The sequence below is a fragment of the Streptomyces marokkonensis genome (assembly GCF_008312835.1).
Lineage (GTDB): Bacteria > Actinomycetota > Actinomycetes > Streptomycetales > Streptomycetaceae > Streptomyces > Streptomyces marokkonensis_A.
In genome coordinates this window covers 1-115,343 of record NZ_VSKS01000001.1, presented here as the reverse complement: position 1 = coordinate 115,343, position 115,343 = coordinate 1, and the positions used below count along the sequence as shown (strand labels likewise).

General features: G+C 71.9%; 91 protein-coding genes, 1 tRNA gene, 1 rRNA gene, 1 pseudogene and 1 riboswitch (1 of these 95 running past the window's edge). Of the genes and pseudogenes, 31 read left to right on the top strand and 63 right to left on the bottom strand.

Annotated features, from left to right (window positions below):
• A protein-coding gene (locus F1615_RS00480) for a hypothetical protein (protein ID WP_149546815.1) crosses the window boundary here: on the top strand, window positions 1–699 show its 3' portion. It extends 174 nt beyond the left edge of the window; the window shows 699 of its 873 coding nt (coding positions 175–873); its start codon lies beyond the left edge, outside the window; the stop codon is at window positions 697–699.
• A 5-nt stretch (window positions 700–704) separates the two neighbouring features.
• Here F1615_RS00480 and F1615_RS00475 read toward each other — a convergent pair whose 3' ends face one another.
• The 4 genes from F1615_RS00475 to F1615_RS00460 all read right to left on the bottom strand — a co-directional run bounded on the left by F1615_RS00475 (window position 705) and on the right by F1615_RS00460 (window position 6,338).
• Entirely contained in the window at window positions 705–1,355 is a 651-nt protein-coding gene (locus F1615_RS00475) for a thymidine kinase (RefSeq protein ID WP_149546814.1), read from the bottom strand.
• 42 nt (window positions 1,356–1,397) lie between these two features.
• Complete coding sequence (locus tag F1615_RS00470) at window positions 1,398–2,642, bottom strand: alkaline phosphatase family protein (RefSeq protein WP_208818221.1); 1,245 nt, start codon at window positions 2,640–2,642, stop codon at window positions 1,398–1,400.
• Window positions 2,642–3,229 (bottom strand): DUF5998 family protein, encoded by a 588-nt coding sequence (locus tag F1615_RS00465; RefSeq protein WP_149546812.1) that lies wholly within the window; start codon window positions 3,227–3,229, stop codon window positions 2,642–2,644. The genes F1615_RS00470 and F1615_RS00465 overlap by 1 nt, the downstream gene beginning before the upstream one ends.
• A 70-nt stretch (window positions 3,230–3,299) precedes the next feature.
• Window positions 3,300–6,338 (bottom strand): GNAT family N-acetyltransferase, encoded by a 3,039-nt coding sequence (locus tag F1615_RS00460; protein WP_149546811.1) that lies wholly within the window; start codon window positions 6,336–6,338, stop codon window positions 3,300–3,302.
• Window positions 6,339–6,515: 177 nt separating this feature from the next.
• On the opposite strand from F1615_RS00460, the gene F1615_RS00450 reads away from it, so the two are divergent.
• On the top strand, window positions 6,516–6,797 hold the full coding sequence (locus tag F1615_RS00450) for an HPr family phosphocarrier protein (RefSeq protein WP_014675499.1): 282 nt from the start codon (window positions 6,516–6,518) through the stop codon (window positions 6,795–6,797).
• Window positions 6,798–6,957: 160 nt separating this feature from the next.
• On the opposite strand, the gene F1615_RS00445 is transcribed toward F1615_RS00450, so the two are convergent.
• The 4 genes from F1615_RS00445 to F1615_RS00430 all read right to left on the bottom strand — a co-directional run bounded on the left by F1615_RS00445 (window position 6,958) and on the right by F1615_RS00430 (window position 11,764).
• Complete coding sequence (locus tag F1615_RS00445; protein WP_149546810.1) at window positions 6,958–7,665, bottom strand: GntR family transcriptional regulator; 708 nt, start codon at window positions 7,663–7,665, stop codon at window positions 6,958–6,960.
• 188 nt (window positions 7,666–7,853) lie between these two features.
• On the bottom strand, window positions 7,854–8,627 hold the full coding sequence (locus tag F1615_RS00440; RefSeq protein ID WP_149546809.1) for a M23 family metallopeptidase: 774 nt from the start codon (window positions 8,625–8,627) through the stop codon (window positions 7,854–7,856).
• Between the two features lie 12 nt (window positions 8,628–8,639).
• A riboswitch (cyclic di-AMP (ydaO/yuaA leader) is annotated at window positions 8,640–8,804 on the bottom strand.
• A 201-nt stretch (window positions 8,805–9,005) separates the two neighbouring features.
• Window positions 9,006–10,394, bottom strand: coding sequence for a M16 family metallopeptidase (locus tag F1615_RS00435; RefSeq protein WP_149546808.1), 1,389 nt, complete (start codon window positions 10,392–10,394; stop codon window positions 9,006–9,008).
• A complete protein-coding gene (locus tag F1615_RS00430; RefSeq protein ID WP_149546807.1) occupies window positions 10,391–11,764 on the bottom strand; it encodes a M16 family metallopeptidase in 1,374 nt (457 codons plus the stop codon). The genes F1615_RS00435 and F1615_RS00430 overlap by 4 nt, the downstream gene beginning before the upstream one ends.
• Before the next feature lie 418 nt (window positions 11,765–12,182).
• Between F1615_RS00430 and F1615_RS00425 the strand changes: the two genes are divergently transcribed.
• Complete coding sequence (locus tag F1615_RS00425; RefSeq protein WP_149546806.1) at window positions 12,183–14,642, top strand: DNA gyrase/topoisomerase IV subunit A; 2,460 nt, start codon at window positions 12,183–12,185, stop codon at window positions 14,640–14,642.
• Window positions 14,643–14,657: 15 nt separating this feature from the next.
• Here F1615_RS00425 and F1615_RS00420 read toward each other — a convergent pair whose 3' ends face one another.
• Entirely contained in the window at window positions 14,658–15,707 is a 1,050-nt protein-coding gene (locus tag F1615_RS00420) for a CobW family GTP-binding protein (RefSeq protein ID WP_425385608.1), read from the bottom strand.
• 318 nt (window positions 15,708–16,025) lie between these two features.
• Here F1615_RS00420 and F1615_RS00415 point away from each other — a divergent pair, with 318 nt between their 5' ends.
• The 5 genes from F1615_RS00415 to F1615_RS00395 all read left to right on the top strand — a co-directional run bounded on the left by F1615_RS00415 (window position 16,026) and on the right by F1615_RS00395 (window position 20,752).
• Entirely contained in the window at window positions 16,026–16,577 is a 552-nt protein-coding gene (locus tag F1615_RS00415; protein WP_149546805.1) for a DUF6082 family protein, read from the top strand.
• Window positions 16,578–16,716: 139 nt separating this feature from the next.
• A complete protein-coding gene (locus tag F1615_RS00410; RefSeq protein ID WP_149546804.1) occupies window positions 16,717–16,953 on the top strand; it encodes a hypothetical protein in 237 nt (78 codons plus the stop codon).
• Window positions 16,954–17,378: 425 nt separating this feature from the next.
• A complete protein-coding gene (locus F1615_RS00405; protein ID WP_149546803.1) occupies window positions 17,379–18,317 on the top strand; it encodes a sucrase ferredoxin in 939 nt (312 codons plus the stop codon).
• Window positions 18,318–18,401: 84 nt separating this feature from the next.
• On the top strand, window positions 18,402–20,075 hold the full coding sequence (locus tag F1615_RS00400; RefSeq protein ID WP_149546802.1) for an ATP-binding protein: 1,674 nt from the start codon (window positions 18,402–18,404) through the stop codon (window positions 20,073–20,075).
• On the top strand, window positions 20,072–20,752 hold the full coding sequence (locus F1615_RS00395; RefSeq protein WP_149546801.1) for a response regulator: 681 nt from the start codon (window positions 20,072–20,074) through the stop codon (window positions 20,750–20,752). Before F1615_RS00400 ends, F1615_RS00395 begins: the two co-directional genes overlap by 4 nt.
• A gap of 93 nt (window positions 20,753–20,845) precedes the next feature.
• On the opposite strand, the gene F1615_RS00390 is transcribed toward F1615_RS00395, so the two are convergent.
• The 3 genes from F1615_RS00390 to F1615_RS00380 form a co-directional block, all read right to left on the bottom strand.
• The gene (locus F1615_RS00390) at window positions 20,846–22,438 is read right to left on the bottom strand and encodes a solute symporter family protein (RefSeq protein ID WP_149546800.1); all 1,593 of its coding nucleotides are present in this window, start codon (window positions 22,436–22,438) and stop codon (window positions 20,846–20,848) included.
• Window positions 22,435–22,893, bottom strand: coding sequence for a DUF485 domain-containing protein (locus tag F1615_RS00385; RefSeq protein ID WP_149546799.1), 459 nt, complete (start codon window positions 22,891–22,893; stop codon window positions 22,435–22,437). The genes F1615_RS00390 and F1615_RS00385 overlap by 4 nt, the downstream gene beginning before the upstream one ends.
• 96 nt (window positions 22,894–22,989) lie before the next feature.
• Window positions 22,990–25,113 (bottom strand): DNA gyrase/topoisomerase IV subunit B, encoded by a 2,124-nt coding sequence (locus tag F1615_RS00380; protein ID WP_149546798.1) that lies wholly within the window; start codon window positions 25,111–25,113, stop codon window positions 22,990–22,992.
• A gap of 440 nt (window positions 25,114–25,553) precedes the next feature.
• Between F1615_RS00380 and F1615_RS00375 the strand changes: the two genes are divergently transcribed.
• Window positions 25,554–25,781: a DUF7455 domain-containing protein gene (locus F1615_RS00375; protein ID WP_149546797.1), complete on the top strand. Its 228-nt coding sequence runs from the start codon at window positions 25,554–25,556 to the stop codon at window positions 25,779–25,781.
• Between the two features lie 145 nt (window positions 25,782–25,926).
• Here the strand turns inward: F1615_RS00375 and F1615_RS00370 are convergent, their stop codons facing one another.
• The 6 genes from F1615_RS00370 to F1615_RS00345 all read right to left on the bottom strand — a co-directional run bounded on the left by F1615_RS00370 (window position 25,927) and on the right by F1615_RS00345 (window position 34,835).
• Entirely contained in the window at window positions 25,927–26,760 is an 834-nt protein-coding gene (locus F1615_RS00370; RefSeq protein ID WP_149546796.1) for a S1 family peptidase, read from the bottom strand.
• 154 nt (window positions 26,761–26,914) lie between these two features.
• Window positions 26,915–28,441, bottom strand: a complete 1,527-nt coding sequence (locus F1615_RS00365) for an RNA polymerase sigma factor (protein WP_149546795.1) — start codon at window positions 28,439–28,441, stop codon at window positions 26,915–26,917.
• Between the two features lie 431 nt (window positions 28,442–28,872).
• Entirely contained in the window at window positions 28,873–29,760 is an 888-nt protein-coding gene (locus F1615_RS00360; protein WP_149546794.1) for a FadR/GntR family transcriptional regulator, read from the bottom strand.
• A gap of 163 nt (window positions 29,761–29,923) precedes the next feature.
• A complete protein-coding gene (locus F1615_RS00355) occupies window positions 29,924–31,831 on the bottom strand; it encodes an ATP-binding cassette domain-containing protein (protein ID WP_149546793.1) in 1,908 nt (635 codons plus the stop codon).
• 107 nt (window positions 31,832–31,938) lie between these two features.
• Window positions 31,939–32,697, bottom strand: a complete 759-nt coding sequence (locus F1615_RS00350) for an NUDIX hydrolase (protein WP_149546792.1) — start codon at window positions 32,695–32,697, stop codon at window positions 31,939–31,941.
• Between the two features lie 461 nt (window positions 32,698–33,158).
• Entirely contained in the window at window positions 33,159–34,835 is a 1,677-nt protein-coding gene (locus F1615_RS00345; RefSeq protein WP_149546791.1) for a DUF4192 domain-containing protein, read from the bottom strand.
• A 152-nt stretch (window positions 34,836–34,987) separates the two neighbouring features.
• On the opposite strand from F1615_RS00345, the gene F1615_RS00340 reads away from it, so the two are divergent.
• Both F1615_RS00340 and F1615_RS00335 read left to right on the top strand, forming a co-directional pair.
• On the top strand, window positions 34,988–37,153 hold the full coding sequence (locus F1615_RS00340) for a RecQ family ATP-dependent DNA helicase (protein ID WP_149546790.1): 2,166 nt from the start codon (window positions 34,988–34,990) through the stop codon (window positions 37,151–37,153).
• Window positions 37,154–37,366: 213 nt separating this feature from the next.
• Complete coding sequence (locus tag F1615_RS00335) at window positions 37,367–37,981, top strand: hypothetical protein (RefSeq protein ID WP_149546789.1); 615 nt, start codon at window positions 37,367–37,369, stop codon at window positions 37,979–37,981.
• A 213-nt stretch (window positions 37,982–38,194) separates the two neighbouring features.
• Here the strand turns inward: F1615_RS00335 and F1615_RS00330 are convergent, their stop codons facing one another.
• From F1615_RS00330 to F1615_RS00320, 3 genes are all read right to left on the bottom strand, one after another.
• Window positions 38,195–38,824: a hypothetical protein gene (locus F1615_RS00330; protein WP_149546788.1), complete on the bottom strand. Its 630-nt coding sequence runs from the start codon at window positions 38,822–38,824 to the stop codon at window positions 38,195–38,197.
• Between the two features lie 67 nt (window positions 38,825–38,891).
• A complete protein-coding gene (locus F1615_RS00325) occupies window positions 38,892–39,593 on the bottom strand; it encodes a ribonuclease HII (protein ID WP_149546787.1) in 702 nt (233 codons plus the stop codon).
• Window positions 39,594–39,674: 81 nt separating this feature from the next.
• Window positions 39,675–40,298 (bottom strand): TetR/AcrR family transcriptional regulator, encoded by a 624-nt coding sequence (locus F1615_RS00320; protein ID WP_149546786.1) that lies wholly within the window; start codon window positions 40,296–40,298, stop codon window positions 39,675–39,677.
• A 185-nt stretch (window positions 40,299–40,483) separates the two neighbouring features.
• Here F1615_RS00320 and F1615_RS00315 point away from each other — a divergent pair, with 185 nt between their 5' ends.
• The gene (locus F1615_RS00315; protein ID WP_149546785.1) at window positions 40,484–42,031 is read left to right on the top strand and encodes an MFS transporter; all 1,548 of its coding nucleotides are present in this window, start codon (window positions 40,484–40,486) and stop codon (window positions 42,029–42,031) included.
• A 297-nt stretch (window positions 42,032–42,328) separates the two neighbouring features.
• Here the strand turns inward: F1615_RS00315 and F1615_RS00310 are convergent, their stop codons facing one another.
• The 3 genes from F1615_RS00310 to F1615_RS00300 all read right to left on the bottom strand — a co-directional run bounded on the left by F1615_RS00310 (window position 42,329) and on the right by F1615_RS00300 (window position 44,652).
• Entirely contained in the window at window positions 42,329–43,237 is a 909-nt protein-coding gene (locus F1615_RS00310) for an ADP-ribosylglycohydrolase family protein (protein ID WP_149546784.1), read from the bottom strand.
• Between the two features lie 31 nt (window positions 43,238–43,268).
• The gene (locus F1615_RS00305) at window positions 43,269–43,928 is read right to left on the bottom strand and encodes a histidine phosphatase family protein (RefSeq protein WP_149546783.1); all 660 of its coding nucleotides are present in this window, start codon (window positions 43,926–43,928) and stop codon (window positions 43,269–43,271) included.
• A gap of 118 nt (window positions 43,929–44,046) precedes the next feature.
• Window positions 44,047–44,652, bottom strand: a complete 606-nt coding sequence (locus F1615_RS00300) for a YdbC family protein (protein WP_149546782.1) — start codon at window positions 44,650–44,652, stop codon at window positions 44,047–44,049.
• A 156-nt stretch (window positions 44,653–44,808) separates the two neighbouring features.
• On the opposite strand from F1615_RS00300, the gene F1615_RS00295 reads away from it, so the two are divergent.
• The gene (locus F1615_RS00295; protein WP_244328593.1) at window positions 44,809–45,342 is read left to right on the top strand and encodes a TerD family protein; all 534 of its coding nucleotides are present in this window, start codon (window positions 44,809–44,811) and stop codon (window positions 45,340–45,342) included.
• 110 nt (window positions 45,343–45,452) lie between these two features.
• Here F1615_RS00295 and F1615_RS00290 read toward each other — a convergent pair whose 3' ends face one another.
• Complete coding sequence (locus F1615_RS00290) at window positions 45,453–48,347, bottom strand: vitamin B12-dependent ribonucleotide reductase (protein WP_149546780.1); 2,895 nt, start codon at window positions 48,345–48,347, stop codon at window positions 45,453–45,455.
• A gap of 165 nt (window positions 48,348–48,512) precedes the next feature.
• Complete coding sequence (gene nrdR / locus F1615_RS00285; RefSeq protein ID WP_149546779.1) at window positions 48,513–49,070, bottom strand: transcriptional regulator NrdR; 558 nt, start codon at window positions 49,068–49,070, stop codon at window positions 48,513–48,515.
• Between the two features lie 519 nt (window positions 49,071–49,589).
• Here nrdR and lexA point away from each other — a divergent pair.
• Entirely contained in the window at window positions 49,590–50,369 is a 780-nt protein-coding gene (lexA, locus tag F1615_RS00280; RefSeq protein ID WP_149546778.1) for a transcriptional repressor LexA, read from the top strand.
• A 158-nt stretch (window positions 50,370–50,527) separates the two neighbouring features.
• On the opposite strand, the gene F1615_RS00275 is transcribed toward lexA, so the two are convergent.
• From F1615_RS00275 to F1615_RS00265, 3 genes are all read right to left on the bottom strand, one after another.
• Window positions 50,528–52,540 (bottom strand): ATP-dependent DNA helicase, encoded by a 2,013-nt coding sequence (locus F1615_RS00275; protein ID WP_149546777.1) that lies wholly within the window; start codon window positions 52,538–52,540, stop codon window positions 50,528–50,530.
• A 123-nt stretch (window positions 52,541–52,663) separates the two neighbouring features.
• A complete protein-coding gene (locus tag F1615_RS00270) occupies window positions 52,664–53,335 on the bottom strand; it encodes a GNAT family N-acetyltransferase (protein ID WP_149547208.1) in 672 nt (223 codons plus the stop codon).
• A complete protein-coding gene (locus tag F1615_RS00265) occupies window positions 53,230–55,194 on the bottom strand; it encodes an IucA/IucC family protein (RefSeq protein ID WP_149546776.1) in 1,965 nt (654 codons plus the stop codon). The genes F1615_RS00270 and F1615_RS00265 overlap by 106 nt, the downstream gene beginning before the upstream one ends.
• Before the next feature lie 380 nt (window positions 55,195–55,574).
• Between F1615_RS00265 and F1615_RS00260 the strand changes: the two genes are divergently transcribed.
• Window positions 55,575–56,795, top strand: coding sequence for a trypsin-like serine peptidase (locus F1615_RS00260; RefSeq protein WP_149546775.1), 1,221 nt, complete (start codon window positions 55,575–55,577; stop codon window positions 56,793–56,795).
• 140 nt (window positions 56,796–56,935) lie between these two features.
• On the top strand, window positions 56,936–58,132 hold the full coding sequence (locus F1615_RS00255; protein ID WP_425385607.1) for a trypsin-like serine peptidase: 1,197 nt from the start codon (window positions 56,936–56,938) through the stop codon (window positions 58,130–58,132).
• Window positions 58,133–58,197: 65 nt separating this feature from the next.
• Here F1615_RS00255 and hflX read toward each other — a convergent pair whose 3' ends face one another.
• The 6 genes from hflX to miaA all read right to left on the bottom strand — a co-directional run bounded on the left by hflX (window position 58,198) and on the right by miaA (window position 66,466).
• A complete protein-coding gene (gene hflX / locus F1615_RS00250; RefSeq protein WP_149546773.1) occupies window positions 58,198–59,691 on the bottom strand; it encodes a GTPase HflX in 1,494 nt (497 codons plus the stop codon).
• Window positions 59,692–59,851: 160 nt separating this feature from the next.
• Complete coding sequence (locus F1615_RS00245; protein ID WP_149546772.1) at window positions 59,852–61,372, bottom strand: M1 family metallopeptidase; 1,521 nt, start codon at window positions 61,370–61,372, stop codon at window positions 59,852–59,854.
• A gap of 143 nt (window positions 61,373–61,515) precedes the next feature.
• On the bottom strand, window positions 61,516–63,684 hold the full coding sequence (locus F1615_RS00240; protein WP_149546771.1) for a RelA/SpoT family protein: 2,169 nt from the start codon (window positions 63,682–63,684) through the stop codon (window positions 61,516–61,518).
• Between the two features lie 299 nt (window positions 63,685–63,983).
• The gene (gene dapF / locus F1615_RS00235) at window positions 63,984–64,853 is read right to left on the bottom strand and encodes a diaminopimelate epimerase (RefSeq protein ID WP_149546770.1); all 870 of its coding nucleotides are present in this window, start codon (window positions 64,851–64,853) and stop codon (window positions 63,984–63,986) included.
• A 62-nt stretch (window positions 64,854–64,915) separates the two neighbouring features.
• On the bottom strand, window positions 64,916–65,419 hold the full coding sequence (locus F1615_RS00230) for a hypothetical protein (protein WP_149547207.1): 504 nt from the start codon (window positions 65,417–65,419) through the stop codon (window positions 64,916–64,918).
• A 108-nt stretch (window positions 65,420–65,527) separates the two neighbouring features.
• Window positions 65,528–66,466, bottom strand: coding sequence for a tRNA (adenosine(37)-N6)-dimethylallyltransferase MiaA (gene miaA, locus F1615_RS00225; protein ID WP_149546769.1), 939 nt, complete (start codon window positions 66,464–66,466; stop codon window positions 65,528–65,530).
• A gap of 181 nt (window positions 66,467–66,647) precedes the next feature.
• On the opposite strand from miaA, the gene F1615_RS00220 reads away from it, so the two are divergent.
• Together F1615_RS00220 and F1615_RS00215 are read left to right on the top strand one after the other, a co-directional pair.
• The gene (locus F1615_RS00220; protein ID WP_149546768.1) at window positions 66,648–66,917 is read left to right on the top strand and encodes a hypothetical protein; all 270 of its coding nucleotides are present in this window, start codon (window positions 66,648–66,650) and stop codon (window positions 66,915–66,917) included.
• A 23-nt stretch (window positions 66,918–66,940) separates the two neighbouring features.
• Window positions 66,941–67,213, top strand: a complete 273-nt coding sequence (locus F1615_RS00215; RefSeq protein WP_149546767.1) for an antitoxin — start codon at window positions 66,941–66,943, stop codon at window positions 67,211–67,213.
• A 90-nt stretch (window positions 67,214–67,303) separates the two neighbouring features.
• Here the strand turns inward: F1615_RS00215 and F1615_RS00210 are convergent, their stop codons facing one another.
• The 3 genes from F1615_RS00210 to F1615_RS00200 form a co-directional block, all read right to left on the bottom strand.
• A complete protein-coding gene (locus tag F1615_RS00210; RefSeq protein WP_149546766.1) occupies window positions 67,304–68,020 on the bottom strand; it encodes a class III extradiol dioxygenase subunit B-like domain-containing protein in 717 nt (238 codons plus the stop codon).
• A gap of 82 nt (window positions 68,021–68,102) precedes the next feature.
• Window positions 68,103–69,620: a tRNA (N6-isopentenyl adenosine(37)-C2)-methylthiotransferase MiaB gene (gene miaB / locus F1615_RS00205; RefSeq protein WP_149546765.1), complete on the bottom strand. Its 1,518-nt coding sequence runs from the start codon at window positions 69,618–69,620 to the stop codon at window positions 68,103–68,105.
• A gap of 95 nt (window positions 69,621–69,715) precedes the next feature.
• On the bottom strand, window positions 69,716–70,123 hold the full coding sequence (locus F1615_RS00200) for a MazG nucleotide pyrophosphohydrolase domain-containing protein (protein ID WP_149546764.1): 408 nt from the start codon (window positions 70,121–70,123) through the stop codon (window positions 69,716–69,718).
• 106 nt (window positions 70,124–70,229) lie between these two features.
• On the opposite strand from F1615_RS00200, the gene F1615_RS00195 reads away from it, so the two are divergent.
• Complete coding sequence (locus F1615_RS00195; RefSeq protein WP_149546763.1) at window positions 70,230–71,225, top strand: TAXI family TRAP transporter solute-binding subunit; 996 nt, start codon at window positions 70,230–70,232, stop codon at window positions 71,223–71,225.
• On the opposite strand, the gene F1615_RS00190 is transcribed toward F1615_RS00195, so the two are convergent.
• Window positions 71,204–72,637: a sensor histidine kinase gene (locus F1615_RS00190; RefSeq protein WP_149546762.1), complete on the bottom strand. Its 1,434-nt coding sequence runs from the start codon at window positions 72,635–72,637 to the stop codon at window positions 71,204–71,206. The two genes, F1615_RS00195 and F1615_RS00190, sit on opposite strands and share 22 nt — an antisense overlap.
• Before the next feature lie 9 nt (window positions 72,638–72,646).
• Window positions 72,647–73,333, bottom strand: coding sequence for a response regulator transcription factor (locus tag F1615_RS00185; RefSeq protein WP_149546761.1), 687 nt, complete (start codon window positions 73,331–73,333; stop codon window positions 72,647–72,649).
• 285 nt (window positions 73,334–73,618) lie between these two features.
• Here F1615_RS00185 and F1615_RS00180 point away from each other — a divergent pair, with 285 nt between their 5' ends.
• From F1615_RS00180 to F1615_RS00160, 5 genes are all read left to right on the top strand, one after another.
• Complete coding sequence (locus F1615_RS00180; protein WP_149546760.1) at window positions 73,619–74,395, top strand: amino acid ABC transporter ATP-binding protein; 777 nt, start codon at window positions 73,619–73,621, stop codon at window positions 74,393–74,395.
• Between the two features lie 81 nt (window positions 74,396–74,476).
• Entirely contained in the window at window positions 74,477–75,319 is an 843-nt protein-coding gene (locus F1615_RS00175; RefSeq protein WP_149546759.1) for a glutamate ABC transporter substrate-binding protein, read from the top strand.
• A gap of 129 nt (window positions 75,320–75,448) precedes the next feature.
• A complete protein-coding gene (locus F1615_RS00170; protein WP_149546758.1) occupies window positions 75,449–76,126 on the top strand; it encodes an amino acid ABC transporter permease in 678 nt (225 codons plus the stop codon).
• The gene (locus F1615_RS00165; RefSeq protein WP_149546757.1) at window positions 76,123–77,025 is read left to right on the top strand and encodes an amino acid ABC transporter permease; all 903 of its coding nucleotides are present in this window, start codon (window positions 76,123–76,125) and stop codon (window positions 77,023–77,025) included. Before F1615_RS00170 ends, F1615_RS00165 begins: the two co-directional genes overlap by 4 nt.
• Window positions 77,026–77,319: 294 nt before the next feature.
• The gene (locus F1615_RS00160; RefSeq protein WP_149546756.1) at window positions 77,320–78,930 is read left to right on the top strand and encodes an FAD-dependent monooxygenase; all 1,611 of its coding nucleotides are present in this window, start codon (window positions 77,320–77,322) and stop codon (window positions 78,928–78,930) included.
• A 116-nt stretch (window positions 78,931–79,046) separates the two neighbouring features.
• Here the strand turns inward: F1615_RS00160 and F1615_RS00155 are convergent, their stop codons facing one another.
• Together F1615_RS00155 and F1615_RS36060 are read right to left on the bottom strand one after the other, a co-directional pair.
• On the bottom strand, window positions 79,047–80,096 hold the full coding sequence (locus tag F1615_RS00155; RefSeq protein WP_149546755.1) for a TerC family protein: 1,050 nt from the start codon (window positions 80,094–80,096) through the stop codon (window positions 79,047–79,049).
• On the bottom strand, window positions 80,089–80,724 hold the full coding sequence (locus F1615_RS36060) for a universal stress protein (RefSeq protein ID WP_244328592.1): 636 nt from the start codon (window positions 80,722–80,724) through the stop codon (window positions 80,089–80,091). The genes F1615_RS00155 and F1615_RS36060 overlap by 8 nt, the downstream gene beginning before the upstream one ends.
• 161 nt (window positions 80,725–80,885) lie before the next feature.
• On the opposite strand from F1615_RS36060, the gene F1615_RS00145 reads away from it, so the two are divergent.
• A complete protein-coding gene (locus tag F1615_RS00145; protein ID WP_149546754.1) occupies window positions 80,886–81,209 on the top strand; it encodes a helix-turn-helix transcriptional regulator in 324 nt (107 codons plus the stop codon).
• 32 nt (window positions 81,210–81,241) lie between these two features.
• On the opposite strand, the gene F1615_RS00140 is transcribed toward F1615_RS00145, so the two are convergent.
• Complete coding sequence (locus tag F1615_RS00140; RefSeq protein WP_244328591.1) at window positions 81,242–81,766, bottom strand: universal stress protein; 525 nt, start codon at window positions 81,764–81,766, stop codon at window positions 81,242–81,244.
• A gap of 399 nt (window positions 81,767–82,165) precedes the next feature.
• Between F1615_RS00140 and F1615_RS00135 the strand changes: the two genes are divergently transcribed.
• Together F1615_RS00135 and F1615_RS00130 are read left to right on the top strand one after the other, a co-directional pair.
• Complete coding sequence (locus F1615_RS00135; protein WP_149546753.1) at window positions 82,166–83,008, top strand: DUF4397 domain-containing protein; 843 nt, start codon at window positions 82,166–82,168, stop codon at window positions 83,006–83,008.
• Between the two features lie 5 nt (window positions 83,009–83,013).
• Window positions 83,014–83,691 carry a class F sortase gene (locus F1615_RS00130; RefSeq protein WP_149546752.1) on the top strand — a complete coding sequence of 226 codons (678 nt, stop codon included), beginning with the start codon at window positions 83,014–83,016 and terminating at the stop codon, window positions 83,689–83,691.
• 24 nt (window positions 83,692–83,715) lie between these two features.
• Here F1615_RS00130 and recX read toward each other — a convergent pair whose 3' ends face one another.
• The 4 genes from recX to F1615_RS00110 form a co-directional block, all read right to left on the bottom strand.
• Window positions 83,716–84,525, bottom strand: a complete 810-nt coding sequence (gene recX / locus F1615_RS00125; RefSeq protein WP_149546751.1) for a recombination regulator RecX — start codon at window positions 84,523–84,525, stop codon at window positions 83,716–83,718.
• Window positions 84,526–84,528: 3 nt separating this feature from the next.
• Complete coding sequence (gene recA, locus F1615_RS00120) at window positions 84,529–85,647, bottom strand: recombinase RecA (protein WP_149546750.1); 1,119 nt, start codon at window positions 85,645–85,647, stop codon at window positions 84,529–84,531.
• Between the two features lie 227 nt (window positions 85,648–85,874).
• The gene (locus tag F1615_RS00115) at window positions 85,875–87,137 is read right to left on the bottom strand and encodes an AI-2E family transporter (protein ID WP_208818220.1); all 1,263 of its coding nucleotides are present in this window, start codon (window positions 87,135–87,137) and stop codon (window positions 85,875–85,877) included.
• 59 nt (window positions 87,138–87,196) lie between these two features.
• Window positions 87,197–87,391 carry a DUF3046 domain-containing protein gene (locus tag F1615_RS00110; RefSeq protein ID WP_149546749.1) on the bottom strand — a complete coding sequence of 65 codons (195 nt, stop codon included), beginning with the start codon at window positions 87,389–87,391 and terminating at the stop codon, window positions 87,197–87,199.
• A gap of 78 nt (window positions 87,392–87,469) precedes the next feature.
• Here F1615_RS00110 and F1615_RS00105 point away from each other — a divergent pair, with 78 nt between their 5' ends.
• Complete coding sequence (locus F1615_RS00105; protein ID WP_149546748.1) at window positions 87,470–88,414, top strand: hypothetical protein; 945 nt, start codon at window positions 87,470–87,472, stop codon at window positions 88,412–88,414.
• Between the two features lie 52 nt (window positions 88,415–88,466).
• Here the strand turns inward: F1615_RS00105 and F1615_RS00100 are convergent, their stop codons facing one another.
• From F1615_RS00100 to F1615_RS00090, 3 genes and pseudogenes are all read right to left on the bottom strand, one after another.
• Entirely contained in the window at window positions 88,467–88,775 is a 309-nt protein-coding gene (locus tag F1615_RS00100) for an AzlD domain-containing protein (protein WP_149546747.1), read from the bottom strand.
• Window positions 88,772–89,524 (bottom strand): AzlC family ABC transporter permease, encoded by a 753-nt coding sequence (locus F1615_RS00095; protein ID WP_149546746.1) that lies wholly within the window; start codon window positions 89,522–89,524, stop codon window positions 88,772–88,774. Before F1615_RS00095 ends, F1615_RS00100 begins: the two co-directional genes overlap by 4 nt.
• Before the next feature lie 113 nt (window positions 89,525–89,637).
• A pseudogene (locus F1615_RS00090) lies at window positions 89,638–90,390 on the bottom strand (AraC family ligand binding domain-containing protein); the annotation flags it as partial.
• Between the two features lie 73 nt (window positions 90,391–90,463).
• Here F1615_RS00090 and F1615_RS00085 point away from each other — a divergent pair.
• Both F1615_RS00085 and F1615_RS00080 read left to right on the top strand, forming a co-directional pair.
• Window positions 90,464–95,335 (top strand): ATP-dependent helicase, encoded by a 4,872-nt coding sequence (locus F1615_RS00085; RefSeq protein WP_149546745.1) that lies wholly within the window; start codon window positions 90,464–90,466, stop codon window positions 95,333–95,335.
• Window positions 95,336–95,366: 31 nt separating this feature from the next.
• On the top strand, window positions 95,367–96,167 hold the full coding sequence (locus F1615_RS00080) for an Fpg/Nei family DNA glycosylase (RefSeq protein WP_149546744.1): 801 nt from the start codon (window positions 95,367–95,369) through the stop codon (window positions 96,165–96,167).
• Window positions 96,168–96,213: 46 nt separating this feature from the next.
• On the opposite strand, the gene F1615_RS00075 is transcribed toward F1615_RS00080, so the two are convergent.
• The 10 genes from F1615_RS00075 to F1615_RS00030 all read right to left on the bottom strand — a co-directional run bounded on the left by F1615_RS00075 (window position 96,214) and on the right by F1615_RS00030 (window position 111,078).
• Window positions 96,214–96,447: a hypothetical protein gene (locus F1615_RS00075; RefSeq protein WP_149546743.1), complete on the bottom strand. Its 234-nt coding sequence runs from the start codon at window positions 96,445–96,447 to the stop codon at window positions 96,214–96,216.
• A 46-nt stretch (window positions 96,448–96,493) separates the two neighbouring features.
• Entirely contained in the window at window positions 96,494–96,964 is a 471-nt protein-coding gene (locus F1615_RS00070; protein ID WP_149546742.1) for a Dps family protein, read from the bottom strand.
• A 190-nt stretch (window positions 96,965–97,154) separates the two neighbouring features.
• A complete protein-coding gene (locus F1615_RS00065) occupies window positions 97,155–97,535 on the bottom strand; it encodes a helix-turn-helix domain-containing protein (protein ID WP_003993396.1) in 381 nt (126 codons plus the stop codon).
• Window positions 97,536–97,644: 109 nt separating this feature from the next.
• Window positions 97,645–98,190, bottom strand: coding sequence for a CinA family protein (locus F1615_RS00060; RefSeq protein ID WP_149546741.1), 546 nt, complete (start codon window positions 98,188–98,190; stop codon window positions 97,645–97,647).
• The gene (pgsA, locus tag F1615_RS00055; RefSeq protein WP_149546740.1) at window positions 98,187–99,071 is read right to left on the bottom strand and encodes a CDP-diacylglycerol--glycerol-3-phosphate 3-phosphatidyltransferase; all 885 of its coding nucleotides are present in this window, start codon (window positions 99,069–99,071) and stop codon (window positions 98,187–98,189) included. Before pgsA ends, F1615_RS00060 begins: the two co-directional genes overlap by 4 nt.
• Window positions 99,068–100,543, bottom strand: a complete 1,476-nt coding sequence (gene rimO / locus F1615_RS00050) for a 30S ribosomal protein S12 methylthiotransferase RimO (RefSeq protein WP_149546739.1) — start codon at window positions 100,541–100,543, stop codon at window positions 99,068–99,070. The genes pgsA and rimO overlap by 4 nt, the downstream gene beginning before the upstream one ends.
• A 93-nt stretch (window positions 100,544–100,636) precedes the next feature.
• Complete coding sequence (locus F1615_RS00045) at window positions 100,637–101,470, bottom strand: helix-turn-helix domain-containing protein (RefSeq protein ID WP_149546738.1); 834 nt, start codon at window positions 101,468–101,470, stop codon at window positions 100,637–100,639.
• A 252-nt stretch (window positions 101,471–101,722) separates the two neighbouring features.
• The gene (locus F1615_RS00040) at window positions 101,723–104,449 is read right to left on the bottom strand and encodes a DNA translocase FtsK (protein ID WP_208818219.1); all 2,727 of its coding nucleotides are present in this window, start codon (window positions 104,447–104,449) and stop codon (window positions 101,723–101,725) included.
• 175 nt (window positions 104,450–104,624) lie between these two features.
• Window positions 104,625–105,302 carry a response regulator gene (locus tag F1615_RS00035; RefSeq protein ID WP_149546736.1) on the bottom strand — a complete coding sequence of 226 codons (678 nt, stop codon included), beginning with the start codon at window positions 105,300–105,302 and terminating at the stop codon, window positions 104,625–104,627.
• A gap of 307 nt (window positions 105,303–105,609) precedes the next feature.
• Window positions 105,610–111,078, bottom strand: a complete 5,469-nt coding sequence (locus F1615_RS00030) for a HAMP domain-containing protein (RefSeq protein WP_149546735.1) — start codon at window positions 111,076–111,078, stop codon at window positions 105,610–105,612.
• Between the two features lie 414 nt (window positions 111,079–111,492).
• Here F1615_RS00030 and F1615_RS00020 point away from each other — a divergent pair, with 414 nt between their 5' ends.
• Window positions 111,493–114,237: a SpoIIE family protein phosphatase gene (locus F1615_RS00020; RefSeq protein WP_149546734.1), complete on the top strand. Its 2,745-nt coding sequence runs from the start codon at window positions 111,493–111,495 to the stop codon at window positions 114,235–114,237.
• A gap of 62 nt (window positions 114,238–114,299) precedes the next feature.
• Here F1615_RS00020 and F1615_RS00015 read toward each other — a convergent pair.
• The 3 genes from F1615_RS00015 to rrf form a co-directional block, all read right to left on the bottom strand.
• Window positions 114,300–114,372, bottom strand: a tRNA-Thr gene (locus F1615_RS00015).
• Window positions 114,373–114,449: 77 nt separating this feature from the next.
• Entirely contained in the window at window positions 114,450–115,112 is a 663-nt protein-coding gene (locus F1615_RS00010; RefSeq protein ID WP_167533638.1) for a DegT/DnrJ/EryC1/StrS family aminotransferase, read from the bottom strand.
• A 114-nt stretch (window positions 115,113–115,226) separates the two neighbouring features.
• Window positions 115,227–115,343, bottom strand: a 5S ribosomal RNA gene (gene rrf / locus F1615_RS00005).

Genomic DNA, 115,343 nt, shown 5'->3' with positions numbered 1-115,343 from the left:
GCGCAGACCACCCCCACCTCGGCCACGCCGTCGGCCACCCCCAGCTCCGACCTCACCGAGACCGGTGCGAGGGACGCACTGATCACCGAGGCGGACATCGAGGACGACTGGACCCAGGTGGACGACCCGGCGGCGTGGCGGGACTCCCTGCTGGTCGGGGAGGTGGACGTGGCCGAGTTCATCGCCGGCAAGGCTCACGCCTCCGACTGCGGGCGATTCCTCCACTCGCTCTACGACGAGACCCTGCTGGGCCGCCCGCCCGGGGCGTCGGCGATCACCGGCTTCCAGGAGGGCGACTCGAGGCTGTTCTACCAGGTCGCCGGCTACGACAAGGCCGGCCTCGACGCGTCGATGAAACGGCTGAAGACGCTGCCCGACATCTGCGATCAGTTCACCCTCACCGGCGGTGACCAGGGCGAGCGCACCGTTCAGGTCGTCGAGACGTCGCTGCCCGAGGTGGGCGACGACCGGCAGGGGCTCACCGTGACGGTGAAGGGCACCAGCGGTGGCGAAGGGGTCACCCTCACCCTGGAGGTCGCCGTCGTGCAGCTCGGCGCGGACGCGATCACGGTCGTCAACGGCGGCCTCGACGGAGCGCGGCACACCACCACCGAGGCAGCCGTGAAGCAGGGCACCCAGCGCCTCTCGGAGGTCCAGGCCGGCCGTACGCCGCAGCCGACGCCCAGCGGCGTCGACTGAGCGGCTCAGCCGGACGACACCGGCAGCACGTCCGGGGACAGGGCCGCCGCGTGGGCCGTCGCGGCCGTCATGCGGCGGCGGTGGTGGCGGCGGCACAGGACCTCGTAGCCGATCTCGTCCGCGGAGCCGGTGACGTCGCCGACGACCACCTGCGCGCCCTCGACGACCATCACCCCGCCGACCGTGCGGGCGTTGTGCGTGGCGCGGGCACCGCACCAGCACAGCGCCTCGACCTGGAGCACCTCGACGCGGTCGGCGAGTTCGACCAGGCGCTGGGAGCCGGGGAAGAGCCTGGAGCGGAAGTCGGTGGTGATCCCGAAGGCGTAGACGTCGAGTTCCAGGTCGTCCACCACGCGGGCGAGCTGGTCGATCTGCTCCGGTGCGAGGAACTGCGCCTCGTCCGCGATCACGTAGTCGGCCCGGCGTCCCTGCGAGAGGTGGTCGACGAGGTACGCGTACAGGTCCGCGCCGTCGCCGACCTCCACCGCGTCCGTGACGAGGCCGAGGCGGGAGGACAGCTTGCCCTCGCCGGCCCGGTCGTTACGGGTGAAGATCATGCCGACCAGGCCGCGCGCCGAACGGTTGTGCTCGATCTGGAGAGCCAGTGTCGACTTCCCGCAGTCCATCGTTCCGGAGAAGAACACCAGCTCGGGCATGGGAGGTCGGGCACCTTTCGGCAGGGGTGTGCGGGCGGGGAGTCAGGAGCGTACTTCGAGCAGGGGGACGAGCTGCTCGGCAGGGGTCATCGATCCGTGGTTGCCGACCATCGCCGACTCCCTGGGCTCCCGCTCCGAGGCGATCAGCAGGACGTCGTCCCGCGCGGCGGCGACCACGTCGCCGATGCGGTGGTACACGCGGTCGTCGATCGCGGGCCCGAACCATCCGGAGTCGATCGCCTCGTCGCGCGAGGCCACCCAGAACTGCTCGCCGAGCACCTCCCGCCAGCAGGTCAGTACGTCGTTCGCCGCGCCGGGGACCGCGTACACGTGCCGGGCACGGCCCTCCCCGCCGAGGAGGGCGACGCCCGCCTTCAGCTCCCAGTCCTCGTCGACGTCGATGCGGTGCTGCTCGTCGAAGGGGACGTCGATCATGCCGTGGTCGGCCGTGACGTACAGGGCGCTGCGCGGCGGCAGCTGCTCGGCGAGGCGCTGCACGAGCCGGTCGACGTGGGCGAGCTGGCCGCGCCAGGTGTCGGAGTCGACGCCGAAGCGGTGGCCCGCGCCGTCGACCTCGGCGTAGTACGTGTACACGAGGGCGCGGTCGGCGCCGGCCAGCTGTGCGGCGGCGAGGTCCATGCGGTCCTCGCCGGAGAGCCTGCCGTGGAAGGCGCCGCCGCTCAGCGCGACCTTGGTCAGCGGGGTGTTCGCGAAGGTCGGCGAGGACACCTGCGCGGCGTGCACGCCCGCGCGGTGGGCCAGCTCGAAGACGGTGGGGTACGGCTGCCAGGCGGCGGGCGGGGTCCAGGGCTGCCAGCGCAGCTGGTTCATCAGCTCGCCGGTGTCCGGGTTGCGCACGGTGTAGCCGGGCAGGCCGTGGGCGCCGGGGGGCAGGCCGGTGCCGACGGAGGCGAGGGAGGTCGCGGTGGTCGCCGGGTAGCCCGCGGTGATCGGGCGGCCGGTGCCGCCGCGCGAGCTGCCGAGCAGCGAGGTCATGAAGGGGGCGTCCTCCGGGTGCGCGCGCAGCTGCTCCCAGCCGAGGCCGTCGATCAGGAACACGCAGTTCCGGTCGGCGGGGGTCAGCTCGCCGATGCCGGCGGTCATGCCGGGGACGCCCAGGCCGGCGGCGAGCGTGGGCAGCAGGTCGGCGAGCGAACCGGTGCCGTACTCGGGCACGGGGGCGGAGTCTAGAGGGAGCGGTTCCGGGTGGTCCCAGACTGCGGAATCGAGGGGGGCGGGCGCGGAGCGCCCTCGGTCATGGGCGGCGGGGGGAGACGGGTGGGCCATCAGCGGGTGGTGTCCGCGGTCGCCTCGGAGAGGGCCTGCGCGAAGGTGAGCGCCTGGCGCACCGTCTCCGGCCCGTCACCGGCCTCGCTGACGCGCAGGCTCAGGTCGTCGGCCGTCGAGCTGCCCGTGTAGCCGTGGTCGGCCTCGCAGTTGGGGTCACCGCAGGCGGCCGGCTCCAGGTCGATGCGGGAGACGGCGCCCCAGCCGATGGTGAGCACGATCTCGCGCGGCAGCGTGCCCGGGGTGTACGACTCCGGGTTGGCGACCACGCGGCTGACCACGATCGACGAGATCCGGCCGAGCTTGACCGACTCCGTGGAGGTGGTGGCGTACGGCGTCGGGGAGGTGGTGTCCGCGGCCTGTTCGTCGGTGTGGCTGACGATGAAGCGGTTGCCGGTGAGCACGAGCACGGTGACGTGCCGCCGCACCTCGTTCTGGTCGAACGTCGTCTCCTGATGGACCAGGTACGACCGGATGGGCTCGCCGCCCACGGCGGCCTCCACCGCCTCGGCCACGAGGGCCGGGTAGTAGCCGCTGCGCTCGATCGCCGCCCGCAGCCCCTGGGTCGTCGTACTGGTCTTGGCCATGACGCCCATCCTACGGGGGACCGCTGACTGCGAGGCACCGCTCACCGCACTCCGCTCTCCCCGGGCACGCTCAGTACGCCGGGAGGGTGCGCGGACCGAGGTCGTCACGGGCGGGCGGCGGGGCCAGGCGGACGGAGGCGCCGAGGACGCTCACGCCGTGGGGGGCGACGACGACCGGCTCCAGGGTGACCGCGACGACCTCCGGGTGGTCGTGGACCAGCCGCGACACCCTCAGCATCAGCTCCTCGAGGGCGGGGGTGTCGACCGGTGCCGAGCCCCGCCAGCCGAACAGGAGCGGGGCCGTACGGATCGATCGCACCAGTGAGGTCGCGTCCCGGTCGGTGACCGGGATCAGCCGGTGCGCCATGTCCCCGAGCAGCTGCGAGGGGGGCCCGGCGAGACCGAAGGACAGCACCGCTCCGGCGGCGGGATCGATGACCGCGCGGACGAGGGTGTCCACACCGCGCGGCGCCATGCGCTGCACCACGGGGCGCAGCTCGGCCGGGGCGCCGAACAGCTCCGTCAACTCCGTGTACGCACGGCGCAGTTGGTCCTCGTCCGCCAGGTCCAGACGGACGCCGCCCAGGTCGGCGCGGTGCCTGAGGTGCGGGGCGGTCGCCTTGAGGGCCACGGGGTAGCCGAGACTGCGCGCCGCCCCGGCCGCGGCGTCGGGGGTGGGGGCGGGCAGGGCGCGGTGCACGTGGATGCCGTACGTGCCCAGCAGGTCGCAGGTCTCCTCGCCGCCCAGGGTGAGGCCCTGCCCGCGCGTGAGCAGCCCGTCGATGAGCGCGGCGGCGCCCCTTACGTCGATGTCGTCGTACTCGGGCACCCTGCCGGGCTCGGCGGCCTCCCGCCGCCACTGGGCGTACGCGACGGCCTGCGCGAGGGCCCGGACGGCACGCTCGGAAGCGGGGTAGGCGGGGATGAGGTGAGCGCCCTCGGGAGGTACGACTGGGGCCGCGGGGCCGCCCGCGCCGGCCGGGGACGGCGTGCCGCCGGACGGCCGGGATGCCGTGCCCCGCGGCGCACCCGGGACCCGCGGCGCGCTGTCCGGCCGTGCGTCCGACTCACGCGCGGGCGCGCTGTCCAGCCCTGCGTCCGGTTCCTGCAGTGTTCCGTCCACGGCCGTGCGGGACGGCGCGCCCGCGCGTCCCCGCGGTGCGTCGCCCTCCCCCGCCGGGGATGCCGGGCCCGCCCCCGGTGCGGGATTCGCCGGCGCGGGGGCGGTCGCCGACTGGGGTGCCGTGCTGGTCGCCGCCGACAGGGCCTCCGCGAGGCCGCCGAGTTCGACGTGGACCACGAGGACCGGCTTGGCCGGGGCCGCGGCGGCGGCCGAGCGCAGCGCCTGAGCCAGGGCCGCGTCGCCGACCGAGCCCTCCCCCACCGCCGGGATCGCGGTCACGACGACCGCGTCACTGGTGTCGTCGGCCAGCGCGTGCGCAAGCCCGGCGTGGAAGTCCGCCGCCGACGCCGCCGTGGTGAGGTCCAGCGGGGGGTGCGGACGCAGGCCCTCGGCGAGGCAGGCCTCGTAGGTGAGCAGACCCAGCGACTCGGAGTTGCCGAGGATCGCCACGCGGGGCCCGGCCGGCAGGGGCTGGCGGGCGAGCAGCAGACCCGCGTCGACCAGTTCGGTGATGGTGTCCACGCGGATCACCCCGGCCTGCCGCAGCAGCGCGGACACCGTCTCGTGGGGCAGCCGGGTCGCCCGTACGGCGTGCCCCCGGGGCCCGGCACCATGGCGGGCACCCTGGACCACGACCAGCGGCTTGGCCGCCGCGGTCCGGCGGGCGAGGCGGGTGAACTTGCGGGGGTTGCCGATGGACTCCAGGTACATCAGGGCGACGTCGGTGTCGGGATCCTCGTACCAGTACTGGAGGACGTCGTTGCCGGAGACGTCGGCCCGGTTGCCCGACGAGACGAAGGTGGACACTCCCGTGACCCCGGTGACTCCGCCGCCGCGACGGTGCAGGCGCGAGAGCAGGGCGACGCCGATCGCGCCGGACTGGGCGAACAGCCCGATCCGTCCCGCCCGGGGCGGCTCCGGGGCGAGCGAGGCGTTCAGCCGTACGTCCGGGGACGTGTTGATGACGCCGAACGCGTTCGGGCCGATGATCCGCATGCCGTACGAGCGCGCCTGCCGTACGAGGGCACGCTGGCGTTCGCGGCCGTCGGGCCCGGACTCGGCGTAACCGGCCGAGACCACGACGAGCCCCTGCACGCCGTGCTCGCCGCACTCGGCGACGATCTCGGGGACGTGCTCGGCGGGCACCGCGACGACCGCGAGGTCGACCGGTCCGTCGACGGCCCGGACGGACCGGTACGCGGCGACCCCGTCGAGTTCCTTCCGGTCCTCCGCGAACGCCTTGTTCACGGCGTAGAGCCGCCCGGTGAACCCGGCGTCCCGGATGTTGTCGAGGATGCTGCGCCCCACACCGCCGGGTGCGCGCCCGGCGCCGACGACGGCCACCGAGCCGGGGGCGAGCAGCCGCTGCACCGAGCGCGCCTCGGCGCGCTGCTCGCGCGCGTACTGCACGGCCATGGAGCGGTCGGTGGGCTCGAGATCGAACTCCAGGCGTACGACGCCGTCCTCGAAGCTGCGCTTCTGGGTGTACCCGGCGTCGGTGAACACCTTGATCATCTTGGTGTTGGCGGGCAGCACCTCGGCGGCGAACCGGCGGATGCCGCGCTCCCGCGCGACGGCACCGATGTGTTCGAGCAGCGCGGAGGCGACGCCGCGGCCCTGGTGGGCGTCCTGCACGAGGAAGGCGACCTCGGCCTCGTCGGCCGGTGCCGACGCGGGCGTTCCGTCGGAGCCGATCCGGTCGTAGCGTACGGTGGCGATGAACTCGCCGCCGATCGTGGCCGCGAGTCCCACCCGGTCCACGAAGTCGTGGTGCGTGAAGCGGTGGACGTCCTTCGCGGACAGGCGGGGGTAGGGCGCGAAGAAGCGGTAGTACTTCGACTCGTCCGACACCTGCTCGTAGAAGCTGACCAGGCGCTCGGCGTCATCGACGGTGATGGGGCGGATGCGCGCGGTGCCGCCGTCGCGCAGCACCACGTCGGCCTCCCAGTGGGCGGGATACTCGTGCCTGTCCGACGAGATCTGCATGGGCCCCAGAGTACGGCTCGCGTTCGACAACGGCGCGAGGCAGTCTGTGGTGGACGACAGCCGGACCGAGGCCGCGGTCCGGCTGTCACCGGAGCGGGCACGGATGCCGCTCCCGGTGACGCTTCACGATGTGGGAAACTGGTCTAGACAACCTTGAACACCGAAGGGCAGCAACACATGGCTGAGCGCCGCGTCAACGTCGGCTGGGCCGAGGGTCTCCACGCCCGCCCCGCCTCCATCTTCGTCCGAGCCGCCACGGCCGCAGGCGTCCCGGTGACGATCGCCAAGGCCGGGGGCAACCCCGTCAACGCGGCCTCCATGCTCGCCGTTCTGGGCCTGGGCGCCCAGGGCGGCGAGGAGATCGTCCTCGCCTCCGACGCCGAGGGGGCCGACGCCGCCCTGGACCGTCTGGCGAAGCTGGTCTCGGAGGGCCTCGAGGAGCTTCCCGAGACCGTCTGACGCAAAGGCGCGGGGGCCCTGGATTCACAGGCGCCCGCCGCACCATGGAAAGGCCCGTCCGGACCACCGGGCGGGCTTTTCGCTTTTCCCGGTCCACCCTTTTCGAGGGCAGCAGAATAAACCCCCGAGAATTACGCCCTCTTTGTATACGGCATCTGTGTTAAGGGCGCAGACTCGGCGTGTTTACGGGATGTTGCGAGTTCCTCACACGGTCCGCGCGGCCGGCCCGTTCGGCGGCGCCGGAGCCGAAACGCAGCCGGTGCCCGGCACTCGCGCGCTCGGCGTGCAGCGCCGTGACGGCCCGTGCCCGGTCGCCGTCGCCGCGCGCCACCGCGTCCACGATGGCGCCGTGCTCCGCCCAGTACTCGACCGGGTCGGACGGCCCCTCGGTGGCGTACATCCAGGCGATCTTGTGCCGCAGCTGGGTCAGCGTCGACCTCAGCACCGGGCTGCCGGAGGCCTGGGCGAGCGTCTCGTGGAACCAGCCGCTCAGGGAGCGCAGGTCGTCGCTGTTGCCCTGGCGGGCGCGCTCCTGCCCCAGCCGGACCAGGCCGCGCAGCACCTTCAGGTGAGCGTCGGTGCGGCGCTGGGCCGCGCGGGAGGCACCGAGCGGTTCGAGGAGCACGCGCATCTCGAGGAGGTCGGCGGCCTCCTGCTCGGTCGGTTCGGCGACGCAGGCGCCCGCGTGCCGCCGGGTGACCACGAAGCCCTCGGCCTCCAGCGTGCGCAGCGCCTCGCGCACGGGCACGCGGGAGACTCCGTAACGGCGGGCGAGGAGTTCCTCGGTGAGCCGGCTGCCGCGCTCGTGGACACCCGCGACGATGTCGTCCCGGATCGCCGTGCACACCGAGTGCGCGGGAATACGCATGACCGACCTCCGGCTTAATCCCCGTGAAACGTCGACGATTGACGTCCGATCCGTGACTCTATTGCAATCGGCGGGAATTTCCGACGGCGGGCCGGAATCCATGCATATTTTTTGGACGAGCGGCGCCCTGGAACACCGAAAGCCCCGGCTCGGGAGCCGGGGCTTCGTGAAGCGCGGGTGCGTGCCTCTCAGAGGCTGACGCCGTGCGCGCGGAGGTAGGCGACGGGATCGAGGTCGGAGCCGTAGTCGGCACCCGTGCGGGCCTCGAAGTGCAGGTGCGCACCCGTGACGTTGCCGGTGGCGCCGGAGAGGCCGATCCGCTGTCCCGCGGTGACCTGCTGCCCCACCGACACGGCGATGGACGACAGGTGCGCGTACTGGGTGTACGTGCCGTCGTTCATCCTGATGACGACCTGGTTGCCGTACGCGCCGCCCCACCCGGCCTCGACGACGGTGCCGATGCCGACCGACTGGACGGGGGTGCCGCTCGCGGCGTGGAAGTCGACACCGGTGTGGCTGCCGGACGACCAGACGGCGCCGCCGCTCTTGTACCCGGTCGAGACGTACGAGCCGGGGATCGGCGAGACGAAGGTGTTGAGGCGCTCGCGCTCGGCCTCACGCGCGGCGCGTTCCTTCTCCGCGCGGGCCTTCTCGGCCTCCTCCGCCGCCTTCTCGCGCGCCGCCTCCTCGGCGGCCTTCCGCGCGGCGGCCTCGGCCGCCTCGCGTGCGGCCTCGTGCTGGGCGGCCGCCTGGGCGTCGATCCGGTCGGCGACCGCGTCGCCCAGGGTGATCACGGGGGTGAGGCCGGTCTGCGCGGCGGCGGGTTCGGCGGCGAGTGCGGGAGCCGTGAGGGAGCCGACGACGCCGGTGCCGGCGAGGGCCGCGACGCCCGCCGCGCGGGCGGTGCCGCGCTGCATCCGGCTGGGACGGCGGTGCTTCCCGGTGGCGCGGGTGAACGCCATGTACAGGCTGGTCCTTTCCTTCCCTCTCGCCTACCGGGTTAGCTGACGGGTTCGGAGCAGGAAGGTCTCCTACGGACCCCCTCGCGACACGCGCGGGCGTCCGATTCACCCCAGGGACTGCGGTGGGTCCCCGGCTCCCCTGGCTCGCGCCGTACGGGGACTCGGCGATGACTGTCCGGTGCCGCGGGTGCGGCGCACTGCCCGACGAACAGCCCGGACGAAGCTAAGCGGGACGCCTTCCGATCCCCAAACGAATCCCGGTTTTTGTAGCGCATCCCACAGGGCAGACAGGCAACCTCCGTCCCAATTCGGGCATAAGCGGGCCCTGGTGACGATCGCGTCCCCAGGGCCCGAGCGCGTGTGCCCGCCGGCGTCTCGCTACTCGGCCGTCACGACGGTGACTTCACCGATCCCGAGGGCCTCGACCGGCGCCTTGATCTGCGCCGCGTCACCGACCAGGACGGTCACCAGACGGTCCACCGGGAAGGCGCTCACCACCGCCGCGGTGGCCTCCACAGTGCCGGTCGCGGCCAACTGCCGGTACAGGTCGGCCTGGTAGTGGTCCGGCAGGTGCTGCTCCACCTGGTCGGCCAGGGTGCTCGCGACGGCCGCGGCGGTCTCGTACTTGAGCGGCGCCACGCCCACCAGGTTCTGCACGGCGACGTCGCGTTCGGCGTCGGTGAGCCCCTCCGCGGCGAGCGTGCGCAGCACCTTCCACAGGTCGTCCAGGGCGGGTCCGGTGTTCGGCGTGTCGACGGAGCCGCTGATGGCCAGCATCGCCGCGCCCGAGCCGTCCGGGGCGGACCTGAGGACCTGCCCGAACGACCGCACGCCGTAGGTGTAGCCCTTCTCCTCGCGCAGCACGCGGTCCAGGCGGGAGGTGAGGGTGCCGCCGAGGCAGTACGTGCCGAGCACCTGCGCGGGCCACACACGGTCGTGCCGGTCGGGGCCGACCCGGCCGATCAGCAGCTGCGTCTGGACGGCGCCGGGACGGTCCACGATCACGACCCGGCCGGTGTCGTCGGCGACCACCGGCGGAACCGGCCGCGGCCGGCCCGGGGAGCCGGTCCAGGCGCCCAGCGTGTCGCCGAGCAGCGCGTCCAGGTCGACACCGGTGAGGTCGCCGACGACCACCACCGTCGCCGTGGCGGGGCGGACGTGCTTCTCGTGGAAGGCGCGCACCGCCGGGGAGTCGATGCCGGCGACCGTCTCCTCGGTGCCCTGGCGCGGCCGCGACATGCGCGAACTCGCCGGGAAGAGCTCCTTGGAGAGTTCCTTCGCCGCGCGGCGGGAGGGGTTGGCCAGCTCGTGCGGGATCTCGTCGAGGCGGTTGCGGACGAGCCGTTCGACCTCGCTGTCGGCGAACGCCGGCGCCCTGAGGGCGTCGGCGAGCAGCCCGAGCCCCTTGGGCAGCCGCGAGGCCGGCACCTCCAGGCTGAGGCGGACGCCGGGGTGGTCGGCGTGCGCGTCCAGGGTGGCGCCGCAGCGTTCCAGTTCGGCGGCGAACTCCTCGGCGGAGTGCTTGTCGGTGCCCTCGGAGAAGGCGCGCGCCATGATCGTGGCGACGCCGTCGAGTCCCGCCGGCTCGGCCTCCAGGGGTGCGTCGAGCAGCACCTCGACGGCGACGACCTGCTGGCCGGGACGGTGGCAGCGCAGGACGGTCAGGCCGTTGCCGAGCGCGCCGCGCTCGGGGGCCGGGAAGGCCCAGGGCTTGGCCTCGCCCGCCTGCGGCTGCGGGTGGAAGTCCATCGTGGCGAGCTCGGTCACTTCGCCGCCTCCTCGTTCTCGTCGGTGCCGGCGGCTGCGGCGGCTTCCTCGGTGTCCCCGGCCTCCGGGGCGACGGGCTCGTAGACGAGCACCGCACGGTTGTCGGGGCGCAGGCGGCTCTTGGCGACCTCCTGCACCTCCTCCGCCGTCACCTCGAGGACGCGCTGGACGGCGGTCAGGGCGAGCTGCGGGTCACCGAACAGGACGGTGTACCGGCAGAGTTCGTCGGCGCGGCCCGCGACCGTGCCGAGCCGGTCGAGCCACTCGCGCTCCAACTGGGCCTGGGCGCGCTCCATCTCCTCGGCCGTGGGGCCCTGCTCGGCGAAACGGGCGAGCTCCTCGTCGATGGCGGCCTCGATGACCGGCACCTCCACGTCCCCGGACGTCTTCACGTCCAGCCAGCCCAGGGAGGGGGCCCCGGCCAGCCGCAGCAGGCCGAACCCGGCGGCCACGGCCGTGCGGTCGCGCCGCACCAGCCGGTTGTAGAGCCGCGAGGACTCGCCGCCGCCGAGGATCGTGAGCGCCAGGTCCACGGCGTCGCACGCGCGCGTGCCGTCCTCCGGCAGCCGGTAGGCGGCCATCAGCGCACGGGCGGGGACCTCCTCCTCCACGATCTCCCGCAGCTGCTCGCCGATGACGTCGGGCAGGGCGCCGTCGCGCGGGGCGGGCTTGCCGTCGTGGGACGGGATGGAGCCGAAGTACTTCTCGATCCAGGCGAGCGTCTGCTCCGGGTCGATGTCGCCGACGACCGAGAGCACGGCGTTGTTCGGCGCGTAGTACGTACGGAAGAACTGGCGCGCGTCCTCCAGGGTGGCCGCGTCCAGGTCCGCCATCGAGCCGATGGGCGTGTGGTGGTACGGGTGGCCCTCCGGGTAGGCGAGGGCGGTGAGCTTCTCGAAGGCGGTGCCGTAGGGGACGTTGTCGTAGCGCTGGCGGCGCTCGTTCTTGACGACGTCCCGCTGGTTCTCCATGGACTCGTCGTCCAGGGCGGTCAGCAGGGAGCCCATGCGGTCGGCCTCCAGCCAGAGCGCGAGCTCCAGCTGGTGGGCGGGCATGGTCTCGAAGTAGTTGGTGCGCTCGAAGCTGGTGGTGCCGTTGAGGGAGCCGCCGGCGCCCTGCACCAGCTCGAAGTGACCGTTGCCCTTCACCTGGGCGGAGCCCTGGAACATCAGGTGCTCGAAAAGGTGAGCCAGACCGGTGCGTCCCTTGACTTCGTGACGTGAGCCGACGTCGTACCAGAGACACACCGCGGCGACCGGGGTCAGGTGGTCCTCGGAGAGCACCACGCGCAGGCCGTTGGCCAGGCGGTGCTCGGTCGCTGTCAGGCCGCCGGAGCCTGCCTGGGCTGTGGCCGTGTGACCCATGGGCATGTACGTCCCTTCGATCGCGGAGACGGTCGTCGAAACCGCCGTTTCTGCCGGTCCTGCCACTGTATGCAAGCGTGCGGACGGCGGGCGAAGTTCCCGCCCGGGGGCAGCTACGCCGAGAGCGAGAACCTTTGGCGGGGCGGGTGGTACCGGTGTGGTGGACGGTGCACACGCACGGACCTCGTGACCGCGTGAGGCCGCTCGCGGGAGCCGGTGAGCGACGCCCGCCCCCGGCCCGGTCCGCCCGGGCCGGGGGCGACCCCGCGCGGCACCGGCCGCTCGCGCGGCGTACCCTGCTCGCGCCGCCGCACCCCGCCGAACCGACCGGCCGGACCCGGGTCCTGGTCCCGCCTGTCAGTGCGACGGTCCACAATGGTCCGCGTCAGATCCCGTCCCACGCTTCAGCAAGGAGCCGGCAGCGATGGCCCGCCGCAGCACGAAGACCCCGCCGCCCGACGACTCGTACGAGGAGAAGATCCTCGACATCGACGTCGTCGACGAGATGCAGGGCTCCTTCCTCGAGTACGCGTACTCGGTCATCTACTCCCGCGCCCTGCCGGACGCGCGCGACGGCCTGAAGCCGGTGCACCGCCGCATCGTCTACCAGATGAACGAGATGGGCCTGCGGCCCGAGCGCGGCTATGTGAAGTGCGCCCGCGTCGTCGGCGAGGTCATGGGCAAGCTGCACCCCCATGGCGACGCGTCGATCTACGACGCCCTGGTGCGCATGGCCCAGTCGTTCTCGATGCGTGTCCCCCTGGTCGACGGCCACGGCAACTTCGGCTCGCTGGGCAACGACGACCCGCCCGCCGCCATGCGGTACACCGAGTGCCGGATGGCCGAGGCCACCGGCCTGATGACCGAGTCCATCGACGAGGACACGGTCGACTTCGCGCCCAACTACGACGGCCAGGAGCAGGAGCCGGTGGCCCTGCCCGCCGCGTTCCCGAACCTCCTGGTGAACGGCGCGTCGGGCATCGCCGTCGGTATGGCCACCAACATGCCGCCGCACAACCTGCGCGAGGTCATCGCGGCCGCGCGCCACCTGATCAGGTACCCGAACGCCGACCTCGACGCCCTGATGAAGCACGTCCCGGGCCCCGACCTGCCCACCGGCGGCCGGATCGTCGGCCTCTCCGGCATCCGCGACGCGTACGAGACGGGCCGCGGCACCTTCAAGATCCGCGCGACGGTCACGGTGGAGGACGTGACGGCGCGCCGCAAGGGTCTGGTCGTCACCGAGCTGCCCTTCACGGTCGGCCCGGAGAAGGTGATCGCCAAGATCAAGGACCTGGTCGGTTCGAAGAAGGTCCAGGGCATCGCCGACGTCAAGGACCTCACCGACCGCGCGCACGGGCTGCGGCTGGTCATCGAGATCAAGAACGGCTTCGTGCCGGAGGCGGTGCTGGAACAGCTGTACAAGCTGACGCCGATGGAGGAGTCCTTCGGCATCAACAACGTGGCCCTGGTGGACGGCCAGCCGCTCACCCTCGGTCTCAAGGAACTCCTGGAGGTCTACCTCGACCACCGGTTCAACGTCGTACGCCGGCGTTCGGAGTTCCGCCGCGGCAAGAAGCGTGACCGTCTGCACCTGGTCGAGGGCCTGCTCACGGCGCTGGTGGACATCGACGAGGTCATCCGCCTCATCCGCTCGAGCGAGAACTCGGCGCAGGCCAAGCAGCGCCTGATGGAACGCTTCTCCCTCAGCGACGTCCAGACCCAGTACATCCTGGACACGCCGCTGCGCCGCCTCACCAAGTACGACCGCATCGAGCTGGAGGCCGAGAAGGACCGGCTGAACGCGGAGATCGAGGAGCTGACCCGGATCCTCGACTCGGACGCGGAGCTGCGCAAGCTGGTGTCCGCCGAACTGGCCGCCGTCGCCAAGAAGTTCGGCAACGACCGCCGTACGCTCCTGCTGGAGTCGGCCGGTGCCCCGGCCGCCGCCGTACCGCTGCAGGTGGCGGACGACCCGTGCCGTGTCCTGCTGTCGTCCACGGGCCTGCTGGCCCGCACGGCGAACGACGAGCCCTTCGGCGACACCTCCGGCGCCAGGCGGATCAAGCACGACGTGATCGTCTCGGCGGTACCGGCGACGGCCCGCGGCGAGATCGGCGTCGTCACCTCGACCGGCCGTCTGCTCCGGCTGAACGTCGTGGACCTGCCGCAGCTGCCTGAGGAGATGCCGACGCCGAACCTCTCGGGCGGGGCACCCCTGGCCGAGTTCGTGTCCCTGGAGGACGACGAGCAGGTGGTGTGCCTGGCCACGCTCGACGAGTCGTCGCCAGGCCTGGCGATCGGCACGGAACAGGGCGTCGTCAAGCGCGTGGTGCCCGACTACCCCTCCAACAAGGAGGAGCTGGAGGTCATCACGCTCAAGGAGGGCGACCGGATCGTCGGCGCGGTGGAACTGCGTACGGGCGAGGAGGACCTGGTCTTCATCAGCGACGACGCCCAGCTGCTGCGCTATCCGGCGGCGCAGGTCCGCCCGCAGGGCCGCCCGGCGGGCGGTATGGCGGGCATGAAGCTCGCCGAGGGCGCGAAGGTCATCAGCTTCACCGCGGTCGACCCGGCGGTGGACGCGGTGGTGTTCACGGTCGCGGGCTCGCGCGGCACGCTGGACGACTCCGTGCAGACGACGGCCAAGCTCACCCCGTTCGACCAGTACCCGCGCAAGGGCCGGGCCACCGGCGGTGTGCGCTGCCAGCGGTTCCTGAAGGGCGAGGACTGCCTGTCGCTGGCCTGGGCGGGCCCGGTCCCGGCCCGTGCCGCCCAGAAGAACGGCACCGCGGTGGCGCTCCCGGAACCCGACCCGCGCCGCGACGGCTCGGGTGTGTCCCTGCAGAAGACGGTGTCGGTGGTGGCGGGCCCGGTGTCCTGAGGCGCCCCGGCCGCCCTAGGCCGCCGGGTCCTCCGCCGCCTCCCGCACATAGCGCAGAACGCCCCACATGCCCTGCTCGTCGGCGTGTGGGGTGTCGTCGCTCAGGCACGCCTCCAACTCGGCGTGGAGGGCGGCGGTGTCGATGTCCGCCCCGATGAGGACGAGCTGCGTGAGCCGCTCCGCCCCGGCCGGCCAGGGCTCGGGGTGGAATCGCAGGAACCGCCCCACGGCGTGCACGGCGTACCGGTTGCGGGTGTCGTACGGCCCGAAGTCGACGTACCCCTTGATCCGGTACAGCCCCGCGGGCCTGCTGTCCAGGAACCGGATCAGCCGCCGCGGATCCATCGGACGTCCCCGGACGAAGGACAGGCTGTCGTACCCGGCGTGCAGATGCCCGGCGTGCTCGTGGTCGTCACGATGCAGATCGTCGAACGACAACTGCCCGACGCGCTCCTCGCCCGGCCGGCAGTCGAAGAGGAACTCTGGGTCGACACGGCCGTGCGTGGCGGGCACCACGGCCGCGCGGTCGACGAGGGACCGGACGAGTCCCAGGACCCGCGCGGCGTCCGTCACCCGGTCGGCCTTGTTGACGACCACCAGATCGGCGAGTGCGAGGTGCCGGTCGATCTCGGGGTGCCTGGCCCGGGTGTCGTCGAACTCGGCGGCGTCCACGACCTCGACGAGTCCGCCGTACACGATGTCCGGGTGCTCACTGGCGAGCACCATGCGGACGAGTTCCTGCGGTTCGGCCAGGCCGCTGGCCTCGATGACGATGACGTCGATCCCGGCGGACGGCCGGGCGAGCCGCTCGAGGTACTCGTCGAGCTCGCTGCCGTCGACGGCACAGCACAGACACCCGTTGCCGAGCGACACGGTCGAGTCCCCGAGGGCCCCGGCCACCGCCATGGCGTCGATCTCGACGGCACCGAAGTCGTTGACGACGGCCCCGATACGGCTGCCGCCGCTGCGGTGCAGGAGATGGTTGAGCAGGGTGGTCTTCCCCGAGCCGAGAAATCCGGCCAGCACCACGACCGGAATCTGCCGCCCGCCGCTCCGCACCACCACGCGACCCCTCTCACACCCGTGCGCACACCGGCTCGCAGACGGCGTGCACACCGAAGATTGACTGACGTACCAGGATACGAGCGACAGGGACGACGGCGAAGTGAACGATTGTTAGCAGCATCTTCGGGGCAGACGTTGAGCAAGGCGCCGGTTTGTGCGACCCCGCTTCCCTCCGTGCGCCTCCTCTCCGCCTTCCCGCCGATCAGAGCCGCTCGGCACCCTGGAAGGAGGCAAGCGCCGCCCACCGCTCGCCGGTTCCCTGTAGTCGACCCGCACCCCGACGACCGGCGGACGGCGGCCTGATCGGGGGTATTTGACATGGCCACACAGAGCAGTGGTGTGCGGAGTCTGGGACTCGCCGCCGCGGCGGGGTTCTCCTTCGCCGCGGGGGTCCTCACGGGGCTGGCCGCCCGGCAGCGACGGCACGAGGACCTGCGTCGGCAGTTGGTCGAGGTACAGCGGGCCGAAAGCCGCCGCGCCGGTCTCGTGGACTACCAACGACTGCAACTGGGGCTTCTGGAACGGGCCATCGACGACCCCGAACTGGCCGCCGTGCTGAGCACCTTCGAGACCGACTCCACGACCCATCTCCGGCAGCACCTCTTCGCCAACGCGCTGTACGCCAACGCCCTGTTCGGCCACCGCATCGGCGTGGCATCCCTCGAGGAGCTCCACGGGCATCTGCGGGTGCTGTGCAGGAGCGCCGCCTTCCGCAGGTACTGGGAGTCCACGCGGCCCCATCGGGCAAGCCTCCGGGACGACTCGGAGGAGGGGCGCATCGGCCGGATGGTGGACACCCTGATTCACGATCTGGACGCGGCCGGCGACACCGACGAATGGTGGGTGGTGGGTGAACTGCCCACCGAATGACGGTACTTGTTCCGCCTGCGGCCGACCGCGCGACGATCTCGTCCGGAGTACCGCATCTCATTGGACGGACAGCAGCCGTGACCACGGACCATTACTCTGTCCCCGCCCAACAGCCACACTGTGAGAATGGGGACCCCCCTTGGAAATCGTGCGTCGCATTGGTGCCTCCCCCAGGGAACGCGGGAGCATGACCGGCGACACCTGTCCCGACATTTTTGAATTGTCCGACGGCAACTTCGCCGTCATCGGTACGGACGCCACGGCGTCACTCGACCCGAAACTGCCGACCGACGCCGCCCGCGCCGAGCACGAGCGGATCGTGGTGATCAGCCGCGAAACCCTGCTGCGCGCGAGGGGAGACATCCCCCGTGCTTGAGACAGCGGCCCTCATGGGCGCCATCGGCACAGCTCTCACCGGCGTAGCGGCGGTGATCGCGGCGGTGATGCACCGGAAGGACTCTCAGTCCCGTTGAGAGTCCGCGCGGAGGAGCCCGGCGCCGGCCTCGCGCCGGGCTCCGTCGGCACCATCGCCGGCCGTCACACTCCGCGGCACGCCGACGTCGACCTGGCGCTCGCCGTCCTCACCGCTTCCTCCGGCATACCGGCCGCCCGGGCGGGACGATCTCAGCGGCGCCCGTACGACCGGCTGGATCACCCACGCTCCTCAGAGGCACGACGAGCGCCGCCGCGCACGCGCCCCGGCGTCGGTGCGCGGGGCCGAAGCCGCCTCGGCAACTCGTTGACCTGCACATGGGTGGGGCGACACGTCACTCCTGAGCAACTCAGGTTAGGCTCACCTCTGTGAGTACGTGCTCAACTCTCTCCCGCGAGCTCGACGAGCCGGTCGCGGGAACCGCGGCCACCGCGAGGACCTGGCTGCTGCTGGAGCAGCCCGGGCCGTGGGGTGCCAAGGCGCTCACCTCGAGTCACCTCGATCCCGCGCTGGGCCGGGCCCTGGAGGCCGCCGCGCGGGGAACCGGGATGCGGATCGCGCTCATACGCCGCGCCGGGCGCCACGCGGACTGCCGGGTGCCTGCCGCCCGCCGGGTGTACGTGGCCCACACCGTTCCGGGAAACGTGTGGCTGCACGCCGCCACCGTCACGGACCCCGAACGCCTGCTCGACCTCGACTTCGCCGCGCTCGGCCGCGGCGAACCCGAGAGCTTCGGGGCGGCGCTCGGCGGCGGGCCCCACCGGGGTGACCCGCTGGCCCTCGTCTGCACCAACGGCAAGCGGGACCGCTGCTGTGCCCTGCTCGGGCGTCCCCTGGCGGCCGAGCTCGCCGCCTCCGGGGCCGAGGGCGTCTGGGAGGTCACCCACCTCGGCGGTCACCGCTTCTCGCCCACGGTGCTCGTCCTGCCGTACGGCTACGCGTACGGCAGGGCCGAGGCGCACGCCGTCAAGGGCGTGCTGCACGGCGCGCGGGAGGGGCGGATCGTCGTCGAGGGGTGCCGTGGCAACTCCGCCTGGGAGCGGCCCGGACAGGCGGCCGAGCTGGCCGTCCGGCGTGCGGCGGGCGAGTACGCCGCGGAGGCGCTGAGCGTCGCACGGACGGACGGCGCGGGGCCCCGCTGGGAGGTGACCGTCGTCCACGCGGACGGGCGGCGCTGGCTGGTGGAGGTCGCCCAGGGCGCGTCCCTGCCGCCCCGTCCGGAGAGCTGCGGGCCGGTCCTGGGCTCGCCCGCGCGGATGGACGTCGTGGACGTCCGCGAGGTGACCGTGGCGGCGCTGGCGAGCTGACGGCAGGGGCACGGCAGGCGCGCCCGGGAGATCCCCGCCACACCCCCGGCGGCAGCCCGCACCCCGCCACGTACCGTCTTGGGTATGAGTCCCACTCCCCCCGCACGCCGCCTGCGCCTCGGCCTGCCGCGGCGGGTGTTCTCGCAGGTCCTGCTGATGCAGCTGGCGATCGCCGCGGGGGTCGCGGTGCTCGCCACCGGGCTGTTCCTCGCACCGCTCGGCGACCAGCTGGACGACCAGGCGATGCGCCGCGCGCTCGCGATCGCGCAGACCACCGCCCAGCAGCAGCGGATCGCGGACGACCTGCGGAGCACGGCGCCGTCGCCGGACGGACCGGTGCAACGGGAGGCGGAACGGATCAGGAAGGCCACCGGCGCCGAGTACGTCGTGGTGCTGGACGAACGGGGCGTGCGCTGGTCGCACACCGACCCGCGGCGGATCGGGGGCCTGGTGTCGACCGACCCCGGCGAGGCGCTGGCCGGGCATGAGGTCATGGAGATCGACGAGGGCACCCTCGGGCGCTCCGCGCGGGGCAAGGTGCCGCTGCGGGACGACGAGGGGCAGATCATCGGGGCGGTCTCGGTCGGCATCGCCTACGACAGCGTCCGGGCGCGGCTGATCCACGCCATCCCGGGCCTGTTCGCCTACGCCGGCGGCGCCCTGGCCGTGGGCGCGCTCGCGGCCTGGCTCATCTCCCGGCGGGTGCAGCGGCAGACCCGCGACCTGGCCTTCTCCGACATCGCGGCCCTGCTCGCGGAGCGCGAGGCCGTGCTGCACGGCATCCGGGAGGGGGTCGTCGCCCTGGACCGCGGCGGGCGCATCCGCCTGCTGAACGACGAGGCGCAGCGCCTGCTGGGGATCGGCGAGGAGGCCGTCGGCCGCTCCCCCGACGAGGCGCTCGGCGCGGGACGCACCTCCGACGTGCTGGCCGGGCGGGTGGCCGGCACCGACCTGCTCACCGTCCGCGGCCGGCGGGTCCTGGTCGCCAACCGCATGCCGACCGACGACGGCGGCGCCGTGGCCACCCTGCGCGACCGCACGGAGCTGGACCGGCTCGGCCGCGAGCTGGACTCCACCCGCGGGCTGATCGACGCGCTGCGCGCCCAGGACCACGAGCACGCCAACCGCATGCACACGCTGCTGGGCCTGCTGGAGCTGGAGATGTACGACGACGCCGTGGAGTTCGTCGGCGAGGTGGTCGGCGATCACCGGGCCACGTCGGAGCAGGTCACCGAGAAGATCCGGGACCCACTGCTCGCGGCGCTGCTGGTGGGCAAGGCGACGGTCGCGGCGGAGCGCGGAGTGGCCCTGTGGATCTCGGACCGGACCCTGCTGCCGGACCGGCTCGTCGACCCCCGGGGACTCGTCACCGTCGTCGGCAACCTGGTGGACAACGCCCTGGACGCCGCCGCGGGGACACCGGACGCGCGCGTGGAGGTCGAACTGCGCGCCGAGGGGCGTACGGCGGTGCTCGTGGTGCGGGACACGGGGCCCGGAGTGCCACCCGGCCGGCGCGAGGTGATCTTCACCGAGGGCTGGTCCACCAAGGAGCCGCCGGCCCACCGCGAACGGGGCATCGGGCTGCCCCTTGTGCGCAGGCTCGCCGAGCGGCAGGGAGGCAGCGCGAGCGTGGGTGAGGCGCGGGGCGGAGGCGCCGAGTTCACCGTGATCCTGCCCGAGGCCCTGACCGAACCGGGCGCGGAACCCGCTCTCACCGGGGCCCGCGCCCCGCGGACCACCGAGGAGGAGTCACGATGATCGAGGTCCTGGTGGTGGACGACGACATACGGGTCGCGCGGGTCAACGCCGCCTACGTCGAGAAGGTGCCCGGCTTCCGTGTCGCCGGCACGGCGCACAGCGCGGCCGAGGCGCTCGCCGGCCTGGCGGCGCTGCCCGGGCTGGACCTCGTCCTCCTGGACCACTACCTGCCCGACGAGACGGGACTCGAGGTCGTCCAGGAGATGCGCCGGCGCGGCCACCAGACCGACGTGATCATGGTGACGGCGGCCCGTGACGTGTCCACCGTGCAGGCGGCGATGCGCCAGGGCGCGCTGCAGTACCTGGTCAAGCCGTTCGCCTTCGCCGGGCTGCGGGCCAAACTGGAGGCGTACGCGGAACTGCGCCGCACCCTCGACGGCGGCGGCGAGGCGGAGCAGGCGGAGGTGGACCGCATCTTCGGCGCGTTGTCGGCGCCGGCCGAGCCCCAGCTGCCCAAGGGGCACTCCCCCACCACCGCGGAACTGGTCCGGCAGTCCCTGATGAACGCCGACGGCCCGCTGTCGGCACAGGAGATCGCCGAACGCACCGGAGTGAGCCGCCAGACCGCCCAGCGTTATCTGAAGCTCCTGGAGCGCACGGGACGGGCCACGCTGACCCTCAAGTACGGCGACGCGGGCCGCCCGGAACACCGTTACGTGTGGGCGACCCGCGCCTGAGGACACGGCCCGTGGGGGCGGGGGAAGGAACCGTGCCCTCCCTTCCCTACGGACACCGGCGCCGTACGTCTCCGCCGGTCTCCTGGGCCAGTCCTAGGCCGCCCCCGCGCCGGTCAGTGAACGCACCTCGGTCTCCGCGTGCCGGGCCTCGTCGGGGACCTCGGCCGACGTGACCGTGCCGAGCCAGCCCGCGAGGAAGCCCAGCGGGATGGAGACCAGCCCCGGGTTCTGCAGCGGGAAGATCTGGAAGCCGGCGCCGGGGAAGAGCGAGTCGGGGCCGCCCGACACCACGGGGGACAGCAGGACCAGTACCACGGCCGGGACCAGCCCCCCGTAGACGGACCACACCGCTCCGCGCGTGGTGAAGCGGCGCCAGAACAGTGAGTAGAGCAGCACGGGCAGGTTCGCGGACGCGGCCACGGCGAAGGCGAGGCCCACGAGGAACGCGACGTTGAGGTCACGGGCCAGCAGGCCGAGGGCGATCGCGAGCAGGCCGATGCCGACCGAGGCGACCCGGGCCACGGCCACCTCGCTGCGCGGTGTGCCGCGCCGGCGTCGCAGGGAGGCGTACAGGTCGTGCGCCACGGACGCCGAGGAGGCCAGCGTGATCCCGGCGACCACGGCGAGGATCGTGGCGAAGGCGACCGCGGCGACGATCGCGAAGAGGACCGTCCCGCCCGTGGTGCCGGCGCCGCCGCCCAGGTCGAGCGCGAGCAGGGGCACCGCCGTGTTCCCCGACGCGTGGGAGGCGCGCACGGCGTCCGGTCCGATGATGGCGGCGGCCCCGAAGCCGAGCACGATCGTCATCAGGTAGAAGCCGCCGATGAGTCCGATCGACCAGACGACCGAGCGCCGCGCCGCCCGCGCGGTGGGGACGGTGTAGAAGCGGCTCAGGATGTGCGGCAGCCCGGCCGTACCGAGGACCAGGGCGAGCCCCAGGCTGATGACGTCCAACCGCGCGGTCCAGTCCCCGCCGTAGGACAGCCCGGGCGCCAGGAACGCGTCCCCGTGCCCGCTGCGCTCGGCCGCCGTGTGCAGCAGCCGGTTGATGTCGCCGTGGAACCGCAGCAGGACCAGGACGGTCAGCGCGACGGTACCGCCGAGCAGCAGGACCGCCTTGACGATCTGGATCCACGTGGTGGCCCGCATCCCGCCCAGCGACACGTAGATCACCATGAGGACGCCGACGCCGACGACGGTCCACGCCTGCGCGGCCTCGCCGGTGCCGCCGAGCAGCAGCGCGACCAGGCTGCCCGCGCCCACCATCTGCGCCACCAGGTACAGAACGGACACGGTGACCGAGGAGGTTCCCGCCGCGATGCGCACCGGCCGTTCCCGCATGCGCGCCGCGACCACGTCGGCGAGCGTGAACCGCCCGCAGTTGCGCACCAGTTCCGCGACCAGGAACAGGACCACCAGCCAGGCCACCAGGAAGCCCACCGAGTAGAGCATCCCGTCGTAGCCGACGAGCACGATGAGTCCGGAGATGCCGAGGAAGGAGGCGGCCGACATGTAGTCGCCCGCGATGGCGAAACCGTTCTCCATCGGCGAGAAGAGCCGGCCGCCCGCGTAGAACTCCTCGGCGGAACCCTGCCGGTGGCGGCTCACCCAGGTGGTGATGCCCAGCGTCACGGCGACGAACACGCTGAACAGCACGAGCGCCGTGGTCTGATGATCGGCCGTCACGAGGCGCCGCCTCTGCCCCGCGCCAGCTCCTGGGTGTCCCAGCGCAGCTGGAGCGCCGCCCGGTCCCTGCGCAACCGCGCGTGACGCACGTAGGCCCAGGTCAGCAGGAAGGTGGTGAGGAACTGACCGAGTCCGGCGAGCATGCCCAGGTTCACGGCGCCCGCGACGGGCCGTGCCATCAGCCCCGGCGCGGTCGTCGCGGTCACGAGGTACGCCACGTACCAGGCGAAGAAGATCACGACCCCCGGGACCACGAACCGCCGGTACCGGCTGCGCACCTCCTGGAAGGCCGCGCTGCGCTGCACCTCGAGGTACACGTCGGCGGCCGGCACGGTGTCCTGTTCGCGTCGCGCCGACGGCACTCCCGCCGCTCGGGGCGACTCGCCCCAGCCCGAGGCCAGGGCGTCGTACCAGGGATCGTCGTAGCTCACGTCCCCCGCATTGCTTGGCTGCATGCCCAAGGATGGACAGAACGGGAAGATCCCCGACTCTTCTTCCCGTTCCTCTTCACCCCATCAGGTGACGGACCGTGCGCGGCCCCCGGGCGACGGCTACGCGTCGATGCGGGACCGGTCCAGCGTCGCCGCGGAGCTGGAGATGAACTCCTTGCGCGGGGCGACGTCGTTGCCCATGAGGAGGTCGAAGACCTGTTCGGCGGCCTCCAGGTCGGTGAGGTTGATCCGGCGCAGGGTGCGGTGGCGCGGGTCCATGGTGGTCTCGGCCAGCTGGTCGGCGTCCATCTCGCCGAGGCCCTTGTAGCGCTGGATGGAGTCCTTGTACCGGACGCCCTTGCTCTGGAACTCCATGAGCTTGTCGCGCAGTTCCCGGTCCGAGTACGTGTAGACGTACTTGTCCTGGCCCTTCCTGGGCTGGATCAGCTCGATGCGGTGCAGCGGCGGCACCGCGGCGAACACCCGGCCGGCCTCGACCATGGGCCGCATGTAGCGGTGGAACAGGGTCAGCAGCAGCGTGCGGATGTGGGAGCCGTCGACGTCGGCGTCGGTCATCATGATGATCTTGCCGTAGCGGGCGGTGTCGATGTCGAAGGTCCGCCCCGACCCGGCCCCTATGACCTGGATGATCGCGCCGCACTCGGCGTTCTTCAGCATGTCCGTCACGGATGACTTCTGGACGTTGAGGATCTTTCCGCGGATCGGCAGCAGGGCCTGGAACTCGGAGTTCCGGGCGAGCTTCGCCGTGCCGAGCGCGGAGTCTCCCTCGACGATGAACAGCTCGCTGCGGTCGACGTCGTCGCTGCGGCAGTCGGCGAGCTTGGCGGGCAGCGAGGAGGACTCCAGCGCCGTCTTGCGGCGCTGCGCGTCCTTGTGCTGACGAGCCGCGATACGCGTCCGGGCCGCGGCGACGGCCTTCTCCATGACGACGCGGGCCTGCTGGGCGGCGTCGCGCTTGTTGGAGGTCAGGAACGCCTTGAGCTCCTTGGAGATCACGCCGTTCACGATGCGGCGGGCCGCCGAGGTGCCGAGGACCTCCTTGGTCTGACCCTCGAACTGCGGCTCGGCCAGACGGACCGTGACCACCGCGGTGAGGCCCTCGAGGGCGTCGTCCTTGACGATGTCGTCCTCGGCCACGCGGAGCATCTTCTTCGCGCGCAGCACCTCGTTCATCGTCTTGGCGACGGCCTGCTCGAAGCCGGCGACATGGGTGCCGCCCTTGGGCGTGGCGATGATGTTGACGAACGACCTGAGCGTGGTGTCGTACCCGGTTCCCCAGCGCATCGCGACGTCGACGCCGAGCTCGCGGGTGACCTCGGTGGGCGTCATCTGGCCGTGCTCGTCGAGGACGGGGACGGTCTCCTTGAAGGTGCCCTGCCCGGTGAAGCGGAGGGTGTCGCAGACGGGCCTGTCGGTGGCCAGGAACTCGCAGAACTCACTGATGCCGCCGTCGAAGCGGAAGGACTCCTCGCCCTTGCTTCCGCCCTCGCCGAGCCCGTACTCGTCACGGACGACGATGGTCAGGCCGGGCACGAGGAACGCGGTCTGCCGGGCGCGCTGGTGCAGCGTCTCCAGGGCGAGCTTGGCGTCCTTGAGGAAGATCTGGCGGTCGGCCCAGTAGCGCACACGTGTGCCGCTGCGGCTCTTGGGGATCTTCTTGGTCTTGCGCAGTCCGCTGCCGGCCTCGAACTTCGCCTCAGGGCCGAGGGCGGCGAAGGCGCCGGGGACACCGCGCCGGAAACTGATCGCGTGGGTGTGCCCGCCGCGGTCGACCTCGACGTCGAGCCGTGCGGAGAGGGCGTTGACGACGGAGGCGCCGACGCCGTGCAGACCGCCGGAGGCGGCGTACGAGCCGCCGCCGAACTTCCCGCCGGCGTGCAGCTTGGTCATGACGACCTCGACCCCGGAGAGGCCGGTCTTGGGCTCGACGTCGACGGGGATGCCCCGGCCGTTGTCCCGGACCTCCACCGAGCCGTCGTCGTGGAGGACCACCTCGATGTGGTCGCAGTAGTCCCCGAGGGCCTCGTCGACGGAGTTGTCGATGATTTCCCAGAGGCAGTGCATCAGTCCACGGCTGTCGGTGGATCCGATGTACATGCCGGGGCGCTTCCGCACGGCCTCGAGCCCCTCGAGGACGAGCAGGTGCCGCGCGGTGTAGTTGGACCCGTCCCGGTCTGCTCCTGCCAGCAGCGCTGTGGACGGCACGGACGTCTCGGCGGTCACGCGGTTCGCTCCTCGCTGAATTTCAGATGGGGCCCTCTTGGGTAAGGGCGCGGCTTCAGTCACCGGTGAGAGGGTACCGAGGCCTGGTAGAGCCGTTGTAACGCCACCCTCGTCCGTGCCCACCCTAGTCGAGAGTCGTATGCGTGTTCGATCCCTCGATGGAGTGAAGCACACATCACGTTCCCTTCCAGGCATGAACCATTTAGGCTCCGGGCACGTCCTCATGAACAACCGGCAACCCAGCCGGGAGGGCCGACCACCGATACGAACGCGAATCCGTACGACACACCAGACACGCACTACGGCACATTCGCCGCCAACCGGCAACAGCCACCCACTTCGGAAGATTTTTCCGAAGAGAAGCCACGAGCGGGAACGTTTTGGGGCTGGTTGGATGTTGACCCTGGTACGACAGCTCGTCGAGCTAGAGAAGAGGCGACGTGACTACTGTTCTGACCCCCGCGAGCCCGCTGACGGCCGCCGATCGCTGCGACCGCTGCGGCGCCCAGGCATACCTGCGCGTCGTCCTGCTGAGCGGCGGAGAACTGCTCTTCTGCGCCCACCACGGTCGCAAGTTCGAGCCGGAACTCAAGAAGATCGCCGCTGAGATACAGGACGAGTCGGAGCGGCTCACCGCTCCCGCGCCCGCCCCCGAAGAAGAGCGCTGACACCTCGCGTCCGACGACGAGCAGCCCGGCACAGGTCGGCGAACGGGCGACCGTCTCCTCCGCGGAGGAGACGGTCGCCCGTCTTCTCGTACCCACCCACACCTGAAACCCGTCCAGGGCCCCACAGACGCCCTGCCGGTACCGCTCAGGCCTGGGACCACCCGAGCGTCCGCAGGACGTCGGAGATCCGCGTGTAGACCCCTGGGCTGCCCGCCCAGCCGCAGCCGGCCCCCCAGGACACGAGGCCTATCAACCGTCCCTGGGCCACCAGCGGCCCGCCGCTGTCCCCCTGGCAGGCGTCGCGGCCCCCTGCCACCTCCCCCGCGCACAGCATCGTCCCGGCGCGGTACGTGCCCTCGGAACCGCCCGGATACGCGCGCTCGCAGAGCGCGTCCGGCTGCACCCGCACACGGGCGGCGTGCAGGCTGCCGGCGTAGGCGCCGGACCCCGTGGTGTCCCCCCACCCGTAGACCGTGGCCGCGGTACCCGCCCGGTAGGCGGGGTCTCCCGCCGCGGCCATGCCTATGACCGCGCCCGGGGGCAGCGGCTCGGCCAGACTGAGCACGGCGAAGTCGCCGGAGTTGGTGGCACCGTCGTAGCCCGGGTTCACCCAGGTCTCGCGTACGGCGATCTCCTCACCCCGGTCCGAGAGCAGCTCCGTGCGCCCCGCTATCACCCTCAGGTCGCGCACCCGCTCCGGCGAGGCCCCCAGCACCTCCTTGTCCATGCAGTGGGCCGCGGTGAGCACGGTGGTCCGGCCGACCGCCACACCCCCGCAGAACTGTCCCGCTCGCGTACCTCCGAACCGGTCACGGCTGGACAGCGCCACTGTCCACGGACTCTGCGAAACATCGACGGGGAAGCCACCGACGACGACGCTGTCGGCGGCCGCCGGGACGGTCGTGGCCAACGGTATGACGGTACCCGCGGCCGCGAGGGCCAGCGGCCGGGCCAGGGCCCGGGCAAGACGACGTCGCATGCACGCTCCTCACGCTGGGGTGCTCCTGAGGCACCCAGAGTGATCGACCTCGCCCGGGCCCGCACCCGCGCGGCAGCGCGAAGGCCCGGTTCCCGAGGGCGGGAACCGGGCCTTCGCGGACGCGGCGCACGACTGCGCGTCGTGACCGGGCGACCTAGTCGAGGTAGTCGCGCAGCACCTGGGAGCGCGACGGGTGGCGCAGCTTCGACATGGTCTTGGACTCGATCTGGCGGATACGCTCGCGCGTCACGCCGTACACCTTGCCGATCTCGTCGAGGGTCTTCGGCTGACCGTCGGTGAGGCCGAAGCGCATGGAGACGACGCCCGCCTCGCGCTCGGACAGGGTGTCCAGGACGGAGTGCAGCTGCTCCTGCAGGAGCGTGAAGCTGACGGCGTCCGCAGGCACGACGGCCTCGGAGTCCTCGATGAGGTCACCGAACTCGCTGTCGCCGTCCTCGCCCAGCGGGGTGTGCAGCGAGATGGGCTCACGGCCGTACTTCTGGACCTCGATGACCTTCTCCGGGGTCATGTCGAGCTCCTTGGCCAGCTCCTCCGGGGTGGGCTCGCGGCCCAGGTCCTGGAGCATCTGGCGCTGCACGCGCGCGAGCTTGTTGATGACCTCGACCATGTGCACCGGGATACGGATGGTGCGGGCCTGGTCGGCCATCGCGCGGGTGATGGCCTGGCGGATCCACCACGTGGCATACGTGGAGAACTTGTAGCCCTTGGTGTAGTCGAACTTCTCCACCGCGCGGATCAGACCGAGGTTGCCCTCCTGGATGAGGTCCAGGAAGAGCATGCCGCGGCCGGTGTAGCGCTTGGCCAGGGAGACCACCAGACGGAGGTTGGCCTCCAGCAGGTGGTTCTTGGCGCGGCGCCCGTCCTCGGCGATGATCTCCAGCTCGCGCTTGAGCTTCGGCGCCAGCTTGTCGGCGTTCGCCAGCTTGTCCTCGGCGAACAGGCCCGCCTCGATGCGCTTGGCGAGCTCGACCTCCTGCTCGGCGTTGAGCAGGGGGACCTTGCCGATCTGCTTGAGGTAGTCCTTGACCGGGTCGGCGGTGGCGCCGGCGGCGGCGACCTGCTGGGCCGGCGCGTCGTCCTCGTCCTCGTCGGAGAGCACGAATCCGGCGCTCTCCGCGCCCTCCGGCTCGTCCGCCTTGGTCTCCTCGAGGACCTCCTCGTCGACCAGCTCGGCGTCGTCCTTCTTGCCCGCGGTCTTCTTGGCGGCCGTCTTCTTGGCCGTGGCCTTCTTCGCGGTCGCCTTCTTGGCGGTGGTCTTCTTGGCAGCCGCCTTCCTGGCGGGTGCCTCCTCCTCGACGGCGGGGTCGGTGGCGGGCTCCGTCGGCGTGGCGGAAGCGGTTGCCTTCCGGGCGGTCGCCGTCTTGGCCGCGACCGCCTTGGTGGCGGTGCGCTTGGCGGGACTCTTCGCTGCGACGCTCTTTCGGGTGCGCTTGGGCTCTGCGGCACTGACCATCAGCGTCACACCCTCTTCCTCGAGGATCTGGTTGAGGCTGCGCAGTACGTTCTTCCACTGAGTGGCCGGAATCTGGTCAGCTTCGAAGGCCCGACGCACGTCATCGCCGGCGATCTGCCCCTCAGCCTTTCCCCGCTCAATGAGCGCCATGACAGAGACGGACTCGGCGATCTCCGGCGGGAGCGTACGGGATGTGCTGGCCGACACGAACAACCTCTCGGAACGTTGGAAAACGGCTTCCGGCCCCGTCCACAGTGGACAGGAGCCGACCGCCGGCTTGGGGATGGGCCGACGGTGCGGGCGGGGGCCGGGGAAGATGCACAGCGCCATGCTCGGCGTCCGTATTCCCTCCGCGGCTGTCACCTCTTAGGTCATCGCGTTGTTCCCGGGAGCGTTACGCCCAATTCGCGTGGCCCGAGTCACACCCCGTAAGCGAACAGAAGCAGTCATACAGGTAAAAAAGCGTTCACCCAGGGGCGAGGAGGTCGTCTCCCCGGGACTCTTCTACCCTTTTTGCCGCGTCGGACCCCGCGGGATCTTCGACGATCCCACAGGGTCCGACGGGGGGACGGATCACTGGTGGGGCGCTGCCACAGGAGGGGGATGGCATGCCGCACCGCGCCGTCCGCGGAACGCGATCAGTGCTCGCGCGGCGCGGGCACCACGCGTTCCACCTCGGGATGGACCGTGAGGAGTTGCCGCATGGCCGCCTCGGCCGCCGCGCCGTCGCCGCCGCCGAGGGCGTCGACGATCCGGGCGTGGTGGGTCAGCGAGCTCTCGTTCGGCCGCTCACAGCCCGTGACCGGGCCGCCCGAGACCTGCAGCGCGGCGGACACGATCCCGGAGAGGTGCTCCAGCATCCGGTTGCCCGCGACCTGGATGAGCAGGGAGTGGAACTCGGCGTCCGCCCGCGCGAACGTCAGCGCGTCACCCTGCCCCAGGGCGTGGCCCATGATCTCCACCATGTCGGACAGGCGCTGCTGGACGTCCTCCCGCCCGTGGCCGGCCGCCAGGCGGGCGGCGAGCGGCTCGATCGTCCAGCGCAGCTCGCTGAGCTCGCGCCGCTGGTTGTCCCGCTGCGGCCCGAAGGCCCGCCACTCGATGATGTCCGGATCGAGGAGGTTCCAGTCGCTGACGGGGCGCACGCGCGTGCCCACGTTCGGCCGGGCGCTGACCAGGCCCTTGGCCTCCAGGACGCGGAGCGACTCGCGGACGACGGTGCGGGAGACCTCGAAGCGCTGGCCGATCTCCTCCGGGACCAGCGGCCGGTCGGCGCCCAGGTCCCCGGAGACGATCATCTGTCCCAACTGCTGGACGAGCTGGCCGTGCAGTCCGCGTCCACGGCTGCTCGTGGCCCGCCGGCTCACGCGGCCCAGCTCCGGATCCGCCCCGTCCCAGACAGGGGCGCCGACGCGGTCGGCGGCGGGCGTCTCCGCATAGGGGTAGCGGTCGAGTTCGCCCGGGTTCGCGAGGCCGGAGTCTGCGGAGCGGGCGGCGGTCATCATGGTGTGCGCAAGGGTACTCACGCATCCTTTGTCGGCGCCGTTTCCAACTCCCTTGAGGTCTTTGGTGAAAAGCACACGAAAGGGTGATCGCTCACCCCGTCGCAATTGACGCCTTATCGGAAAGAAGTGTGCATAAAACGGGGAGTTGTGGGCACGAACGGGCCGATGTGTTCACGGTCGGTCATCATCGGACCCTGCTCCGCAGACCCGTGAGCAGGTACGCGCAGAGCAGCGCCCCCAGCGACAACGCCAGAGCCCCGCCCACGGGTTGGGCGACCAGGCGCAGCACCACGTCCAGGTGGCGCTCGCCGCCGAAGGGCCACCGAAGCGGCAGTCGCCCCGCGAACGGCGCCGGGGCGCGCACGGACGGCCCTTCCATCACCTTCTGCACGAGCGGTACGACGAGGAGGGGCACGGCGACGACCGCGGCCAGCCCCGCGGTGGTGGACCGGAAGACGCCCGCGGCGAGGACGCCGGCGCAGGCGCATCCCGTCACCAGTCCGAGCCAGGCCGCACTCAGCGGGAGCCAGTCGGCGGGAACCTGGACGACCTCCCGGCCGTAGACGAGGTAGAGCAGTTCGGCGTCGCATCCGACGGTCAGGACGGCCAGCACCAGCGCGGTGGCCGAGGCGACGAGGAGTTTGGCGGTGAGCAGCCCCAACCGCCGGGGCACGGTGCCGCGGTCCGCCGCCAGCGCGGGGTGGCGGAACTCGTCGCCGAAGGCCAGCGCCCCGAGCAGTCCCGCTCCCAGCGCCGCGGGCGGCAGCGGCAACTCCTCGGGCCAGGCGGCCAGCAGGCGCGGCTGCGGGGTGTGCCCCACGCGTGCCAGCAGTACGGCGGTGAGCGCGGACACGACGAGCACACCGGCCCCGACGAGGAACCCCGTCGCGACGCCCGTGGCGCGCCGGATCTCGTAGCGGACGGGGCGGAGGGGCCTGGGCGCGGGGCGGACGGAGATGGGCGGTGGCAGGTCGGCCCCGGCGGTGAGGGCGCGGTCGGCGCGGGGCGTCCGGCCGGCCAGGCGCGGGCGGCGCACGGGGTCCGGCGGGACGTCCTCGGCGTCGGCCGCCTCCGGCGTGTTCCCGTCACGGTGCACGGGCGTGAGGGACTCCTCACCGGCCGGGACAACGGGGTGGCGGGGAGGGGCGGCGGCCGGCCGTGGGGTGTCCGACGGGGGTTCCGGTGCGCCCGCGGCCTCTTCGGCCGCCCCGGCGCCGGGCCCCATGTCCCCTACTTCGTCCGCCAGTCGGTGGACGACGATGCCGTTGCGGAACGCGGTCTCGCCGATGTCCGCGCAGGTACTGCCGTAGACACAGAGGCGGTTGCCGCCCTCCCGCACGACTTCCACGGACCGCTGTGCGGAGCGGGCCTCCTGCGCGAGCAGCACGGAGAGGCGGGCGGCGTGCGGGCTGCGGACGGCCACACGGGGGCGCAGCCGGGTGCGGGAGAAGTCCGCGGCGTCCTGGTCGGCGACGAGCCTTCCGCGCTCCAGCGTGACGACGTGGTCCGCGATCCGCGCCGCCTCCTTCGCGTCCGCCGTGGCCCACAGGACCGTGCCGCCCTGGGCCGCGTGTGCCCGGAGCATGCCGTGCAGCCAGTTCTTTTCCCCGGCGGAGAGCCCGCGGGCGGGGTCGTCGAGCACGAGTGTGTGCGGGTCCGGCAGCAGCGCGCAGGCCAGGCCCAGCCGACGGTCCATGCCGCGCGACAGGACGCCGAGGCGTTCGTCGCGCAGGCTCACGAGCCCGACCGCTTCGAGGACTTCGTCCGCACGTCGGCCCGGCACGCCGGAGGCGGCGCACAGCATGCGCAGATGCCCGCGGACGGAGCGGGCGGGGTGGCCCGGTACGTCCCCCAGCAACACGCCGACCTCGCGGGCGGGATGAGGGATGCGGTGCAGGGGCCGGCCTCTGAAGTAGGTGACGCCGCGGCCGCGTTGGAGTTCGAGCATCAGCCCGAGCGCCGTCGTCTTGCCGGCGCCCGGTGCGCCGAGCAACGCGGTGACGCGGCCCGCGTGCGCCTCGAAGGAGACGTCGTCGACGGCGGGCGGGAGCTCTTTGCGGGGGTTGCTGGTCAGTCCGATGGCCTGGATCACGCGATGCAACATAGCGTGCCATAACGGGTTTTTCGGTCACCGCACGGCTCACTGCCGCGAGGGACGGTCGCCCTTGAGGGTCCGCCGGCCGGTCCGGCGTCCGCGCCTCAGACCTCGGGGCGCAGCATCGGGGGGTTGAGCAGGGTGGCTCCGCCGGCCCGGAAGAGCTGGGCGGGGCGGCCGCCCTGCCGGGTGGTCGTGCCTCCGGTGGGGACCAGGAAGCCCGGTGTGCCCGTCACCTTGCGGTGGAAGTTGCGCGGGTCGAGTGCCACGCCCCAGACCGCCTCGTAGACCCGGCGCAGCTCACCGACGGTGAACTCGGGCGGACAGAAGGCCGTCGCCAGCGACGAGTACTCGATCTTGGAGCGGGCGCGCTCCACCCCGTCGGAGAGGATCTGGGCGTGATCGAAGGCGAGCGGTGCCACCGGCTCGCCGTCCCTGCCGTAACCGCCCTGCTGGAGCAGCTCCTCGACGGGCGCCCAGCGCGCGTTGCTGGCGTCGCCGCCCGCCCGGGGAGCCGGCAGGTCGGGGGCCAGAGCGAGGTGGGCGACGCTGACGACACGCATGCGGGGGTCCCGCTTGGGATCACCATAGGTGGCGAGCTGTTCCAGGTGGGCGCCGTTGTCCTGGGCGGGGACGGCCGGGTCGTGCACCCGCAGCCCCGTTTCCTCGGCCAGTTCCCGGGCCGCGGCCTGTGCCAGGTCCTCGTCTGCCCGGACGAAGCCGCCGGGGAGCGCCCAGCGCCCCTGGAACGGCGGCTCGCCCCTGCGTACCGCCAACGCACACAGGGAATGGCGGCGCACGGTCAGCACGACCAGGTCCACGGTGACGGCGAAGGGCGGAAAGGCTGACGGGTCGTAGGGCATGCCGCGATCATAGTCGTCTGCCTGACGATAAACACCTCCTTCGCCGGTCGCATCGATGACTGATCCACTTCGGCCCGGCGCTTCCGCCGTCGGGCCGTCCCCTGACCGGGCGGGGCACGGCGCCCCACGTCACACCCCCGGCTGCGGCCCCTCTGCCGCCTCCTCGACCATGGCGGGACCGAGCCGGCCCATCCGTCCGGAGAAGGGCGCGCCCGCGGCGCGCGGCGCTCCCCTCGGCCGGCTGCTCCCCCGCCCGCATCGCGGGCAGCCGGTGACCGAACCTCAGCCGCCCCCGGATGGCCTCACAGGCGCGATGCCCGCCTCTCTGTCGTGGCCCACGGAGTCCAGACAGGGGCCGCCCAGGAGCCCGGGGCCGGGTAGGTGGCCTGGTAGGTCACGCCCGCAGTCCCGTGGCCCGCTCCCTGTGCGTCCTGCCTCTCTTCCGGAGACGGCCGCCCCGCTCACTCGACCCGGCTGCCGCCCTGACGACCGGTCCGCGCGCCCGGGCCTTCGCCCTCGGCGCGAGGGTCCAGGAGACCTGCCGGCACGTGGTCACCTCCCCGCGGCGCACCGCGCCGACCCTCGAGGCCCGGACCCGCCGTGCCGGGGAGCGCGGCGCCGGGACGCGTTCCACGCCTGGCCCCGGTACCGCCGCCGGGGCGTGTGCTCCTCGCCGACGCCCGCGGATACGGCAGCCGCCCTCCCGGCCGGCTCCCCTCCGCGCGCACCCCACGAGGCGAACCGCTGCCGGTCCCGGCCGTGCGGGTGCGCCGGCGGCTGGGCAAGGGGGGCGCCGCCGGCCGGGGCAGCGCCGGTCCGGCGGACGGAGGTTCGTCGTCGCCCCCCTTCTGCGGTTCCGCGCCCATGGCCGGCTCGCCGGGCTCCGCCTTCCCGCGGCCCTCGCGTTCGGCCCGCAGGCAGCGGCGGACCGACTCCGGGTCGAGGCCCTGGTTGCACGCCTGATGCAGCAGACGGGCGAAGAGGTAGTCGGGGTCGGCGGCCAGGGCCAGGGCAAGGGCTTCCCGGGCCTCCAGCTCGTCACCGGTGGACCAGGCGACCCACCCGGCGAGGGTGAGGGGCGCCGCGGCGTGTTCGCCGTACGGTCCGACACAGCGGCGTGCCAGGGCCCGCCACAGGCGGAGGGCCGGGCCCGCGTCGTCGCCCTCCATCCACTCGGCGGCGCGGTCGCGGGTCGTGCGGTCCTGCAGACCGAGGATGAGTGTGGCCGCCTCGTCGTGCCCGAGCAGGTCGTCGTCCCGCAGATCCGCCGGGAGCACGCCGGACGCGGGCGGGGCGCCGGCGAGGCGGCCCATGACCCGCTCCGCCAGCCCCAGTGTCTCCCCGGCGACCTCATGGCAGCCGGCCGCGTCGAGCATCCTGGGGACCAGCGTCATGCCGGCGGCGTCCAGGGCGCGCTCCTGTTCGCGGGCGGCGGAGCTCTCCCGCGGAAGGAGCCGGGCCCGCAGTTCGCGCAGGGTGCCGCGGATCTGGAGCCCGGCATAGGTGGCGGCGGCGGCCAGCACCGAGGTGCCGGGCAGGCCCAGCGGTGTCCCCTCGGCCGGACAGCAGCCCTGGTCGTCACAGCAGTACGACCAGAAGCGGCCGTCCGAGACGCACAGGGCCTCCACGACCGGGATGTCCAGGGCGCCGCACTCCAGGCGCAGGGCGTGGGCGAGCGGGCCCAGCCGCTCCCTGACCTGCCGGCCGGACTCGCCTGCGCCCGGCTCGCGGCAGAGGAAGACGACCATCTGCTCGGGCCGGGCGCCCCTGCGCTCGCTGCCCGTCACCAGGCCGTGGGCCAGTTGCCGGGCGGCGGAGGGCCAGTCGTCCGCGTTGGCGGGGATGCCGAGACGGGCACGGCCGCCGAACCGGGCGCGTCCGTCCTTCTCGTGCAGGGCGACCAGCACGATGCTGTCCTCGGGACGGTAGCCGAGGAGGTAGGGCAGGGCGTCGGCGAGCTCGGCCGGGGAGCGCAGGGTGACCTGCTGTTCGTCGCCGTGGCTGTCGTACGCGGTGCGGGCGATGTCTTCCGGGCCCGGGGGCCGGTCACGCCGCGGCAGGCCGGCGCACTCGTGCCCGCCGTCTCCCGCGATGCCATGGTTTTCGGGGGACCCAGTGGTCTCGCTGTGGTTCGTCATGCCGAGACGATCTCGCAGATTGTGACATTCCGGTTCTTCCTGTGGATAAGTCGGATCAGGGGCATGTCACTCGGCGGGAGGAACCGGACGTCCCACCTGCTGTCCCCCTCGCAGCCGACCGGATGTCGGTGCCGTCCTGTTGTATGGGATCCATGGAGCACACGAGCAACACGGATCTCCGGGCGGCCGCGGACGCGGTCCTCGCCCGTCTCGTCGGGGACGCCTCGGGCGAGGCCCGGCTGCGCGAGGACCAGTGGCGGGCGATCGAGGCACTGGTCGCCGACAAGCGCCGGGCGCTGGTCGTCCAGCGCACGGGGTGGGGCAAGTCCGCCGTCTACTTCGTGGCCACGTCGCTGCTGCGGGCACAGGGCAGCGGCCCCACCGTGATCGTGTCCCCGCTCCTGGCGCTCATGCGCAACCAGGTGGAGGCAGCGGCCCGAGCCGGAATCCACGCCCGGACCATCAACTCCTCCAACAGCGAGGAGTGGGACTCCATCCAAGGGGAGATCGCCGCAGGGGACGTGGACGTGCTGCTGGTGAGTCCGGAGCGGCTGAACAACCCGGACTTCCGTGACCAGGTGCTGCCCAGGCTCTCCGCCGCGACCGGACTCCTCGTGGTCGACGAGGCGCACTGCATCTCCGACTGGGGGCACGACTTCCGCCCGGACTACCGCCGGCTGCGCACCATGCTCGTCGACCTCCCGGACGGCGTACCCGTTCTCGCCACCACCGCCACCGCCAACGCCCGCGTCACCGCCGACGTCGCGGAACAGCTGGGCACGGGAGGTTCGTCGGATGCGCTGGTGCTGCGGGGCCCGCTGGACCGGGAGAGTCTCAGCCTGAGCGTGCTGCGCCTGCCCGATGCCGCGCACCGGATGGCCTGGCTCGCCGATCATCTGGACGAGCTGCCGGGCTCGGGGATCGTCTACACGCTGACCGTGGCCGCCGCCGAGGAGGTCACGGCTTTCCTGAGGCAGCGCGGGCACACCGTCACCTCCTACACCGGCAGGACGGAGAACGCCGAGCGGCAGCAGGCCGAGGAGGACCTGCTCGCCAACAAGGTGAAGGCCCTGGTCGCCACCTCCGCTCTCGGTATGGGGTTCGACAAGCCCGACCTGGGCTTCGTGGTGCATCTCGGCTCCCCGTCCTCCCCCATCTCCTACTACCAGCAGGTCGGGCGCGCCGGACGCGGTGTCCGGCATGCCGAGGTGTTGCTCCTGCCGGGCAAGGAGGACGAGGCGATCTGGGAGTACTTCGCGTCGCTCGCCTTCCCCTCCGAGGATCTGGTGCGCCGCACGCTCGACGTCCTCGCGCGCGCGGAGCGGCCCCTGTCGCTGCCGGCCCTCGAGCCGCTGGTGGAGCTGCGCCGCTCCCGGCTGGAGACCATGCTCAAGGTGCTCGACGTGGACGGGGCGGTGAAGCGGGTCAAGGGCGGCTGGATCGCGACCGGGCAGCCGTGGACGTACGACGCCGAGCGGTATGCGTGGGTGGCGCGGCAGCGCAAGACCGAACAGCAGGCGATGCGCGAGTACGCGGCGAGCACGGAGTGCCGGATGGAGTTCCTGCAGCGCCAGTTGGACGACGAGGGCGCCAAGCCCTGCGGGCGCTGCGACAACTGCGCGGGCGCCCGGTACACCGCCGAGGCCTCCGCCACCGCGCTTGAGGCGGCCCGCGTGGATCTCGGCCGGGCGGGTGTGGAGGTGGAGCCCCGGCGGATGTGGCCCACCGGGCTCCCCGCGATCGGCATGGACCTCAAGGGCCGTATCCCGGCGGGCGAACAGGCGGCGCAGGGCAGGGCGCTGGGGCGTCTGTCGGACATCGGCTGGGGCAACCGGCTGCGTCCGATGTTCGCGCCGCAGGCGCCCGACGGGCCGGTGCCGGACGATGTCGCCAAGGCCGTGGTGGGCGTGCTGGCCGACTGGGCGAAGGGCCCCGGCGGGTGGGCTCCGGGGGCGGCGGAAGCCCAGGCCAGGCCGGTGGGCGTGGTGACCCTCGCCTCCCGCAGCAGGCCCCGGCTGATCCACTCACTGGGAGCGCGGATCGCCGAGGTCGGCCGGCTGCCGCTGCTCGGGTCGGTGGCATACACGGGTGAGGCGCACCCCGCCTCCCGGAGCAACAGCGCCCAGCGCCTCAAGGCGCTCGACGGGGCGCTCACCGTTCCCGCCGACCTCGCCGCCGCGCTCGCACAGGCCCAGGGCCCGGTTCTGCTCGTGGACGACTACACCGAGACGGGCTGGACACTCGCGGTCGCAACGCGTCTGCTGCGGCGGGCCGGTGCACAGGGTGTGCTGCCGCTGGTGCTCGCCGTACAGGGCTGACGGTTCGGCGCACCCGATGGGTGGGGATATTAACCGTGGATCACCCGATACCGGTCCGCTGCCCCAATTGCTCGTTGCCGCATCCAAGTTCGACAGGAAGAATTGAAGTCCGCACCCGCACGGCTCGCCCGCCGATCAGGTAGGGCTCTGTTGCGTGCGCGCTCCCCCGAATCCGACCCCGCCCGCAGTCTGGGCGTAGCCGAAGGGAGGACCGTGACCTTCGGATTCGCTCCGTCCTCGGCGGCATCGCTGTCGACGTCCGCCGCTTCCGCCACCCGTGTGCTCGAGCCCGCGGAGTGGGCCGCCGCGGGAATCCCGCTGCTGCGCAGTCCGCGCGAGGTCGTCAGCGGACTGCACGCCCGGCACCACCCCGGTCCGGCGACCGCGGTCGTCGCCGTGCTCGATCCCGACGAACGGGTCTGCGCCAGCGCCTCGTTCACCCGCCGCGCCGCCTCGGCGGACGGCTGGATGTTCCGCAACGTGCTGCTGGCCCAGTTGCGCCGGGTCATCCCGCACGACCTGCGGCGCCGCACTCCGGTGCGCACCGCCGTGCTGCTCTACTGCCGTGACGGCGACGCCCGTTGGACGGAGGAGGACGGCGCCTGGATGTGGGGGCTGCGGGACGCCTGCACCCTGCACGGGCTGCGTTGCGGGGCGTACATCACGCTGACCCGTGACGGCTGGCAGGTCCTCGGCGAGGGGCGTGGTGGCCGCCACCCCAGCGCCGGCTCGGCACCGGAGCCGTTCGCCATGTCCGAGGCACCGCCGCGGATACCGCGCACCGGCGGTGCCGCGTCGGAGGTACTGCGCCGCGCGGCGGCACGCTGAACTCGCGGGGCGGAGGCCCGGACCGCACGGGTCCGCCGGCCGGATCGCGGGACGGCGCGGGTGCGTGCCCACGGCGCCCGTCCCGGCCGGGACGGAGGCTGCGGGCATCGGCACTTCCCGCGACCCGGGCATGCCGGGGCGCGGGCCGTGCGGATGCCGCAAGCACGGCGTCCGCGTCACCCCCGGGGTCCGGCCGGACCCCGAACCGCCGGCTCAGACAGCCGCGCCCAGCACCGAGTTGATGCGCTGCGGCTCGCCGCAAACGATCAGCAGGGCGCGGGCCCGGGCGTGCGCCGCCGACAGGGCGGAGACGGCCGCCGACTCGGGACCGCCGTTGACGGCGACCACGACCACGGGCCGCGCCCCGGCACGGTCCGCGACCTGGGCGTCCGTGTAGAAGACGTCGTCCCCGGCGTCGTGCTGGGCCCAGTAGGAGGCCTCACCGAAGGACAGTTCGTGGGTGGCCCACGGGTGCGGCTCGCCGGTGGTGACCACCAGCACGTCGCCGGGGGCGCGGCCCGAGTCCAGCAGCAGGTCCACGGCCTCCTCGGCGGCGTCGAGCGCCCCCTGGGCCGAGGCCGGGATCAGCTGGATCTGCGGGGTGGCCGCAGCGGGGGCGGGCCGGTCCGCGGGAGCGGGTTCGGCCGCGGGAGCCGCGTCGCGCGGCGCACGCTGCACCGGCGGCGCGGGCCGCGGCGGGCCGGGACGACCGGGACGTGACGGAACCGCGGGGCGGGGACCGGGTACGGGACGGGGGGTCGGCGCGGTGCGGCCGCTGGCCGGCGTGGCGCGGGGACCCTGGGCACTCTCGTGAATCTGAGGCTCCTCGGGAAGGAGAGGCATGAGCTGATTTTTATCAAACGTCGGTACGACACGCGCCGTCGGGTGGCACATTCGTGCGAGCGGTTCGTCAGAAATCGAAGCCGAGCTGACCCTCGATCTCCGGAACGCGCCCGTCCGTCCAGGTGCGGACCTTCTTGAGGTGCCGCCACTGGGGCAGCGCATCAAGATACGCCCACGACAACCGGTGGTGCGGAGTGGGTCCCCGGACCTCCAGTGCGGCCTTGTGCACGGGCGACGGATACCCGGCGTTGTCCGCAAAACCGAAGTCTGCATGGTCGATGGCCAGTTCGGCCATCATTTTGTCGCGCTGCACCTTGGCGATCACCGAGGCCGCCGCGACCGCCACGCACGACTGGTCGCCCTTGATGACGGTACGGACCTGCCAGGGCGAGCCGAGGTAGTTGTGCTTTCCGTCGAGGATCACCGCGTCGGGCCGGACCGGGAGCGCGTCCAGCGCGCGCACCGCCGCCAGGCGCAGCGCGGCGGTCATCCCCAGGTCGTCGATCTCCTCGGGGGACGCGTGCCCGAGGGCGTACGAGGTCACCCAGGTCCGCAGCGTCTCGGCGAGTTGGGTGCGCCGCTTGACGGTGAGGAGCTTGGAGTCGGTGAGGCCCTGCGGGGGCCTGCGCAGTCCGGTGATCGCCGCGCAGACGGTGACGGGGCCGGCCCACGCGCCGCGCCCCACCTCGTCGACACCTGCAACGATCTTCGCTCCGGTCGTGGCGCGGAGGGAGCGCTCGACGGTGTGAGTAGGCGGTTCGTACGGCATGGCGCCCTTAGCGTACGCCGCCCCGCGCGGCCCGCGACACCCCGGTTCCCCGAGCGGCGACGGCGTCTGCGCGGTACCCGGTCAGGAGCCGCTGCGCCGCAGCAGCGGGACCATCAACTGGTCGATCATCTGCTCCACGTCGACGTCCGCCCATTCGCTGCCGCACATCTTCGAGCGGTACATCATCATGGCCGGGACGGCGTCGAAGACATAGCCGTTCGCCGCGTCGGGACGCACCTCTCCCCGCTCGATTCCACGCTCGATCACCTCTCGGAGCATCGCGAGGGTGGGTTCCACGACACCGTCGAAGATGACGGCATGGAAGCGCTCGGCCTGCACGGTGTCGCATTCGTGAATGACCGAGCGCAGCGCGGACCCCGACCGGGAGAACATCGCGTCGCGCGCCCGCAGGCACAGGTCCAGCAAGTCGTCGCGCACGCTTCCGCGGTCCGGTACCGCGTCGAAGTCCGGCAACCCGGCCCGCAGGGCGTCCGCGACGAGGTCCTCCTTGGACGGCCAGCGCCGGTAGACGGCGGCCTTTCCGGTCTGGGCGCCCGCGGCGACGCCCTCCATGGTCAGGCCGTTCCAGCCGACCGTGCTGAGCTGCTCCAGGGCGGCGTCGAGGATCGCGCGTTCCAGTACGGCGCCGCGGCGACGGGAAGCGGCCGTCTGAGCGTGGGCGACCGCCCTGCTCGAAGTAACCATCGGACTCTCTCCAACGAGCAGACGAAGCGGGCATTTCGGGGATGAAGCACGACCGCGCGGCGGCTGAGGGGGACGCACCGGACGGCGACATTAAGTGAACGCTTGCGTTCACTGTCGAGGACTCCTACGGTTGACGCAACAGTGAACGCGAGCGTTCACTGACGCTCTCGTGTGGGGGACCCATAGTGACCACCTCTCCGTTGATTCAGGATCACAAGCCAGGAGCGGCCCGCCGGGACGGGCACCCCGGCATCGCGCTCACCGTCATCGCGGCCTGCCAGCTCATGGTGGTACTCGACGCGACGATTGTGAACATCGCCCTGCCGCACATCCAGAACGCTCTCCAGTTCAGCACCACCGACCTCACCTGGGTGGTCAGCGCCTACACCCTGACCTTCGGCGGCCTGCTGCTGCTCGGCGGCCGCGCGGGCGACATCCTCGGCCGCCGCCGTGTCTTCATGACCGGCATCCTGCTGTTCACCCTCGCCTCGCTGCTCGGCGGGTTCGCCCAGGAACCGTGGCAGTTGCTGGCCGCGCGCGTCCTGCAGGGTGTGGGCGGTGCGATCGCCTCGCCCACCTCGCTCGCGCTCATCACCACCACGTTCCCGGAAGGGCCCGAGCGCAACCGTGCCTTCGGTGTCTTCGCCGCGGTCTCCGCGGGCGGCGGCGCCATCGGCCTGCTCGCGGGAGGCATGCTCACCGAGTGGCTCGACTGGCGGTGGGTGCTCTTCGTCAACGTGCCGATCGGCGTACTGATCGCCGTCCTCACGCCGATGTACATCAACGAGTCCGAGCGGCACACCGGCCGTTTCGACATCGCGGGCGCGGTGACCTCGACGGCCGGTATGGCCTCCCTCGTCTACGGCTTCATCCGCGCGGCGGAGGCAGGCTGGCGGGACAGTCTGACCATCGGCTCCTTCACGGCCGCCGTCGTGCTGCTGGCGGCCTTCGCGCTGATCGAGTCCCGGGCCAGGGAACCGATCACCCCACTGCGGATGTTCGCCGACCGCAACCGCTCGGGCACGTATGTGATCATGCTCAGCCTCGCCGCGGCGATGTTCGGCATGTTCTTCTACATCGTCCTCTTCGTGCAGAACGTGCTCGGCTACAGCCCGATCGAGGCCGGCCTCGCCTTCCTGCCGGTGACGGTCGTGATCGCGCTCGGGGCCGGCCTGTCCCAGCGGTTCCTCCCGGTCTTCGGACCCAAGCGGTTCATGCTCATCGGTTCGGCGCTCGCCGCGACCGGACTGGCCTGGCAGACGCTGATCAGCTCCGACAGCTCCTACGTCAGCGGCATCCTCGGCCCGATGCTGATCTTCGGTTTCGGCATGGGCCTGAACTTCGTGACGCTGACCCTCACCGCGGTCTCCGGGGTGGCCCGGCACGAGGCAGGCGCGGCCTCCGGACTCCTCAACGCGACCCAGCAGGTGGGTGGGTCGGTGGGCCTGGCCCTGCTGACGACCGTCTTCGGCACGGCCAGCAGGGACGAGGCGGAGAAGCAGGTCCCGGGCTTCCTCGCCGAGGGAACGGCGGAACAGAAGGCGGAGTTCGCCCAGACCCAGCAACTGCCCGCGCCCTGGGGACACGAGGTGCTCACCGAGGGAATCTCCACGGCCTTCGTCCCGGCCGCCGCGATGGCCGTGCTCGCCGTGGCCACCGCGTGGTTCGTCATACGGGTCCGCAAGAGCGACCTGGAGGCGCTGTCCGGCTCGGCCGGACCCGGCATGGGCTGAGCGGGGAACACCTCCGGAGCGGCCCGGCGGTTCTCCGGCCGACGTCACGGGAGTCGGCCGGAGAGCGCCGGGCAGGCCCGCGAGCCGCACCACGACGGCCCTCAGCGTGAGCAGCACGGCGAGCCATGCGTTCGTGATCACCGCACCCGCCCCTCTCTCCGATCCGTCGCCGCCCGGCAGACACCCCTGCGCGTGTCAGGCCTCATACCTCACACGGTGGATGCCTGGACAACGAACGGGTGGTCACGGAGAGTTCCCGGGATGCACGGAGAGTTCCGAAGGCCGACGGCGCCGGTCTCAGAGCGAGGTGCGCATCCAGTCCGGCAGCGGCTCGACCCGCCCGGCCCACTCGGCGGGCGGCGCCCCGGCCTTGCCGGCGCCGACCACGCCGCCCACGATCGCACAGGTCGTGTCGACGTCACCGCCCACCTGCGCGGTCGTCCAGAAGGCCCGCTCGTAGTCCCCGAGCGCCCGGGCCGCCGACCAGAGCGCGAAGGGCACGGTGTCGTGCGCCGTCGTACGCCGTCCGCACCCGAGTACGGCCGCGACGGTCGCCGCGTCGCCGTAGTCGAGCATGTCCCGGGCCCTGCGCAGCCCCGCGCCGACCGCGCTCCTCGCGGGCACCAGCCCGACGACCCCGTCGAACAGCGCCTCCGCGCCGGGCGGCCCGCCGGGGGCGGCGACCAGCGCGGCGGCCGCGGCGACGGCCATGGCTCCGACGACGGCCTCACGATGCTGATGGGTGGGGTAGGAGGAGATCTCGGCCTGGTGGGTGGCCTGCTCCGGGTCGTCCGCGTACCAGGCGCCCAGCGGCGCGATCCGCATCGCGGCTCCGTTGCCCCACGACCCCCGGCCGTTGAAGAGCGCGGCGGAGAGCTCGCGCCAGTCCCCGCCCTCGCGGACCAGCCGCAGCAGCCGGCCGACCGCGGGGCCGTACCCCCGGTCGAAGTCCTGGTGCTCGGCGAAGGACCGCGCGAGGGCGTCCTGGTCGATCCGGTGGTGCGTGGCCAGTACGGCGACGACCGAACACGCCATCTCGGTGTCGTCGGTCCACTGCCACGGACCCGGGGGCAGCTCACTGCGCTTGAGCAGCGGGTAGTTCACCGGCACGAAGAACTGGGAGCCGAGCGCGTCGCCCACGGACAGTCCGCGCAGGCTGGCCAGGGCGCGCTCCAGGCGCCCGGCGGGAGAGGAATCAGCGGTCATCGCCCTGCCACTCTATCCGGTGACCCTCTGTCTATCCGGTGATCCCGTACGGTTCCGGTTCCCGCCAGCGTGCGAAGGGCCGGTCGAGGGTGTACTTGCCGTTCTCCCCCAGAACGAGCACCCGCATCTCGGCGTTCCCCGGGTTCGACAGCGACTCGAACTCCGCCACGGTCCAGTGGAACCACCGCATGCAGAACAGCCGCATGGCCAGACCGTGGGTGACGATGAGGACGTTCGGCGGATGGTCGGGTGCCTCGAAGCTGCGGAACAGGCTCTCCAGGAAACCGCCGACCCGGTCGTAGACGTCGGCACCGGACTCGCCCTGGGCGAAGCGGTAGAAGAAGTGGCCGTACGCGTCCCGGTAGGCCTTCTGCAGGCGCACGTCCTCGCGGTCCTGCCAGTTGCCCCAGTCCTGCTCGCGCAGCCTGGGCTCCTCGCGCACGCGTATCAGGCCCGGATCGAGCCCGAAGGCGCTCAGCGTCTGGTGCGTCCGGCGGTACGGGGAGACGTAGACGCTGACCCGCTCGTCGCCGAACAGTTCGCGCAGCCGCTCCCCTGTCTCCTCGGCCTGCCGTCTGCCCCGCTCGGTCAGGGACAGGGCGTGATCGGGTTCACGCTCATAGACGGAGTCATCTGCGTTGCCCGTTGACTCGCCGTGCCGGACAAGGACGATGCGCCGTGGTCGTGCCATGCCAAGACCCTAGATCGAGTGACGTCCCGACGGGGAATCGTGCGGGCCCCGTACGGCGTACGTCACACAGGTCCTCCACCGCGCGACGCACCGGAACACCTGCTCCCGGACCGGAGGATCAAACCGTCCAGGTCGCTTCCATGTCGACGATGTCCCCCGCCAGGGCCGCGACGTCGGCCTCCGTCTGCGCCCGCAGGGCGAGCCGCTCCACCCGCTCGGTGCGGTACTTGCCGTGCTCGGCTGCCGAGCGCCACATCGACAGGACCAGGAACTCGTTCCCGGGCGCCTCCCCGAAGAGACCCCGGACCATGCCGGGCGAGCCGGCCATCGCCGGGTTCCAGACCTTCTCCTGCATCAGGACGAAGTGCTCCGCCCGCTCCTCGTGGATCCGGCACAGGGCGACCCTGAGCAGGTCGGCGTCGGTGAAGCGCGGTTCGAACCCGGTCTTCACGTCGAAGCGGTGGTCGAAGAGTCTGACCTGGGCGTCCTTGAAGGTGCCCGACTGGGCCGAGGCGAGCCGGTCGTGGGAGCGCGCCATGAAGGAGTCGTAGAAGGCGCGGCTCTCCCAGAAGGAGAAGATGTGCGCCACGTCCGACCGGCCCCGGCTCCATCCCCCTCCCTGCCCGCGAAACCCCGGCTCCCCCAGAAGCCCCGCCCACTTCCGCTGCCCCCGCTCGAACCCGCGGCGGTCCACCACGGTGCAGCGAATCCACTTGACCAGCACCGCGCCATCGTAAGGCCAGGAAGCGTGGCGCCGGTCACCCTCGGAGGGACTGCTTACCGGCACCCGCCGCCGGGTGCGTGGCAGGATGGACAACCTGCCGCAGACGCCCGGCAGTTGGGGTGAGCCGGCGGACGGTCACGAGGAAGGGGAATACTGGTGAACGGCCTCAACAAGGGCATCCGCAAGGTCGAGATCGCGCTGAGGTGGGATCCGAGTCCGTCGGGTGCGCCCACCACCGACCTGGATCTCGTCGCCGCGCCCTATCCGGCGAGCGACCCGCACGGCGATCCCGCCTATGTGGTGCACTTCGACAGTCGCTCCCCCGACGGCACGATCACGCTCAACCGGGACAGCAAGGACGGCCTGGGCTTCGGCTACGACGAGGTCATGACCCTGGAGCTGGACCGGCTCGACGAGCGGTACGCGCGCGTGGTGGTCGGTGTGGTCGTCCAGCAGCACCAGGCACCGCGGACGTTCTCCGGGGTGGGCAACCCGGGTCTGCGGATCCGCGAGGGGTACACCGTCCTGGCCGAGGACGACTTCGGCGGCGTCCCCGGGGCCATGGCGGCGACGGTCGCGGAGTTCGTCCGGGAAGGGTCGGGCCCCTGGGGGTTCCGCCCCGGCGTCCAGGGGTTCGAGGGCGACCCGGCGGCCTTCTCGCGCGCGATGGGGGCCTCCCGCCGGGCGTGACCCGGCGCGCCCCGGGCGGCGCGCACAGCGGAACACCGAGGGCGGTGGTGCCGGTACCCCGGCACCACCGCCCTGGCGCGTTCCTCACTCCCGGGCAGCGCCCGGGCGCGTCAGCTGCAGCCGCTCGTCGAGCCGCAGCCCTCGCAGATGTAGCAGGAGCCGGCCCGCTGCATCTTCGTACCGCAGGAGAAGCACAGCGGGGCGTCGGCCTGGATGCCCAGCTGCATCTCGACCAGTTCCGCGCTGGTGTGGGCCTGCTTCGGGTCCGGCACGGCCACCTCGGCCCCGGCCTTCGGCGTGGCGACCGCCTTCAGCTCCTGGGCCCGCGGCGCCGACTGGGCCAGGCCCTCGACGTCGACCTCGTCGTCCGACGGCTCGTACGAACCGGTCTCCAGGTGACGCTGGCGCTCCTCGGCGGAGTGGATGCCGAGCGCGGAGCGCGTCTCGAAGGGCAGGAAGTCCAGCGCCAGGCGGCGGAAGATGTAGTCGACGATCGACTGCGCCATCCGCACGTCCGGGTCGTCCGTCATGCCGGCCGGCTCGAAGCGCATGTTGGTGAACTTCGAGACGTACGTCTCCAGCGGGACGCCGTACTGCAGACCCACCGAGACGGCGATGGAGAAGGCGTCCATCATGCCCGCGAGCGTCGAGCCCTGCTTGGACATCTTCAGGAAGACCTCGCCGAGACCGTCGTCCGGGTAGGAGTTGGCCGTCATGTAGCCCTCGGCGCCGCCGACCGTGAAGGAGGTGGTGATGCCGGGACGGCCCTTCGGGAGGCGCTTGCGGACCGGGCGGTACTCGACCACCTTCTCGACCGCGGCGCGGATCGTCTCCTCGGCCTTCTCGGTGACCTCGGCCTTCTCCTTCTCCTTGGTCTTCGCGGAGAGCGGCTGGCCGACCTTGCAGTTGTCGCGGTAGATGGCGAGCGCCTTCACGCCCAGCTTCCAGGCCTCGAAGTAGATCTCCTCGACCTCCTCGACGGTCGCCGTCTCCGGCATGTTGACCGTCTTGGAGATGGCACCGGAGATCCAGGGCTGGATCGCGGCCATCATGCGGACGTGGCCCATCGGGGAGATGGCGCGCTCGCCCATGGCGCAGTCGAAGACCTCGTAGTGCTCCTGCTTGAGACCGGGGGCGTCGATCACATTGCCGTGGTCGGCGATGTGGGCGACGATCGCCTCGATCTGCTCCTCCTGGTAGCCCAGGCGGCGCAGGGCCTGCGGGACGGTGCCGTTGACGATCTGCATCGAACCGCCGCCGACCAGCTTCTTGAACTTCACCAGCGCCAGGTCGGGCTCGACACCGGTGGTGTCGCAGGACATCGCCAGACCGATGGTGCCGGTCGGGGCGAGCACGGAGGCCTGGGAATTGCGGAAGCCGTTCTTCTCACCGACGCGCAGCACGTCCTGCCAGGCCTCGGTGGCCGCGGCCCACACCGGGCTGTCCAGGTCGTCCATGCGCACGGCGGTGCCGTTGGCGTCGGCGTGCTGCTTCATGACGCGCTGGTGTGCGTCGGCGTTGCGGGCGTAGCCGTCGTACGGGCCGACAACTGCGGCGAGCTCGGCGGAGCGCCGGTACGCCGTACCCGTCATCAGTGAGGTGATCGCGCTGGCGAGGGCACGGCCGCCCTCCGAGTCGTAGGCGTGGCCGGTCGCCATCAGCAGGGCGCCGAGGTTGGCGTAGCCGATGCCGAGCTGGCGGAAGGCGCGCGTGTTCTCGCCGATCTTCTGGGTCGGGAAGTCCGCGAAGCAGATCGAGATGTCCATCGCGGTGATGACCAGCTCGACGACCTTCTGGAAACGCTCGGTCTCGAAGGACTGGTTGCCCTGGCCGTCGTCCTTGAGGAACTTCATCAGGTTCAGCGAGGCCAGGTTGCAGGACGTGTTGTCCAGGTGCATGTACTCGCTGCACGGGTTCGACGCGGTGATCCGGCCGGACTCGGGGCAGGTGTGCCAGTTGTTGATGACGCCGTCGTACTGGATGCCCGGGTCGGCACAGGCCCACGCGGCCTCGGCGATCTTGCGGAAGAGCGCCTTGGCGTCGACCTCCTCGATGACCTCACCGGTCATCCGGGCGCGCAGGCCGAACTTTCCGCCCTGCTCGACCGCCTGCATGAACTCGTCGTTGACGCGGACCGAGTTGTTGGCGTTCTGGTACTGGACGGAGGCGATGTCGTCGCCGCCCAGGTCCATGTCGAAGCCCGCGTCGCGCAGGACGCGGATCTTCTCCTCCTCCTTGACCTTGGTCTCGACGAAGTCCTCGATGTCCGGGTGGTCCACGTCGAGGACGACCATCTTGGCGGCGCGGCGGGTGGCGCCACCGGACTTGATCGTTCCGGCGGAGGCGTCGGCTCCGCGCATGAAGGAGACAGGCCCCGAGGCGTTGCCGCCGGAGGAGAGCAGTTCCTTGGAGGAGCGGATGCGGGAGAGGTTCAGGCCGGCTCCGGAGCCGCCCTTGAAGATCATCCCCTCTTCCTTGTACCAGTCGAGGATCGACTCCATGGAGTCGTCGACGGACAGGATGAAGCAGGCGGAGACCTGCTGGGGCTGGGGCGTGCCCACGTTGAACCACACGGGGCTGTTGAAGCTGAAGATCTGGTGCAGGAGGGCGTACGCCAGCTCGTGCTCGAAGATCTCGGCGTCGGCGGGCGAGGCGAAGTACTTGTGGTCCTCACCGGCCTTCCGGTACGTCTTCACGATGCGGTCGATCAGCTGCTTGAGGCCGGTCTCGCGCTGCGGGGTGCCGACGGCACCGCGGAAGTACTTGCTGGTGACGATGTTGACCGCGTTCACCGACCAGAAGTCGGGGAACTCGACGCCGCGCTGCTCGAAGTTGACCGAGCCGTCGCGCCAGTTGGTCATGACGACGTCACGGCGCTCCCAGGCCACCTCGTCGTAGGGGTGGACTCCCGGGGTGGTGTGGATGCGCTCGACACGCAGTCCCCTGCCGGCCTTGTTGCCCTTGGCTCGGGAACTCCGTGCCGGACCGCTCGCCGTCTCTGTCATGCCGCCTCCCTGTACGGGCGAAAACGCCCTGAAGTGCCCCGATGTTCCCGTGGCACGGTGTTCTGTCTGGTGCTGCGGGCACCCACTCACCTGCCCGCAACTGGTCTTCTCATCGCCGCCGCCCGGCCGGAACCCCGCATCTGGCGTCCGGGCCCGGACCGCCGGTCAGTCGGCGGCGGGAGCGGGTTCGGGGACCTGGACGGTCCCTCCGGACCCGCTGTCGTCTTCCTGGCTCCCCGGGACGGCTCCGTCGCCGTCCCCGTCGTCCGCGGCGGGCCGCTGCGCCCGACGGAGTTCCCCGATCGCGGCCTCGAAGTCCTCGAGCGAGTCGAACGCCCGGTAGACGGACGCGAACCGCAGATAGGCGACGAGGTCGAGCTCCTGCAACGGGCCGAGTATGGCCAGCCCCACGTCATGGGTGGTCAGCTCGGCGCTTCCGGTGGCCCGCACCGCCTCCTCGACCCGCTGGCCGAGCTGGGCGAGGGCGTCCTCGGTGACGGGCCGCCCCTGACAGGCCTTGCGCACACCGTTGATGATCTTGGTGCGGCTGAAGGGCTCGGTGACTCCGGACCGCTTGACCACCATGAGCGAACACGTCTCCACGGTCGTGAAACGACGGGAGCAGTCCGGACACTGGCGGCGCCTGCGGATCGACGTGCCGTCGTCGGTCGTACGGCTGTCGACGACACGGCTGTCGGGGTGCCTGCAGAAGGGGCAGTGCATGAACTCCCAACCCTCCTCACAGCAGACTCAACGGCCTCGCTGGGCCTCACGGGCCTCACGAAGCAGCACCAGCATAGGCGATCGCGGAGGGCGCGGAGACCCGGGGGACCACAACTTCTGGGCTGCTACCGCAATCCAACCACTAGATGTGGGGATTGGCTCATACATTCACGTCCGGCACGCGTGTCGCGCGGACACGCGGCCGGCGGGCCGCCCGACGGGGAGACGCCGTGCCCGCGGAGGGGAGGAGGCGTGCGACTCCCGAGCCGGGCGGGGGCCGCTTCCGGTACTTCGGGGCGCCCGATGGCAGACTGGGGCCGCAACGCCGGGAGGCCATCACCTCGGCGGTGAAGAGTACAACAAATGGCCCGTTTGTCCGGCAGGAAGCGCGGCGACCAATACACCCCGGAGAGAGATTGCGTATGGCAATTCGCAATTTTTCACTCGAACGTGTGTTTGGCGCAACCTTTCGAAAGCAACTACCGTTGTGCTGCAGGGAGACCATCGAGAGGGGCCGACGTGACCACCACCGCAGACAGTGCCGCCATCACTGCCCAGGACCGCTCCCAGGGCCGACTCGAGCCGGCGCATGCGATGAACGAAGCCACGAATCCGGAGGGGCCAAAGCGCTCCCTGCCGGGCCGACCTCCCGGCATCCGGGCGGACAGCTCCGGACTCACCGATCGCCAGCGCCGGGTGATCGAGGTCATCAGGGACTCGGTGCAGCGACGGGGGTACCCGCCGTCGATGCGCGAGATCGGCCAGGCGGTCGGCCTCTCCAGCACCTCCTCGGTCGCGCACCAGCTCATGGCGCTCGAGCGCAAGGGCTTCCTGCGCCGCGACCCGCACCGCCCGCGGGCGTACGAGGTGCGCGGCTCCGACCAGGCCGCGTCCGTGCAGCCGACGGACACCGCCGGGAAGCCGGCCGCGTCCTACGTCCCGCTGGTCGGCCGCATCGCCGCCGGTGGCCCGATCCTCGCCGAGGAGTCCGTCGAGGACGTCTTCCCGCTCCCCCGGCAGCTCGTCGGTGACGGGGAGCTGTTCGTGCTGAAGGTCGTGGGTGACTCGATGATCGAGGCCGCGATCTGTGACGGCGACTGGGTCACCGTCCGCCGCCAGCCGGTCGCCGAGAACGGTGACATCGTGGCGGCGATGCTCGACGGCGAGGCGACCGTCAAGCGCTTCAAGCGCGAGGACGGCCACGTGTGGCTGCTCCCGCACAACGCGGCCTATGAGCCGATCCCCGGCGACGACGCGACCATTCTGGGCAAGGTGGTGGCCGTTCTGCGCCGCGTCTGAGCACAGCGTGGGGCCGGCCCCGACCGCCGCCCCGCCCCTGACCGGGCCCCGGGACCCCTGCGCCGGTTCCGGGGTCCTGTGCTGTCCGGACCCGCCCGGTGGCGGCCGCGGCCGCCACCGAACGGTGGCGTGCCGCCGTACCGAGCCACGCCCCGGGATCACTGCGCCCCGGTCTGCTCCGGCGAGCCGGCTTCCGCCTCGGCCTCCGTCCGCCTGGCCGCCGCGTCGATGGCGGCCAGCGACTTCCTGACCTGGTTGCGATCCGTCGTGTACCAGAAGTCGGGCAGCGACGCCTTCAGATAGCTCCCGTAGCGAGCGGTGGCCAGCCGCTGGTCCAGTACGGCCACCACCCCCCGGTCGCCCGAGGCACGGACCAGACGGCCGGCGCCCTGCGCCATGAGCAGCGCGGCGTGGGTGGCGGCGACCGCCATGAACCCGTTGCCACCGGCCTCCTCCACGGCCTTCTGGCGGGCGCTCATCAAGGGGTCGTCCGGACGCGGGAAGGGAATCTTGTCCATGACCACCAGCTGGCAGCTCGGGCCCGGTACGTCGACGCCCTGCCAGAGCGACAGCGTGCCGAAGAGGCAGGTCTTCGGGTCGGCCGCGAAGTTCTTGATCAGCTCGCCGAGCGTCTCCTCGCCCTGGAGGAGGATCGGGAACTCCGGAATGCGCGACCGCAGCTCCTCGGCGGCGAGCTGCGCGGCCCGCATGGAGGAGAACAGCCCCAGGGTGCGGCCGCCCGCCGCCTGGATCAGCTCGGTGAGTTCGTCCAGCATGTCCGCGCGGTCCCCGTCACGGGCCGGGCGTGCCAGATGCTTCGCGACGTACAGGATGCCCTGCCTGGGGTAGTCGAACGGCGAACCGACGTCCACACCCTTCCAATGCGGGAGGTCGTCGTCCTCGGTCCCCTCGGCGCCGAGTCCCAGCGACGCCCCCACTCCGTTGAAGTCGCCGCCCAGCTTCAGCGTCGCGGACGTCAGCACCACGGAACGGTCGGTGAACAGCTTCTCGCGCAGCAGGCCCGAGACGGACATGGGCGCCACACGCAGGGACGCGCCGAAGCGGTCGTGACGCTCGTACCAGACGACGTCCCATTCGGAACCGTTCGTGATCCGCTCCGCCACGTCGTGCACGCTCTCCACGGAGGCCAGCGCCTGTTTGCGGACCGCGTCCTCGTCCTGGACGGACTTGTCGCGGGTGCTCCCGATCGCGGAGATGACCGTCCGGCAGGCATCGCGCAGCGCCATGAGCGCGTAGCCGAGGTCCTCCGGGATCTCCTCCAGCCGGCCCGGGAGGGCCAGCTCCATCAGCCGTTCGAACCCCTCGGCGGCGGTCTGGAGCTGGTCCGCCGCCTTCTCGTCGACCAGCTTCGCGGCGCGCCGCACCGCGCGGTTGACCTGCCCGGGGGTGAGCTCCCCGGTGGCGACCCCGGTGACCCGGGAGACCAGCTCATGGGCCTCGTCGACGATCAGCACCTCGTGCTGCGGGAGCACCGGCGCGCCCTCGATGGCGTCGATCGCGAGCAGGGCGTGATTGGTGACGACCACCTCGGCCAGTTTCGCGCGCTCACGGGCGCTCTCGGCGAAGCACTCGGCACCGTAGGCGCACTTCGTGGCACCCAGGCACTCCCGCGACGACACCGACACCTGGGACCAGGCGCGGTCGGACACGCCCGGGGTCAGATCGTCCCGGTCGCCGGTCTCCGTCCCGTCCGACCAGTCGCGCAGGCGCAGCAGGTCCTGGCCCAGTCTGCTGGTGGGGGCGGCCGCCTCGAACTGGTCGAACAGCCCTTCCTCCTCGTCCTGCGGAACACCCTCGTGGAGCCGGTGCAGACACAGATAGTTGGAGCGGCCCTTGAGCATCGCGAACTCGGGGCGCCGGCGCAGCAGCGGGTGCAGGGATTCCACCGTGCGCGGCAGGTCCCGCTCAACGAGCTGGCGCTGCAGGGCCAGGGTCGCCGTCGCCACCACCACCCTCTCCCCGTGCGCGAGCGCGGGCACCAGGTAGCCCAGGGACTTTCCGGTGCCGGTGCCGGCCTGGACCAGCAGATGGGAGCCGTCGTCGATCGCCTCGGCGACGGCTTCGGCCATGGCCACCTGGCCGGGGCGCTCCGTGCCGCCGACGGCTGCGACGGCGGCATGGAGGAGTTCGGGGAGTGAGGGCTTCGTCATAGCGCGACCACCCTACGACCCGGCGCTGACATTCGTGCGATCACCGCGAGGGCTGGGGACGCGATCAAGACGAGGCTCCTCGGTCGGGGGAAGGGAGTCGTACGGGTGAGAACGGTGACGGCGCTAGAGCAGTCGGCGCAGGGAGCGGTCCCGGATCATGAGGGCGGCGCGCTTGCCGGGCAGATCGGCCTCGGCGGAGAAGCGGAAGCCCGCATTCAGGAACGCGGTGACGGAGGGCGTGTTCCGCAGGTCGGGTTCGGCGACCACGCGGGGAGAGGCGGGCCGGTTGTCGAGGACGAGGTCGGCGACCGTCCTGAGCAGGAGGCTGCCGAGGCCCCGGCCCCGGTCACGGGCGGCGCCGATGAGGACGTGGAGTCCGGTGTCGTGGGGCCGGGACGGATAGTGGCGGGCCAGGGGATCGAGATCGGCGCGGTAGATCTCCCAGTAGCTCATCGGCGTACCGTCGAGGACACCCAGGCACGGGACGCTGCGGCCGTCGCCGGTGAGCTGGGCGCGTACGTGGTCCGCGGTCAGCGCCGGCGGTCCGGACAGTTCCCAGAACGCGGCGACGGCCGGGTCGTTCATCCACCGTGCCAGAAGGGGCAGATCCCGTTCCACCTGGACGGGGACGAGCCGGAACGGGCCCGCGGGTGTGCGGGCCGGACCCCAGTCGGCGATGTGGCCGGGGCTCATGCGTGCAGCGGGTTGGCGATGGTGACGTAGACGGACTGGGTGTCGACCGGGCCGACGAGTTCGTCGAGGCCGTGCAGCCGGGTGAGCAGGTTGGCCTTGCAGCGCAGGACGGGTGAGTCGAGCAGGCGGGCGGGCAGCGTGCCCCGTGTCCGGGCCGGACCGGTGGAGACGTCGGCGAGGAACCGGCGGAAGGCGGCCAGCAGCAGCCGTTCGTCGGCGAGGCGCTGGGAGCCGAGGGCGCCGACGAGACCGAAGACGTTGTTGACGGCCAGGTAGTAGGCGAAGCGTTCGTCGGTGACCTCGTCGGAGACGAAGGTGTCGCTGTGCTCGCCGACACCGGGCAGCCGGGCGTCGAGTTCCGCGCGGCGCGACGGGCGGAAGTAGTAGCCCTGGTTGTCCCGGTAGCGGCCGCCCGCCGGCCAGCCGTCGGCGTCCAGCACGAGCAGGGTGTTCTGCTGGTGTGCCTCCAGGGCGATGCCGGCCGCTCCGTCCAGCCACAGCACGGGCCGCACCACCTGTTCGAGGTAGCGCAGGAACCACTCGGCGGCGACGGCTCCCGGCGGCCGTCCCGTACGGGCGGCGAGGCGGGTGACGAGTTCGGCCAGCCGGGATCTCATGGGGCCGCGGGCACGGGGGCGCGGCGAGAGGAGTCCGGCGAGGCAGCCGACGTCGTCGTGCGGCCGGAACGGGTTGTGCCGGATCACGGCGTCGAGCCCGGGCACGGGGTCACCGTCCGGTCCGTTCACGGCGATCCAGGCCGGGTCGCGGACGATGTCGAAGCCGGGGTGCACGGCACGCCATTGCTGGGACAGTCCGGTGCGCAGCAGACGGTGGACCTCGACGCCGCGGTGGAGTTCCTTGCGCAGGTTCTCCCGGAGGGAGTTGGTGATGCGCAGGGCCAGCGACAGCTTGAGCATGGCCGGGGCACCGGCCCGGTGGACGGTGCGCACGGAGGAGGTGGCGTGCCAGGGGGCGCCGTGGCTGCCGAGGTCGCGGAGCAGTCCGGCGTCCAGCAGGGCCGCGGTGCCCGGACGGTGGTGGAGCCGGCGCAGCTGCCAGGGGTGCACGGGCAGGGCCGCGTGTCCGTCGGGCAGGTGCAGTCCGGTGCCGGCGAGCCGGGTGGTGAGGCGCGGCGCGGTGACGGGACGTCCCCGCTCGGTCCAGGCGGAGTCGGTGGCGAGCAGCGAGGGGGCGACCGCGATCCAGTGCAACGGGAAGGAGCCGCGCAGCTCGGGTGAGTAGTGCTCGGCCTCCGTGTCGGACAGGCCCTCGCGGCTCTTCGGGTCCGGGTGCAGCGGATGTCCGAGGACGAGGGCCTGTTCGGCGGCGAGGAAGAGGTCGGAGTGGTCGGCCGGGTTCTTCCGCCGGTCGGTGACGAAGGTGGCGACGCGCCGGACGGAATCGGCGACACGCGTGACAAGGTCGGCGCAGGCTCCGGCCGGCGCGGGCGCTGGGGCGAGGCCGGTGCCGTCACCGGCCGGCGGAAGCCCGGAGGCCCGGTCGGCGCCGTCACCGGCCGGCGGAACGCCGGGGGCGAGGCCGGTGCCGTCACCGGGCGGTGGACATGCTGGGTCCGGCGGGCCCGCGTTCTCTCTGCCGAGGAGGGCCGCCAGCAGGACGGCGTCGACCGGCGGGGCGGGATCCGGGGCCCCGGCCAGCCGGGGAAGCCCGAAACGGTGCCATCCTGTCGGGGACCGGTACAGGACGGGGACGAGCAGGGCCGTGCCGCTGGCCGGCAGGGGAACGCGCAGGATGCCGGCGTCCGGCGCGGGGAGTCCCGTTTCCCGTACCCAGCAGCGCAGAAGGTTCTCCACGGCCGCCGCCTGCGCCACCCTGTGCGGATCGGGATGCTCCAAGGGGCAGACAGCGGTGTCCCCGGGCCACTCGGCGCCGGGCGGCTTCCCCTCCTGGTGCGGAACCACGGGGCTCGAACGGTCGGCCGGTGCGGAAGTCGTGTGCATGACGGTCCTCGTGGGGGTGCGGGGGGCCGAAGCGGTCCGGGGACACGGCGTCCAGGGGGACTCGGCGCGCGCACAGCGGACCCCCACCGCTATCAACCCCGGGCCGCTCACCGGGTTACGGGTTGCCTCGGGATCCGCGCCCGCACCGGCCTGCCGCCCAGCACCGCCCACCGGCCTCAAATCGGCAGATGTCCGGACGACTGACCAGGTCAGATGGCTTGTAGCCGAACCGTTGCCGTTCCGTCGGACGTCCCCCACAGCGAACGCATAGTGTGTGGTGCCGTTCCCGAAGGCCGTGGGAGCTCCCATGAACTCCCCAGGAGTCCGGGTGCGAAGACGGCCGCAGCGCCAAGTACGTTCATTCCAGGGGGAGTCAGATCATGCGATCCATACGGCCGTCGTCCACCACTCGCCGAGGGGGGAGGGCGCGGCGCGGAACCTCCCCCGTTCTGGCCTCCGTCGCACTCGCCTCCGCGCTCGCCCTCACCGCCACCGCCTGTGACTCGGGCGGCACCGACGTGAGCGCGGACGCCTCCGCGACCGCCGCCGCGGACGACGGCAAGCTCAAGATCCCGGACGACATCAGGGACCGGCTCGAGGAGCACGGGATCGATATCGACAAGTGGAAGAACGGCGCCTGGAAGAACTGGGACAAGGACGACTGGCTGCGCGAGGCGCAGGACTTCGTCAACCCGATCATCGAGGACCTGTGGGACCCGGACCGCATGCGGGACGCCGAGGAGCCGGACCAGGGCGTCGACGAGAGCGACATCTCCGGTGACCAGGGCGTGACCGACCCCACGCCGCAACCGGTGCGGGCGGCGGCCGTCCCGCCGTCGTACCACGCCAACGCCCCCACGGCCGGCAAGGTCTTCTTCGACTCCCCCGAGGGGACGATGGTCTGCTCGGCGACCGTGGTGCAGGACCCGGCCAACCCGGGCAAGTCCAACATGGTGTGGACGGCGGGCCACTGCGTGCACGCGGGCAAGAAGGGCGGCTGGTACCGCAACATCGCCTTCGTGCCGTCGTACAACGACGCGGGCAAGTCGGCGCAGGAACTCGAGAGCGCCACCGAGGAGGAGGTCGCTCCGCACGGTGTCTGGTGGGGCGACTGGGTGCAGACCTCGGACCAGTGGATCGAGCAGGGCGGTGCCACGGGCGGTGACGGCGCCTCGTACGACTTCGCGGTTCTCCACGTGACGCCGGAGGAGGGCAGTGACGGCAAGTCGCTGGAGGAGACGGTCGGTTCGGCACTGCCGGTGGACTTCGGCGCTCCCGCGGTGCCGGATGTGAAGGAGATGACGGCGATCGGTTACCCGGCCGCTCCGCCGTACGACGGTCAGACGCTGTACCGCTGCGCCGACAAGCCCGGCCGGCTGTCGATCAGCGCGTCCGACCCGACGATGTACCGCATCGGGTGCAGCATGACCGCCGGTTCGTCCGGCGGCGGCTGGATCACGACGGGTTCGGACGGGAAGCCCGCGCTGGTGTCCAACACCTCCATCGGCCCGGTGACGTCGGGCTGGCTGGCCGGCCCGCGACTGGGTGACGAGGCCAAGGGCGTGTACGAAGCGGTCAGCGAGAAGTTCGCCGGTCGGTGACCGGCCCGTCCGGTCCGGGTGCCGCCGCGCCCCCGGACCGGACGGCGGCGCCCTGCGCGCCCCGCACGAGCGGGACGTTCCTGCGCGGCACGACATTCATTCGGCACAACGGGGGTCAGCACACCATGCGTTCCACACGTATGTCCGCTCCACGCGGGCGAGGGCGTCGTCGCTCCGTCCTCGCCGCCACCGGGCTGGTCGCCGCCCTGGCGCTCACCGCCACCGCGTGCGGCGGTTCCGGGAAGGACGAGGCGAGCGACAAGCCCGACGCCACCACCTCGCAGGCCGCCGACGGCGACGGCGGCAAGGTGACGATCCCGTCCGACCTCGCGGACCGGCTCGAGGAGCACGGGATCGACGTGGACAAGTGGAAGGACGGCGGCTGGAAGGACTGGGACCGGGACAAGTGGCTCAGTGAGGCCCAGGACTTCGTCAACCCGGTGATCGAGGGCCTGTGGGAACCGGAGCGGATGCGCTCCGCCGAGGAGGCCGACAAGACCGTCACCACCAAGGACGCCTCGGCCGCCCAGGGGCTCAGCGACCCGGAGCCCGTCCCGGTCCGGGCGGAGGCCGAGAAGACGCCGTACCACGACAACGCGGCGCCGGTCGGCAAGGTGTTCTTCGACTCCCCGGAGGGCCCCGCCGTCTGTTCCGGCACCGTCATCAAGGACGTGAACCACCCGGGCAGGTCCAACCTCGTCTGGACGGCCGGGCACTGCGTGCACGCCGGCGGCGACGGCGGCTGGTACCGGAACCTCGTCTTCGTCCCGGCCTACAACGACCTCGGCAAGTCCGAGGCGGATCTCGGCAGCGCGAGCGCGTCCGAGATCGCCCCGTACGGCAACTGGTGGGCGGACTGGGCCTCGACGTCCGACGGCTGGATCCGGGGAGGTTCGGAATCCGGCGGTGCCGGGGCCGCGTACGACTACGCCGTGCTGCACGTGAAGCCGGAGCAGGGGAGCAAGTCGCTGGAGGAGACGGTGGGCGCCGCGCTCGACGTGGACTTCTCCGCCCCGTCCGCGTCCGCGGCGGGCGAGATGGGAGCCTGGGGCTACCCGGCCGCACCGCCCTACAACGGCCTGCAGATGTTCAAGTGCCTCGACGCGCCGGGCCGGTTCTCACTCGGTGCGGACCTGCCGACGATGTACCGCATCGGCTGCACCATGACCGGCGGTTCGTCCGGTGGCGGCTGGTTCCGGGTGCTCGACGGCGAGACGGTGCTGGTCTCCAACACCTCGATCGGCCCGATGGACAACACCTGGCTGGCGGGACCGCGGCTCGGTGAGGACGCCGAGGCGCTGTACCAGAACATGAGCAGGACCTACGGCGGTCGGTGACCGCACAGCCGGGAAGGCCCGCCCCCGCTGAGCGGGGGCGGGCCTTCGTCGTGCTGCCGGAGTGGTCAGCCGGCCGGAGTGGGAACGTACGGCGTGAGTTCCGCCGCCAGCTCCTCGTGCACCCGGACCTTGAGCAGGGTGCCCTCCGGGGTGTGCTCCTCGGAGATCACCTCGCCCTCGTCATGGGCGCGGGCGACCAGCTTGCCGTGGGTGTACGGCACGAGTGCCTCGATCTCCACCGACGGACGGGGCAGCTCGTTGTCGATGAGCGCGAGCAGTTCCCGGATGCCCCGGCCGGTGCGGGCCGACACGGCGATGGAGCGCTTCTCCACCCGCATCAGCCGCTGGAGCGTCAGCGGGTCGGCCGCGTCGGCCTTGTTGATCACGACGATCTCGGGTACGTCGGTGGCACCGACGTCCCTGATCACCTCGCGCACGGCGGCCAGCTGCTCCTCGGGGACCGGGTGCGAACCGTCCACCACGTGCAGGATCAGGTCGGCGTCGCCGACCTCCTCCATCGTGGAGCGGAACGCCTCGACGAGGTGGTGCGGCAGGTGCCGGACGAACCCGACCGTGTCGGCCAGCGTGTACAGCCGGCCGCTCGGCGTCTCGGCCCGGCGCACGGTCGGGTCGAGGGTCGCGAAGAGGGCGTTCTCCACGAGTACGCCCGCGCCCGTGAGGCGGTTGAGCAGCGAGGACTTGCCGGCGTTGGTGTAGCCCGCGATGGCCACGGACGGCACCTTGTTGCGCTTGCGCTCCTGGCGCTTGATCTCGCGGCCGGTCTTCATCTCCGCGATCTCCCGGCGCATCTTCGCCATCTTCTCGCGGATCCGGCGCCGGTCCGTCTCGATCTTGGTCTCACCGGGGCCGCGGGTGGCGAGGCCGCCGCCCTTGCCGCCGCCCATCTGCCGGGACAGCGACTGACCCCAGCCGCGCAGCCGCGGCAGCATGTACTGCATCTGCGCGAGCGCGACCTGCGCCTTGCCCTCTCGGGACTTGGCGTGCTGGGCGAAGATGTCGAGGATCAGGGCCGTACGGTCGATGACCTTGACCTTGACGACGTCCTCGAGGTGGATCAGCTGGCCGGGGCTGAGCTCACCGTCGCAGATGACGGTGTCCGCGCCCGTGTCGAGCACGACGTCGCGCAGTTCCTCGGCCTTGCCGGAGCCGATGTAGGTGGCCGCGTCCGGCTTGTCGCGGCGCTGGATCACACCGTCGAGCACGAGGGCGCCGGCCGTCTCCGCGAGGGCGGCGAGCTCTGCCAGGGAGTTCTCCGCGTCCTGCACGGTGCCCGAGGTCCATACCCCGACGAGCACGACGCGCTCCAGGCGGAGCTGCCGGTACTCGACCTCGGTGACGTCCTCGAGCTCGGTGGAGAGGCCGGCGACACGGCGCAGGGCCGCACGCTCGGAGCGGTCGAACTGGTCGCCGTCACGCTCTCCGTCGATCTCGAGGCTCCAGGCGACGTCCTCTTCCATCAGGGCATCGGCCCGAAGACCCTCGGGATAGGTGTGCGCGAGGCGCTTGGTGTCCTGGGAAGGGGAAGAAGAGGAGGTCATTGGATCCTTACGTCGTCGGTGAGGCTTCTGCTGCGACGGAGCCGGTCCGCAGGACCCTCCGTCACTGTCCACAACGTCCGGGGAGTCCGGGAGATTCCCGTGTCCCGCGGGGTTGCGGACCTGACGATGGTCGCACGGTACGGCCCGTCTCGTCACCGTGTTATTCCCGGCTCGCGCCCGGTCGATGCGCGGGCGTGACCGGGCGCCGGGCGGGCGTCGCGTCCCGCGCCGCGGCCCTCCATTCCGGGTGGCCGGGCATCGGCGGGGTCGTGGTGCCGTAGAGCCAGGGGTGCAGGAAGCCGGTCAGATCGCGTCCGGCGATGCCGGAGGCCAGCCGGACGAAGTCGGAGGTGGAGGCGGTGCCGTCGCGGTGCCGGGTGACCCACTCGCGCTCCAGACGCTCGAAGGCGGTGCGGCCGATCTCCTCGCGCAGGGCGTACAGCACGAGCGCCCCGCCCGCGTAGACGTTCGGCCGGAAGATGCCGGTCTTCCGGCCCGGCTCCGGCGGCCTGGGCGCGGCGGGCGGCCCTCCCGCCGCGCGCCAGCCGTCGGAGGCCTCGTAGGCGGCCTTCATGCGGGCCTCGAGGGATCTGCCGCCCTTCTCCTGCGCGTACAGCGCCTCGTACCAGGTCGCGTGCCCCTCGTTGAGCCACAGGTCCGACCAGGTACGGGGGCTGACGCTGTTGCCGAACCACTGGTGGGCCAGCTCGTGCACCATGATCGATTCCACGTACCAGGCCGGGAGGGCGGGGTCGGTGAACATCTCCCGCTCGAAGAGGGAGAGCGTCTGGGTCTCGAGCGCGAAGCCGGTGGACGCGTCGGCCAGGAGCAGGCCGTAGGTCGCGAACGGGTAGCGCCCGGCCTTCTCCTCCATCCAGGAGATCTGGCCGGGGGTCTTCGCCAGCCACGGTTCGGCCTTCGCGACGTGCCGGGTGGGCACGACGTCCCGCAGGGGCAGACCGTGCGGGCCGGTGCGGTGCAGGACCGTGGAGCGGCCGATGGACACCTGGGCGAGTTCGGTCGCCATGGGGTGCAGGGTCCTGTACGTCCAGGTGGTGGCCCCGCGCGCGCGGTCGACGCCCGCCGGCAGACCGCCTGCCACGGCGGTGTGGCCGTCGGGGGCGGTGATCCGGAAGGTGAACATCGCCTTGTCGGAGGGGTGGTCGTTGCAGGGGAACACCAGGTGGGCGGCGTCGGCCTGGTTGGCCATGGCGAGGCCGTCCGCGGTGCGCACCCAGCCACCCTCGCGGCCGGCGGGAGCGGGGTCACTGGTGTGCCGGACGGTGATGCGTGTCGACTCGCCCTCGTCGAGATCGTCCTCGAGAGTGATCACCAGGTCCTCGCCGGCGCCGGTGAAGGCGGCGGGACGGCCGTCGACGTCGACCGAGCGGACCGTGCCCCGGGCGAAGTCGAGGTTGACGCGGTCCAGGTCCGCGGTGACGCGGGCGTCGATCGTGGTGACGGCCTGGAGAGGCTGGTCGTTGCTGCCGGAGTAGCTGAGGGCCAGGTCGTAGGACAGCACGTCGTAGCCGGGGTTGCCCAGGTGCGGGAAGAGGCGGTCGCCGATGCCGAGGGGGGCGGCGGGGGCGCTCGCGGCGAGCAGGCAGACGCAGACGGCGGAGCCGAGCAGCGCCGTGGCCGCCCTGCGGCGGGTGGCGTGGTGGTGCGGGGTGAGCGGCATGTCCCACGGCTATCAGCGCGCGGGGGCGCGACGGCGACGGCGCGCTTCCGGCCCACCCGATCGGGTAATCACACCGCCGCTCGCCCGGCAAGCCCCTGCGGGCCGTGCACCGGCACGTCCCAGGCGGCGGCCATGCCTCTCGGTCAGGCGCTCTGGCCGTGCGGCTGGGCCCGGCTCACGTCGTACACACCGGCCACGTCCCGCATCGCGCGCATGAGGGCGGGCAGGTGGGCGGCGTCCGGCAACTGCACGGTGTAGGTGTGCCGTACCTGCTGCCGGTCGGGCGGTTCCACGGTCGCGGAGACGATCTCGGCGCCTTCGAGCGCCATGGCCTCCGTGAGGTCCGCGAGCAGGTGCGGACGGACGAACGATTCCGCGACCAGCGTGACCCGGCACTCGGCACCCTCCCCCCAGCGCACGCCGACCTCCGCGCGCCCCGCGCTCTTCATCCGCGCCACCGCGGCGCACTCCGCGCGGTGCACGGTGACCGCTCCCCCGCGCACGGCGAAGCCGGTCACCTCGTCGGGCGGTACGGGCGTACAGCAGCCCGCGAGCCGTACCGTCGCGCCGGCCCGGTCGGTCAGGACCTGGGCGGCGGCGGGGCGGCCGGGCGCCGTTTCCGGGGCGCCCGGCGCCTGCGGAAGGGCGGGGTCGTCCGCGGGGGGCCGGGGTCCGGCGGACGCTTCGGCCCCCGCCGCACCGTCCGGTGCGGGGTGGGTGGTCAGCCACCGCTGGATGGCGATCCGCGCCGCCGGGGTGTGGGCGTGCTCCAGCCACTCCCGGGAGGGCCCGGAGGCCGCGTCCTGGCCCATGAGCAGCTGGACGGTGTCGCCGTCCCTCAGCACGGTGCTCAGCGTCGCCAGCCGGCTGTTGACACGGGCGCCGATGCACGCGTGGGCGTCCTCCCCGTACTGCGCGTAGGCGGCGTCCACGCAGGTCGCCCCCTCGGGCAGGCCCAGCGTGCCGCCGTCGGGACGGAACACGGTGATCTCGCGGTCCTGGGCGAGGTCCTCGCGCAGGGTGGACCAGAACGTGTCGGGGTCGGGCGCGGCCCGCTGCCAGTCCAGCAGCCGGGAGAGCCACCCGGGCCGGGTGGGGTCGACGCGTTCGCCGTCGCCCGTGGACTGTTCCTCCGGCGGGGCGGCGTAGGGGTTGCCGAGGGCGACGACTCCCGCCTCGGCGACCTTGTGCATCTGGTGGGTGCGGATGAGGACCTCGACGACCTGGCCGTCCCCGCCGGCCACAGCGGTGTGCAGCGACTGGTACAGGTTGAACTTCGGTACGGCGATGAAGTCCTTGAACTCCGAGACCACGGGCGTCATACAGGTGTGGAGCTCCCCCAGGACGCCGTAGCAGTCGGCGTCCTCGTTCACCAGCACCAGCAGGCGGCCGAAGTCGGCGCCCCGCAGCGGGCCGCGTTTTCGCGAGACCCGGTGCACGGACACGAAGTGGCGCGGGCGGATGAGGACTTCGGCGGCGATGTCCGCCTCGCGCAGCACCTTGCGCACGTCGTCGGCGATGTCGGCGAGCGGGTCGTCCGCGCGGGCGGCGTTGCGGACGATCAGCTCACGTGTGTGCTCGTACTCGTCGGGGTGCAGGATCGCGAAGACCAGGTCCTCCAGCTCCGTCTTGAGCGCCTGGACACCGAGTCGTTCGGCGAGCGGGATCAGCACGTCCCGGGTCACCTTGGCGATGCGCTCCTGCTTCTCCGGGCGCATCACGCCGAGGGTGCGCATGTTGTGCAGCCGGTCGGCGAGTTTGATCGACATCACGCGGACGTCGTTGCCGGTGGCGACGAGCATCTTGCGGAAGGTCTCGGGTTCGGCGGCGGCGCCGTAGTCGACCTTCTCCAGCTTGGTGACGCCGTCGACGAGGTAGCGGACCTCCTCGCCGAACTGCTCGCCCACCTGATCCAGCGTCACGTCCGTGTCCTCCACCGTGTCGTGGAGCAGGGACGCGGTCAACGTCGTCGTCTCGGCGCCGAGTTCGGCGAGGATGAGGGTCACGGCCAGCGGGTGGGTGATGTACGGCTCACCGCTCTTGCGCATCTGGCCGCGATGGGAGGACTCGGCCAACAGGTAGGCCCGGCGCAGGATTTCGAGATCGGCGTCGGGGTGATGGGCGCGATGGGCGTCGACGACGTGTCCGATGGCGTCGGGGAGCCGGTCGCGCGCGGTGGTGCCGAGCAGTGCGGCACGGCCCAGCCGGCGCAGGTCCAGCCGCGGGCGGGCCTTCCTGCGGGACCCCGTGGGTGTGGCGTGACCAGATGTCACAGCGCCTGGGGTCGCAGGATTCACGGCCTCCGCGTTCATGGGCACCTCCGGCTGCGTGGACCGGCGGACGGCGCGCCCCAGGGCGGACTCGGGCTCGGGGGACGGCGTTCGCCCCCCGTCCGGGCCGGTGCTTGATGCTACCGAGCCCGACCCCGTCGGGCTGACCGCCTCCGGCCGAGCGTGAAACGGATCACCCCATCGAGCGAAGGTCGATCGGGGGCCGCTTTCGGCCAGGGGACCGGCCGTCCGCCCATGATCTCGAAGCCGGGGGCCCTCCCCGCCCTGCGGATGCGACGGCCGGGCGGGCCGGGGGCTGGGATACCGAGCCGGCACCCCGGTCAGCGCAGGGCGTTCCCCAGCCACTCGGCATCGAGCACCCCCTCGGCGACGATCACCGCGGGGCCCGTCATCTCGATCTCGCCGTCGGGACGTTCGGTGATCACGAGCGTCCCGCCGGGCACGTCCACGGTGTACGTCGCCGGGGTGCCGGTGACGGCAGGGTCGGTGTCGTCGCGGCGGGCGGTGGCCACGGCGACCGCGCACGCGCCCGTGCCGCACGACCGGGTCTCGCCGGCCCCGCGCTCGTGCACCCGCAGCGCCACGTGCCGCGGGCCGCGGTCGACGACGAACTCCACGTTCACACCGTCCGGATAGGCGGACACGGGGCTGAACGGGGGCGGGGTGAGGAGATCGCCCGCGTGGGCGAGGTCGTCCACGAAGGCCACGGCGTGCGGGTTGCCCATGTTCACGTTCCGCGCGGGCCAGCTGCGCCCGCCGACGCTCACGGTGACCTCTCCCCCGGGCAGCCGCGCCCGGCCCATGCCGACGGTGATGTCACCCTCCTTGGCGATGTGCACGGTCTTCACTCCCCCGCGCGTGGCGACCGCGAGGTCCCCCTCGGACACATGCCCGGCGCGCTGGAGGTAGCGCGCGAAGACACGCACCCCGTTGCCGCACATCTCCGCGATCGAGCCGTCGCCGTTGCGGTAGTCCATGAACCACTCCGCCTCGGCCGCCATCGCCCGGGCCTCGGGGTGGGCGGCGGACCGCACCACGTGCAGCAGGCCGTCGCCGCCGATGCCCGCGCGGCGGTCGCACAGGGCGGCGACGGCCGCCGGAGGGAGGTCGACGGCGTTCTCGGGGTCCGGGACGATCACGAAGTCGTTCTCCGTGCCGTGCCCCTTGAGGAAGGCGATCCGCGTGCTCATCCCTCGATCGTACGGGGTGGTGGTGACAGCGCGTCGCCGCCTGGAGGGCGGTCCGAGGGGCCTCAGCGGAGCCTTGCCACCCGCCACACCGCCAGGGCCACCACCGCGGCGACCATCACCGCGTACGCGGCCACGACCCGCCAGTCGGGTCTGCGGCCGGAGCCCCGGGCCGGCAGGCCCGGCCAGGTGTAGCCCACCCTGCGGGCGGCCATCATGCCCCAGCCCGCCGAACAGGAGCAGATCAGCAGTCCCAGCATGGCGATCACGGCACCGCTGTCGCCGAAGTCGAAGGCGAGCGGGAAGGCGAACATCAGGGAGCCGACCGCGGCCAGTGCCACGATGGGCGCGAGCTGCCAGATGCGCAGCCGGCGCTGCGGGCGCAGCTCCACCTCGACCTCGTCGCCGCCCGCGAACATCTCGTCCGGCTCCGGGCCGTCGTCGGTCACACCGCCCTGCGTCTCCTCCGGCCCGTCGGGGCTGAGACGGTCGGTTTCCTGCTCCGGTGCACCCCGCTCGGTGGTGAGGTGTTCGGTGCCGTGTGCGGTGTCGCGAGGGCCGGCCTCCATCGCCACGCGCCCTCCCAACTAGGACTCCACTTGGTCGATCGAAGCTCGATGATGGCACGGCGTCACAGGCCCGGATGACGGCCTGGGCGTCCCGATGCCAGGACGTGATCAGGCTGTAACCGGTCGTTCGACCAACGACATCGCGAGCCGTGGAAGTTCCGCGAGGTCCGCCGCGGCCCCACTCAACCAGTGCACCCGGGGATCGCGCCTGAACCATGAATCCTGACGGCGCGCGAAGCGCTTGGTGGCGCGGACGGTCTCCGACCGGGCCTCCTCGAGGGTGCACTCCCCGGCGAGGGCCGCGAGCACCTGCTGGTAGCCGAGGGCGCGCGACGCCGTACGCCCCTCGCGCAACCCCTGCGCCTGGAGTGCGCGCACTTCGTCCACGAGGCCCGCCTCCCACATCCGGTCGACCCGGCGGGCGATGCGCTCGTCCAGCTCGGGCCGGGCCACGTCGACACCGATCTGGAGCGTGTCGTAGACCGAGTCGTGGCCCGGGAGGTTGGCGGTGAAGGGCTTACCGGTGATCTCGATCACTTCGAGGGCGCGGACGATGCGGCGGCCGTTGCCCGGCAGGATCACGCGTGCCGCCTCGGGGTCCGCCACGGCGAGACGGGCGTGCAGCGCCCCCGGGCCGCGCAGGGTCAGCTCGTCCTCCAGCCGGGCCCGTACCTCCGGGTCGGTGCCCGGGAACTCCAGGTTGTCGACGGCCCCGCGGACGTAGAGGCCCGACCCGCCGACCAGGACCGGCCAGCGTCCGTCGGCGAGCAGCGCGTCGATCCGCTCCCGCGCCAGCCGCTGGTACTCGGCGACGGACGCGGTGACCGTGACGTCCCAGATGTCCAGCAGGTGGTGCGGGACACCGCCGCGCTCCCCGGGCGTCAGTTTGGCGGTGCCGATGTCCATCCCCCGGTAGAGCTGCATGGAGTCGGCGTTGACGACTTCGCCGCCGAGCCGCTGGGCCAGGAAGACGCCCAGATCGGACTTTCCGGCCGCGGTGGGTCCGACAACGGCGATGACTCGGGGGGCGAGGGGTGCGCTGCTCACTGATCCAGTCTCGCAAACCTCGCACCCGGCCCTCGATCGGGTTACGTGACGTGCTGTCCGCCGGGTCGTTGCCCGTTGCGAGGTTCATGCCGCCGGATCGCGGTGGCGACGACCGGGGTCACACGAACGGACACACGGGCAACGCGGAATGTCGCCCGCACGAGTAACGTATGGAGTGGATATGGGCGTTTTTGCACGACTTTTTCGGAGGTCGAAGACTACGGAGGAGACACGGACCGACGGGGCTCAGGCCGACGGGGCGACGGCCGGCGCCGGAACGGAGGGCGCGGCGGGGACCGCGGAGCCGAAGGGACCCGCCGAGGCGCAGAAGAGCGCCGAGCCCGCGGTGAAGGAGGCCGGCGAGGTCACCGCCACCGAGGCCGTCGACATCCCCAAGCAGCAGTCCTCCGAGGCCGCCGGCAGCGAAGCCGGTGAGGGCGCCCGCACGTAGATTGCCGCGAGGGAAGGTACATCATGGGTCTGCTGGACAATCTGAAGGCCGGACTCGGCCCGGCCAGGGACAAGGTCTCCGGCCTCGCGCAGCGGCACGAGGACAGGATCCAGCACGGTCTGGACAGAGCCGCGCGGACCGTCGACGCGCGGACCAAGGGCAAGTACAGCGACCGGATCCAGTCGGGTACGGGCAAGGCGAAAAGCGCCGTGGACCGCTTCACGCACAGGAACGAGCCCGGTCCGGGCGCGGGGGGCACCACCACGCCGCCGGCCGGACCTCCGCCCGCTTCCTGAGCCGGGCGGCACACCGGCGGACGGTCGTGGGGCGCATCGAGCGCTCCCGGCCGTCCGCCGCTGTCCGGGCGGGTTCCGGCCGCCGCCAGGTCACCGGGACCAGGTGGCCACGATGTAGCCCACCCCGTACGGGGCGTCCTCGTAGAGCAGCGCGCCCTTCAGCTCCCCGTTCCCGGACGCCGCGCCGGCGAGCACCTGCCAGGGGGCGCGGCCGGACACCTTCAACTCGAGCGCCAGTCCGCTGTCCAGCGCACGCAGCGCTCCGGTGTCGGCGGCGCCCAGGGCGCGGGCGAGTTCCGCGTCGAAGGGGGCCGCCCGATCGTCGAGGTAGCCCGGCGCCTTCAGTGTGCGGCAGGCGCTGGCGTCGCCCATCACCAGCAGCGCCACCCGCTCCGCCCGGCCCGCGAGGGCCTCTCCCTCCTCGGCACACCGCTCGGCGGTGAGAGCTTCCCCCACGCCCCGTCCCTCGACGGGAGCGTCCGCCCACCCCGTCCGGCCCAGCAGCCAGGCGCCCACGGCGAGCCCGTACGGAAGGTGTCGCCCGGACCTGTCCTCGCCCTGCCCCAGCCGTACGTCCAGGTCGACGCCGAAGCCGCGGAAGGATCCCGGGGTGCCCTCCGGGTAGCTCTCGACGCCGGCGCCGTCCCCCGGTCCGACCACCACGAGCAGATCGGGCCGAGCCGCGGCGAGCACGCCCAGCGCGTCCGCACAGGCCGCGCGCGCGGTGTCCAGCTCGGGGGCGGCGCCCGCGGCGACCTCGGGCACGAGCAGTGGCGGGCAGGGGCAGACTGCGGCGGCGACAAGCATGATCAGCAGCCTACTGCGGCGTTCGGGACCGGCCCCGCAAGGCTGTACGCCCCGCCGGGCGCCGGGGGCCCGGCCGGTTCGGTCAGTCGACGGCGCAGCCCCCGGTGGCCACCGGAAGCGGCTCGGGCACGCCCACCGCGGGCAGGCCGAGCATCACGCCCGCGGGCCGCTCCGCCTTCTCGGCGTTGCGCTTCTCCCAGGCGTCACCCGCGCGGGTGCGGCGCACGTCCAGTACGGCGCCCTCGGCGAGGAGGTGGTGCGGGGCGGCGTAGGTGATCTCGACGGTGACCACGTCGCCGGGGCGCACTTCCCGCTCCGGCTTGGTGAAGTGCACCAGGCGGTTGTCGGGGGCGCGGCCGGAGAGGCGGTGGGTGGTGTCGTCCTTGCGGCCCTCGCCCTCCGCGACCATCAGCTCCAGGGTGCGGCCGACCTGCTTCTTGTTCTCCTCCCAGGAGATCTCCTCCTGCAGGGCGACCAGCCGCTCGTAGCGCTCCTGGACGACCTTCTTGGGGATCTGGCCGTCCATCTCGGCGGCGGGGGTGCCGGGACGCTTGGAGTACTGGAAGGTGAAGGCCTGGGCGAAGCGGGCCTCGCGGACGACGTGCAGGGTCTGCTGGAAGTCCTCCTCGGTCTCGCCGGGGAAGCCCACGATGATGTCGGTGCTGATCGCCGCGTGCGGGATCGCGGCCCGGACCTTCTCGATGATCCCGAGGAAGCGCTCCTGCCGGTAGGAGCGGCGCATCGCCTTCAGGACCGGGTCCGAGCCGGACTGCAGCGGCATGTGCAGCTGCGGCATCACGTTCGGTGTCTCGGCCATGGCGGCGATGACGTCGTCGGTGAAGTCGCGCGGGTGCGGCGAGGTGAAGCGGACGCGCTCCAGGCCGTCGATCTTCCCGCAGGCCCGCAGGAGCTTGCTGAACGCCTCGCGGTCACCGATGTCGGAGCCGTACGCGTTGACGTTCTGGCCGAGCAGGGTGATCTCGGAGACCCCTTCACCCACCAGGGCCTCGATCTCGGCGAGGATGTCGCCGGGGCGGCGGTCCTTCTCCTTGCCGCGCAGCGCCGGGACGATGCAGAAGGTGCATGTGTTGTTGCAGCCGACGGAGATGGACACCCACGCCGCGTAGGCGCTCTCGCGCCGGGTGGGCAGCGTGGAGGGGAACGCCTCCAGCGACTCGGCGATCTCGACCTGTGCCTCCTCCTGGACGCGGGCGCGCTCCAGCAGGACGGGCAGCTTGCCGATGTTGTGCGTGCCGAAGACGACGTCCACCCAGGGGGCCCGCTTCACGATGGTGTCGCGGTCCTTCTGCGCGAGGCAGCCGCCGACCGCGATCTGCATGCCGGGGCGGCTCGCCTTCTTCGGGGCGAGGTGGCCGAGGTTGCCGTACAGCTTGTTGTCGGCGTTCTCACGGACGGCGCAGGTGTTGAAGACGACGACGTCCGCGTCGCCGTCGGAGCCCTCGGGGGCGCGGACGTAGCCCGCGTCCTCCAGCAGCCCGGACAACCGCTCGGAGTCGTGGACGTTCATCTGGCACCCGTAGGTGCGTACTTCATAGGTGCGCGTGCCGCCCACTGACTGGCTCCGGTCGATGCTGCTCATGCCCATAAGGGTAGGCCGTGCCGCGGCCGGCCTTCCGCCGCGGGCGGCCCGCCGGCCCCGAGGGGCCGGACGGCGCGGAGCACCGGCCGCGTCCGTCAGGCCTGCCCGCCCGGCGCCCACCCCTGCCGTCGCAGCACCCCGGGGACGTCCGGCGCCTCGTAGTGCTCACCCTTGAGCACCTTGCCGTCGGCACGCCGGCTGACCTGCCCGTCGGGGCCGAGCTTGGTCATGTTGGAGCGGTGGATCTCGGCGATCACCGCATCGAGGTCGATCCCGTGCACCAGCGCCGTGCCGTACGCGACGTAGACGACGTCGGCCAGCTCGTGCGCGAGCCGGTCGAGCGGCCCCGTCACCGACACCTCGGCGACCTCCCCGGCCTCCTCGGCGAGCAGTTCCCCCCGGTGGGCGGCCAGCTCCGGCGACACCTCGGACGGTGTGTCGCGGGCGTCGAGACCGAAGGCGCGGTGGAAGTCACGGACCAGATCGGCGGGCGAAGCACTCATGCCGCGACTGTAGCGGCCGCCACGGACACTCCCCCGGCCGGCGGCCGGCCGCTGTCTGTGAGCTCCGCCCTGGTCAGCGGCCACACGGGCTGGCAGGATCACGCGCATGTCCCACGCGCTGTCCCGGATCGGCAGGCGGCGGGCCCTGCGGGGCGCGGCCGCCGCCTTCGTGGCGCTCGGACTGCTGCTGTGGTGGCTGGCGCCGTGGAGCGAGCAGCCGCCCGGCGGGACGATCACACTGAGCACGGGCACCCGCTCGGGGGTCTACCAGAAGTACGGCGAGCTGCTGCGCACGTCGCTCGGCAGGCACATGCCCGATCTCGAGGTCCGGCTGGAGACGAGTGACGGCTCCCAGGAGAACGTGCAGCGGGTCGCGACCGGGCAGGCCGACTTCGCGATCGCCGCGGCCGACGCGGTCGAGACGTACAAGCTGGACGACCGGCCGGGCGCCGGCCGGCTGCGCGGGGTGGCGCGCCTGTACGACGACTACGTGCAGCTCGCCGTCGCCTCCGACTCGGACATTCGTTCGGTCGAGGACCTGCGGGGCAGGCGGGTGGCCATAGGGCCGCCGAACTCGGGGGTCCGGCTCATCGCCAACCGGGTGCTGAAGGCGGCCGGCATCGATCCTGAGACGGACGTCAAGCCCTCCTCGGACGGCATCGACAGCGGGCCGGAGCGGCTGGGCCACGGGCTGGACGCGTTCTTCTGGTCGGGCGGGCTGCCCACGGACGGACTGAAGACGTACACCGAGCAGGCCGCGCTGCGTTTCGTGCCGATAGACGCCGGCCTGGTGTCCGAGCTGCACGATCAGGGCGGCGCCTCGCGCTACTACCGCGCCACCAACATGCCGGAATCGGCGTACCCGGGCAGCCAGCTCGGCTCGGCCGTCCCGACGATGGCGGTGTCCAACCTCCTGATCACCCGGACGGACGTGGATCCCCGGCTCGTCGAGTGGCTGACCCGCATCGTGCTCAGGAGCAGGGACAACATCGGGCGGCACGTCCACTCGGCCCAGCTCGTCGACGTCCGCACCGCGATCTACACCGACCCGCTCCGGCTGCACGACGGCGCCCGCCGCTACTACCGGTCCGTCAAGCCCTGAGCCGCCGGCTCACCCGTGGGGGCGTTCCTCGGCACCGTCACGGTCACCCGCAGTCCGTGCGGCTCGTGACGCTCGTACGCGATCGAGCCGCCGCCCGCGGCGAGCAGGGCCCGGGAGATGGACAGGCCGAGGCCCGAGCCCTTGATGTTCTGGTGCCGGCCGCTGCGCCAGAAGCGGTCGCCGACCCGGGTCAGCTCCTCGTCGGTCAGTCCCGGACCGTTGTCGGTGACGACGACGGTCGACACGTCGCCGTTGGAGGTGACGGTCACCTCGACGGTCTCGCCCCCGGGCGTGAACTTCACCGCGTTGTCGACGACCGCGTCCAGCGCGCTGGACAGCGCCACCGGGTCGGCCCACGCGGTGGTCGGCGGGCAGGTGCCGGTCAGCCGGACGCCCTTGGCCTCGGCGGTGGGCGACCAGGCCGCGACGCGCTCGGCGGCCAGGGCGCCGATGTCGGTGACCTGCAGGCTGGCTTCGCTGTGCTCGGCGAGCGCCAGGTCGAGCAGGTCGTCCAGGACCTGCGCCAGACGTTTGCCCTCGGCCTGGACGGAGGCGATCTCCTCGTTGCCCTCGGGCAGCTCCAGCGCGAGCAGCTCGATGCGCAGCAGCAGTGCGGACAGGGGGTTGCGCAGCTGGTGGGAGGCGTCGGCGACGAAGGCACGCTGCTGTTCCAGCACGCTCTCGACGTTGTCCGCCATCTCGTTGAACGACCGGGCGAGCCGTCTGAGCTCGGGCGGCCCGCCTGCCGCCGCGACCCGGGACTTCAGCCGTCCGGTGGCGATGTCGTGGGTGGTGGCGTCCAGGATCCGTACGGGGCGGAGCACCCAGCCGGTCAGCCGCAGGGCCGCGCCGACGGCCAGCAGCATCGCGGCCGCCTCCCCGGCGGCGATGACCAGCCAGCCGTGGAGGATGCGGGAGCGCATCTGACCGGTGGGCGAGTCGGTGACCACGACCGCGACGACGTCACCGTCCCGGATGACCGGCGAGGCCACCACCAGGCTGCGCCGCTGCCAGGGCCACACCTGCTCCGGGTCGTGGCTGCGTCGGCTGAGCAGCGCCTCCTCGAAGGCATCGCGCACCTCGCCCGTGCGGGGCAGGAACCAGTCCCCCGGGGCGTGAGCCATGGGTGAGTCGTTGCGGTAGAAGACACCCGCGCGGATGTCGTAGACCTCGTGGTAGCTGCGGAGCTCGCTGCTGAGTGTCTCGCGGCGTTCGTTGATGTCGCCGCCGGCCGGGTCGGCGGGCTCGGTGACGAACTGGGCGAGGGCCGCGAAGCGAGCCGTGTCGTCGATCCGGTCGACGACGACCTTCTGCTGCTGCGCGCCGGCGAGGCTGACGGCCAGTGGTACGCCGAGGGCGAGCAGGACGGCCGCCATCAGGACGATGAGCAGCGGAAGCAGGCGAGTGTGCACCCGGCCCCGCTACGCCCCGGGCGCGACGAGCCGGTAGCCGACGCCGCGCACGGTCTCGATGAGGGCGGGCATGCGCAGCTTCGCGCGCAGGGAGGCGACGTGCACCTCCAGGGTGCGCCCGGTCCCCTCCCAGCTGGTGCGCCACACCTCGCTGATGATCTGTTCCCGGCGGAAGACGACCCCCGGCCGCTGGGCGAGCAGGGCGAGCAGATCGAATTCCTTGCGGGTCAGTTGGACGACCGAACCGTTCACGCTGACCTGGCGGGTCGGCAGCTCGATGCGGACGGGGCCGAGGCGCAGCTCGGTCTCCGTGCTGCCCGTGGCCTCCTCGTGGACGCTGCGCCGGCTGACGGCGTGGATCCGCGCGAGCAGCTCCCCCGTGTCGTACGGCTTGACCACGTAGTCGTCGGCGCCGAGGTTGAGGCCGTGGATGCGGGAGCGGACGTCGGACCGCGCGGTGACCATGATCACCGGAGTGCTGGTGCGCTTGCGGATCTTGCCGCAGACCTCGTAGCCGTCCTGGTCGGGCAGCCCCAGGTCGAGCAGCACCACGCCGAAGCCCTCGCCTCCGGGAACGAGCGCCTGGAGGGCCTCCTCGCCGCTGCGCGCATGGGTGACGTCGAATCCGTGCCGCGCCAGCACCGCCGACAGGGCGGCGGCGACGTGGTTGTCGTCCTCGACGAGAAGCAGTCTCACCAGGGCCCCCTTCCATTCATCGGCCGTACGATCTCCTTGTGTACAAAAACGCGTGCACGCGCGCGTGCACCTTGCAGTGACGCCGATGCATGAGGACGACGTCAAGAGGGTTCCGGTTGCGCTTTCGTACCGTTACCCGGCCGATATGAGCCCTGCTCACAAGTGCTACGACAGGTGTCCGATTGCTATCGGATCGTGATGCTCAGATTCCCCTCAGATGTAATGACGCAGGTCTGGAGGATTACTACTGTCCTCCGAAACCGAGGAGGACGGAGCCTGAGAGCGATGACCGAAGTATCGGTGGCCAAGGAAGATGTGGCCGCGACCGGCGATCTGGTCGTCCTGAAGAGCGTCAACAAGCACTTCGGCGCGTTGCACGTACTCCAGGACATCGACCTGACGATCGCCCGTGGCGAAGTCGTCGTGGTCATCGGGCCCTCCGGGTCCGGCAAGTCCACCCTGTGCCGCACCATCAACCGGCTGGAGACGATCGACTCCGGGTCGATCACCATCGACGGCAAGCCCCTGCCCGACGAGGGCAAGGAGCTCGCCCGGCTGCGGGCCGACGTGGGCATGGTCTTCCAGTCCTTCAACCTCTTCGCGCACAAGACGGTGCTCGAGAACGTGACGCTGGGCCAGGTCAAGGTCCGCAAGAAGGACAAGAAGGCGGCCGAGGAGCGGGCCCGTGCCCTGCTCGACCGGGTCGGCGTGAGCGCGCAGGCGGATAAGTACCCCGCTCAGCTCTCCGGCGGCCAGCAGCAGCGTGTCGCCATCGCCCGTGCGCTGGCGATGGAACCCAAGGTCATGCTCTTCGACGAGCCGACGTCGGCTCTCGACCCCGAGATGATCAACGAGGTGCTGGAAGTCATGCAGCAGCTCGCCCGCGACGGCATGACCATGATCGTCGTCACCCACGAGATGGGATTCGCCCGTTCGGCGGCGAATCGCGTGGTGTTCATGGCCGATGGCCGCGTCGTCGAACAGGCCTCGCCGGACCAGTTCTTCAGCAACCCGCGCAGCGACCGTGCCAAGGACTTCCTGTCGAAGATCCTGCACCACTGACGGCGCACCCCGCGCCCTGACGACCTGCGTCACCGGACATGGACCGGGCCGCATCACTTCACCAGTCAAAGGATGTGCACCATGAAGCTCCGCAAGGTCACCGCCGCCTCGGCCGCCGTGTTCGCCCTTGCCCTGACCGCCACCGCCTGCGGCGGCGACGACAGCGACAGCGGCTCGTCCTCCTCGGGCGGCGGCGAAAAGATCAAGATCGGCATCAAGTACGACCAGCCCGGTCTGGGCCTGAAGGAGCCGGACGGTTCCTTCTCCGGCTTCGACGTGGACGTGGCGACCTACGTCGCCAAGGAGCTCGGCTACGAGCCCAACCAGATCGAGTGGGTCGAGACCAAGAGCGCCGACCGCGAGAACGCCCTCTCGCGCGGCGACGTGAAGATCATCGCGGCGACCTACTCCATCACCGACGAGCGCAAGGAGAAGGTCGACTTCGCCGGCCCGTACCTGCTCGCCCACCAGGACCTGCTGGTCAAGAGCGACTCGGACATCACCGAGGCGACGGACCTGAACGACAAGAAGCTGTGCTCGGTGACCGGCTCGACCTCGGCGCAGAACGTCAAGAAGGACTTCGCGCCGAAGGCCCAGCTGAGTGAGCGCGGTGGCTACTCGGAGTGCCTGTCCGCCCTGCAGACCGGCCAGGTGGACGCGCTGACCACCGACGACTCGATCCTCGCCGGCTACGCGGCGCAGGACCAGTACAAGGGCAAGTTCAAGCTCGCCGGCCTGAAGCTGAGCAACGAGAACTACGGCATCGGCGTCAAGAAGGGCGACACCGAGACCGTGAACAAGGTCAACGACGCGCTGGAGAAGATGGTCAGCGACGGTTCGTGGCAGAAGGCCGTCGACGAGAACTTCGGCCCGGCGAACTACAAGAACGAGAAGGCCCCGGAGATCGGCCAGATCGTCCAGTAACCGGACTCCGCCGACGCAGGATCCCCGCGGCGACGCGGGGATCCGCAGACGCGCCGCCGCCCACCCGTCCCCCGGCGGCGGCGCGCCACGTCCGCCACGTACGTCACACACCCGGAAGCGCGGGAGATCGTGTTCGACTTTCTTTCAGACTATGACGACCCGTCCCTGCTGGGCGCTTTCTGGGTCACGGTGCAGCTCACCGTCTTCTCGGCCATCGGATCGCTGATCTGGGGCACCCTGCTGGCGGCCATGCGGGTCAGCCCGGTGCCGCTGATGCGCGGCTTCGGCACCGCCTACGTGAACATCGTCCGGAACATTCCGCTGACCGTCATCATCGTCTTCACGTCGCTCGGCCTCGCCGACATCTTCGGCGTGACGATGGGGGCGCCGGACGACTTCGAACTCAAGTACTTCCGCCTGGCCGTGCTCGGTCTCGTCGCCTACACCGCCGCCTTCGTGTGCGAGGCGATCCGCTCCGGCATCAACACGGTGCCCGTCGGGCAGGCGGAGGCGGCTCGGGCCCTCGGACTGAGCTTCAGCCAGGTGCTGCGGCTCGTCGTGCTGCCGCAGGCGTTCCGCTCGGTCATCGGGCCACTCGCCAACGTGCTGATCGCGCTGACCAAGAACACCACCGTGGCGGCCACCATCGGTGTGGCGGAGGCCGCGCTCCTGATGAAGGAAATGATCGAGAACGAGGCACAGACGCTGCTCATCGGCGCGGTCTTCGCCTTCGGGTTCGTGGTACTGACCCTGCCCACCGGCCTGATCCTCAACTGGCTGAGCAAGCGCCTGGCGGTGAAGCGATGACTTCTGTTCTCTACGACGCCCCCGGCCCGAAGGCCAAGCGGCGCAACCTGATCTTCTCGGTCGTCTTCTTCGTCCTGCTCGCCCTGGTGCTGTGGTGGGTCTGGCAGGTGCTGGACGACAAGGGCCAGCTGGAGTGGTCCCTGTGGAAGCCCTTCACCACGGCCGACGCATGGACGACGTACCTGCTTCCGGGCCTGGCCGACACGCTGAAGGCGGCGAGCCTCGCCATGGTCATCGCCCTCCCGCTGGGCGCGGTCCTCGGCATCGCACGGATGTCCGACCACCGCTGGGTGCGCGTCCCGGCCGGCGCCGTGGTCGAGTTCTTCCGCGCCATCCCGGTCCTGCTGCTGATGCTGTTCGCCAACGAGTTCTTCGCCCGTTCCACGGGCGTCAGCAGTGCGGACAGGCCGCTGTACGCGGTCGTCACGGGCCTGGTCCTCTACAACGCCTCGGTCCTCGCCGAGGTGGTCCGGGCCGGCATCCTCGCCCTCCCCAAGGGGCAGAGCGAGGCGGCCCAGGCGATCGGTCTGCGCAAGAGCCAGACCATGAGCAGCATCCTGCTGCCGCAGGCCGTCACGGTGATGCTCCCGGCGATCGTCAGCCAGCTGGTCGTCATCGTGAAGGACACCGCGCTGGGCGGAGTGATGCTCGGCTTCACCGAGCTGCTGAACTCGCGCGGCACGCTGGCGGCCAACTACGCCAACGTCATCCCCAGCTTCATCGTCGTGGCGGTCATCTTCATCGTCCTCAACTTCATCCTCACCTCCTTCGCCTCCTGGCTCGAGGGACGCCTGCGCCGCAGCAAGCGCGGCACGGGCGCCGTGCTCGGCGTGGAGGACGTCGACGACCTCAACGCGGCCGAGGTCGGGGGCACCCACGGGGCCGGCGCGGAGAAGTGACGCCCGCCTGACGCCCGACATGACTGTGGCCCGCCGTTTCCCGGCGGGCCACAGTCATGTCGAGTCGCCGGCCGACACCGATGGTGCGGATGAGCGGTGCGCCCCGGACTCATGTGATGAACAGTCAAGTGAAGGGGCGGGCGCCTGCCCCACTTCATGATCGCCACTGGCCTTCGGTCACTTGACGCAAGCACCGGCAATAGGTTGCATACGTTCTGTGATCGTGCACCCTGCTCCATCTTCCCGTTCCTCCACGTCCCTTCGGACGTCACTCCGGGCAGGGGGCGCCGCGCCGTGGACCCGGTGATCGTCGTCGGAGCGGGGCCCGTCGGGCTCACGCTGGCACTGGCGCTGGCACGTCAGGAGGTGCCGTGCGTCGTCCTCGACGAAGGGCCGGGCAAGGACGAACCCCGTCCGGCGCGCACCGTCGTCCTGCGTGAGGACACCGCCGCGCTCATGGAGCGGCTGACCGGCGTGCCGCTCGCGCACGCCGGTGCCCGTTGGGCCGGATGGCGGTCGATGCGGCGCAAGCAGGTGACGCGCGAGGTCGCTTTCGGCGACACCGATCCCGCTCCCCTGCACATCGCCCAGCACGTCCTGACGGGTGCCCTGCGCGGGGCCCTCGCCGGTGAACGGCTCGTCAGGATCGCCGTCGACAGCAGGCTGGACACCATGGAGCAGGAACCCTCGGGCGTGACCGCGCACACCCGCGGCTCGACGGGCACGTGGTGGCGCGGAAGTTACCTGGTCGGCTGCGACGGTCCGCGCTCGACCGTGCGCAAGCTCCAGGACATCCGCTTCCCGGGCCGCACCGCGGTGGAACGTCACGCCGTGGCCGCGCTGCGCGCCGAGCTCCCCTGGCACGACGAGGCGCTGCTGCACCGGATGCCGCCGTGGCGCACGTCCGGGCCCTCGGCCGGGGAGATCACCGCGCGACCGCTGCCGGACGGGGTGTGGCGCCTGGACTGGCTGCTGCCGGGCAAGGACCTGGTCACGCCCGAGCTGCTGATCACCCGGGTCCGGGAGACGCTGGCCGGCTGGGCCGGCGGTCCGACGCCGCCGTACGAGTTGCTGGACACCGGGGTCCACACCGTGCACCACCGGCTGGCCCGGCGCTGGCGGGCCGACCGGGTGTTCCTCGCCGGGGACGCGGCCCACCTGCTCGGCTCACTGGGCACACACGGGCTGGACGAAGGGCTCCGCGACGCCGACAACCTCGCCTGGAAGCTGGCCCTGGCCTGGCACCACGGTCCGCACGAGGCGCTGCTCGACAGCTATCAGACCGAGCGCCGGGCGATCGTCGCCTCCCGGCTGCGCGCCGCCGACCAGGCGCTGCCGCTGGTGCGGGGCGGCGGAGGGCTGCGTTCCTACGTCCCCGGCTCGGCACGGGGGCACGACACGCTCCTGATGGACGGTCACCTGGGTCAGGGCGCGCTGGGTGCCCCGGGGGCGTACGCCGGTTCCCCGCTCGCGCCCGGCCGGCTCGAGGGCGAGGCGCCCGTCGGCACGGCTCCCGGCTCGGCGGTGACGGACGTACGGGTCACGGCGGAGGACGGCACGTTCGTCCGGCTGCGGGACCGGCTCGGCCGGGGTGCGCTGCTGGTGGTGCTGATCGCGCCGGGTACCGGTGTGTGGGACCGCCGGCACTGGGTCTCCGCCGGGATCATGCCCCGGCTGGCGGCTGCCGTCTCGGCGCTGCCGCACCGGGCCGAACTGCTGGTGGCCGAGAGCTACCCGGACGCGGCGGCCCACACCGTGCTGCTGGTACGGCCCGACGGTCACCTGGTCACCGCGCTGAGCGGGGTCCGTCCGGCGGATCTGTACACGGCGGCCGAGGCGGTGCTCGGCGGACCCGGTGAGGCGGACGCGGAGGCCAGGGCGGACGCCGGGGCGGCGTCGCGCTGAGCTTCCGGGCCGGCTCGTCGCCGCACCGCGTCGGCCTCGGGCACGGACAACGGGCCGCAGGCGCCGCGGGTGCGGCGCCTGCGCGAGAGCGGTGGAGCGGGCAGTGACCGCGACGGTCAGCGGGGCTCCGTACCGTGCGAGCGGGCAGAGGGGGCGGAGCCCGACCCGGTCGCCCGGCCGGTTTCGGCTCCGCCCGCGATGCCCGCACCCGGCGTGGTGCCCCCGTGGTCGCCGTGGTCGTCACGCGTGGCGATGAGGGACCAGCCGATGGACACCGTGATCGTGACGACGATGACACCGAGGGTGAGGGGGATGGGCAGCTTGCCCACGGGGGTCTCGGAGAGGATCAGCTTGACGCCGGCGAAGGCGAGCAGCACCGCGAGCCCGTAGTGGAGGTAGGCGAAGCGGCGCAGCAGCCCGGCCAGGCAGAAGTACAGACTGCGCAGGCCGAGCACCGCGAAGGCGTTGGCGGTCCACACCAGGAAGGTGTTGGTGGTGATCGCGAGGATCGCGGCGACGGAGTCGACGGCGAAGATCAGGTCGGTGGCCTCGATCGCCACCAGGGCCACGAAAAGCAGGGTGGCCACACGCCGCCCGTTGATCTTCGTGAAGAACCGGCCACCGTGGAAGGTCGGGTCGGTGGGGACGATCTTCTTGACCAGGCGGACGACGATGTTGCGGTCGGGATGCACTTCCTCGTCCTTGGAGACGGCCATCTTGTAGCCGGTCCAGATGAGGAACGCGCCGAACAGGTAGGCGGTCCAGAAGAAGAGCTGCAGCAGTTCGGCGCCGACGAAGATGAACACCAGCCGGAACACCAGAGCGCCGATGACACCCCAGAACAGGACCTTGTGCTGATAGGCGTCGGGCACGGCGAAGAACGAGAAGACCAGGGCGAAAACGAAGACGTTGTCGATCGACAGTGCCTTTTCGATCAGGTATCCGGCGTAGTAGGTGGAAGACACCTCTCCGCCCTGCCACGCGAGCAGGACCAGGCCGAAGGCCAGGCCGATCGCGATCCACACCCCGGACCAGACGGCCGCTTCCTTGAACCCGATGACGTGGTTGTCGCGGTGGGCGAGCAGATCGACGGCGAGCATGACGGCGATGACGAGCGAGACCGCGGCCCACACCCACAGCGGGACGGTGAACGACAGATCATTCATGGGACATCGAGTTCCTCGGGCGGGGTCGGAGGGCGGAGATGGCGGGCGGGCGTTGCGGGGCCGGTGTCCACACGGTGCGCGCCCCGGAGGGCGACGGATCCGCCGGGACGTGCCGGCATCCGCGGCGGGCGCCGTCCGAGAGGCCGGGCGCGATGGCGTGGACGAAGGGGCCTCCCCGCAGGGCGGAGGCTTCGGTCAGGCTGTGCGCGTCCAGACCCGCCGGTCCCCGGCTGGAGGCGACCACCAGCGGCGAGTGGTGACGCACGGCCAGCGCCAGCACCCCGTCCGCGGCCCGGGGCCGTATCCGTCCGTCGCCGGGAGCCGGAACGTGATGGACGACGGGGATGTAGCCGACACCGGCGCTGCGCAGCCGGGGCAGCACCCGGGCCAGGGGCGCCAGGTCCGTCTGCGCGTCCGCGCGGGTGCGGTCGGCCGGCTGCCGCCGGGCGGACGCGACGGCGACGAGCAGCACCGGTGCGTTGCGGGCGGCGGCCAGACGGACCGCCGCGTCCACCACGGCGAGATCGTCGGGCCGGTCGGTGACCAGCGCGGTGACCGGGTGCGGCAGGGAGACCGGCAGCGCCGGGGCGTCGGTCGCGGCGGGACGGGTCCGGGTGCGGACGGACATCGAGAAACCCCCTTCAACGGGGACGAGAGAGGACATCGGGGGATGTCTTCAGCATCACTCGGCGCCTGAAACCCGTCAAGAGTTACGCGAAAATTTTTTCGCCAATTCTATTTCGCGAAACGCTCTTGGTCAGGCGAAGGCCGCTTCGTATCATGAAGGCCATGAGCCGGCCCTCCTCCGCACGTGGCGACCAGTGGACGTTCCTGACCAATCACGCCCGCGTCCTGATCGCCCTCGCCCAGGACCCCGATGCGCGGCTCCGGGACGTCGCCGAGCGCATCGGCATCACCGAACGCGCCGTACAGCTGATCGTCGCCGACCTCGAAACGGCCGGATACCTGACGCGCACGCGCGTCGGCCGCCGCAACCGCTACACGATCGATTCCACCGTCGCCCTGCGCCACCCCAGCGAGGCCGACCACCCTGTCGGTGACCTGCTGACGACGTTCATCCACCGCGAGGACACTCCGGCAGCCGGCTCCTGACGCTAAGCCTCGCAAGCCGCCCGGCGTCCGCGTCAGACGGATGAGCGCGTGGCGGTCAGCGGCGCCCAGGGCACGGGCGGAGCCGCGTGGACGAACGGGCCGCCCCGGATCGCGGCCGCCTCCATCACCGTGTTCGCGTCGAGCCCCGCCGGTCCGCTGCGGGAGACCACCATGCGTGAGCAGCCGTGGGCGATGGCCACGTCCAGCAGGCTCCTCGCCGCGCACAGCCGGCCACCCCGCCCGGCGGGACGGTGGTAGACGGCCGGCTCGTACCCGATCCCCACGCGGGCCAGGTGCGGAAGAGCGCGCCCCAGCACCGCGCGGACCGTCACGCCGTCCGGCGGCGCCGCCACGGCTCGCGGCGGCAGCGGCGGCAGTACCGCGATCAGCAGCAGCGGTGCGCCGCGCGCGGCGGCGAGCCGGGCGGCCGCCTCCACCACAGGGACATCGTCGAGACGGTCGGCCAGCACCGCGGCCACCGGGCGCCGAGGGCGTGAACGACCGGGCGCCGGGACGGCGTTCGCGGCGGGCGAGCAGGGCGGGCGGAGGGAGCTCATGATCGTCGCACCTTCCGGGCGAGGAGGGAGAGGCACTTCCAGGGTCTCCTCCCTCAAGAAAGCACGTCAACAGTTACGTGAAAGTTTTTTCGCGTAACCGAGATCGTGTGTTCCTCGACCCACACCGACGACACCGGGTCGTCATAACGGCCTGACTGGTGCACATGTGACACAAGTGGCGGAATGCCACATTGCTTCTCACAATGGATCAGGCGTCACGCGGTCCGTGACGCCGACCGCGGCAGCGCGCGACACACGAACAGCCGCCGGACACCGGTGACCAACCGGTTCGGGGCCGCTGAGCATCCGAGAGGAGACCTCGTCGCGCGGTGCATCCGAGAGCCACTCATCCGGAAGCCGGGCCCCACGTACGACCGGGCCCCCACGAAGGGAGTTCCGATGACGAACCCGCGCAGCAGGAAGATAGCCTCCGCCACCGTCGGTGCCTGCGTACTGTCCCTCGCCGTGGCCGTTCCCGCCTCCGCGGAGGGTACGGCGCAGGAGAACGGCAAGGCGTCCGTGTCCGTCTTTCACGGCGTTCCGGGCCTCACCGTCGACGTGTACGCCAACGGGAACGAACTGCTTCCCGACTTCGAGCCCGGCACCCTGACCGAGCCCCAGCCCCTGGACGCGGGCACCTACGACATCGAGATCTTCCCTGACGGTGAGGGCCCCGACGGTGATCCCGCCATCCAGAAGAGCGTCGATGTCCCGGCCGGGGCGAACGCCACACTCGCGGCCCACCTCGACGCGCAGGGCAACCCCACGCTCACCGCGTTCGTCAACGACACCTCCGAGGTTCCGGCCGGTCAGTCGCGGCTGACCGTCCGCCACGTGGCCGCGGCACCCGCCGTGGACGTCCGTGCGGGCGGCGAGCCGGTCGTCCGGGACCTGACCAACCCGAACGAGAAGTCGCTCGAGGTACCCGCCGGCACGGTGAACGCCGATGTCGTCCTGGCCGGGACCGGCACCGTGGCCATCGGCCCCGCCGACCTCGACCTCGCCGAGGGCACCAGCACGGTCGTCTATGCCTGGGGCAGCGCCGAGGACGAGAATCTCGCGCTGAAGACACAGACGATCAGCGGCATGGACTCCGCGCCGAACGGTGTGGACGCCGGTGAGAGCGACGCCATGGCCGCCGACAACGGGTCCGCCACCGTCTGGCTGGCCTGGGGCACCGCGGGCGCCGTCGCGGTCGCCGGCCTGCTGGCCGCCCGTCGCCTGCGCGCCCGGAACGACTGACGGCCATGCGATCCTCCGCGAGGAGCGGACGGTTTTCCGCGGCGGCCGTCGGGGCCGCCGCGGTCGTCGCCGTCGTCCTTGCGGCGCTGCTGGTCTGGTCCCTGTGGCCGTCCGGAGCCTCGGTGCCGTCGGACTTCGGCGCCCGTCCGCTCGCTCAGGACCCCGTGGCCGGGACCCCGTCCGGGGTTCACGACGACGCACCGGGCGAAGGCAGGACGTCCGGCCCCGCGTCCGAACCGACGGCGCTGCGCGTCCCCCGGGTCTCCCTGGACGCCCGGGTCCAGGACGTCGGCGTCGAGGACGACGGCACGGTGGAGATCCCCAGCGACGCGGGGCAGGCCGGCTGGTACCGCTTCGGGCCCGCACCGGGCGCCCCCGCCGGCTCCGCCGTCCTGATCGGCCATGTGGACGACCGCACCGGCGACCTGGGCGCTTTCGCCAAGCTGTACGGAGTCCGGAAGGGCGACGACATCACCGTCGCCCGCGAGGACGCGCCTCCGGTCCGGTACGTGGTGACGGCCCGCGAGGTGGTCGACAAGGACGGGCTCCCCGACGAGGTGTTCCGGCGCCACGGACGGCCGGTCCTGACCCTGGTGACCTGCGCGCCCCCGTACGACCGCGAACGCGGCGGCTACCAGCGGAACCTGCTGGTGTACGCCGTCCCCGCCGAGGAGCACCGCTAGGCGACCGGTGCGGGCCCCGCCGCATCAGAAGGGCTCGTCGCCGAGGAAGTCCGTGTCCTCGCCCTCCTCCTCCAGCGCCTGCCGGACGACGCGCAGGGCCAGCCCTTCGGGATATCCCTTGCGGGCGAGCATGCCCGCGAGGCGGCGGATGCGTTTGTCGCGGTCGAGTCCGCGGGTGGCGCGCAGTTTGCGGGCGACCAGTTCGCGGGCGGTCTCCTCCTCCTGCTCGGAGTCGAGCCGGGAGACGGCCGCGTCGATGAGCGCGGGGTCGACGCCCTTGGTGCGCAGCTCCTGCGCGAGCGCGCGCCGGGCCAGCCCCCGGCCGTGGTGCCGGGACTCCACCCAGGCGTCCGCGAAGGCGCTGTCGTTGATGAGCCCGGCCTCCTCGAACCGGGACAGCACCTCCTCGGCGGCCTCGTCCGGGATCTCCCGCTTGCGCAGGGCGTCGGCGAGCTGCTGCCGGGTGCGCGGGGTCCCGGTGAGCAGACGCAGACAGATGGTCCGCGCCCGCTCGACCGGGTCCCCCGGAGGTTCCTCCCGCTCCGCCCTCGACGAGGAAGAGGCGCCCCCGTCCGCCGCGGCCGCGTCGCCGAAGGTCCGGCGTCCGCGCCCGCGTCCACCGCGCGGCCCGCCGTCACGCGAGCCGCCCGTCCGTGCGCCACCGCCGCGCCGGCCGCCGCCGGAGCCCGCGTCCCGGAGGCCGCCCGTGTCTGTGCCGTCGTCGTACTCCGCGTCACCGCCCGCTGCCGGGCCCTCGCCGCCCGCGGTGCCCCTCCCCCGTGGGGCGCCGGAAGCGCCGAACTCGTACTCGGCCCAGTCGGTTCGTCGGGTCACGGGTCAGCTCTTGGCCGCCGCGGCCTTGGACTTGGTGGCCTTGGCCGCCGGGGCCGGAACCGCGGCCGGCTCGGCCGGAGCGGTGCCCGTGGCGTCCGCGCCCTGCTCGGCGGCGGGCTCCTCGGGCCGTACGCCGACGCCCAGCTTCTCCTTGATCTTCCTCTCGATCTCGTTGGCGAGGTCGGGGTTGTCCTTCAGGAAGTTGCGGGCGTTCTCCTTGCCCTGACCGAGCTGGTCGCCCTCGTACGTGTACCAGGCGCCGGCCTTGCGAACGAAGCCGTGCTCCACGCCCATGTCGATCAGGCCGCCCTCGCGGCTGATGCCCTGGCCGTAGAGGATGTCGAACTCGGCCTGCTTGAAGGGCGGCGCCACCTTGTTCTTGACGACCTTGCAGCGGGTGCGGTTGCCGACCGCCTCGGTGCCGTCCTTGAGGGTCTCGATGCGGCGGATGTCGATGCGCACCGAGGCGTAGAACTTCAGCGCGCGGCCACCGGTCGTGGTCTCCGGGGAGCCGAACATCACGCCGATCTTCTCGCGGAGCTGGTTGATGAAGATCGCGGTGGTCTTGGACTGGTTGAGCGCGCTGGTGATCTTCCGCAGGGCCTGGCTCATCAGGCGGGCCTGCAGACCCACGTGGCTGTCGCCCATCTCGCCCTCGATCTCCGCGCGCGGGACGAGCGCGGCGACGGAGTCGATGACGATGAGGTCGAGGGCTCCGGAGCGGACCAGCATGTCCACGATCTCCAGAGCCTGCTCGCCGTTGTCCGGCTGGGACAGGATCAGGTTGTCGATGTCGACGCCGAGCTTCTTCGCGTACTCGGGGTCGAGGGCGTGCTCCGCGTCCACGAAGGCGACCTGGCCGCCTGCCTTCTGCGCGTTGGCCACCGCGTGGAGGGTCAGGGTCGTCTTGCCGGAGGATTCCGGTCCGTAGATCTCCACCACACGGCCGCGCGGCAGACCGCCGACGCCGAGGGCCACGTCGAGCGCGGTCGACCCGGTCGGGATGACCTCGATGGGCTCCTTCGACCGCTCGCCCATGCGCATGACCGCGCCCTTGCCGAATTGTCGTTCAATCTGTGCGAGCGCGGCGTCGAGCGCCTTCTCGCGGTCGGTTCCTGCCATGGGTTCCACCCGGTTTGCTTGAGTCGATCGCTTCACGTCAAAGACGCTAACGCCTGCCACTGACAACGCGCCCCGACGCACGTCCGGCCTGTGGATAACACGGGTGCTTTCCTACCCCTACCGGGACAGAACACCCGTCGCTGAGCCTCACCGGCGCTCCCATAAGAATAGATGTTCGATTTTTGTGTCAAGCCGCGCCACGCGGCACCCGCGAGCGGCGGCCGTCCTCAGGAAGCCCCGGTCTCTCCGGTGCCGGGGCGCGCCCCACCCGGCCGGCGGGCCCACGCACGGCGGACGCGCGTGAGCGCCCGCGGCCCGCCGCCGGGGCCACGGTGGCCGTGCACACGGGGGTCGTCCGTGACGTCGTACCGCTTCACATAGGCCCCGAGGAACGCCTGGAGAGTGGCGATGGCGGGGATCGCGATCAGCGCGCCCACCGCGCCCAGCAGGGCGGTGCCCGCGACGACCGATCCGAAGGCGACCGCCGGGTGGATGTCCACGGTCCTGGAGGTCAGCTTGGGCTGCAGCACGTAGTTCTCGAACTGCTGGTAGATCACCACGAAGATCAGCACCCACAGCGCGTACCAGGGGTCGACCGTGAAGGCGATCAGCATGGGCAGCGCGCCCGCGAGATAGGTGCCGATGGTGGGGATGAACTGCGACACCAGGCCCACCCACACGGCCAGCACGGGCGCGTAGGGCACTTCGAGGAATTCCAGCAGGACGTAGTGCGCCAGGCCGGAGACGAGTGCCATCAGTCCGCGCGAGTACAGGTAGCCGCCCGTCTTGTTCACGGCTATCTCCCACGCGCGCAGCACCTCGGCCTGCCGCGCGGGCGGCAGCAGGGAGCAGACGGTGCGCCGCAGCCGCGGGCCGTCGGCGGCGAAGTAGAACGAGAACAGGCCGACGGTCAGCAGCTGGAAGAGACCGCCGAGGACCTGTGCGGACACGTCCAGCACCCCGGTGGCGCTGTTCTGGACGTAGGTGCGCAGCCAGTCGGAGCGCAGCAGGCCCTCCTGGACGTCCACCCGCCGCAGTTCGGTGTCGAAGTGGGCGTTGACCCAGTTGATCACGGAGTCGAGGTAGTCCGGGAAGTCCTCGACGATCTTGACGATCTGCCCCGCGAGCATGGATCCGAGCAGGGTGACGAAGCCCGCGCCCACGACCAGGATGCCCAGGAAGACGAGGAAGGTGCCCAGACCCCGGCGCACCCCGCGCGCGGCCATCCAGCTCACCGCGGGCTCGACGGCGAGCGCCAGGAAGAACGCGATGAGAACGTTGATCAGCAGGCCGGTGAGCTGGTGGAAGGCCCAGCTGCCCAGCTGGAACACACCGAACAGGGCGAGCGCGAGCACCATGGCACGCGGCAGCCAGCGCGGCATCCGGGCGCCCGCCCCGGCCGCGGGACCCACCTCAGGCCCCGCGGGCGGCGGCGTGCCGGGCATGGTGGGTTGCCGGGCCGCCGGCCCGGTCTCGTCAGTGGGTGCCACGGCCTAAGTCTCACCCACGCCGGCGGCGGCCGTCCGCCAGGGGGTGAACTCTGTGACGATCAGCGCTTTTCCCGGGGAACGTCCATCACCGCGCAGACCACCTGCCAGACGTCCTTGGCGTCCCAGCCGGCCGCCAGCGCCTCGTGCACGGTGCGCCCGCCGAGCTCGGACATGACATGGTCGCGCGCGAAGGTGTCGGCGTAGTCCACGCCGAAGTGCTCCGCCATCCGCTCCCAGAAAACCGTCAACCGCATGCGCTCAGTATCCCGCCCGTGGGGGTGGCACCGGGCCACGGCGCCCGCCGGCGCCGCTTTGCGCCTACGGTCGGTCCCATGGCCGACACCGAAGCCGCCCCACCGCCCCCGACGTCACCGCCGCACGGCGCGCTCGCGCGGGCGGAGCGGTTCGTCCGGCTCACCGCGCGGGTGCTCGAGCAGCATCTCTTCGCCCACCGCTTCCGGGACGGCGGCGCCGCTCCGGTGGAGACGGCGCTGGACGCCTACCGCAACGAGGACGGCGGATACGGCCACGCGCTGGAGCCCGATCTGCGCGGCCCGGTCAGCCAGCCGCTGCACACCGCCCGCGCGCTGCGCGTGCTGGACGCCGTGGGACGCTGCGGCGGCCGGCGCGCGGAGGACGTGTGCCGCTACCTGACGTCCGTCTCCACGCCGGACGGCGCGCTTCCGGCCGTCCATCCGAGTCAGCGCGGCTACCCGGCGGCCCCCTTCGTGCCGGTCGTGGACGACCCGCCCGGCGAGCTGCTGGCCACCGGGCCGGTGGTGGGGCTGCTGCACCGCAACGAGGTGTGGCACGCCTGGCTGTTCCGCGCCACGGACTTCTGCTGGCAGGCCGCGGAGACGCTGGAGCGGTCCCACCCCTACGAGATCCAGGCCGCCGTGGCCTTCCTGGACCACGCGCCGGACCGCGCCCGCGCGGAGGCCGCCGCCGGGCGGCTGGGCCGCCTGGTGCGCGAGCAGCGGCTCGCGGCCCTCGACCCGGACGACCTCGGCGCGTACCCGGTCGCCCCCGGCTACGCGCCGGGCGAGCACCACTTCCCGCACGACTACGCGCGGACACCCCGTTCCCTGGCCCGCGCGTGGTTCACCGACGGGGAGATGGCACGCTCCCTGGACCACCTCGCGGCCGAGCAGAGGGAGGACGGCGGCTGGCCCGTCCGCCGGCGCCGGTGGGCCCCGGGCCCCGCCCTGGAGGCCCGCCCGATGGTGACGATCGAGTCCCTGAGCGCCCTGGTGGCGTACGGCCGCGCCGTCGGCTGACGGGGGGTGTGTCTCCACCGGTGCTCGACAGCGCCCGCGCGAGCGGTCCGTCTCACCCGCCCAGTGCCCGCACCCCCGCCGTCACGACGACGGCCGCGGCGACGACGAGCAGGAACGGCGCGCGCAGGATCAGCGCCACGGCGGCGGCCGCCAGTCCGGCCGCTCGGGCGTCCAGGACCAGGGTCTGGCCGTCGGAGAAGGTCTGCTGGGCCGTCAGCGCGGCGAGCAGGGCGACCGGCAGGAGCGCGGCCAGACTCCGGACGAGGGGCCGTTCGAGGACTCCGGCGGGCACCAGCAGTCCCGCGAGTTTCACGGCGTAGCAGCCGAGGACGGTCACCCCGATCGCGATCCAGACGTTCAACGGTCCTCCCCCGGCGCGTCACCGCGCGACGCGCGAGCGCGGCCCCGCGCCCACAGGACGGCGGGTGCCGCGAGCGCGGCCACCAGCACCGGCACACCGGCCGGCAGCACGGGCAGCAGACCGAGCCCCAGGAGGACGGCGAGCCCGGCGACGGTGCGCTCGGTGCCGGTCCGCAGCATCGGCGCGAGCAGCGCCAGGAAGACCGCGGGACCGGCCGCGTCCAGCCCCCACGCGTCGGTGTCCCCGATCGCCTCCGCGCCCAGTGCGCCGAGCAGCGTCGTGAGGTTCCACAGGACGTACAGGCTGAGCCCGGTCACCACGAACCCGATGCGTGCCGCGCGCCGGGTGGGCTGGGCGAGCGACACGGCGGCCGTCTCGTCGATGACCCACTGCGCGGCGAACGGCCGCACCGCGCGGGGAAGCGCCAGCAACTGCGACAGCCGCAGCCCGTAGAAGGCGTTGCGCACCCCGAGGAAGAACGCCCCCGCGGCGGCGGTGAACGGCCCACCGCCGGCGGCGAGCGCCCCCACCAGCGCGAACTGGGAGGCGCCGGTGAACACGAGCAGGCTGAGCGCACAGGTCTGGAGCAGGGTGAGGCCGCTGCCCGCCGAGGTCACTCCGAAGGCGAAGCCGGAGAGTCCGACGGCGATGCCGACGCCGAGGGCGTCCCGTACGACGGCGCCGTCCGGCTTCCCTCCGCCGTCGTCCCGTACGTCTGCGCGTGCTGCTGCTGTCCGTTCTGCTGCCACGCCCCGGACCGTACGGGAGGGCCGCCCCGGGCGTCTTGTACGTTCTTGCGCTCGCGCTGGTAGGCGCCCGGCGGCACGCCGACGATGCGGCTGAAGTGCCGGTTCAGATGCGGCTGGTCGGTGAACCCGACCGCGAGGGCCGCCTCCGACGGTGCCGTCCCCGCGTCCAGCAGCCGCCGCGCGCGCCGCACCCGCGCGTCGGTGAGCCAGGTGTGCGGCGGCATCCCGTAGGTGTCCCGGAACGCGCGCAACAGTGCGAACGGGCTGGTGCCGAGCTCGGCGGCCAGCCGCTCCAGGGTCGGCGGCCCGGCCATCCGGTCCTCGAGCACGGCACGCGCGCGTGCCGCGATCCGGGCGCCCGCCGTGCGCACCTCGCGTCGCGGCAGTGTTCCGCCGTTCAGCCGCAGCAGCCGGGTCACCGCCACCCGGAGCAGGGTGTCGGCGGCGAGCGCGTTGCCCTCGTCGGTGGCCCGCAGCACCTGGTGCACCAGGCGCACGGCGTACGGATCGTCGAGCACAGGCCGGACGAACCCCGGCGCGCCGCGCAGCGTGGTGGTCTCGGCGGCGATCGCGGCCACCACCTCCGGCGAGGGGTACACCGCGCCGTACCGCCATCCCTCGGGGACACCCGCCCGGCCGGTGTGCGGGGTGTCGGGGTTCACCAGCGCGAGGGCTCCGGCGCCCGCGTACTGGTCGCCGCCGCCGTGGTGGAAGACCTCGACCCCGTCGGCGATGGCGGCGATCACGAAGTGCTCATGGGTGTGCCGGACGAACGTCTTGCGTATGTACCGGGCACGCAGCAGATCGACACCGGGCAGGTCGTCGTACTGCCAGTGCCGTGCCCGCTCCCTGCGCGATCCCGCCATACGGCCATTGTCACGCGCGCTCCGCCGTCACCGCCTCGGCCCGGTTGTCAGTGGCCGGGTGCACGATGGACGCATGGTCAGCGATCCGCAGCGAGCCCTGGACGGCTTCTCCCCCGCGACCCGCGGCTGGTTCACGGGGGCGTTCTCCGCGCCCACCGCCGCACAGGCGGGCGCGTGGCAGGCCATCGGGGAGGGCTCGGACGTGCTGGTGGTCGCACCCACCGGTTCCGGGAAGACCCTGGCCGCCTTCCTCGCCGCCCTGGACGAGCTGGCCTCCACGCCGCCGCCCGCGGACCCCAGGAAGCGCTGCCGGGTGCTGTACGTCTCGCCGCTGAAGGCCCTGGCCGTCGACGTCGAGCGCAACCTCCGCAGCCCGCTGACCGGCATCCGCCAGGAATCCGTCCGCCGGGGTCTGCCCGAGCCCGAGGTGAAGGTCGGCATCCGCTCCGGCGACACCCCGCCCGCTGAGCGGCGCGCCCTGGCCACCCGTCCGCCGGACATCCTGATCACCACTCCCGAGTCGCTGTTCCTGATGCTGACGTCCGCCACGCGCGACGCGCTGACGGGCGTGGAGACGGTGATCCTGGACGAGGTGCACGCGGTCGCGGGCACCAAGCGCGGCGCGCACCTCGCGCTCTCCCTGGAGCGGCTGGACGAACTGCTGCCCCGCCCGGCCCGCCGCATCGGCCTCTCGGCGACGGTGCGCCCGGTGGACGAGGTCGCCCGGTTCCTCTCCCCGCGCCGCAAGGTGGAGATCGTGCAGCCGGAGTCCGGCAAGGAGTTCGACCTCTCAGTGGTGGTGCCGGTCGAGGACCTGGGCGAGCTGGGCGGCTCCCCGGTCGCCGACGGCTCGGAGGGCGCCGAGCGGCCGTCGATCTGGCCGCATGTCGAGGAGCGGATCACGGATCTGGTGCAGTCGCACCGCTCGACCATCGTGTTCGCGAACTCCCGCCGCCTCGCCGAGCGCCTGTGCAACCGGCTCAACGAGATCGCCTACGAGCGGGCCACCGGTGAGCCCCTGGACGAGCACCACTCCCCCGCCGAGCTCATGGGCGGCTCCGGGGCCGCCCAGGGCGCGCCCACGGTCATCGCGCGCGCCCATCACGGTTCGGTGTCCAAGGAGCAGCGCGCGCTGGTCGAGGAGGACCTCAAGGCGGGCCGGCTGCCCGCGGTGGTCGCCACCTCCAGCCTGGAGCTGGGGATCGACATGGGCGCCGTGGACCTGGTGGTCCAGGTGGAGTCCCCGCCGTCCGTCGCCTCCGGCCTCCAGCGCGTCGGCCGCGCGGGGCACCAGGTGGGCGCGGTCTCCACGGGCGTGGTGTTCCCGAAGTACCGGGGCGACCTCGTGCAGGCGGCCGTGGTCACCGAGCGGATGCGCACCGGGGCGATCGAGTCCCTGAGGGTCCCCGCCAACCCCCTCGACGTCCTGGCCCAGCAGCTCGTCGCCATGACGGCCATGGACACCTGGCAGCTCGACGACCTGCTCGCCATGGTCCGGCGCGCGGCGCCCTTCGCCTCGCTGCCCGAGTCCGCCTTCACGGGCGTCCTGGACATGCTCGCCGGCCGCTACCCGTCCGACGCCTTCGCGGAGCTGCGCCCGCGCGTGGTGTGGGACCGGGTCACGGGCGAGATCACCGGCCGCCCGGGCGCCCAGCGCCTCGCCGTGACCTCCGGCGGCACGATCCCCGACCGGGGCCTCTTCGGGGTGTTCCTCGCGGGCGCCGATCCCAAGAAGGGCGGCGGACGGGTCGGCGAGCTGGACGAGGAGATGGTCTACGAGTCCCGCGTGGGCGACGTCTTCACGCTCGGCACCAGTTCCTGGCGCATCGAGGACATCACGCGCGACCGGGTCCTGGTCTCCCCCGCGCCGGGCGTGCCCGGGCGGCTGCCGTTCTGGAAGGGCGACCAGCTGGGCCGGCCGCTGGAGCTCGGCCGTGCGGTGGGCGCGTTCCTGCGCGAGGTGGGCTCGCTGTCCCGGGACGACGCCCGGCTGCGGCTCCTCGCGGCGGGTCTGGACGCCTGGGCCGCGGACAACGTCCTGTCCTACCTCGACGAACAGCGCGAGGCCTGCGGCCACGTCCCCGACGACCGCACCATCGTGGTGGAGCGCTTCCGCGACGAACTGGGCGACTGGCGGGTCGTCGTGCACTCACCGTTCGGCGCCCAGGTGCACGCCCCGTGGGCGCTCGCGCTCGGCGCCCGCCTCTCCGAGCGCTACGGCATGGACGCCCAGGTGATGCACGCCGACGACGGCATCGTGCTGCGGCTGCCGGACGCCGACCTGATGGGTCTCGACCTGCTCGACCACGAGCCCATGAGGGCCGGTGCCGAGTACGACGCGGACCAGGCCCCCGTGGGCGCCGCCGACGTCGTCTTCGACAAGGGCGAGGTCGAGCAGGTCGTCACCGACCAGGTGGGCGGCTCGGCACTGTTCGCGGCCCGGTTCCGCGAGTGCGCCGCCCGCGCGCTGCTGCTGCCGCGCCGCAACCCGGGCCGCCGCACCCCGCTGTGGCAGCAGCGCCAGAGGGCCTCCCAACTGCTCCAGGTGGCCGGCGAGTTCGGCTCGTTCCCGATCGTCCTGGAAGCCGTCCGCGAATGCCTCCAGGACGTCTTCGACGTTCCCGGACTCGCCGAGCTGATGGGCGACCTGGAGTCCCGCAAGGTGCGGCTGGTCGAGGTCACCACCCCGGAGCCGTCCCCCTTCGCCCGCTCCCTGCTGTTCGGGTACGTCGCCCAGTTCCTGTACGAGGGCGACTCCCCGCTCGCCGAGCGCCGCGCCGCCGCCCTGTCGCTGGACTCGCGGCTGCTGGCCGAGCTGCTCGGCCAGGCGGAGCTGCGCGAACTGCTCGACGCCGAGGTGCTGACCGAGCTGGAGCGCGAGCTGCAGTGGCTCACCGAGGACCGGCGCGTCAAGGACGCGGAGGGCGTGGCCGACCTGCTGCGCCTGCTCGGTCCGCTCACCGATGCCGAGCTCGCCGAGCGCGGCGCCGAGCCGCGGTGGGCGCGGGAGCTCGCCTCCGCCCGGCGCGCCATCCTGGTGCGGGTGGCCGGCGCCGACCACTGGGCGGCGGTCGAGGACGCCGGCCGGCTGCGCGACGCGCTGGGCACGGCACTGCCGGTCGGCGTGCCGGAGGCGTTCACCGAACCCGTCAAGGACCCCCTCGGCGACCTCCTCGCGCGGTACGCGCGCACCCACGGCCCGTTCACGTCGGCCACGGCGGCGGCCCGCTTCGGACTGGGTGTGGCGGTCACCGAGGGCGCCCTCCAGCGGCTCTCGGCGGCGGGCCGGGTCGTCCAGGGCGAGTTCCATCCCGCCGGGATCGGACAGGAGTGGTGCGACGCCGCCGTGCTGCGCAGGCTCCGCCGCCGCTCCCTGGCCGCGTTGCGGCACGAGCTGGAGCCGGTGCCGCCGGCCTCGCTCGCCCAGTTCCTCCCCCAGTGGCAGCACATCGGCAAGGGGCACACCCTGCGCGGCCTCGACGGACTGGTCCGCGCCGTCGAGCAGTTGCAGGGCGCGTCCGTGCCCGCGTCCGCCCTGGAGAAGCTGGTCCTGCCGTCCCGCGTGGCGAACTACGCGCCGGCGATGCTGGACGAGCTCACGGCCGCCGGAGAGGTGGTGTGGGCCGGTGCCGGTTCGCTGCCCGGGAAGGACGGCTGGGTCTCCCTCTACCTCGCGGACGCCGCCCCACTGCTCCTGCCTCCCCCGCACCCGCTGGAGCCGACCGCCCTCCACCAGTCCGTCCTGGACACCCTCTCCGGCGGCTACGGCCTGTTCTTCCGGCAGATCGCCGACCAGGTCCGCGCCACCACCCACCCCGAGGCCACCGATCCGCAGCTCGCCGACGCCCTGTGGGACCTCGCCTGGTCCGGACGGCTCACCAACGACACGCTCACCCCCATGCGCTCCCTGCTGGGCTCCGGCCGCACCGCGGGCTCCACCGCCCACCGCGCGAAGCGCTCGGTCCCGCGCGGGCGCTACGGCTCGCTCACGGCGTCCGCCCGCGGCGCCTCCCGCACGGGCCCGCCGACCGTCGCCGGCCGTTGGTCCCTGCTCCCGGACCGGGACTCCGACGCCACGGTCCGGGCGCACGCGCTGGCCCGCACCCTGCTCGACCGGCACGGCGTGGTGACGCGGGGCGCCGTCTCCGCGGAGGGCGTCGAGGGCGGCTTCTCGGCGACGTACCGCGTTCTGTCCGCCTTCGAGGAGACCGGGCAGGCCCGTCGCGGCTATGTGGTGGAGGGCCTGGGCGCCGCCCAGTTCGCCATGGACGGGGCCGTGGACCGCCTCCGCGCGGCGGCCAACGCCCGCGAACGGGGCGAGACCTTCCCGCCTGCGGACGGGCCCGGCCCCTTCGACGCGGGGCCCGGTCCCTTCGACCCCGTGCAGGGCCACGACGGCTCCCCCGGCGCGGACGACAGCCCGTACCCGCGCCTGTCGCCGGGCGACTACGTCTCCCCCCGCGACCTGGCCCCGCCGGCCCCGCCCCCCTGGCGGAACGGCGGAGGTCCGTCGTACGACCCGTTCGCCGGCCGCCGTACCGGCCCGGACCGCACCACACGGGCCGTCGTCCTCGCCGCCGCCGACCCGGCGAACGCCTACGGTGCCGCGCTGGGCTGGCCCGAGCCCCCGACCGGCGCCGGGCACAAGCCCGGCCGCAAGGCGGGCTCCCTGGTGGTGCTGGTGGACGGCGAACTGACGCTCTACATGGAACGTGGCGGCAAGACCCTGCTGGCCTGGCCCGCGGACCACGACGGCGAACCCGCCGAGGACCCCCGTCTCCCGGCCGCCGCCGAAGCCCTCGCCGCGGCGGCCCGGGCGGGGTCCCTCGGCACGGTCACCGTGGAGCGCGTCAACGGCACCCCGGCCCTGACGTCCCCGCCGGGCGCGCTCCTGGAGAGCGCGGGTTTCGTGGCCACACCCCGGGGCCTGCGCCTGCGCGCCTGACCCGCCCGGTCCGGCGTGCCACCCTTGACGCATGCCCGAAGGAGACACGGTCTGGCAGGCCTCGCGACGGCTGCACGACGCCCTCGCGGGCAAGACGCTGACCCGCAGCGACCTCCGGGTGCCCCGGTACGCCACGGCCGACCTCACCGGCCGCACGGTGCTGGACGTCACCCCGCGCGGCAAGCATCTGCTGACCCGCGTCGAGGGCGGCCTGACCCTGCACTCGCACCTGAGGATGGACGGTTCCTGGCGGGTGTACGCCGGCGGGCAGCGCTGGAACGGCGGCCCGTCGCACCAGATCCGCGCGATCCTCGGCAACGCCGACCGCACCGCCGTCGGCTACCGGCTGCCCGTGCTGGAACTGCTGCGCACGGCCGACGAGGACCGCGTGGTCGGCCACCTCGGGCCCGACCTGCTGGGCCCGGACTGGGATCCGGACGTCGCGCTGGCCAACCTGCTGAAGGACCCGGCCCGCCCGCTCGGCGAGGCCCTCCTCGACCAGCGGAACCTCGCCGGTATCGGCAATGTCTTCAAGAGCGAGCTCTGCTTCCTGCTCGGCGTCACCCCCTGGCTCCCGGTGGGCGAACTGCCCGCCGACCGGGCCGCGAAGCTGCCGGAACTCGCGAGGAGACTGCTGGAGTTCAACCGCGAACGCCCGATCCGCAGCACGACCGGCCGCCGCGGCCAGGACCTCTTCGTGTACGGCCGGGCACGCCGCCCCTGTCTGCGCTGCCGCACGCCCGTCCGCCTCGCCGACCAGGGCGACGGCTCCCGCGAGCGTCCCACGTACTGGTGTCCCCACTGCCAGCCGGGCCCCACGCGACCGCGCTGATCGCGCCGGTCCGCGCGCTCACGGCAGGAAGCGGACGCCCTGCCCCTTACCGATCGCCCGAGCGCCAGGCCCGCCGCCACCGCCCCGCCACGAGCGCGCCTTCCGCCCGTGCCCTCGGTGTGCAGTGCACCGGCAGCAGGCTGAGCCCCCAGCCGCCGGCCGCGACCGCCCCTTCCAGCGCACCGGCCTCGGGCACCAGCAGCAGCCGCGCCACCGCCCACCACCACAGCGCCCCGAATCCCAGGGCGGCCCCCCAGCGCACCGTCCGCGCCGTCGTCACGGCGCCCGGACCGCTCCCCGAAGGGCCCGCGGCCCTCAAGGGGATGTCACCCGTTCTCGGCCTGGAACATCCACTGCTGCTTCTCGAGGTCCGCCGTGACCGAGATGAGGATGTCCTGGCTCACCGGGTCCGGGTCCGCGGTCGCCGTGACCCGCTCCCGCATACGGGCGATGACCGCGCCCAGCGCGTCCACGAGCGCTCCCACGGCGGCCGTGTCGTCGACCCAGCCCTCCGGTGTCACCCCGATCCCACTGCCCACGGCCACCGTCGCCGCACGCCCGTCGGGCGAGACGCCCAGTGCGGCGGCGCGCTCCGCCACCGTGTCGGAGTGCCCTCGGGCCAGGGTCACGACCTCGTCGAGCTGGAGATGGACGGAACGGAAGCGTGGCCCGACCACGTTCCAGTGGATCTGCTTCGCCACCAGGGCGAGATCCACCAGGTCGACCAAGGCGCCCTGCAGCGCCTCGGACACGGTCTTCAGGTTCTCGTCGGACAACGGGCTCTTCACGACGTACATCCGCACCTCCGTGGCTGGTCCCCACCTCGTCCTTCCACGATGACGGCCCCGCGCCGCACCGGCAAACGCACACGGAGCGCGGGGAGCGGCCCACGCATGCGAAAACCCCGGTGGCACCCCTCCGGATCTCCGGAAGGGCCCCTACCGGGGCATCTCACACTTCACACCGCGCGGGCGCCGAACATCGTGCTCACGCGGCGACGACGTCCACCGCCTCGGCGGGCGCCTTGATGGTCACCCGTTCCGGTGGCACACCGGTCACCGAAACAGAACCCAGCATCGGACGAACCGGCGTGGGTACGGGTTCGCTGGGGGTCGCTGCAGCAGACTGGGCCAGCTCGGCGAGGGCGAGTTCGTCGCTCACTTCCCGCATGAGCTCGGACATCCGTACGTCCAGCGCGTCGCAGATGGCGGAGAGCAGTTCGGAGGAAGCCTCCTTCTGCCCCCGCTCCACCTCGGAGAGATAGCCGAGTGAGACTCGGGCGGACGAGGAGACTTCGCGCAGAGTACGGCCCTGGCGCTGGCGCTGCCGACGCAGCACGTCACCCAGCAGGCGACGGAGCAGAATCATCGGTGGCTCCCTCCTCGGACCGCGTAGCCGCATCCTTCTCGCCCCACCGTACCGCCTCGCGCCGCGGCCGTGCGGGGAGCGATGTCGTGTTCACTCAGGGCTGCAAACATCAAAACCCCCCGTTCCGTTCCGTATCCTGTGCCCGCTCATTCCCGGTCTGTTCGCCCGCAAGCTCCCTCAGAAGCAGTGCGAGTACGCTCCGTACACTCTCCATACGAATTTCCGCACGGTCGCCGTTCAACCGCAGATGCTCCACTTTTCCGCCACCGGCAGAACCGGAGCCGGCCCCGAGGGGCCCGTCCACGGCCACGAACACCGTCCCGACGGCCTGTCCGTCCTGGGGGTCCGGACCGGCGACGCCGGTGGTGGCGAGGCCCCAGTCGGCGCCCAGCGCCGTGCGGACCCCGGCCGCCATCTGGGCCGCCACCTGCGGGTCCACCGCTCCGCGCTGCGCCAGCAGCGTGGCGTCCACACCGAGCAGCCGGTGCTTCAGGTCGGTGGCATAGGCCGTCACCGAGCCCCGGAAGACCTTGGACGCCCCGGGCACCGACGTGATCTCCGCCGCCACCAGGCCACCGGTCAGCGACTCGGCGACGGCGAGCGTTCCACCGTTCACGGTGAGTAGTCTCACCACGTCGGTGGCCGTCGAACTCACGCTTCCGTCTCCTCCAACGCGGCCTTGCGCTCGGCGATTCCCTGCCTGCGGAGCACAATGGCCTGTTTCACATAGTCGAGTCCGGTCACCACGGTCAGCACGACGGCCGCGGCCATCACCCACCACCGCAACGTCGCCAGCCACCCCGTCAGCGCGAGGACGTACATGCCGACGGCTACGCCCTGTGTGAGGGTCTTCAGCTTGCCCCCGCGGCTCGCCGGGATGACGCCGTAGCGAATGACCAGGAAACGCAGCAGGGTGATCCCGAGTTCCCGGCCGAGGATGACCCCGGTGACCCACCACGGCAGGTCGCCCAGCGCGGAGAGACAGACCAGCGCCGCTCCCATGATCGCCTTGTCGGCGATGGGATCGGCGATCTTCCCGAAGTCGGTGACGAGGTTGTACGTGCGGGCCAGATGGCCGTCGAACAGGTCGGTGATCATGGCGACGGCGAAGGCCGCCCAGGCGAACGACCGCCACGCCGGGTCGTGACCGCCGTTGGCGAGCATCAGCATCACGAACGCGGGCACCAGGAGCAGCCGGAGCATGGTCAGCAGGTTGGCGATGTTCCAGACGCTGGCCTGGTTGACGGCCGCCGCCGCGATCTTGGCACCGCGCGCCGGCCTCGTACCGTCCTCGGCGTCGACGCCCTCGCGGGGCGAGCGGGCCAAAGCCGCTTTGTCGCCGTGCGCCCGGTCGCCGCCGGGGCCACGGCCGGACGCACCGCGCCGGGCCGGTCCACCGCCGGACGACCCCGGAGCAGCGCCGCGGGCCTCCCGCGCGACGGCGCGGCCGGAGGCGGACACGCCTCCGGGTGCGGCGCCCGCCGCGCTCCTCGCGCCGGAGGGGCCACCCGCCGCCGATGCCGGGACACCCGTCATCTGCCCGCCTCCTCACCGCGCGCGAGCGAACCCTGGAACAGCGGCTCGGCCACCAGGTCGACACCTTCCGTGCCGACCACCTTCGCCTCGACCATACGGCCGACGCTCAGGCCCTCGCCGCTCGTGAGCAGCACCTGGCCGTCCGTCTCGGGAGCCTGGTGCGCGGCCCGGCCGTACACGCCCTCCTCCTCGTGCACGGACTCCACCAGCACGTGCACGGTCTCGCCGACCCGCTCCTCGGCGCGCTGCGAGACGAGTTCCTCGGCCATCCGGGAGACACGGGCCAGCCGCTCGGCGACGACCTCCTCGTCCAGCTTGCGGTCGTACGTCGCCGCCTCGGTGCCCTCCTCGTCGGAGTAGCCGAAGACGCCGATGGCGTCCAGCCGCGCGTGGTCCAGGAACCGCTCGAGCTCGGCCAGGTCGGCCGCGGACTCGCCGGGGAAGCCGACGATGAAGTTGGAGCGCACACCGGCCTGGGGCGCCTTGCTCCGGATGGTGTCGAGCAGTTCCAGGAACCGGTCGGTGTCGCCGAAGCGGCGCATCGCGCGCAGCACGTCGGGCGCGGAGTGCTGGAAGGACAGGTCGAAGTAGGGGGCGACCTTCGGGGTGGAGGTCAGCACGTCGATCAGGCCGGGCCGCATCTCGGCCGGCTGGAGGTAGCTGACCCGCACCCGCTCGAGGCCGTCGACCTCGGCGAGCTCGGGCAGCAGGGACTCCAGCAGGCGGATGTCGCCGAGGTCCTTGCCGTAGGAGGTGTTGTTCTCCGAGACCAGCATGACCTCCTTCACGCCCTGTTCGGCCAGCCACCGCGTCTCGTTCAGCACGTCGCTGGGCCGGCGCGAGATGAAGGAGCCGCGGAAGGAGGGGATGGCGCAGAAGGAGCAGCGCCGGTCGCAGCCGGAGGCGAGCTTCACGGAGGCCACCGGGGAGCCGTCCAGCCGGCGGCGCAGCGGGGCACGGGGTCCGGAGGCGGGGGCGAGGCCCTCGGGCAGATCCAGCGGGCCGTGTCCCGGGAGCGCGACGGAGGCGGCGGAGTCCTGCCGCTCGGCCGGGCTGATCGGCAGCAGCTTGCGCCGGTCGCGCGGGGTGTGGGAGGCGTGGATGCCGCCGTTGAGGATGGTCTGGAGGCGGTCGGAGATGTCGGTGTAGTCGTCGAAGCCGAGCACGCCGTCGGCCTCGGGAAGGGCCTCGGCGAGTTCCTTGCCGTACCGCTCGGCCATGCAGCCCACCGCGACGACGGCCTGCGTTCTTCCATGTCCCTTGAGGTCGTTGGCCTCCAGGAGGGCGTCGACCGAGTCCTTCTTGGCGGCCTCGACGAATCCACAGGTGTTGACGACGGCGACGTCGGCGTCCTCGGCGTCCTCCACGAGCTGCCAGCCGTCCGCCTCCAAACGGCCTGCGAGCTCCTCCGAGTCCACCTCGTTACGGGCGCAGCCAAGGGTGACGAGTGCGACGGTACGGCGTTCAGGCATGGGCTCAAGACTACTTCGTCCCGCCGACACCCCACGTCGACGGGGTTGGCCGATCATGACCGCCCCCGTCGCCGATGCGCCCTTCGGTACCGCTTATCCGGCCTGCGGGTCGCCCTTGGTGTAGGTCAGGCGCTCGACCGCGCCCGGCTGCCAGTCGTCCTCGATCTTCTTGCCGTTGACGAACAGGTCGATCGCGCCGGCGTCACCGAGGACCAGGTTGATCTTGGAGCTGTCCTGGAACGTCTTGGAATCGCCCTGCTTGAGCAGTCCGTCGAAGAGCAGCCGGCCGCTGTGGTCCTTGGCGGAGATCCAGCTGCGTCCGTCGGCCGCGGTGACCCGGACCGTCACCTTGTCCTGCGGGGCGGCGGCGATGGCGCTGTCCGACGGCTCCGGCTCGGGAACGACGGGCTTCTCGGACTTGGGGGTGGACGAGGGGGACTTGGTGGGTGTGGCACCGTCGGCGACGTTCGCCTTGCCGCCGTCGTCGTCGCCCTTGACCATCGTGAATCCGACGAAGCCGATCACCACGACGATCGCGGCGACCATGGCCGCGGTCCAGTTGGGGCCGCGCCGCTCCGGACGGATGCGTTCCGCCTCGAAGAGGGGGGCGGCCGGGGTCGGGGCCGGACGGCCCCCGCCGTGCTCGGCCTCGAACTGGGCGATCAGCGGGGCCGGATCGAGGTCCACGGCCTTGGCCAGGGTCCGGATGTGCCCGCGTGCGTAGACGTCGCCGCCGCAGGGCGTGAAGTCGTCCGCCTCGATGGCGTGCACGATGGCGATGCGGACGCGGGTGGCGGTGCTGACGTCGTCGACGGTGAGCCCGGCGGCGATGCGTGCCTGCTGCAGCGCGCGGCCGACGGAGGGGCGGGCTTCCTCGGAAACGTCTTCGAAGGGACGCTCGTCTTCAGGGGAGTTGCCGATGGACACGGGGGCGCCTTTCGAGCGTGTAGCCGCCTGTGCTGGAGGTTCAGTCTAGGAGGGGTACAAGAGGATGGGGCAACCGGGCGGTCGGACTTTGTACGCCATCGGAATGGCCCGACATCCCGATGGTGGGCCTGCAGTTTGCCGTTTCCCTCAACTTGACGTACGCCGACGGGAAAGGGTTGCTCAATGATCGCTTACGGGTAGGTCACGATCGGCCACCCGGGTGCCCGGAGGTGACGACCGTGTCCCGTGCGCCTACCCTTCAGACTCCCCCCGGATCACCGCGAGCACGCCATCCAGCTCATCAGGCTTCACAAGAACGTCACGAGCCTTCGAACCCTCGCTCGGCCCGACGATGTTCCGGGACTCCATGAGGTCCATGAGCCGGCCGGCCTTGGCGAAGCCGACGCGCAGTTTGCGCTGGAGCATGGACGTCGACCCGAACTGGGTGGAGACGACCAGCTCGGCCGCCTGGCACAGCAGGTCGAGGTCGTCGCCGATGTCCTCGTCGATCTCCTTCTTCTGCTTGGTCCCCACGGTGACGTCGTCGCGGAAGACGGGCGCCATCTGGTCCTTGCAGTGCCGGACGACGGCCGCGACCTCCTCCTCCGTCACGAACGCGCCCTGCATGCGCGTGGGCTTGTTCGCCCCCATCGGCAGGAACAGCCCGTCGCCCTTGCCGATCAGCTTCTCGGCGCCCGGCTGGTCGAGGATGACCCGCGAGTCCGCCAGCGAGGAGGTGGCGAACGCCAGCCGGGACGGCACGTTCGCCTTGATCAGGCCGGTGACGACGTCGACCGACGGCCGCTGGGTGGCGAGCACCAGGTGGATGCCGGCCGCCCGCGCGAGCTGGGTGATGCGCACGATGGCGTCCTCGACGTCACGCGGGGCGACCATCATCAGGTCGGCCAGCTCGTCGACGATCACCAGCAGGTAGGGGTACGGCTGGAGCTCCCGCTCGCTGCCCTCGGGCGGCTTGGCCTTGCCCTCGCGCACCGCGCGATTGAAGTCGTCGATGTGGCGGTAGCCGTAGGCGGCCAGGTCGTCGTAGCGCAGGTCCATCTCGCGCACGACCCACTGCAGCGCCTCGGCGGCCCGCTTGGGGTTGGTGATGATCGGCGTGATCAGGTGCGGGATGCCCTCGTACGCCGTCAGCTCGACGCGCTTGGGGTCGACCAGGATCATCCGGACGTCCTCCGGGGTCGCCCGCATCATGACCGAGGTGATCAGGCAGTTGATGCAGGACGACTTGCCGGAGCCGGTGGCGCCGGCGACCAGCATGTGCGGCATCTTCGCCAGCGAGTCCATCACGTAACCGCCCTCGACGTCCTTGCCGAAGGCGACCAGCATCGGGTCGTCGTCCTCGGCGGACTCCGCGAGCCGCAGCACGTCGCCGAGGTTGACCATCTCCCGGTCGGTGTTGGGGATCTCGATGCCGACGGCGGACTTGCCGGGGATCGGGCTGATGATCCGCACGTCCGGGCTGGCGACGGCGTACGCGATGTTCTTGGTCAGCGCGGTCACCCGCTCGACCTTCACGGCCGGGCCGAGTTCCACGACATAGCGGGTGACCGTCGGGCCGCGGGTGAAGCCGGTGACGGCGGCGTCCACCTTGAACTCCGTGAACACCTTCCGCAGGGCGTCGACTATGGCGTCGTTGGCCGCGCTGCGCGCCTTGCCCGGGCCGCCGCGGGTGAGCAGGTCGAGCGAGGGCAGGGAGTAGGTGATGTCGCCGGAGAGCTGGAGCTGCTCCGCGCGGGCCGGCAGGTCGCGGGGCTCGCGGGGCGGTTCCTTGGTCATGTCCAGGACGCCCGCCGGGGGCTTGTCCTGCTTCCGCTTCTCCGCCTTCGGCCCGTCCTGCTGCGGGCGGGCGGCCGGGACCGGCGTCGGAGTGGTCGGCTCGCGGTCGCCGGTGCTCACGCCCTGGGTCAGGTCGGCGACGACCGGCGAGGGCGGCATGCCGTGCAGCACGGCTCCGTCGAGCGCGGCGGCCGCGGCGGCGGCCACGTCCACCGCGTCCATGGGCCGGTCCATGTCGGGCTGCGGCACCGCGGACCTGCGCGGCCTCGTGCGGCGCCGCGACGGCGCCTCCTGCTCCGCGCTGCCGGGGTCGTACTCCTCGGGGGCCGGCCGTCTCCTGCGGCGGCTCGCGGGCAGCGCCTCGCGCCACTGCTCCTCGTAGCGCGTGTCGTCCTCGCCGAAGTCCTCCGGCTCGGGATCGTGGACGAGCCCGAGCCGCACGCCGAGCAGGCGCAGGCGCTGCGGGATGGCGTTCACCGGCGTGGCCGTGACGACCAGCAGGCCGAAGACCGTGAGCAGCACCAGCAGCGGCACAGCGAGGACGTCGGTCATGGTGGACGACAGCGGCGTGGCCGCGGCCCAGCCGATGAGCCCGCCGGCGTCCCTTATGGCGTGCATGCCGTCGCCGCGGGCGGGCGACCCGCATCCGATGTGGATCTGTCCGAGCACGCCGATGACGAGCGCGGACAGACCGATGACGATCCGTCCGTTGGCCTCGGGCTTCTCCGGATGCCGGATGAACCGTACGGCGACGACGGCCACCAGGATCGGCACCAGCAGGTCGAGCCGGCCGAAGGCACCGGTGACCAGGATCTCCACGAGTTCGCCGACGGGGCCCTTCAGATCGGCCCAGGTGCCGGCGGCGACGATCAGGGCGATGCCGAGCAGCAGCAGCGCGAGACCGTCCTTGCGATGCGCGGGGTCGAGGTTCTTCGCGCCCTGCCCTATGCCGCGGAAGACCGCGCCGACGGCGTGCGCGAGGCCCAGCCACAGGGCGCGTACGAGACGGTAGACGCCGCTGGTCGGGTTCGGGGCCGGCGCCGGTTTCCTGGCCGGGGACTTCTTGGCGGGAGCCCTCTTCGCCGGGGGCTTCTTGGCAACGGCCTTCTTCGCCGGGGCCTTCGCGGAAGCGGCCGCCTTCTTCGCGGGCGGCTTCCTGGCTGCGGAGGGACGTGAGGCCATGGGTGTGAGGTTACCGGTGGAGACGGCAGGTGACACGCGTGGCGGATGCTTCACCCGTTCGTGTCGCACGCGTCGAGGCGCGAAGCTGACGCACGGAGACAAGCGCAAAGCGGAGTTGACGCATCCTCAGGGACGGTTCCCGCCGCCGGACCGGCCAAGCCCCGTGTCCGGGGGCTCAGTTCTGCGAGGGCAGCGACGACGCGCTGCCGGTTCCGGGCTCCAGGGCGTCCAGCGCCCGCCGCAGCCCCGTGAGCTTGCGCTCCAGATGAGCGGCCGTGGCCACCGCGGCGGCATCGGTCGACTCGTCGTTGAGCTGCTTGGTCAGCGCCTCGGCCTGTTCCTCGACGGCCGCGAGCCGCGCCGAGAGCTCGGCGAGCAGCCCCGCCGGCTCCTTCGCCTCACCGGCGTCCTTCTCGCCGCCCTCCAGCTGGAGCCGCAGCAACGACGCCTGCTCCCTCAGCTGGCAGTTCTTCATGTACAGATCGACGAAGACCGACACCTTCGCGCGCAGCACCCACGGATCGAACGGCTTGGAGATGTAGTCGACCGCACCCGCCGCGTAACCGCGGAAGGTGTGGTGCGGGCCGTGGTTGATCGCGGTGAGGAAGATGATCGGGATGTCCCGGGTCCGCTCCCGCCGCTTGATGTGCGCGGCGGTCTCGAAACCGTCCATGCCCGGCATCTGGACGTCCAGCAGGATGACCGCGAAATCGTCCGTGAGCAGTGCCTTGAGTGCTTCCTCCCCGGACGATGCCCGCACCAGTGTCTGATCGAGCGCCGAGAGGATCGCCTCCAGCGCGAGCAGATTCTCCGGCCGGTCATCGACCAGGAGGATCTTGGCCTTCTGCACCATGGCCCGCCCTCCTCGCCCCGGCTTGGGGCCTCCCCTGTCCGCAGGACCTGGGGACGCACCCGTGGGTACCGCCCCAGGGGACGACTCCCTTGCGCCGCCCGTCCTTGTGCCGGTCATCGTAGCCGCACCCCGCCTGTCGCCACACCCTGTCACCGTGATGTCACTGTGCACATAGCAGAAACGCGGCGCGAGACCAGAAGGTTCCCCGGATCCCGTACTTCTACACGACTTCGCGGGCACCGCCTCAGCAACTCGGGATGAACACCGAAGCTCCCCTTCACCTTCGCGCACCCTCCAGGCGTCGGCCTCACTCCCCCCGCATCCACTCCTGCATCACCGACAGCAGGTGATCGGGGTCGACCGGCTTCGTCACATAATCGGAGGCACCCGACTCGATCGCCTTCTCGCGGTCGCCCTTCATCGCCTTCGCGGTGAGCGCGATAATCGGAAGTCCGGCGAACTGCGGCATCCTGCGGATCGCCGTGGTCGTGGCGTAGCCGTCCATCTCGGGCATCATGATGTCCATCAGCACGACCGCCACGTCGTCGTGCTGCTCCAGCACCTCGATGCCCTCACGGCCGTTCTCCGCGTACAGCACGGACAGCCCGTGCTGCTCCAGGACGCTGGTGAGTGCGAAGACGTTGCGGATGTCGTCGTCGACGATCAGCACCTTCTGCCCGCCGAAGCGGATGCCACGGCGCGACGACCTGGGCGCCGGCTCCTGCTGTTCCACGCCCGGCCACTGCTCCGGCTCGGCGGCGGGCCGCTGCTCGAGCGTGACCCTGCGGCGGCGCCGGAACAGCGCGGCCGGACCGTTCTGGGTGTCCCGGTACGACTTCACCTCCGCCGGCGTCTCGGCCGCGGGAGCGGCCGGCTCGGCCGACGCCACCAGGTCACCGGCCTCCAGCGCCGGCATGGGCTGGGCGTAGCCGTGCGGCGGCAGCTCGCTGGGGTGCAGCGGCAGGTACAGCGTGAACGTGGAGCCGCGGCCCGGCTCGCTCTGCGCATGGATCTCACCGCCGAGGAGCTGGGCGATCTCCCTCGAGATGGACAGCCCCAGCCCCGTACCGCCGTACTTGCGGCTGGTCGTGCCGTCGGCCTGCTTGAACGCCTCGAAGATCACCCGCATCTTGCTGGCCGCGATGCCGATACCGGTGTCGCTCACCGAGAACGCGATCAGGTCCGCGTCCGGGTCGGTCAGCGAACCGGCCTCCAGCAACTGCTCCCGGATGGCCTGCGGAACGTCGTCCCTCGCGGGCCGGATGACCAGCTCGACCGATCCGGAGTCGGTGAACTTCACGGCGTTGGACAGCAGGTTCCGCAGCACCTGGAGCAGCCGCTGCTCGTCGGTGTGCAGAGTGGCCGGCAGCTCCGGCGAGACCCGTACGGACAGGTCCAGGCCCTTCTCCGCGGTCAGTGGCCGGAAAGTGGCCTCCACGTAGTCCACGAGCTGGACGAGCGCGATGCGCGTCGGGGAGACGTCCATCTTGCCCGCCTCGACCTTCGACAGGTCGAGGATGTCGTTGATGAGCTGGAGCAGGTCGGAGCCCGCACCGTGGATGGTCTCGGCGAACTCGACCTGCTTCGGGGACAGGTTCGCGTCGGCGTTGTCGGCGAGCAGCTTGGCCAGGATCAGCAGCGAGTTGAGCGGCGTACGCAGCTCGTGCGACATGTTGGCGAGGAACTCGCTCTTGTAGCGCATGGACACCGCGAGCTGCTCGGCGCGCTCCTCCAGGACCTGCCGCGCCTCCTCGATCTCGGTGTTCTTCACCTCGATGTCGCGGTTCTGGCGGGCCAGCAGCTCGGCCTTCTCCTCCAGTTCGGCGTTGGAGGCCTGGAGCGCCTTCTGCCGCTGCTCCAACTCCGCCGAACGCTCCCGCAGTTGCTCGGTCAGCTCCTGCGACTGCGCCAGCAGCCGCTCGGTCTTGGTGTTGACCGAGATGGTGTTGACACTCGTCGCGATCATCTCGGCGATCTGGTTGAGGAAGTCCTTCTGGATCGCCGTGAACGGCGTGAACGACGCCAGCTCGATGACACCGAGCACCTTCCCCTCGAACACCACCGGAAGCACGATCACCTGGGCCGGCGGCGCCTCCCCGAGCCCCGAGGAGATCTTCAGGTAGCCGCTGGGCGCGTTCTCCACCAGGATCGTGCGCTTCTCCGTGGCGGCCGTCCCGACGAGCCCCTCACCGGGCTGGAACGACGTCGGCATGGACCCCATGGAGTAACCGTACGAACCGAGCATGCGCAGCTCGAACTGGTCGTCGTCCGCCGCGTTCAGGTCCTCGCCGTCGACCAGCGGCATCGCCAGGAAGAACGCGCCGTGCTGCGCGGACACCACCGGCGTCAGCTCACTCATGATCAGCGAGGCCACGTCGTCCAGGTCGCGGCGGCCCTGCATCAGCGCGGAGATCCGCGCGAGATTGCCCTTGAGCCAGTCCTGCTCCTTGTTGGCGATCGTGGTGTCGCGCAGGTTGGCGATCATCTTGTTGATGTAGTCCTGGAGTTCCTGGATCTCCCCGGACGCGTCCACGTCGATCTTCAGGTTCAGGTCGCCGCGGGTCACCGCGGTCGCCACGCGCGCGATGGCACGCACCTGCCGGGTGAGGTTCCCGGCCATCTCGTTCACCGACTCGGTCAGGTCCCGCCAGGTGCCGTCGACGTCACGCACCCGTGCCTGGCCGCCCAGGGCGCCCTCGGTGCCCACCTCACGGGCCACCCGGGTGACCTCCTCCGCGAAGGACGACAGCTGGTCGACCATCGTGTTGATGGTCGTCTTCAGCTCGAGGATCTCCCCGCGCGCGTCGATGTCGATCTTCTTCGTCAGGTCACCCTTGGCGATGGCCGTCGTCACCATCGCGATGTTGCGCACCTGACCGGTCAGATTGGACGCCATCTGGTTCACCGACTCGGTGAGGTCCTTCCACGTACCGGCGACACCCGGCACGTGCGCCTGACCGCCCAGGATGCCGTCCGTGCCCACCTCGCGGGCCACCTTGGTGACCTGCTCGGCGAACGCGCTCAGCGTCTTCACCATGGTGTTGATGGTGTCGGCGAGCTGCGCCACCTCACCGCGCGCCTCGATGCTGACCTGCCGCGTCAGGTCGCCGTTGGCGACGGCGGCGGAGACCTGCGAGATGTTCCGCACCTGCGTGGTCAGGTTCTTGGCCATCAGGTTGACGTTGTCGCTCAGGTCCTTCCAGATGCCCGTGACACCCGGCACGTGCGCCTGACCGCCCAGGATCCCCTCGGTGCCCACCTCGCGGGCCACCCGGGTCACCTGCTCGGCGAACGACGACAGCTGATCGACCATCGTGTTGACGGTGGTGACCAGCTCGAGGATCTCGCCCTTGGCGTCGACCGTGATCTTCTTCGACAGGTCGCCCTTGGCGACCGCGGTGGTGACCTCGGCGATGTTGCGCACCTGGAGGGTCAGGTTGTTCGCCATGCCGTTCACGGACTGCGTGAGGTCCTTCCAGGTGCCCGAGACACCCTGCACCTCGGCCTGACCGCCGAGGATGCCCTCCGTGCCCACCTCACGGGCCACGCGCGTGACCTCTTCGGCGAACGACGACAGCTGGTCCACCATCGTGTTCAGCGTGTTCTTGAGCTCCAGGATCTCCCCGCGCGCGTCCACGGTGATCTTCTGCGACAGGTCACCGCGCGCCACCGCCGTCGCCACCTGGGCGATGTTGCGCACCTGACCGGTCAGGTTGGACGCCATGCCGTTCACGGAGTCCGTCAGGTCCCGCCACACACCGGCGACACCGGGCACCTGCGCCTGCCCGCCCAGCCGGCCCTCCGTGCCCACCTCACGGGCCACGCGGGTCACCTGATCGGCGAAGGAGGACAACTGGTCCACCATCGTGTTGATGGTGTTCTTCAGCTCGAGGATCTCCCCGCGCGCGTCGACGTCGATCTTCTGCGACAGGTCACCGCGCGCGACGGCCGTCGTGACCTGCGCGATGTTGCGCACCTGGCCGGTGAGGTTCGACGCCATCGAGTTGACGGAGTCGGTGAGCTCCTTCCAGGTGCCCGACACGCCGTCCACGCGCGCCTGACCGCCCAGCCGGCCCTCCGTCCCCACGTCCCGGGCCATCCGCGTCACCTGGTCGGCGAAGCTCGACAGCTGGTCCACCATCGTGTTCACGGTGTTCTTCAGCTGGAGCATCTCGCCGGAGACGTCCACGGTGACCTTCTGCGACAGGTCGCCGTTGGCCACCGCCGTCGTCACCTGGGCGATGTTCCTCACCTGTCCGGTGAGGTTGCGGAACGCCGTGTTGACGGAGTCCGTGAGGTCCTTCCACGTCCCGGCCGCCCCCGGCACCTGGGCCTGTCCGCCCAGCTCGCCCTCCACGCCGATCTCGCGCGCCACACGCGTGACCTCGGCACCGAAGGCGGACAGCTGGTCCACCATCGTGTTGACGGTGTTCTTCAGCTCCAGCATCTCGCCGGCCACGTCCACGGTGACCTTCTGCGACAGGTCACCGTTGGCCACCGCCGTCGTCACCGCCGCGATGTCCCGCACCTGAGTGGTCAGGTTCCGGAACACCGTGTTGACGGAGTCCGTCAGGTCCTTCCACGTCCCCGCGGCCCCGGGCACGTTCGCCTGACCGCCCAGCCGCCCCTCGGCCCCGACCTCGTTGGCGACCCGCGTGACCTCGTCGGCGAAGATCCGCAGCGTCTCGGTCATCTGGTTGATCGTCTCGGCGAGCTGCGCGACCTCGCCGCGCGCCGGCACCGTCACCTTCCGCGACAGGTCACCGTTGGCGACGGCGGTCGTCACCTCGGCGATCCCGCGCACCTGGGCGGTGAGATTGCCGGCCATGGTGTTGACGGAGTCGGTGAGCTCCTTCCACACGCCGTCCACACCCGGGACCTGCGCCTGCCCGCCCAGGGCGCCCTCGGTACCCACCTCGCGCGCGACCCGCGTCACCTCGGAGGAGAACGCGGAGAGCTGGTCCACCATCGTGTTGACGGTGTTCTTCAGCTCGAGCATCTCGCCCTCGACATGCACGGTGACCTTGCGGGACAGGTCACCACGCGCGACGGCCGTCGTCACCAGCGCGATGTCGCGCACCTGCGCCGTCAGCCGCTCCGCCATCGTGTTGACGGAGTCGGTCAGGTCCTTCCACGAACCCGACATACCGCGCACCTGGGCCTGACCGCCCAGCTTGCCCTCGGTACCCACCTCACTGGCCACGCGCGTGACCTCGTCGGTGAAGGTCGACAACTGGTCGACCAGGTTGTTGACGGTCCGGCCCACCTTGAGGAACTCGCCCCGCAGCGGATGCGCCGTCCCCTCCGGCGACTGCGTCCGCAGCTCCATGCGCGGCGACAGGTCACCCTCGGCCACCGCCGACAGCACCCGGCTCACCTCGGAGACCGGCCGCACCAGGTCGTCCACCAGCGCGTTGGAGTTGTCGATCGCGGTCGCCCAGGAGCCCTCGGAGGCACCCGTCTCCAGCCGCTCCGTGAGCTTTCCCTCGCGGCCGACCATGCGGCGCACCCGCGCCAGCTCACCCGTCAGGTGGAGATTGCGGTCGGCCACTTCGTTGAAGACCGCCGCGATCTCCGACATCACTCCGTCGCCGGACACCGTGAGCCGCTTGCGGAAATTGCCGTCCCGCATCGCCACCAAGGCCGTCATCAGCCGGTTCAGGGCCGCCGTTTCCACCGTCGTGGTCCCGCCCCGCGCCCTTCCCGGCTTGCTCAGGGACTGTCCGCCTTTCGCGCGCGTCGTCTTCGTGCCCCGCGTCGCTGCGCCAGACTCCACTGTGTCCCTCCCGCAGGGGTCGACCGTTACCGCTGTGCCCGGGCACACCACCAGGGCGTTCCCGTTGCTTCTGCGCTTTTCCCGTATGACTGCGATGTCCCGCCCGACGTTCCCGGGCGCCGCCACGGGGCTGCTGCCCAGCCGCCGCTGAGGACACACCGCCTGCCAGGACCTTCACTACAAGCCTGCCCAGTGTTTCACCCCCACCGAACCAGGCCATAACAGTTCGGCAGCTTCGCACATCGTCCGCACACCCGCCGGACAGCAGACACCTCCGGACGGAAACACGGCGGACCGGCATCCGCTCGGACCGCGAAGGTAAGTAACCTTGCATCCGGCTGTCCAGCCACGCCGGTCCGTCCGGCCTGGGCGGTGGCACGGAGACGAGCGGGCATCGGAGGGGCGGCCGCACACATGACCACCGGACTGATCCCGGGGGAGCAGCCCCCGGACCCACGGCCGTCTGACGGCCTGCCGCACCAGCGGCGCGAGCCGGTCGGCCACGAAGACCCCGTCGAGAACCGGTCGAGGAGTTCTGTGATCACCGCGCGCGCGGCCGCCAGCTTCGAGCCCGTCGGACGATCCGTCGCGAGCGCCCGCTCCTTCGTCCGCGACACCCTCCAGGGCTGGGGCTTCGGCGACATCGTCGACGACGCCGTCGTTCTCACCAGCGAGCTGGTCACCAACGCCGTGGTCCACGCCGGCACCTCCGCCGACCTGCTCTGCCTGCGCAGCGACGACGGCGTACGGATCGAGGTGGCCGACCGGTATCCGGAGCGGGAGGTCCCCCTCCAGGGCTCGCCCGTCAACATGGGCAGCCCCGACCGGGAGGGCGGCCGCGGACTCCAGCTGTGCGCGGCCCTGGCCGGCCACTGGGGCGTGGACTACACGCCCACCCACAAGACCGTCTGGTTCCAGCTCGACCTTCCCGAGCGCCCGGTCGGCACCCGCGCGGCCGGTCCCTCCCTGCCCGCCCACCTCCTCCCGCTCGCCGACACCCGGGTCCGTGTCGCCGTCGTCCAGATCGACCGGGTCGGTTCCATCACCGCCTGGAACGAGGACGCGGAGGAACTGTTCGGCTACACCGCCGAGCAGGTCACCGGCAAACCGCTGACCGACTTCGCGGCCTGGCCGCACACCCCGGGCACCGGCACCGGCATCGCCGACGCGCTGCGGCTCTCCCGCTGGGAGGGCAGCTACGGCATAAGGGGCGCCCACGGCCGGGTGATCCCGGTGTACGCCTCCCACCTGCGCGTCCGCGACACCGACGGAGAGCCGTCAACCGTCTGTCTGCTCGTGAGGGACCACGAACGGGCGGTTCTGCAGACCCCGCTGCGCGGCCCCGCGGCCGACAGCGGCTCCGAGGGCCAGAGCACCGACCCGTTCGAGGTCTTCATCGGCTCCCCCGCACCGGACGACCTCGACGGCCTGCTGCAGCGCACCGTGGAACGCGCCCGCGACATGCTCGACGGCGACTCCGCCTTCCTGCTCCTCGCCACCGACGACGAGACGGAACTGGAGGTCCGTGCCTCCACCGGTCTCCCCTCGGCCCGCCAGCGCTTCGCCCGCGTCCCCGTCGAGGCGGGCCCCGGCCGCTACGGCTCCGCCCGCATGCCCGCCGTCCACGACGATCTCATCGCCGTCGCCGGCGCGGTCCCCCTCCTCAACGGCACCGGCATGCGCTCGGTGGTCACCGTCCCGCTGAAGGTCGAGGGCCGCCTCACCGGCTCCCTCGGCGTAGCGGCCGAGGCGCCCGGCAGATACTCCAACGAGGAGGCGCTGCGCCTGCAGTTCGCGGCGGACCGCATCGCGCTCGCGGTGGAGTCGGCCCGCCTGGGCGAACTGGAGCGTCTGCGCCGCGGCTCGCTCAGTTTCCTCGTCGAGGCCTCCGACCTGCTGGCCGGCACCCTGGACCGGGACCAGACCCTGGCCCTGATGGCCCAGATGACCGTCCCCACCCTCGCCACCTGGTGCGCCGTCTACACGATCGCCGACCAGGCCGCCGAGCCGTATCTCTCCTACGTGCTCCACGAGGACGAGGAGCTGATCGACGGCATCAAGTCCCTGCTGTCGAAGATCCCCCCGCCGGACCCGGTTCCCACCCCCGGTGCCCGCGTCTGGTCGGCCCCGGCGGAGGTCGCCCACCAGGCGGCCCTGCGCTCCTCCATGCGCAGCCTCGGCCTCAGTGGCGGTCCGTCCCGGCAGGTCACCACGGGCATCGGCCCGACGCTCGCCACGGCCTCCGCGGTCGGCGGCGAGACCGTGGTCCTCCCCCTGGTCGCCCGCAACCGCGTCATCGGGATGCTCACGCTCGGCAAGCCGGCCGACGAGCATTTCCGCCAGGAGATCCTGGAGCTCGCCGAGGACCTCTCCCGACGGGCCGCCCTGGCCCTGGACAACGCCCGCCTCTACTCCGAGCGCACGGCCATCAGCCAGTCCCTCCAGCGCAGCCTCCTGCCGCCGGAGCTGCCGGCCATCGAGGGCGTCGAGGTCGAGGTCATCTACCGTGCGGCCGGCGAGGGCAACGAGGTCGGCGGCGACTTCTACGACCTCTTCCCGATCAGCGACGGCGCCTACGGCTTCGCCATCGGCGACGTCTGCGGCACGGGCCCGAACGCGGCGGCCGTCACCGGCCTCGCCCGGCACGCGCTCCGCCTGCTCGCCCGCGAGGGCCTGAGCGGCCCGGCGGTCCTGGAGCGCCTCAACTCCGCGATCCTCGACGAGGGCGCCCGCAGCCGCTTCCTCACCCTCCTGTACGGCGAGATGCGCCCGCAGGAGGACGGCAGCGCCGAACTGAAGGTGGTCTGCGCGGGCCACCCCCTCCCGCTCCGTCTCCGCCAGGACGGCACGGTCGAACCGGCCGCCGAACCGCAGCCCCTCCTCGGCGTCCTGGAGGACCTCGACCTGTACGAGCAGACGGTCACCCTCGATCCCGGAGACGTCCTCCTCTGCGTCACCGACGGAGTCACCGAACGCCGCGAGGGCCCCCGGATGCTGGGCGACGACGGGCTGGCCGAGGTCCTGACGACCTGCACGGGCCTGACGGCCGGGGCGGTCGCCGCCCGCATCATGCGCGCCGTGGAGCGCTTCGCCACCGATGCGCCGTCCGACGACATGGCCATTCTGGCGATGCGCGTTCCCGGCCTGCAGACGGATTAGCGGGCGCCCTGCCGAAGCACATGAGAAAGGCCCCGCCCGAATGGGCGGGGCCTTTCTGTCGGAGCCCCCAAACGGAATCGAACCGTTGACCTTCTCCTTACCATGGAGACGCTCTACCGACTGAGCTATAGGGGCCTGTTGCCTCTTCCGAGGTTTCCCTCGCGGCAACGGAATAGATCATACCCCGAGCAGCCCCGTGCTCCCAACCACGCTCAGACGGCCGGTTGCAGCAGACCGCCCAGCGCGTTGCAGGCGGACGCGATGCGCTGCATCTCCCTCTTGGTCAGCGAGCCGTCCACCGGGAGCGCGAGCGCCTCGTCGGCAGCCCGCTCGGTCTCGGGCAGGGACACACACCGCCGGAACTCAGGCAGCCGGTGCACCGGTGTCTTCACCGGGACGCGGCACTCAACGCCCTTGGCGCGTATGGCCCGTGCGAAGGCGTCCCGGTCGGGCCGCCCGTTCCCCGGCACCCGCACGACGTACTGCTGGTAGGTGTGCCCGACCCCCCTCTCGGGCGTCCGCACACCCCTCAGCTTGGCGTCGAGGAACGCCGCCCGCTCCCGCCGCTGCGCTATCTCGTCGTACGGCGCCTCGGACTCCCCGTGCTCCAGCACCAGCAACCCGTGCCGCCGGCCCAGTGCGTGCAAGGGCCCGACGTCGGCGGGCCGGCCGAAGCGGTGCACGACAACGACGGCCGCTGTTCGCGGAGTCACGGCCGCGTCCACCGCGGCCGGCTCCAGGCAGTACGTCGCCGGATCTATGTCGGCGAACACCGGCAGCGCCCCGGTCATCGTCACGGCCTCGGCAACCTCCACGTTGCCGAAGGCAGGTACGACGACCTCGTCACCGACTCCGACACCCGCGGCCCTGAGCAGTGCAGCAGTACCCATGGGAGCGATGCTGGTTGCGCAACGTGAACTTCAAGTGACGCAGAACAAAAAAGGGTTGGACCCTGAACCGAAGTTCGGGGTCCAACCCTTTGAAGAATTGTTCGGCGGCGTCCTACTCTCCCACAGGGTCCCCCCTGCAGTACCATCGGCGCTGTAAGGCTTAGCTTCCGGGTTCGGAATGTAACCGGGCGTTTCCCCTACGCTATGACCACCGAA

Bases quoted from the DNA above. Each gene is read 5' to 3' on its own strand.
- F1615_RS00425 (WP_149546806.1), top strand. From the start codon at position 12,183: ATGGCCCGCCGCAGCACGAAGACCCCGCCGCCCGACGACTCGTACGAG.
- F1615_RS00070 (WP_149546742.1), bottom strand. From the start codon at position 96,964: ATGTACGTCGTGAAGAGCCCGTTGTCCGACGAGAACCTGAAGACCGTG.
- F1615_RS00180 (WP_149546760.1), top strand. From the start codon at position 73,619: ATGACCGAAGTATCGGTGGCCAAGGAAGATGTGGCCGCGACCGGCGAT.
- F1615_RS00345 (WP_149546791.1), bottom strand. From the start codon at position 34,835: ATGACGAACCACAGCGAGACCACTGGGTCCCCCGAAAACCATGGCATC.
- F1615_RS00230 (WP_149547207.1), bottom strand. From the start codon at position 65,419: ATGGAGGCCGGCCCTCGCGACACCGCACACGGCACCGAACACCTCACC.
- F1615_RS00105 (WP_149546748.1), top strand. From the start codon at position 87,470: ATGGCCGACACCGAAGCCGCCCCACCGCCCCCGACGTCACCGCCGCAC.
- F1615_RS00215 (WP_149546767.1), top strand. From the start codon at position 66,941: ATGGGTCTGCTGGACAATCTGAAGGCCGGACTCGGCCCGGCCAGGGAC.
- F1615_RS00200 (WP_149546764.1), bottom strand. From the start codon at position 70,123: ATGAGTGCTTCGCCCGCCGATCTGGTCCGTGACTTCCACCGCGCCTTC.
- F1615_RS00020 (WP_149546734.1), top strand. From the start codon at position 111,493: ATGACCACCGGACTGATCCCGGGGGAGCAGCCCCCGGACCCACGGCCG.
- F1615_RS00165 (WP_149546757.1), top strand. From the start codon at position 76,123: ATGACTTCTGTTCTCTACGACGCCCCCGGCCCGAAGGCCAAGCGGCGC.
- F1615_RS00460 (WP_149546811.1), bottom strand. From the start codon at position 6,338: ATGCAGATCTCGTCGGACAGGCACGAGTATCCCGCCCACTGGGAGGCC.
- F1615_RS00395 (WP_149546801.1), top strand. From the start codon at position 20,072: ATGATCGAGGTCCTGGTGGTGGACGACGACATACGGGTCGCGCGGGTC.
- rimO (WP_149546739.1), bottom strand. From the start codon at position 100,543: ATGCCTGAACGCCGTACCGTCGCACTCGTCACCCTTGGCTGCGCCCGT.
- F1615_RS00385 (WP_149546799.1), bottom strand. From the start codon at position 22,893: ATGCAGCCAAGCAATGCGGGGGACGTGAGCTACGACGATCCCTGGTAC.
- miaB (WP_149546765.1), bottom strand. From the start codon at position 69,620: ATGAGCAGCATCGACCGGAGCCAGTCAGTGGGCGGCACGCGCACCTAT.
- F1615_RS00475 (WP_149546814.1), bottom strand. From the start codon at position 1,355: ATGCCCGAGCTGGTGTTCTTCTCCGGAACGATGGACTGCGGGAAGTCG.
- F1615_RS00265 (WP_149546776.1), bottom strand. From the start codon at position 55,194: ATGCACACGACTTCCGCACCGGCCGACCGTTCGAGCCCCGTGGTTCCG.
- F1615_RS00110 (WP_149546749.1), bottom strand. From the start codon at position 87,391: ATGCGGTTGACGGTTTTCTGGGAGCGGATGGCGGAGCACTTCGGCGTG.
- F1615_RS00135 (WP_149546753.1), top strand. From the start codon at position 82,166: ATGACGAACCCGCGCAGCAGGAAGATAGCCTCCGCCACCGTCGGTGCC.
- F1615_RS00470 (WP_208818221.1), bottom strand. From the start codon at position 2,642: ATGGCCCACCCGTCTCCCCCCGCCGCCCATGACCGAGGGCGCTCCGCG.
- F1615_RS00465 (WP_149546812.1), bottom strand. From the start codon at position 3,229: ATGGCCAAGACCAGTACGACGACCCAGGGGCTGCGGGCGGCGATCGAG.
- nrdR (WP_149546779.1), bottom strand. From the start codon at position 49,070: ATGCACTGCCCCTTCTGCAGGCACCCCGACAGCCGTGTCGTCGACAGC.
- F1615_RS36060 (WP_244328592.1), bottom strand. From the start codon at position 80,724: ATGTCCGTCCGCACCCGGACCCGTCCCGCCGCGACCGACGCCCCGGCG.
- F1615_RS00350 (WP_149546792.1), bottom strand. From the start codon at position 32,697: ATGCCCTACGACCCGTCAGCCTTTCCGCCCTTCGCCGTCACCGTGGAC.
- F1615_RS00450 (WP_014675499.1), top strand. From the start codon at position 6,516: ATGGCTGAGCGCCGCGTCAACGTCGGCTGGGCCGAGGGTCTCCACGCC.
- F1615_RS00320 (WP_149546786.1), bottom strand. From the start codon at position 40,298: ATGGTTACTTCGAGCAGGGCGGTCGCCCACGCTCAGACGGCCGCTTCC.
- F1615_RS00085 (WP_149546745.1), top strand. From the start codon at position 90,464: ATGGTCAGCGATCCGCAGCGAGCCCTGGACGGCTTCTCCCCCGCGACC.
- F1615_RS00065 (WP_003993396.1), bottom strand. From the start codon at position 97,535: ATGATTCTGCTCCGTCGCCTGCTGGGTGACGTGCTGCGTCGGCAGCGC.
- F1615_RS00340 (WP_149546790.1), top strand. From the start codon at position 34,988: ATGGAGCACACGAGCAACACGGATCTCCGGGCGGCCGCGGACGCGGTC.
- F1615_RS00260 (WP_149546775.1), top strand. From the start codon at position 55,575: ATGCGATCCATACGGCCGTCGTCCACCACTCGCCGAGGGGGGAGGGCG.
- F1615_RS00255 (WP_425385607.1), top strand. From the start codon at position 56,936: ATGTCCGCTCCACGCGGGCGAGGGCGTCGTCGCTCCGTCCTCGCCGCC.
- F1615_RS00275 (WP_149546777.1), bottom strand. From the start codon at position 52,540: ATGACGAAGCCCTCACTCCCCGAACTCCTCCATGCCGCCGTCGCAGCC.
- F1615_RS00305 (WP_149546783.1), bottom strand. From the start codon at position 43,928: ATGGCACGACCACGGCGCATCGTCCTTGTCCGGCACGGCGAGTCAACG.
- F1615_RS00330 (WP_149546788.1), bottom strand. From the start codon at position 38,824: ATGCCTCTCCTTCCCGAGGAGCCTCAGATTCACGAGAGTGCCCAGGGT.
- F1615_RS00445 (WP_149546810.1), bottom strand. From the start codon at position 7,665: ATGCGTATTCCCGCGCACTCGGTGTGCACGGCGATCCGGGACGACATC.
- F1615_RS00245 (WP_149546772.1), bottom strand. From the start codon at position 61,372: ATGCCGCTCACCCCGCACCACCACGCCACCCGCCGCAGGGCGGCCACG.
- hflX (WP_149546773.1), bottom strand. From the start codon at position 59,691: ATGACCTCCTCTTCTTCCCCTTCCCAGGACACCAAGCGCCTCGCGCAC.
- F1615_RS00400 (WP_149546802.1), top strand. From the start codon at position 18,402: ATGAGTCCCACTCCCCCCGCACGCCGCCTGCGCCTCGGCCTGCCGCGG.
- F1615_RS00210 (WP_149546766.1), bottom strand. From the start codon at position 68,020: ATGCTTGTCGCCGCCGCAGTCTGCCCCTGCCCGCCACTGCTCGTGCCC.
- F1615_RS00220 (WP_149546768.1), top strand. From the start codon at position 66,648: ATGGGCGTTTTTGCACGACTTTTTCGGAGGTCGAAGACTACGGAGGAG.
- F1615_RS00325 (WP_149546787.1), bottom strand. From the start codon at position 39,593: ATGCCGTACGAACCGCCTACTCACACCGTCGAGCGCTCCCTCCGCGCC.
- recA (WP_149546750.1), bottom strand. From the start codon at position 85,647: ATGGCAGGAACCGACCGCGAGAAGGCGCTCGACGCCGCGCTCGCACAG.
- F1615_RS00040 (WP_208818219.1), bottom strand. From the start codon at position 104,449: ATGGCCTCACGTCCCTCCGCAGCCAGGAAGCCGCCCGCGAAGAAGGCG.
- F1615_RS00290 (WP_149546780.1), bottom strand. From the start codon at position 48,347: ATGACAGAGACGGCGAGCGGTCCGGCACGGAGTTCCCGAGCCAAGGGC.
- F1615_RS00430 (WP_149546807.1), bottom strand. From the start codon at position 11,764: ATGCCCATGGGTCACACGGCCACAGCCCAGGCAGGCTCCGGCGGCCTG.
- F1615_RS00155 (WP_149546755.1), bottom strand. From the start codon at position 80,096: ATGAATGATCTGTCGTTCACCGTCCCGCTGTGGGTGTGGGCCGCGGTC.
- F1615_RS00195 (WP_149546763.1), top strand. From the start codon at position 70,230: ATGTCCCACGCGCTGTCCCGGATCGGCAGGCGGCGGGCCCTGCGGGGC.
- F1615_RS00240 (WP_149546771.1), bottom strand. From the start codon at position 63,684: ATGAACGCGGAGGCCGTGAATCCTGCGACCCCAGGCGCTGTGACATCT.
- F1615_RS00370 (WP_149546796.1), bottom strand. From the start codon at position 26,760: ATGCGACGTCGTCTTGCCCGGGCCCTGGCCCGGCCGCTGGCCCTCGCG.
- F1615_RS00140 (WP_244328591.1), bottom strand. From the start codon at position 81,766: ATGAGCTCCCTCCGCCCGCCCTGCTCGCCCGCCGCGAACGCCGTCCCG.
- F1615_RS00130 (WP_149546752.1), top strand. From the start codon at position 83,014: ATGCGATCCTCCGCGAGGAGCGGACGGTTTTCCGCGGCGGCCGTCGGG.
- F1615_RS00145 (WP_149546754.1), top strand. From the start codon at position 80,886: ATGAGCCGGCCCTCCTCCGCACGTGGCGACCAGTGGACGTTCCTGACC.
- F1615_RS00035 (WP_149546736.1), bottom strand. From the start codon at position 105,302: ATGGTGCAGAAGGCCAAGATCCTCCTGGTCGATGACCGGCCGGAGAAT.
- F1615_RS00080 (WP_149546744.1), top strand. From the start codon at position 95,367: ATGCCCGAAGGAGACACGGTCTGGCAGGCCTCGCGACGGCTGCACGAC.
- F1615_RS00310 (WP_149546784.1), bottom strand. From the start codon at position 43,237: ATGACCGCTGATTCCTCTCCCGCCGGGCGCCTGGAGCGCGCCCTGGCC.
- dapF (WP_149546770.1), bottom strand. From the start codon at position 64,853: ATGAGCACGCGGATCGCCTTCCTCAAGGGGCACGGCACGGAGAACGAC.
- F1615_RS00415 (WP_149546805.1), top strand. From the start codon at position 16,026: ATGGCCACACAGAGCAGTGGTGTGCGGAGTCTGGGACTCGCCGCCGCG.
- F1615_RS00175 (WP_149546759.1), top strand. From the start codon at position 74,477: ATGAAGCTCCGCAAGGTCACCGCCGCCTCGGCCGCCGTGTTCGCCCTT.
- F1615_RS00440 (WP_149546809.1), bottom strand. From the start codon at position 8,627: ATGGCGTTCACCCGCGCCACCGGGAAGCACCGCCGTCCCAGCCGGATG.
- pgsA (WP_149546740.1), bottom strand. From the start codon at position 99,071: ATGACGGGTGTCCCGGCATCGGCGGCGGGTGGCCCCTCCGGCGCGAGG.